General features: G+C 63.7%; 101 protein-coding genes, 1 tRNA gene and 2 pseudogenes (1 of these 104 only partly in view). 72 read left to right on the top strand and 32 right to left on the bottom strand.

Annotated elements, in window-relative coordinates; translation table 11 throughout:
* On the top strand, window positions 1-251 hold the 3' portion of the coding sequence (locus N4J17_RS02235; protein ID WP_277458145.1) for a group II intron maturase-specific domain-containing protein. It extends 97 nt beyond the left edge of the window; the window shows 251 of its 348 coding nt (coding positions 98-348); its start codon lies off the left edge, out of view; its stop codon occupies window positions 249-251.
* Window positions 252-445: 194 nt separating this feature from the next.
* Window positions 446-619 carry a hypothetical protein gene (locus N4J17_RS02230; RefSeq protein ID WP_198322277.1) on the top strand — a complete coding sequence of 58 codons (174 nt, stop codon included), beginning with the start codon at window positions 446-448 and terminating at the stop codon, window positions 617-619.
* Between the two features lie 104 nt (window positions 620-723).
* Here N4J17_RS02230 and N4J17_RS02225 read toward each other — a convergent pair whose 3' ends face one another.
* From N4J17_RS02225 to N4J17_RS02210, 4 genes and pseudogenes are all read right to left on the bottom strand, one after another.
* On the bottom strand, window positions 724-1,413 hold the full coding sequence (locus N4J17_RS02225) for an MT-A70 family methyltransferase (RefSeq protein WP_198322276.1): 690 nt from the start codon (window positions 1,411-1,413) through the stop codon (window positions 724-726).
* Window positions 1,414-1,791: 378 nt separating this feature from the next.
* A complete protein-coding gene (locus N4J17_RS02220) occupies window positions 1,792-2,190 on the bottom strand; it encodes a transposase (RefSeq protein WP_198322274.1) in 399 nt (132 codons plus the stop codon).
* Window positions 2,133-2,729: an ISAs1 family transposase gene (locus tag N4J17_RS02215; protein WP_198322273.1), complete on the bottom strand. Its 597-nt coding sequence runs from the start codon at window positions 2,727-2,729 to the stop codon at window positions 2,133-2,135. The genes N4J17_RS02220 and N4J17_RS02215 overlap by 58 nt, the downstream gene beginning before the upstream one ends.
* Window positions 2,730-2,956: 227 nt before the next feature.
* Window positions 2,957-3,175: pseudogene (locus N4J17_RS02210) on the bottom strand (IS481 family transposase); the annotation flags it as partial.
* A 398-nt stretch (window positions 3,176-3,573) separates the two neighbouring features.
* Here N4J17_RS02210 and N4J17_RS02205 point away from each other — a divergent pair.
* The gene (locus N4J17_RS02205; protein WP_198322271.1) at window positions 3,574-4,269 is read left to right on the top strand and encodes an IS110 family transposase; all 696 of its coding nucleotides are present in this window, start codon (window positions 3,574-3,576) and stop codon (window positions 4,267-4,269) included.
* A gap of 349 nt (window positions 4,270-4,618) precedes the next feature.
* Here N4J17_RS02205 and N4J17_RS02200 read toward each other — a convergent pair whose 3' ends face one another.
* On the bottom strand, window positions 4,619-6,022 hold the full coding sequence (locus tag N4J17_RS02200; RefSeq protein ID WP_198322270.1) for an esterase-like activity of phytase family protein: 1,404 nt from the start codon (window positions 6,020-6,022) through the stop codon (window positions 4,619-4,621).
* Window positions 6,023-6,134: 112 nt separating this feature from the next.
* Complete coding sequence (locus N4J17_RS02195) at window positions 6,135-7,334, bottom strand: hypothetical protein (RefSeq protein ID WP_232470327.1); 1,200 nt, start codon at window positions 7,332-7,334, stop codon at window positions 6,135-6,137.
* Between the two features lie 116 nt (window positions 7,335-7,450).
* Between N4J17_RS02195 and N4J17_RS02190 the strand changes: the two genes are divergently transcribed.
* From N4J17_RS02190 to N4J17_RS02040, 31 genes are all read left to right on the top strand, one after another.
* The gene (locus N4J17_RS02190; RefSeq protein ID WP_198322269.1) at window positions 7,451-8,542 is read left to right on the top strand and encodes a M14 family zinc carboxypeptidase; all 1,092 of its coding nucleotides are present in this window, start codon (window positions 7,451-7,453) and stop codon (window positions 8,540-8,542) included.
* Window positions 8,535-9,329, top strand: a complete 795-nt coding sequence (locus N4J17_RS02185; RefSeq protein WP_198322268.1) for an alpha/beta fold hydrolase — start codon at window positions 8,535-8,537, stop codon at window positions 9,327-9,329. The genes N4J17_RS02190 and N4J17_RS02185 overlap by 8 nt, the downstream gene beginning before the upstream one ends.
* 272 nt (window positions 9,330-9,601) lie before the next feature.
* On the top strand, window positions 9,602-10,051 hold the full coding sequence (locus N4J17_RS02180) for a CinA family protein (protein WP_255527214.1): 450 nt from the start codon (window positions 9,602-9,604) through the stop codon (window positions 10,049-10,051).
* Complete coding sequence (thpR, locus tag N4J17_RS02175) at window positions 10,029-10,601, top strand: RNA 2',3'-cyclic phosphodiesterase (protein WP_198322267.1); 573 nt, start codon at window positions 10,029-10,031, stop codon at window positions 10,599-10,601. The genes N4J17_RS02180 and thpR overlap by 23 nt, the downstream gene beginning before the upstream one ends.
* A 32-nt stretch (window positions 10,602-10,633) precedes the next feature.
* Window positions 10,634-11,677 (top strand): recombinase RecA, encoded by a 1,044-nt coding sequence (gene recA, locus N4J17_RS02170; protein ID WP_198322266.1) that lies wholly within the window; start codon window positions 10,634-10,636, stop codon window positions 11,675-11,677.
* A gap of 50 nt (window positions 11,678-11,727) precedes the next feature.
* Window positions 11,728-12,144: a regulatory protein RecX gene (locus N4J17_RS02165; protein WP_198322265.1), complete on the top strand. Its 417-nt coding sequence runs from the start codon at window positions 11,728-11,730 to the stop codon at window positions 12,142-12,144.
* A gap of 19 nt (window positions 12,145-12,163) precedes the next feature.
* Entirely contained in the window at window positions 12,164-14,767 is a 2,604-nt protein-coding gene (gene alaS, locus N4J17_RS02160; protein WP_198322264.1) for an alanine--tRNA ligase, read from the top strand.
* Between the two features lie 34 nt (window positions 14,768-14,801).
* The gene (locus tag N4J17_RS02155; protein ID WP_198322263.1) at window positions 14,802-16,031 is read left to right on the top strand and encodes an aspartate kinase; all 1,230 of its coding nucleotides are present in this window, start codon (window positions 14,802-14,804) and stop codon (window positions 16,029-16,031) included.
* Between the two features lie 150 nt (window positions 16,032-16,181).
* Entirely contained in the window at window positions 16,182-16,376 is a 195-nt protein-coding gene (gene csrA / locus N4J17_RS02150; RefSeq protein WP_198322262.1) for a carbon storage regulator CsrA, read from the top strand.
* Window positions 16,377-16,395: 19 nt separating this feature from the next.
* A tRNA-Ser gene (locus tag N4J17_RS02145) sits at window positions 16,396-16,488 on the top strand.
* A gap of 154 nt (window positions 16,489-16,642) precedes the next feature.
* A complete protein-coding gene (gene rpsP, locus N4J17_RS02140) occupies window positions 16,643-16,897 on the top strand; it encodes a 30S ribosomal protein S16 (protein WP_198322261.1) in 255 nt (84 codons plus the stop codon).
* Window positions 16,897-17,415, top strand: a complete 519-nt coding sequence (rimM, locus tag N4J17_RS02135; protein WP_198322260.1) for a ribosome maturation factor RimM — start codon at window positions 16,897-16,899, stop codon at window positions 17,413-17,415. Before rpsP ends, rimM begins: the two co-directional genes overlap by 1 nt.
* A gap of 16 nt (window positions 17,416-17,431) precedes the next feature.
* A complete protein-coding gene (trmD, locus tag N4J17_RS02130) occupies window positions 17,432-18,187 on the top strand; it encodes a tRNA (guanosine(37)-N1)-methyltransferase TrmD (protein WP_198322259.1) in 756 nt (251 codons plus the stop codon).
* Window positions 18,188-18,191: 4 nt separating this feature from the next.
* Window positions 18,192-18,536, top strand: a complete 345-nt coding sequence (gene rplS, locus N4J17_RS02125; protein ID WP_198322258.1) for a 50S ribosomal protein L19 — start codon at window positions 18,192-18,194, stop codon at window positions 18,534-18,536.
* An 84-nt stretch (window positions 18,537-18,620) separates the two neighbouring features.
* On the top strand, window positions 18,621-19,550 hold the full coding sequence (gene xerD / locus N4J17_RS02120; protein WP_198322257.1) for a site-specific tyrosine recombinase XerD: 930 nt from the start codon (window positions 18,621-18,623) through the stop codon (window positions 19,548-19,550).
* Window positions 19,551-19,566: 16 nt separating this feature from the next.
* Window positions 19,567-20,349, top strand: a complete 783-nt coding sequence (gene lpxA / locus N4J17_RS02115; protein ID WP_198322256.1) for an acyl-ACP--UDP-N-acetylglucosamine O-acyltransferase — start codon at window positions 19,567-19,569, stop codon at window positions 20,347-20,349.
* 25 nt (window positions 20,350-20,374) lie between these two features.
* The gene (locus N4J17_RS02110; protein ID WP_198322255.1) at window positions 20,375-21,310 is read left to right on the top strand and encodes a Gfo/Idh/MocA family protein; all 936 of its coding nucleotides are present in this window, start codon (window positions 20,375-20,377) and stop codon (window positions 21,308-21,310) included.
* Between the two features lie 21 nt (window positions 21,311-21,331).
* A complete protein-coding gene (locus N4J17_RS02105) occupies window positions 21,332-22,426 on the top strand; it encodes a DegT/DnrJ/EryC1/StrS family aminotransferase (protein ID WP_198322254.1) in 1,095 nt (364 codons plus the stop codon).
* Window positions 22,419-23,573, top strand: coding sequence for a lipid-A-disaccharide synthase (gene lpxB, locus N4J17_RS02100; protein WP_198322253.1), 1,155 nt, complete (start codon window positions 22,419-22,421; stop codon window positions 23,571-23,573). Before N4J17_RS02105 ends, lpxB begins: the two co-directional genes overlap by 8 nt.
* 73 nt (window positions 23,574-23,646) lie before the next feature.
* Window positions 23,647-24,147, top strand: coding sequence for a GreA/GreB family elongation factor (locus tag N4J17_RS02095; RefSeq protein ID WP_198322252.1), 501 nt, complete (start codon window positions 23,647-23,649; stop codon window positions 24,145-24,147).
* 12 nt (window positions 24,148-24,159) lie between these two features.
* Entirely contained in the window at window positions 24,160-24,897 is a 738-nt protein-coding gene (locus N4J17_RS02090; RefSeq protein ID WP_198322251.1) for a M48 family metallopeptidase, read from the top strand.
* Window positions 24,897-25,385, top strand: coding sequence for a protein disulfide oxidoreductase (locus tag N4J17_RS02085; protein WP_198322250.1), 489 nt, complete (start codon window positions 24,897-24,899; stop codon window positions 25,383-25,385). Before N4J17_RS02090 ends, N4J17_RS02085 begins: the two co-directional genes overlap by 1 nt.
* Before the next feature lie 219 nt (window positions 25,386-25,604).
* Complete coding sequence (locus tag N4J17_RS02080; RefSeq protein ID WP_232470325.1) at window positions 25,605-25,748, top strand: N-6 DNA methylase; 144 nt, start codon at window positions 25,605-25,607, stop codon at window positions 25,746-25,748.
* A gap of 23 nt (window positions 25,749-25,771) precedes the next feature.
* Window positions 25,772-26,125, top strand: coding sequence for a hypothetical protein (locus tag N4J17_RS02075; RefSeq protein ID WP_232470324.1), 354 nt, complete (start codon window positions 25,772-25,774; stop codon window positions 26,123-26,125).
* A gap of 135 nt (window positions 26,126-26,260) precedes the next feature.
* A complete protein-coding gene (locus N4J17_RS02070; RefSeq protein WP_277458144.1) occupies window positions 26,261-26,923 on the top strand; it encodes a tetratricopeptide repeat protein in 663 nt (220 codons plus the stop codon).
* Between the two features lie 24 nt (window positions 26,924-26,947).
* The gene (locus tag N4J17_RS02065; protein WP_198322248.1) at window positions 26,948-27,709 is read left to right on the top strand and encodes a potassium channel family protein; all 762 of its coding nucleotides are present in this window, start codon (window positions 26,948-26,950) and stop codon (window positions 27,707-27,709) included.
* A 46-nt stretch (window positions 27,710-27,755) separates the two neighbouring features.
* Window positions 27,756-28,268 (top strand): DUF4136 domain-containing protein, encoded by a 513-nt coding sequence (locus tag N4J17_RS02060; protein WP_232470340.1) that lies wholly within the window; start codon window positions 27,756-27,758, stop codon window positions 28,266-28,268.
* Window positions 28,269-28,404: 136 nt separating this feature from the next.
* Entirely contained in the window at window positions 28,405-29,136 is a 732-nt protein-coding gene (locus N4J17_RS02055) for a DUF3313 domain-containing protein (RefSeq protein ID WP_277458143.1), read from the top strand.
* Between the two features lie 165 nt (window positions 29,137-29,301).
* The gene (locus tag N4J17_RS02050; protein ID WP_277458142.1) at window positions 29,302-30,096 is read left to right on the top strand and encodes a DUF3313 domain-containing protein; all 795 of its coding nucleotides are present in this window, start codon (window positions 29,302-29,304) and stop codon (window positions 30,094-30,096) included.
* 19 nt (window positions 30,097-30,115) lie between these two features.
* Window positions 30,116-30,607 carry a glycine zipper domain-containing protein gene (locus N4J17_RS02045; RefSeq protein ID WP_277458141.1) on the top strand — a complete coding sequence of 164 codons (492 nt, stop codon included), beginning with the start codon at window positions 30,116-30,118 and terminating at the stop codon, window positions 30,605-30,607.
* Window positions 30,608-30,665: 58 nt separating this feature from the next.
* Window positions 30,666-32,063, top strand: a complete 1,398-nt coding sequence (locus N4J17_RS02040) for a L,D-transpeptidase family protein (protein WP_198322246.1) — start codon at window positions 30,666-30,668, stop codon at window positions 32,061-32,063.
* Window positions 32,064-32,070: 7 nt separating this feature from the next.
* On the opposite strand, the gene N4J17_RS02035 is transcribed toward N4J17_RS02040, so the two are convergent.
* The 8 genes from N4J17_RS02035 to ccmD all read right to left on the bottom strand — a co-directional run bounded on the left by N4J17_RS02035 (window position 32,071) and on the right by ccmD (window position 37,999).
* The gene (locus N4J17_RS02035; RefSeq protein ID WP_232470322.1) at window positions 32,071-32,697 is read right to left on the bottom strand and encodes a YqgE/AlgH family protein; all 627 of its coding nucleotides are present in this window, start codon (window positions 32,695-32,697) and stop codon (window positions 32,071-32,073) included.
* Window positions 32,698-32,728: 31 nt separating this feature from the next.
* The gene (locus N4J17_RS02030) at window positions 32,729-33,046 is read right to left on the bottom strand and encodes a YceK/YidQ family lipoprotein (RefSeq protein ID WP_198322245.1); all 318 of its coding nucleotides are present in this window, start codon (window positions 33,044-33,046) and stop codon (window positions 32,729-32,731) included.
* A 116-nt stretch (window positions 33,047-33,162) separates the two neighbouring features.
* Entirely contained in the window at window positions 33,163-34,377 is a 1,215-nt protein-coding gene (ccmI, locus tag N4J17_RS02025; protein ID WP_198322244.1) for a c-type cytochrome biogenesis protein CcmI, read from the bottom strand.
* Between the two features lie 4 nt (window positions 34,378-34,381).
* On the bottom strand, window positions 34,382-34,843 hold the full coding sequence (locus N4J17_RS02020; protein WP_198322243.1) for a cytochrome c-type biogenesis protein: 462 nt from the start codon (window positions 34,841-34,843) through the stop codon (window positions 34,382-34,384).
* Window positions 34,840-35,367: a DsbE family thiol:disulfide interchange protein gene (locus tag N4J17_RS02015; RefSeq protein WP_198322381.1), complete on the bottom strand. Its 528-nt coding sequence runs from the start codon at window positions 35,365-35,367 to the stop codon at window positions 34,840-34,842. The genes N4J17_RS02020 and N4J17_RS02015 overlap by 4 nt, the downstream gene beginning before the upstream one ends.
* Before the next feature lie 36 nt (window positions 35,368-35,403).
* Window positions 35,404-37,377: a heme lyase CcmF/NrfE family subunit gene (locus tag N4J17_RS02010; protein ID WP_198322242.1), complete on the bottom strand. Its 1,974-nt coding sequence runs from the start codon at window positions 37,375-37,377 to the stop codon at window positions 35,404-35,406.
* Window positions 37,374-37,835, bottom strand: coding sequence for a cytochrome c maturation protein CcmE (ccmE, locus tag N4J17_RS02005; RefSeq protein WP_198322241.1), 462 nt, complete (start codon window positions 37,833-37,835; stop codon window positions 37,374-37,376). Before ccmE ends, N4J17_RS02010 begins: the two co-directional genes overlap by 4 nt.
* Window positions 37,832-37,999 carry a heme exporter protein CcmD gene (gene ccmD / locus N4J17_RS02000; RefSeq protein ID WP_198322240.1) on the bottom strand — a complete coding sequence of 56 codons (168 nt, stop codon included), beginning with the start codon at window positions 37,997-37,999 and terminating at the stop codon, window positions 37,832-37,834. The genes ccmE and ccmD overlap by 4 nt, the downstream gene beginning before the upstream one ends.
* 507 nt (window positions 38,000-38,506) lie before the next feature.
* Here ccmD and N4J17_RS01995 point away from each other — a divergent pair.
* The gene (locus N4J17_RS01995) at window positions 38,507-41,680 is read left to right on the top strand and encodes a cytochrome c3 family protein (protein WP_198322239.1); all 3,174 of its coding nucleotides are present in this window, start codon (window positions 38,507-38,509) and stop codon (window positions 41,678-41,680) included.
* A gap of 603 nt (window positions 41,681-42,283) precedes the next feature.
* Here N4J17_RS01995 and N4J17_RS16550 read toward each other — a convergent pair.
* The 4 genes from N4J17_RS16550 to N4J17_RS01980 form a co-directional block, all read right to left on the bottom strand.
* Window positions 42,284-42,454: an addiction module protein gene (locus N4J17_RS16550; protein ID WP_425326316.1), complete on the bottom strand. Its 171-nt coding sequence runs from the start codon at window positions 42,452-42,454 to the stop codon at window positions 42,284-42,286.
* Window positions 42,455-42,847: 393 nt separating this feature from the next.
* Entirely contained in the window at window positions 42,848-45,397 is a 2,550-nt protein-coding gene (locus N4J17_RS01990; RefSeq protein ID WP_277458140.1) for a vanadium-dependent haloperoxidase, read from the bottom strand.
* A gap of 251 nt (window positions 45,398-45,648) precedes the next feature.
* Window positions 45,649-46,239, bottom strand: coding sequence for a Uma2 family endonuclease (locus N4J17_RS01985; protein ID WP_198322236.1), 591 nt, complete (start codon window positions 46,237-46,239; stop codon window positions 45,649-45,651).
* Complete coding sequence (locus N4J17_RS01980; protein WP_198322235.1) at window positions 46,236-46,559, bottom strand: hypothetical protein; 324 nt, start codon at window positions 46,557-46,559, stop codon at window positions 46,236-46,238. The genes N4J17_RS01985 and N4J17_RS01980 overlap by 4 nt, the downstream gene beginning before the upstream one ends.
* A 266-nt stretch (window positions 46,560-46,825) precedes the next feature.
* Between N4J17_RS01980 and N4J17_RS01975 the strand changes: the two genes are divergently transcribed.
* The 15 genes from N4J17_RS01975 to N4J17_RS01905 all read left to right on the top strand — a co-directional run bounded on the left by N4J17_RS01975 (window position 46,826) and on the right by N4J17_RS01905 (window position 77,068).
* Window positions 46,826-51,061 (top strand): putative Ig domain-containing protein, encoded by a 4,236-nt coding sequence (locus N4J17_RS01975; protein WP_198322234.1) that lies wholly within the window; start codon window positions 46,826-46,828, stop codon window positions 51,059-51,061.
* Between the two features lie 383 nt (window positions 51,062-51,444).
* Window positions 51,445-51,660: a hypothetical protein gene (locus N4J17_RS01970; protein ID WP_232470320.1), complete on the top strand. Its 216-nt coding sequence runs from the start codon at window positions 51,445-51,447 to the stop codon at window positions 51,658-51,660.
* Window positions 51,661-51,860: 200 nt separating this feature from the next.
* Window positions 51,861-55,100, top strand: coding sequence for a cytochrome C (locus N4J17_RS01965; RefSeq protein WP_198322233.1), 3,240 nt, complete (start codon window positions 51,861-51,863; stop codon window positions 55,098-55,100).
* Window positions 55,101-55,579: 479 nt separating this feature from the next.
* The gene (locus N4J17_RS01960; RefSeq protein WP_198322232.1) at window positions 55,580-59,062 is read left to right on the top strand and encodes a PKD domain-containing protein; all 3,483 of its coding nucleotides are present in this window, start codon (window positions 55,580-55,582) and stop codon (window positions 59,060-59,062) included.
* A gap of 354 nt (window positions 59,063-59,416) precedes the next feature.
* Entirely contained in the window at window positions 59,417-62,188 is a 2,772-nt protein-coding gene (locus N4J17_RS01955) for a cytochrome C (protein WP_232470319.1), read from the top strand.
* A gap of 51 nt (window positions 62,189-62,239) precedes the next feature.
* Window positions 62,240-62,545 carry a hypothetical protein gene (locus N4J17_RS01950; protein ID WP_198322231.1) on the top strand — a complete coding sequence of 102 codons (306 nt, stop codon included), beginning with the start codon at window positions 62,240-62,242 and terminating at the stop codon, window positions 62,543-62,545.
* A 49-nt stretch (window positions 62,546-62,594) separates the two neighbouring features.
* The gene (locus N4J17_RS01945) at window positions 62,595-65,348 is read left to right on the top strand and encodes a cytochrome C (RefSeq protein ID WP_198322230.1); all 2,754 of its coding nucleotides are present in this window, start codon (window positions 62,595-62,597) and stop codon (window positions 65,346-65,348) included.
* The gene (locus N4J17_RS01940; RefSeq protein ID WP_277458139.1) at window positions 65,348-66,844 is read left to right on the top strand and encodes a hypothetical protein; all 1,497 of its coding nucleotides are present in this window, start codon (window positions 65,348-65,350) and stop codon (window positions 66,842-66,844) included. The genes N4J17_RS01945 and N4J17_RS01940 overlap by 1 nt, the downstream gene beginning before the upstream one ends.
* Window positions 66,844-67,455: a hypothetical protein gene (locus N4J17_RS01935; RefSeq protein ID WP_232470766.1), complete on the top strand. Its 612-nt coding sequence runs from the start codon at window positions 66,844-66,846 to the stop codon at window positions 67,453-67,455. The genes N4J17_RS01940 and N4J17_RS01935 overlap by 1 nt, the downstream gene beginning before the upstream one ends.
* Window positions 67,452-68,450: a hypothetical protein gene (locus N4J17_RS01930; protein ID WP_198324294.1), complete on the top strand. Its 999-nt coding sequence runs from the start codon at window positions 67,452-67,454 to the stop codon at window positions 68,448-68,450. The genes N4J17_RS01935 and N4J17_RS01930 overlap by 4 nt, the downstream gene beginning before the upstream one ends.
* A gap of 47 nt (window positions 68,451-68,497) precedes the next feature.
* Window positions 68,498-69,379 (top strand): hypothetical protein, encoded by an 882-nt coding sequence (locus N4J17_RS01925; protein ID WP_198324293.1) that lies wholly within the window; start codon window positions 68,498-68,500, stop codon window positions 69,377-69,379.
* Window positions 69,380-69,407: 28 nt separating this feature from the next.
* The gene (locus tag N4J17_RS01920; protein ID WP_198324292.1) at window positions 69,408-70,457 is read left to right on the top strand and encodes a 4Fe-4S binding protein; all 1,050 of its coding nucleotides are present in this window, start codon (window positions 69,408-69,410) and stop codon (window positions 70,455-70,457) included.
* Window positions 70,458-70,509: 52 nt separating this feature from the next.
* Entirely contained in the window at window positions 70,510-73,428 is a 2,919-nt protein-coding gene (locus N4J17_RS01915; protein ID WP_232470765.1) for an assimilatory sulfite reductase (NADPH) flavoprotein subunit, read from the top strand.
* A 27-nt stretch (window positions 73,429-73,455) separates the two neighbouring features.
* Window positions 73,456-74,262, top strand: coding sequence for a hypothetical protein (locus N4J17_RS01910; RefSeq protein ID WP_198324291.1), 807 nt, complete (start codon window positions 73,456-73,458; stop codon window positions 74,260-74,262).
* A 7-nt stretch (window positions 74,263-74,269) separates the two neighbouring features.
* Window positions 74,270-77,068: a cytochrome c3 family protein gene (locus tag N4J17_RS01905; protein ID WP_198324290.1), complete on the top strand. Its 2,799-nt coding sequence runs from the start codon at window positions 74,270-74,272 to the stop codon at window positions 77,066-77,068.
* A gap of 31 nt (window positions 77,069-77,099) precedes the next feature.
* Here the strand turns inward: N4J17_RS01905 and N4J17_RS01900 are convergent, their stop codons facing one another.
* Window positions 77,100-77,507 carry a type II toxin-antitoxin system VapC family toxin gene (locus N4J17_RS01900; RefSeq protein ID WP_198324289.1) on the bottom strand — a complete coding sequence of 136 codons (408 nt, stop codon included), beginning with the start codon at window positions 77,505-77,507 and terminating at the stop codon, window positions 77,100-77,102.
* Window positions 77,504-77,764 (bottom strand): ribbon-helix-helix domain-containing protein, encoded by a 261-nt coding sequence (locus N4J17_RS01895; RefSeq protein ID WP_198324288.1) that lies wholly within the window; start codon window positions 77,762-77,764, stop codon window positions 77,504-77,506. Before N4J17_RS01895 ends, N4J17_RS01900 begins: the two co-directional genes overlap by 4 nt.
* A gap of 108 nt (window positions 77,765-77,872) precedes the next feature.
* Here N4J17_RS01895 and N4J17_RS01890 point away from each other — a divergent pair, with 108 nt between their 5' ends.
* The 8 genes from N4J17_RS01890 (at window position 77,873) to N4J17_RS01855 (ending at window position 85,014) form a co-directional block, all read left to right on the top strand.
* A complete protein-coding gene (locus N4J17_RS01890; protein ID WP_198324287.1) occupies window positions 77,873-78,448 on the top strand; it encodes a DsbE family thiol:disulfide interchange protein in 576 nt (191 codons plus the stop codon).
* A 21-nt stretch (window positions 78,449-78,469) separates the two neighbouring features.
* Window positions 78,470-79,159 carry a DUF3450 family protein gene (locus N4J17_RS01885; RefSeq protein WP_198324286.1) on the top strand — a complete coding sequence of 230 codons (690 nt, stop codon included), beginning with the start codon at window positions 78,470-78,472 and terminating at the stop codon, window positions 79,157-79,159.
* An 81-nt stretch (window positions 79,160-79,240) separates the two neighbouring features.
* A complete protein-coding gene (locus N4J17_RS01880) occupies window positions 79,241-79,552 on the top strand; it encodes an energy transducer TonB (RefSeq protein ID WP_232470764.1) in 312 nt (103 codons plus the stop codon).
* Window positions 79,553-80,267: 715 nt separating this feature from the next.
* Window positions 80,268-82,532 (top strand): TonB-dependent receptor, encoded by a 2,265-nt coding sequence (locus N4J17_RS01875; RefSeq protein ID WP_232470763.1) that lies wholly within the window; start codon window positions 80,268-80,270, stop codon window positions 82,530-82,532.
* 23 nt (window positions 82,533-82,555) lie between these two features.
* On the top strand, window positions 82,556-83,290 hold the full coding sequence (locus N4J17_RS01870; protein WP_198324285.1) for an energy transducer TonB: 735 nt from the start codon (window positions 82,556-82,558) through the stop codon (window positions 83,288-83,290).
* Window positions 83,291-83,307: 17 nt separating this feature from the next.
* Window positions 83,308-83,964 (top strand): MotA/TolQ/ExbB proton channel family protein, encoded by a 657-nt coding sequence (locus N4J17_RS01865; protein WP_338457627.1) that lies wholly within the window; start codon window positions 83,308-83,310, stop codon window positions 83,962-83,964.
* 14 nt (window positions 83,965-83,978) lie between these two features.
* Window positions 83,979-84,389 (top strand): ExbD/TolR family protein, encoded by a 411-nt coding sequence (locus N4J17_RS01860; protein ID WP_277458514.1) that lies wholly within the window; start codon window positions 83,979-83,981, stop codon window positions 84,387-84,389.
* Between the two features lie 106 nt (window positions 84,390-84,495).
* Window positions 84,496-85,014, top strand: a complete 519-nt coding sequence (locus N4J17_RS01855) for an REP-associated tyrosine transposase (RefSeq protein WP_198324007.1) — start codon at window positions 84,496-84,498, stop codon at window positions 85,012-85,014.
* Window positions 85,015-85,154: 140 nt separating this feature from the next.
* On the opposite strand, the gene N4J17_RS01850 is transcribed toward N4J17_RS01855, so the two are convergent.
* The 3 genes from N4J17_RS01850 to N4J17_RS01840 all read right to left on the bottom strand — a co-directional run bounded on the left by N4J17_RS01850 (window position 85,155) and on the right by N4J17_RS01840 (window position 89,108).
* Window positions 85,155-87,230 (bottom strand): hypothetical protein, encoded by a 2,076-nt coding sequence (locus N4J17_RS01850; protein WP_198324008.1) that lies wholly within the window; start codon window positions 87,228-87,230, stop codon window positions 85,155-85,157.
* A gap of 188 nt (window positions 87,231-87,418) precedes the next feature.
* Window positions 87,419-88,294: a hypothetical protein gene (locus tag N4J17_RS01845; protein WP_198324009.1), complete on the bottom strand. Its 876-nt coding sequence runs from the start codon at window positions 88,292-88,294 to the stop codon at window positions 87,419-87,421.
* Window positions 88,295-88,358: 64 nt separating this feature from the next.
* Window positions 88,359-89,108 (bottom strand): hypothetical protein, encoded by a 750-nt coding sequence (locus tag N4J17_RS01840; protein WP_198324010.1) that lies wholly within the window; start codon window positions 89,106-89,108, stop codon window positions 88,359-88,361.
* Between the two features lie 326 nt (window positions 89,109-89,434).
* On the opposite strand from N4J17_RS01840, the gene N4J17_RS01835 reads away from it, so the two are divergent.
* The gene (locus tag N4J17_RS01835) at window positions 89,435-90,376 is read left to right on the top strand and encodes a sigma-54 interaction domain-containing protein (RefSeq protein WP_198324011.1); all 942 of its coding nucleotides are present in this window, start codon (window positions 89,435-89,437) and stop codon (window positions 90,374-90,376) included.
* A 15-nt stretch (window positions 90,377-90,391) separates the two neighbouring features.
* On the opposite strand, the gene N4J17_RS01830 is transcribed toward N4J17_RS01835, so the two are convergent.
* Window positions 90,392-92,149, bottom strand: a complete 1,758-nt coding sequence (locus N4J17_RS01830; RefSeq protein WP_198324012.1) for a bifunctional metallophosphatase/5'-nucleotidase — start codon at window positions 92,147-92,149, stop codon at window positions 90,392-90,394.
* A gap of 260 nt (window positions 92,150-92,409) precedes the next feature.
* Between N4J17_RS01830 and N4J17_RS01825 the strand changes: the two genes are divergently transcribed.
* The 6 genes from N4J17_RS01825 (at window position 92,410) to N4J17_RS01800 (ending at window position 101,789) form a co-directional block, all read left to right on the top strand.
* Window positions 92,410-95,568 (top strand): cation-translocating P-type ATPase, encoded by a 3,159-nt coding sequence (locus tag N4J17_RS01825; RefSeq protein ID WP_232470705.1) that lies wholly within the window; start codon window positions 92,410-92,412, stop codon window positions 95,566-95,568.
* Window positions 95,565-96,758, top strand: a complete 1,194-nt coding sequence (gene metK, locus N4J17_RS01820; protein WP_198324013.1) for a methionine adenosyltransferase — start codon at window positions 95,565-95,567, stop codon at window positions 96,756-96,758. The genes N4J17_RS01825 and metK overlap by 4 nt, the downstream gene beginning before the upstream one ends.
* Before the next feature lie 352 nt (window positions 96,759-97,110).
* On the top strand, window positions 97,111-99,135 hold the full coding sequence (locus tag N4J17_RS01815) for a heavy metal translocating P-type ATPase (RefSeq protein ID WP_232470706.1): 2,025 nt from the start codon (window positions 97,111-97,113) through the stop codon (window positions 99,133-99,135).
* 27 nt (window positions 99,136-99,162) lie between these two features.
* Window positions 99,163-100,632, top strand: a complete 1,470-nt coding sequence (locus tag N4J17_RS01810) for a cache domain-containing protein (RefSeq protein WP_198324014.1) — start codon at window positions 99,163-99,165, stop codon at window positions 100,630-100,632.
* Window positions 100,633-100,683: 51 nt separating this feature from the next.
* On the top strand, window positions 100,684-101,451 hold the full coding sequence (locus tag N4J17_RS01805; protein ID WP_198324015.1) for a MinD/ParA family ATP-binding protein: 768 nt from the start codon (window positions 100,684-100,686) through the stop codon (window positions 101,449-101,451).
* Window positions 101,452-101,486: 35 nt separating this feature from the next.
* A complete protein-coding gene (locus N4J17_RS01800) occupies window positions 101,487-101,789 on the top strand; it encodes a hypothetical protein (RefSeq protein ID WP_198324016.1) in 303 nt (100 codons plus the stop codon).
* A gap of 30 nt (window positions 101,790-101,819) precedes the next feature.
* On the opposite strand, the gene N4J17_RS01795 is transcribed toward N4J17_RS01800, so the two are convergent.
* The 5 genes from N4J17_RS01795 to N4J17_RS01775 form a co-directional block, all read right to left on the bottom strand.
* A complete protein-coding gene (locus tag N4J17_RS01795) occupies window positions 101,820-102,335 on the bottom strand; it encodes a hypothetical protein (RefSeq protein WP_198324017.1) in 516 nt (171 codons plus the stop codon).
* 49 nt (window positions 102,336-102,384) lie between these two features.
* A complete protein-coding gene (locus tag N4J17_RS01790; RefSeq protein WP_198324018.1) occupies window positions 102,385-103,101 on the bottom strand; it encodes a hypothetical protein in 717 nt (238 codons plus the stop codon).
* Between the two features lie 14 nt (window positions 103,102-103,115).
* Window positions 103,116-104,483 (bottom strand): hypothetical protein, encoded by a 1,368-nt coding sequence (locus tag N4J17_RS01785; RefSeq protein WP_198324019.1) that lies wholly within the window; start codon window positions 104,481-104,483, stop codon window positions 103,116-103,118.
* A gap of 553 nt (window positions 104,484-105,036) precedes the next feature.
* Window positions 105,037-105,327 carry a hypothetical protein gene (locus N4J17_RS01780; RefSeq protein WP_198324020.1) on the bottom strand — a complete coding sequence of 97 codons (291 nt, stop codon included), beginning with the start codon at window positions 105,325-105,327 and terminating at the stop codon, window positions 105,037-105,039.
* Between the two features lie 83 nt (window positions 105,328-105,410).
* Window positions 105,411-105,836 carry a cysteine rich repeat-containing protein gene (locus N4J17_RS01775; RefSeq protein WP_198324021.1) on the bottom strand — a complete coding sequence of 142 codons (426 nt, stop codon included), beginning with the start codon at window positions 105,834-105,836 and terminating at the stop codon, window positions 105,411-105,413.
* A gap of 235 nt (window positions 105,837-106,071) precedes the next feature.
* Here N4J17_RS01775 and N4J17_RS01770 point away from each other — a divergent pair, with 235 nt between their 5' ends.
* The 7 genes and pseudogenes from N4J17_RS01770 to N4J17_RS01740 all read left to right on the top strand — a co-directional run.
* Window positions 106,072-106,359 (top strand): hypothetical protein, encoded by a 288-nt coding sequence (locus N4J17_RS01770; protein WP_198324022.1) that lies wholly within the window; start codon window positions 106,072-106,074, stop codon window positions 106,357-106,359.
* 31 nt (window positions 106,360-106,390) lie between these two features.
* Window positions 106,391-106,654, top strand: a complete 264-nt coding sequence (locus N4J17_RS01765) for a YfhL family 4Fe-4S dicluster ferredoxin (protein WP_198324023.1) — start codon at window positions 106,391-106,393, stop codon at window positions 106,652-106,654.
* 90 nt (window positions 106,655-106,744) lie between these two features.
* Entirely contained in the window at window positions 106,745-108,526 is a 1,782-nt protein-coding gene (locus tag N4J17_RS01760; protein WP_198324024.1) for a putative bifunctional diguanylate cyclase/phosphodiesterase, read from the top strand.
* An 81-nt stretch (window positions 108,527-108,607) separates the two neighbouring features.
* Window positions 108,608-109,123, top strand: a complete 516-nt coding sequence (gene cobU / locus N4J17_RS01755; protein WP_198324025.1) for a bifunctional adenosylcobinamide kinase/adenosylcobinamide-phosphate guanylyltransferase — start codon at window positions 108,608-108,610, stop codon at window positions 109,121-109,123.
* Window positions 109,120-110,160 carry a nicotinate-nucleotide--dimethylbenzimidazole phosphoribosyltransferase gene (gene cobT, locus N4J17_RS01750; RefSeq protein WP_198324026.1) on the top strand — a complete coding sequence of 347 codons (1,041 nt, stop codon included), beginning with the start codon at window positions 109,120-109,122 and terminating at the stop codon, window positions 110,158-110,160. The genes cobU and cobT overlap by 4 nt, the downstream gene beginning before the upstream one ends.
* Window positions 110,157-110,750, top strand: coding sequence for an alpha-ribazole phosphatase family protein (cobC, locus tag N4J17_RS01745; RefSeq protein ID WP_198324027.1), 594 nt, complete (start codon window positions 110,157-110,159; stop codon window positions 110,748-110,750). The genes cobT and cobC overlap by 4 nt, the downstream gene beginning before the upstream one ends.
* A gap of 23 nt (window positions 110,751-110,773) precedes the next feature.
* Window positions 110,774-111,400, top strand: a pseudogene (locus N4J17_RS01740) (adenosylcobinamide-GDP ribazoletransferase); the annotation flags it as partial.
* Here N4J17_RS01740 and N4J17_RS01735 read toward each other — a convergent pair.
* The 3 genes from N4J17_RS01735 to N4J17_RS01725 are packed head-to-tail and all read right to left on the bottom strand — an operon-like array spanning window position 111,329 to window position 115,328.
* Complete coding sequence (locus N4J17_RS01735; RefSeq protein ID WP_232470707.1) at window positions 111,329-113,443, bottom strand: transglutaminase TgpA family protein; 2,115 nt, start codon at window positions 113,441-113,443, stop codon at window positions 111,329-111,331. The pseudogene N4J17_RS01740 and the gene N4J17_RS01735 sit on opposite strands and share 72 nt — an antisense overlap.
* Window positions 113,440-114,405, bottom strand: a complete 966-nt coding sequence (locus N4J17_RS01730; RefSeq protein ID WP_198324048.1) for a DUF58 domain-containing protein — start codon at window positions 114,403-114,405, stop codon at window positions 113,440-113,442. The genes N4J17_RS01735 and N4J17_RS01730 overlap by 4 nt, the downstream gene beginning before the upstream one ends.
* A gap of 11 nt (window positions 114,406-114,416) precedes the next feature.
* On the bottom strand, window positions 114,417-115,328 hold the full coding sequence (locus tag N4J17_RS01725) for an AAA family ATPase (protein WP_198324028.1): 912 nt from the start codon (window positions 115,326-115,328) through the stop codon (window positions 114,417-114,419).
* Window positions 115,329-115,343 lie beyond the last annotated feature (15 nt).

Below are 115,343 nucleotides of genomic sequence, written 5' to 3'. Positions count from 1 at the left end.
AAAGTCGGGTGGTCAAGACCAACACAGCCGAATTCCTGGGGTTCAATTTCCAGGGAACCAAGCTGCGCTGGTCCGACCGGGCGTTCGAGGACTTCAAGCACCAGGTTCGGAAACTGACTGGGCGCAGTTGGGGCGTCTCGATGGCTTACCGGTTTCACAAGCTGGCCCAATACGTCCGCGGCTGGATGGGTTACTTTGGCATCTCGGTGACTCACGCCCGATCCCCGACTATTTCGCCGGGAGCGAAATAGGTCGCACGCGAGTGCGCCCGAAGGGGGCGCGCCAGGGATGGTGCGCCACAGCTCGACCACTGGCTTCGGCGCCGGGTGCGCATGTGCTACTGGAAACAGTGGCGCTACGTGCGCACCAAGGTCAAGAACCTGTTGGCTCTGGGAACGAGCAAACGCCAGGCGATCCTAACGGCGGTCAGCAGCACAAAACGATTTTGGACAGCCGCAGGCTGGCCCGGAGGGCGGACTCCAAGGATGGACTCCGCAACAGCGACTGGCGCCTGTCGCGGACGCTGGCGACCCAGACCGGGATGATCAACCAATGGCTGAAGACCCAGGGGCTGATCTCGATCCGCGATCTGTGGATGAAGGCCCATGGCTACGCCTGACATCGTCGTGTGCTCCCTTCTCGTGAATCGCGAAGGTAGCGGACCCGCATGCCGTGGTGGTGTGGGGACTGGGGGTTAGAGACCCCCGGTTACCCGATTCGGCGTCATTTCTCCACGCGATAGCCCCGTGGGGACTCCAACAGCCTAAGCTGATGGTCCGAATGCCCCTTTCGCTTCGCCACTCCGTAGTATGAGTTCTCCTCGACATTTTCATTGCCCCACTGCTTCCAACCCTCGCGCGGAAATCTCGCAAACAACTCTAGGTAGGGCCCCGGAGAGCACGACTCTATGAGATCGTAGATTTGATCAGGCTTTCTTGAATGCTCCCGCTTTCGAGACGAGAAGAGATTGACCTGAGTCCGTCCAGGGCCAAGGGTTCGCATGCTCCCACGTACCCCGAACAGAACGAGTTCCGTTACGTTGCGGAAATAGAACCCGACCCCACGCCCGTCTGGGCCACCGTCTTTCCTCGTCTTGTACCAAACGAGGTTGGTCTTGTAGGTAAAGCCCCATGCTTCCATGACCTTGAGCCCTTCTTGAAGAAGGGCATTCGGAACCCACAAGTACAGATGGGAACGCGCAGCCGCCAACTTGGACACTGGAAGTTCGATGATTTCCTTCAATTCCATGGTCGGATAGCGCAGCAGTCGTCTGTGTTCTGGTGCCACCTTTCCGGTCTTGTTCTGGAACTGCCAGGGCGGATCTGCCAGTATCGTGGAAAACTGCCCCGCCATCTTCGCGAGCAAGTCTTCCGAAGGATTAGGTTCCGCAATGTTATAGATTTTCCCAGCCATTATTTTCTCCCCCAGTTCATTCCACAATAGCCTTCGGAAGGCCAATAAGCAAAAGCGGGCATGGATTCCCTACACCGCGCCGAACACGATCTTCAAGTTTTCGCCAATGGGTAGTGGCTTCTCCGAACTTATCCGAGACGAAAACATGGGCCCAGCCATCTTCAAATGAACCTCTTGCTACGACTGCCCTCTCGATCAGAGCCCGCTGGCGGGTTGTTGGCGAGTAATACTCAGAAAGCGCATCTATCTGGCTTAAACCGCGCGTACGTGCGAAGTCGGCAACGATCTCACGAAGAGAGTTCTGCAGTGTCTCCCCGCGTGTGATGATGCCGCCAATTGAGATCACTCCGTCTGCGTGCAGCCCAGGGTTGTTCAACGCTATATCCCCTCATAGTCCAAGAGCCGCTGCAGGCAGAGGGCATTGTCGAAAAGGGCTTGTCGGATGTTGGCTTGTCCATTGTGTCGCAAGAGGTTCAAGGCGAAATGGCGCAGCAGGGCAAAGACGCCGGGATTTTTGCGGATGCGGCTGGAGTCCTCGTCGAGTGAGACATCGAGCCCATGGTGAAGGCGGTTTTCGATGGCCCAATGGCCGCGGATGACCTGAGCTACCGTGGCCGCCGAGGCCGTGCAGGTCGCCAAATAATAGGCGGGGGGTTCCTGGCGGGGCTCGAAACAGCGGCGGTAGGGGTTGAACACTTCGGTCTGGCGCTGCACCTCGATCACGGTCTGGAAGTGGTCGTGCCAGGGTTCGGCGCCGCTGCCCGCGGGAGCGGCCACAGGCGCAGGGTGCGCTGTTCGATGCGGTTGCGCCGGCCCTGGTCGACGGTGTAGTGCTGTTCGGCGTGGGCTCGGCTCTGGCATAGCGTCCGCACCGCGGCCAGCCGCTTGGGATGATTGCCTTTGAGCTGCACCAGGAGGTCGTTGCCGGTGGCAAGCACGGTTTCAACCGTTTTTTGAAGGTGGAGGGCATCGAGCGTATAGAGCCGCCCGCTCAATCCCAAGGTTTCGATGAGGCGCTGGGCCGCCTGGATTTCATGGTCCTTGCCCGCATCCTCGATCAGGATCTGGCCCAGCACGATCCGCTCTTCGGTGGCGAAGGCGCTGAGCACCCGGGCGGCCTTGCGGTCCTCGAAACGGTCCAGGCTGCCGCGCAAGGTCTTGCCGTCGAGCGCAATCACCGCCGCCCCTTCGGCCAAGCGCGCGGCATGGGCGCGAAACTGCGGCGCCAGGGCTTGCACATCCAAGCCCTGCAAGGCATAGCGGATCGAACGGTAAACCGGCGTGCGCCGCCACCGGCAACCGTAGGCCGGGTTCAAAGCCGCCGGATGGGTGTACAGGAACTGATTGCATACGCCGGTAGGACTTCGCGCCGCTCAGGATCGCCAAGATGCTGAAAAGGAGCCTATGTGGCCGGTCGAACAGCCGCCCTTGGGCACGGCGATGATCCGGAATGGCCAGCAGGCTTTGTTTCAGGGCGGACAACGGGAACCTCTTTGAAAATCCCGACTTCTTGCAGCAATTTTTCAGCATTGAACGGCCCTGGATACACCACAAGGGCTTCTTGCGCCGGGATCAGCGTGGTTTGCAGGCGCTGCGCCGTGGGCGACCGGTCGTTGAACGCCGTGCGCGATTTCCACTGGCGGACGGTGGCCTCCGTCACGGTGTACCGGCGCGCCAACACCCGGATGGGATCCTCGCTTTGCGCGATCTCCGCACGTACGGCGGGTGTCGTGCGGGCTGGTTTATGCAGAGCGATCTGCATGGGACGGACTCTCTTACGTCGATATCACATGATGGCGCGAAATGCGCCGTCAACAGCGCTCGCGCATAGAATAACGGATAACGCCTTTCGTCTATAGGATCGTCCTGGACGTAACACCTAACCAATCATGATCGGCTTCCCGCTCGCCCCTGAGCATGAAAGCCGGTGTGAATTCGTGCCATCCTTGAGGTTGGAAGATGGCGGACAAGAGATCGTTGTACGTTTGGTGGTCCGACCCCGACGCCTAACCCGATTCTGCCTGGCCCCATCGCACCCCCGATGGTTCTTTTGAGAACGCTTAGGTCAAAGTGAGCTGCGCCAGTGGTTTGGACGCAAGCCGTCGGGACTGGCATGCCCGCTGTCTTCCATGATCGCAGTCTAATCCTGGGAGGTCCGCTATGAAACCCCTCTATCGCTGTGTTGCCGGTCTGGATGTGCATCGCATGCTGTATGTCCTCACCGTGTGGATGGAACAGGCCGACGGTAGCCTGTCCAAACAACAACGCCAATTCACAGGCTTTAAGCGTGATGTGCGCGAGTGGGTGGCCTGGTTGCAATCTTTGGGCGTGGAACGAGTCATCATGGAAAGCACCGGGATCTATTGGAAAAGCATCTACGCCGCACTGGAGGCGGCCGGCATTCCCGCCCAAGGGGTCAATGCCCGTCATGTGAAGACTGTTCCCGGTCGCAAGACCGATATCGCCGACTCGCAATGGCTGGCGCAACTGGGCCGTTTCGGGCTGGTCCGTCCCAGCTTCATTCCGCCCAAGGACCTGCGCGAACTGCGGCCGGTCTCCCGCTACCGGCAGAAGCTCAGCCAGATGCAGGCCAGTGAAAAGAATCGCCTGCATAAGCTACTCGACGATGCTGGCATCAAGCTGGGCGCGGTGGTGGCCGATATCGACGGTGTTTCCGCTCGCGCCATGATCGAAGGCCTGATCGCCGGCCAGCCCGTCGAACAACTCGCCAAGCTGGCCCAAGTCGGACGCCGGCGCGCATCCCGCGTTGAACCCGGCTCGTTGAGCGAACCGATTATTCCAACAAACAGCCCGTTCAGCGGGAGGACTTTGCTCGCGCCTCTTATCGGGGGCTAGAAGTGAGGGGCTGCTCGCTTTTGCGCAGTCCCTCTCGACTGACAGGTTAGAGGTGCGTTTTAGTATGGCCACTGCCGTTGCCTCGCTTTGAATTCCGCCGCATGCCGAGGGCGATACCAAAGTGCCAAAGACGTAAACAGCACCGCATCGATGAACTTCGCACGGGTGGTTCTTTCGATTCCCTTTTCTTTCGCATCAGGCATTTGATCACGCAGATTGCCACATAAGGAGACAACAGCGGTAAGAGGTTTGAGCCGAGGCTGATCACGCAAGCCGGACCCGATCGGATCCGGAGCCAAGCCGAGGAGACGCGCCGCCTGGCAGCGGAGCGCCTCCCGCTACCGCGGGATTACCGGAAGGAAGCTTCGAGGATTTTCTGTTTCTGGAACACCGTCGGCTTTCCTCCCGCGTCGGTGCCCAGGTCGACATCGTCAAAGGCGAACACATAGAAATTGTTCGGATTGGCGACGCCGTTGGGGTGATAGGAGTCGGTGATGCTTGGCAGGAAGTCGTTGTCGTTGGCGACGAACAGCGTGTGTCGCTTCCGGCCGTCGATCATGACATCCGGGCCGAATGCGATGCCTTCGATCTTGGATGGGATGTCGTAGGCGCTGATGCCGGCGTCGACCAGGGCGGCCTTGAAATCCAGGAACAGGGTTTTGGGGACGGCGTAGGCGGACAGATCGCCGCTGATTCCACTCACGTCGGCGGCGCCGGCGAGGTCGATCTTGAACAGCTTTTTGACCTTGGCGGCGCTGTCGTCGCCCAGTCCCTTGCCGTCGCGTTCGTCCACCAGGAATTCGTGATTGTTGATCGCGAGGATTTCACTGACGCCGGAGCCTTCCGTCAGCCGGTAGGCGTACTCGTGGGTCATGCCGCTCGCGATGCTGAGTGTGATGATACGGACGCTGTTCTTTTTGTCCTGCGCCAGGTTGGTCTGCATGATGCCAACCAGGGTCTTGCCGTCCGGTGTGATGGCCAGGCCCTCCATGCCTTTGTTGGCGATGCGCCCTGCGGTGTTGCCGGCGATTTCGTCAGCGCCTCTGGGGCTCAGGGTCGTGACGGCGAAGTGGTCTGGCAGAGTGAACGATTTGATCCGTTTACCGCTGATACGGTCGAACTGGTAAACGTAGGGGCCGTATTCGTCGGAGACGAATACGCTGCGACCGTCATTGGAGATGCGGATGCCTTCCGGGTCCAGCCTGCCGTTGTCGGGATTGGTCGAGGGGGCGGCGGGCTCGAAATTGTCCGAGCGGCCGCTGAAATAGAAGCTGCGTCTGCCGTTCAATGTCGGCGCTCCACTTCCCAGGGTATGGCTGGTATCGGTGCCGAGGGCGCCGGTTCCATAGACGAGCGGCGTCGTGCTGGCGAGGAGCGTGGTGGAGAGCAGCTCGGGTTTCAGGATGAACGGGAGACCCGAGCCACTGCTGTTGCGCTTGAGCCGGAAATGGAGGGTATGGAAGCGGTTGATGTAGGAGGTGGTGTCGTCCACTAGCGGGTTGTAGGGCGTGGCGTTCGGGCCGCGATCGGGAGCGGCGATGAACAGGGGGCCGCCGGCCCAGGCCAGCCCGGAGCCCAGGCCGCCGAGGAGGTTGCCGCTGACGCCGTTTTCCAAAGGAGCGTGGGTTCGAGGCGCCCGGTCGGAGGAAGCCGGGTCGACGGTGCCGATGGCGATGAGGTCTGTACCGGCATGGCAGACTGTCGCGGCGAACAGCGCCGGGGCAAGGCTTTGAGACAGCAATGTCTTGGGCATGGTTCTTCTACCTTGGGTTGAAATGAACCAAGAATGCTAGCAATCGGCCGTTACAGGACGATTGCCGGAGGATGACGAATGCTTTTTTGCCTTCATGCCGATGCGATGTGTATTACCGTGTCAGTGCGAACTCGTCCGCGAGGTCGATGTAATGTGGTTTGCCGAGCATCTGTTTGGCGTACTCAATGGCCAGGATGGATTCCATGTCGTCCCGGTTCAGTGATTCCAGGTAGTGCCCGGCGCTAAAGAGGGCCTGTACCTCGCCATCGGCGAGCAGTCCTTCCTCTTCGCAGCGCTTCCGCAATGCGGTGAGGTAGTTCTGTGCGAGCCGCTTCAGGCGGGCCAGCGGCAGGCGTGACACGGCGTGGAAGTCCCGGGCCAGTGCCATGGTGTCGTCGGTGCGCGGATGCTCGGCGATCTGCCTGAACACCTCGCCGAAGCGTCGCAGGCCGCTGAAGATGTGTTGGCTGTTGACCACGTTGATGCCGGCCCAGCCGGCCCGGATCCATTTGAACACTCCGAAACGCGTTTTCGGCGGGGTGTCGCCGGTTTCGAGGTAGAATGCCACCGATTGCGAGCCGTACATATAGGTGTTGGCCCAGCCGAGTCCTGTGCGGTTCAGGCCGGTCTGGTCGGTGTAGAGATAGTCCCAGTTGTCGTCCGGTCCTACGATGATGCCCTTGCGCCCGACCCTGGACTCGCCGGTCTGGCTGGAGAGGCTGATCAAGAGCTTGCGCCCGCCCACCCGGGTCAGGATGAGGGTGCGGTACAGGTCGTATTCGTAATAGGCGCCGGAGTGGCTGTCCGGGGAATTGACCAAGTGTTCCATTCCGGTAACCACGACCGGCTTGTCCGGCGTGGCCGGCTGGATCCACAGTGCCGGCAGCTTTTGTCCCGGCGCGTCGACCGCGGTCCAATGCTCGGTGCGCACGGTGGAGGGGGCGGTGAACACCGAAGGGATGTCGTTGCTGTAGGTCAGGCGCAGAAGGTGGTCCAGGCTGCGGCGGATGTCCGACTCGTAGTAGGCGGAAGTTGCGCCCTCGCGCTCCCCGGCGCGGTATATCCAGTCGTCTTTCTTGGGGCTTTCGATGAAATCGAGGAGCCGGCCGATGCGGGCGGTATCGAAGCGGTGGGGATCGAGCCGGTTCTTGCCGACGAAATCCAGCAGATAGGTGAGTTCGTTGTCGATCGCTGCAGGCAGTTCGGTTTCGCGCATCGCATCTTTGGCGCGGACCGTGAGCGGCAGCAGCAGGAGGATGGCCAGAAGGAGGGGGCTTCGCCCCGGCTTAAATAGGGAAGGGTGCAAGATCATGGAGAGCAGGGGCGTCGTGGGATGCAGATTCTAACGTCAGCTGCTCCGGCATGCCATGAGGCCCGATCCCGCCATTCGGTTGACCCCCGCCTTCGGACGGCTACAATGCCCGCGCCATGATCGCATCCCACGAGCAGCTCTTCCGGACCGAAAACGACGCCGTGCCGCTCACGCGCAACCTGTTGCGCGGTCTGCCGGAGCTGCGCGAGATTCTGCTGCTGGTGGAACATCTGAAGGAGTTCCCGGAGCTCGGCCGGGTCGAAACCCTGGCGTGGTTGCGCCATGGCGAGGAAAGCTTCCCATTGCTTGCAATCAGCTTCGGGCCGACCGATCCTGCCACGCCGGCGCTGGCGCTGTTCGGCGGCGTGCACGGTCTCGAACGCATCGGTACCCGTGTGGTGATCGCCTATCTGCGCACCATCCTGGAACTCGCCCGCTGGGACGAGGTGACCCGGGAGATGCTGCGGAAGACCCGGCTGTTGATGGTGCCGCTGGTCAATCCCGTCGGAATGTATCTGAAGCGCCGTTCCAATGGCGAATTCGTCGACCTCATGCGCAACGCGCCGGTGCAGGCAGAGGGGCTTTCGCGCTGGCATCTGTTCGCGGGCCAGCGGCTGTCGCCGAGCCTGCCCTGGTACCAGGGTGCCGCCGATGCACCGATGCAAACCGAAGCGCAGGCATTGTGCGACTTCGTGCGGCGGGAAATCTTTCCGGCACGCATCGCCCTGAGCGTGGACGTCCACTCGGGCTATGGCCGGATCGACCGACTCTGGTTTCCTTATGCGAAGACGCGGGAGCCGTTTCCGAACCTGCCGGAAGCGGTGGCGCTCAAACACCTGCTCGACCGCACCCATCCCAACCACGTCTATTGCATGGAGCCGCAGTCCCGCCAGTACCTCGCCCACGGTGATTTGTGGGATTACCTTTACGACTGCTATCGGGAAGTACAGCCGGACGGCCAGTTCATCCCTTTCACGCTGGAGCTGGGCTCCTGGGCCTGGATCAGGAAGAACTGGAGCCAGTTGTTCTCCATTCTGGGCGTATTTAATCCGCGCATGCCGCACCGCGTGCGCCGCACCCTGCGTCGCCATCTGTTCCTGTTCGACCTGCTTTACCGGGCGGTGCGATCGCCTGGGCCGTGGACCGGCCTGGATCGCGGCGAGCGGCACCGGCTCATGCAGCAGGGTCTGGACTACTGGTATGTCTAAGACGACCGGGCCGGCGGAATGGGTGTTCATCCGCGGGCTGGTCCGGGAAAGCGCACATTGGGACGAGTTTCCGCACATGTTCGCCCGCGCCGTGCCGAATGCCTGCGTCCGTACGATCGACCTGCCCGGCAATGGCCGGCACTGGCGTCTGGACAGCCCGCTTTCCATACGGGAGGCGATGGAGTTCGCCCGCGCCGAACTCGGAACCAGTGCCGGCATGCCGCGCTATCTTCTGGCCCTGTCCCTCGGGGCGATGGTTGCCCTCGAATGGATCGCACGCCATCCCTGTGAAATCGCCGGCGCCGTGCTGATCAACACCAGCCTGAGCAGTCTGAGTCCGCTGTACCATCGCCTGAACTGGCGCGTCTGGCCGGAACTGGTGCGAGCGCTGCTGACGGCCGACGTTGCCGCGAGGGAGCGGGCCATCCTCCGCCTTACCAGCCGGTTCGCCGCTGACGATCCGTCCCGCGTCCAGTCGCGGGTCAACGCTTACCGGGAGCATCCGATCCGGCGGGCCAACGTATTCCGCCAGCTCTGGGCCGCGGCCCGCTATCGCCCCTCCGCCGATGCGCCCGCCGTTCCAGCCTTCCTGCTCGCCAGCCGGGACGACCGGCTGGTCAGTCCGGAATGTTCCGAAGCCATTGCACGGCACTGGGGATTGCCGTTGAAAATGCATCCGGACGCGGGACACGATCTGCCGCTGGATGACCCGGCTTGGACGATCGAAGCCGTTTTGGGCTGGCTGGAGACCGGGCCGCTAGGTCCAACGCGCGATGCCCCGGCGTGAATTGGACGGAACGGACAATCGATCGGGTTCTGGGGATGGCTCTGGACGCTGGAGTTCGGGCCCCATACGGAATGACAGAATAAGGGATTTAGGCTCAGCACTCACGGCTGGGCTGTGCGCTCGCTTCCGATCGGCGTAGGCTATGCCAGTGGCCGTTCCGGAGTCCTCGGCAAACGGCTGGATGTCGGTCACTGTCTGGCGAGATGGGAGGCGCAGTGGGCACGCGGGGCAATGAGGATTTGTACGCGCTGGCCGGGAAGGTCGGCCGACAGATGCAAGATAGGGGCTGCCGTCTGGTCACGGCCGAATCGTGCACCGGAGGCTGGATCGCCCAGTGTGTGACGTCCATCCCCGGCAGCTCGCGCTGGTTCGAGCGCGGCTTCGTGACTTATAGCAACGAATCCAAGCAGGAGCTGCTCGGCGTGCCGGCCGAGGTGATCGCCACGCGCGGGGCGGTGAGTGCGGAGACCGTGGCAGCCATGGTCGGCGGGGCGCTGGCGCACAGCCGGGCCGACTGCGCGGTGGCGGTCAGCGGCATCGCAGGGCCCGACGGGGGCAGTCCGGACAAGCCGGTGGGGACCGTCTGGCTGGCTTGGCAGTTGCGGGGAGCGGCGCCCGTCACGCGGTGTTTCCGGTTCGAGGGTGACCGGGAGTCGGTGCGGCGGCAAGCCGTGATGGCGGCCCTGGAAGGACTGATCGATGTCTGCACAGGCTCCTCTTGAGCCGCCGCTGCGGCTATTTTTTGCGATCTGGCCGGACGCCTGTGTTCGTGAGTCCTTGGGTAAGCTGGTTCGCCCCGTCCACCAGACAGTCAAAGGCCGCTGGGTGCACCCGGACAAGCTCCATCTTACTCTGGCGTTTCTGGGGGCGGTGCCGGCAGAACGTTTGCCGGCGCTGACCGTGATGATGGAGGAACTTGATCTGCCGCGGTTCGAGCTGGCGCTGGACCGGCTGGAATACTGGCAGCGTAACCGGGTGTTATGTCTGGGCGCAAGCGCCACCCCACCGCTTCTGCTCGAACTGGTCGGAATCCTGAATTCGAAGCTGAGTCAGGCGGGATTCCCCATCGAGCGGCGACCGTTCCGGCCACATCTGACGCTGGCGCGCAAGGCCGAGGCGGTCTGGTCCGCCATGTTATTGAAGCGACCCGTGACCTGGGTCGTGGACCGTCTCACCCTCGTCGAGTCACGCCTTTCCAGTGCCGGTCCGGTCTACATCGTGCACGCCGAAAAGCGGCTGCGGACTATGCCCGAAATGGCCGCTATGAAATAATGTCGATTTCCACTTTCGATGCAGTAACCCGGATGGACGAGAACAAACGTAAGGTCTTGGGTGCCGCTCTTTCCCAGATCGAGAAACAGTTCGGCAAGGGATCGGTGATGCGCATGGGCGATGTCGCGGCGGTCCGGGACATCGACGTGATTTCCACCGGTTCCCTGGCGCTGGACATCGCGCTGGGCTGCGGCGGTTTGCCGCGCGGCCGCATCGTAGAGATTTATGGGCCGGAATCCTCGGGCAAGACGACGCTGACTCTGGAGGTCATCGCCCAGGCGCAGAAGACCGGTGGCGTGGCGGCCTTCGTGGATGCCGAACATGCCTTGGATCCGGTTTATGCCGAAAAGATCGGAGTGAACCTTGACGAGCTGCTGGTCTCCCAGCCGGATACCGGCGAGCAGGCGCTGGAAATCGCGGACATGCTGGTGCGTTCCGGCGGCGTGGACGTCGTAGTGATCGACTCGGTGGCGGCACTGACGCCCAAGGCCGAACTCGAAGGTGAAATGGGCGATTCGCACATGGGCCTGCAGGCCCGGCTGATGTCACAGGCGTTGCGCAAGCTGACCGCCAACATCAAGCGCTCCAACACTCTGGTGATCTTCATCAACCAGATCCGCATGAAGATCGGCGTGATGTTCGGCAACCCGGAGACCACCACCGGCGGTAACGCGCTCAAGTTCTACGCCTCGGTGCGGCTGGACATCCGCCGTTCGGGTGCGATCAAGAACGGCGACGAGGTGATCGGGAATGAAACCCGCGTCAAGGTCGTAAAGAACAAGGTGGCTCCCCCGTTCCGCACTGCCGACTTCGAGATTCTCTACGGCGAGGGCGTCTCGCGTGAGGGCGAACTGATCGACCTCGGCGTGAACCACGACATCGTACAGAAGTCCGGCTCCTGGTACAGCTACGGCGGCGACCGCATCGGCCAGGGCAAGGACAACGTCCGGATCTATCTCAAGGAGCATCCGGAGGTTGCGGCCGCCATCGAGGCGGCCGTCCGCGAGAAGGCGCTGGCGGGGCTGAAGCATGCGGTGTCCCTGGAGCGCTCGGTGGTGGAAGAGAGCGGGTTCTGAACGAAACCGAAGACACGCTCGAAGCCGCCCGCGCGGTTTGCCTGCGGCTCTTGGCGCGGCGCGAGCACAGCCGGCTCGAACTCGAGCGCAAGCTCGCCGCCCGGGGTTTTGACTCCCCGACGATAGAAACCGTTCTGGCCGAATGCTCGGACCGGGGATGGCAGAGCGACGACCGTTTCGCCGAAAGCTTCGTCCGTGCCCGTCAGGCGAAAGGATACGGTGTCAACCGGATTCGGCACGAGCTGCGCCTGCGCGGCGTCGATGCCGACCTTGCGGCTCCGCAAGACTGGATGAGCGACATGGATCGTGTCTACACGAAAAAATATCGCGGAAAACTTGTGATGACGACGCCTCGAGAGCGGGCGTCACGGGCGAGATTTCTCGCGCAACGGGGTTTCACGTCCTCCCAGATCCGGGATTTTTTCGAGCGTCTGGGACTGGGCGGCGAATACCCGGACATTGATTGAAGACCTTGGTAAACCGAGCATGACCAGTGCGGAATTACGCGCCCGATTCCTGAAATTCTTCGCAGACCGCGGCCATACCATCGTGGCCTCCAGTTCGCTGGTGCCCGCCAGCGATCCCACCCTCCTGTTCACCAATGCCGGCATGGTGCAGTTCAAGGATGTATTCCTGGGGCGCGAGCACCGCCCCTATGCGCGCGCGGCCAGCGCGCAGCGCTGCGTACGCGCCGGCGGCAAACACAACGATCTGGAGAACGTCGGTTACACGGCGCGTCATCACACCTTCTTTGAGATGCTGGGCAATTTCAGCTTCGGCGACTATTTCAAGCGCGAAGCGATCGTCTACGCGTGGGAGTTCCTGACGGAGGCGCTCATGCTGCCTCCCGAGCGGCTATGGATCACGGTATATGCCGAGGACAAGGAAGCGGAGCGGATCTGGTTGGAAGAGATCGGTGTCGACCCCAGCCGCTTCACTCGTATCGCCTCGTCCGACAATTTCTGGTCCATGGGTGACACCGGTCCCTGCGGACCCTGCAGCGAGATTTTCTACGACCACGGCCCCTCCGTCGCCGGTGGCCCCCCGGGAACACCGGAACAAGACGGCGACCGCTACGTCGAAATCTGGAACCTGGTGTTCATGCAGTATGAGCGCGCCGCCGACGGGACGCTGACGCCCCTACCCAAGCCTTCGGTAGATACCGGCATGGGCTTGGAGCGGCTCGCGGCGGTAATGCAGCGGGTGCACAACAATTATGACATCGACCTGTTCCGCAATCTGGTCAAGGCGGCGGCCGAGCTGGCCGGTACGGCCGATCTCGACCAGAGTTCGCTGCGGGTGATCGCCGATCACATCCGCTCCTGCGCCTTCCTGGTCACCGATGGTGTACTTCCATCCAACGAAGGGAGGGGTTACGTCCTGCGCCGGATCATCCGCCGGGCGATCCGCCATGGCTACAAGCTCGGTATCCGCGAGCCGTTCTTCCACAAGCTGGTCGGGCCGCTCTGCGCGGAAATGGGCCAGGCCTACCCCGAGCTGGTCGCCGCTCGCCAGCGGGTCGAACAGGTTCTCAACAAAGAGGAGGAGCGTTTCGCCGAGACGCTGGAGCAGGGCATGAAGATACTCGAGGTCGCCATGCATGACCTGAGCGGTACGGTGATACCGGGCGACACAGCGTTCCAGCTCTACGACACCTACGGCTTCCCGGTCGATCTGACCGCGGATGTGGCGCGCGAACACGGCCTTAAGGTCGACATGGCCGGATTCGAGCGGGCCATGGAAGCCCAGCGCGAGCGGGCCCGGGCAGCCAGCCATTTCAGCGTGGACTATTCGCAGGAGATCCATCTCGACATGGCGTGCGAATTCACCGGTTACCGCAGTGCTGTCGAAGACACGCGGATCGTGGCGCTGCTGCGTGACGGTCAAGCCGTGGACCGGCTGGAGGCCGGCGATGACGGTGTGGTCGTGCTGGAAAAGACGCCGTTCTATGCCGAATCCGGCGGCCAGGTGGGTGACCGCGGCGTGATCCGCAGCGACGAGGCGGTGTTCGAGGTGGCGGACACCCGCAAGCAGGGCAACGACCTGATCCTGCATCGGGGAACGCTGCGCGAGGGGGTCCTGCTTCGGGGGGCGGCCTGCCGGGCCGAAGTGGAGCAATCCCTGCGCCAGGCCACCGCGTTGAACCACTCCGCCACGCACCTGCTGCATGCCGCGCTGCGGCGAGTGCTGGGCGAGCATGTCACGCAGAAAGGGTCCCTCGTCGACCCCGAACGGCTGCGGTTCGATTTTTCGCATTTCGAGCCTGTCACTCCTGCGCAGCTCGACGAAATCGAGCGTCTGGTCAACAGGGAAATCCGTCGCAATGCCGAAGTCACCGCAGAGGTCATGGCCAAGGATGCCGCGATGAAGCTCGGTGCCATGGCGCTGTTCGGCGAAAAATACGGTGACGAGGTGCGGGTGCTCAAGATCGGTGATTTTTCCACCGAGTTGTGCGGTGGCATCCACGCCCGCCGTGCCGGCGATATCGGCCTGTTCAAGATCGTGAGCGAAAGCGGCGTCGCCGCCGGCGTGCGCCGTATCGAAGCCGTCACCGGGGCGGCTGCAGTGGAGGCGGTCGAGGCGACGGAACGCTTGCTGCAACGATTGGCGGACCGCATGAAAGCCGGTCGCGATACACTGGAAGATCGGCTCGAGCAAATGTTCGAGAGGAACCGGGCGCTGGAGAAAGAGCTGGAACGGCTGAGGGCCAAGGCGGCCGGCGCGGCGGGTGCCGACCTGGTGTCCCGGGCGGTCGACATTGCAGGTGTCAAAGTGCTGGCTGCACGTGTCGACGATGCGGATGCCAAAACGCTGCGCGAACTGGTGGACCAGCTCAAGGACAAGCTGCGCAGCGCCGCCATCATTCTGGCGGCGGTGGAAGGCGAGAAGGTCTGCCTCGTCGCCGGTGTGACCAAGGACCAGATCGGGCGTATCCACGCCGGCGATTTGGTCAACAGCGTGGCGATTCGCGTCGGCGGCAAGGGTGGCGGGCGGCCGGACCTGGCCCAAGCGGGCGGCAATAGGCCGGAGGAATTGCAGAGCGCCCTTGACGGCGTTCCGGAGTGGGTGCGGCGTGTGCTCAATGCCTAGCCTCTTGGAGATTCGAACGTAACAGACATCGACCATGGCTTTATTTGTACACAAATACGGTGGCACCTCGGTCGGCTCGCCGGAGCGGATCAAGCATGTCGCGAACAACGTTATTCAGGCGCGCAGCCGGGGCGACGACATCATCGTCGTGGTGTCCGCCATGAGCGGCGAAACCAACCGGCTGGTGGCGCTGGCGCATGAAATGCACGAAAGGCCCAGTACCCGTGAAATGGATGTGCTGCTGGCCACCGGCGAGCAGGTCACGATCGCTCTGCTGAGCATGGCGCTGGAGGCGGCAGGGTGCCCGGCCTGTTCTTACACCGGTGGGCAGGTGAGGATCCTCACCGACGATGCACACACCAAGGCGCGCATCCTCGATATCGATACCGACCGCATCCGCAGTGATCTCGCGGCCGGACGCGTGGTCGTTGTGGCGGGTTTCCAGGGGATCACCGAGGCGGGTGACATCACCACCTTGGGGCGGGGCGGGTCCGATACCACCGCGGTCGCCCTCGCCGCTGCACTCAAGGCGGACGAATGCCTGATTTATACTGACGTGGATGGCGTCTATACCACTGACCCAAGGATCGAACCGAAAGCGCGCCGGCTGGACCGCATCACCTTCGAGGAAATGCTCGAAATGGCGAGCCTGGGGTCCAAGGTGCTGCAGATTCGTTCAGTCGAATTCGCCGGCAAATACAACGTCCCCTTGAGAGTATTGTCCAGTTTTTCAGCCGGTCCCGGCACATTGATTACTTACGAGGAAGCAAGTGTGGAAAAACCTTTGATCTCCGGTATCGCCTTCAATCGCGACGAAGCGAAACTGACCGTCAAGGGCGTACCGGACAAGCCGGGCGTGGCGTACCAGATCCTAGGGCCCGTCGCCCATGCCAACATCGAAGTGGACATGATCGTCCAGAACGTCTCAGAGGACGCGACGACCGATTTCACATTTACTGTCCATCGCAACGATTACCGCAAGGCGCTCGACATCTTGCAGGCGACTTGCACGGCCCTGGGTGCGCGCGAAGTGGCGGGAGACGACAAGATCGTGAAGGTATCGCTGGTGGGCGTGGGGATGCGCTCGCATGCCGGGATTGCCGCCCGGATGTTCGAAGCCCTGGCTTGGGAAGGTATCAACATACGGATGATATCGACTTCTGAAATCAAGATTTCCATCGTCGTGGACGAAAAATACCTCGAGCTGGCGGTGCGTACCCTGCACGAGGCATTCAATCTTGATCGCGAGCCGGAAGCGGTTTGAACCCGGAATCGGCCGAATCTTTATCCTTTGACCGAAAGCTGCTAAAATTGATCATCTGGTAGATTGATCGCGCCTGACGGGTGGGGGTTGGCAGCGCGGCAGCCGCGGCTCTTGTCAACTTGGTGTGGGCAATGGACAAAGGAAGGGTTTATGCTGATTTTGACTCGTAGAGTGGGTGAAACCCTGATGATTGGTGATGATGTGACCGTCACTGTTTTGGGTGTGAAGGGAAATCAAGTGCGCATCGGAGTCAATGCGCCGAAAGACGTGTCCGTTCATCGCGAAGAGATTTACGAAAGAATCAAGAAAGAGCAGCAGGCCGGTCCCGAGCAGGACAGCGATTGATTCCTTTCCCGTTTTCCCTGGAGAGATGGCCGAGAGGCTGAAGGCGCTCCCCTGCTAAGGGAGTATGCGGTCAAAAGCTGCATCGAGGGTTCGAATCCCTCTCTCTCCGCCAGTTCAGAATAAGCCCGGTGCCAGATGGTGACCGGGTTTTTCTTTCCCGCCCTTGTATTTTGCAGCGGACCGAGAGGGGCGGCAGGGCTTCACAATTCCTCAGGATCGCATACAATACAGGTTTTTCTCCGTACGGTTTGACTAGAGGCAAAGGCATGGTAAGCATTCGGTTGGCGCGTGGCGGCGCGAAGAAGCGTCCTTTTTATCACGTCGTGGTTGCGGAGAGCCGCAGCAAGCGTGATGGCCGTTACATTGAGCGCGTGGGGTTCTTCAATCCGATTGCACGGGGCCAGGAAGAGCGGTTGCGGCTGGATGAAGGCCGTATCGAGTACTGGATCGGTACCGGCGCCAAGGCTTCGGATCGGGTTATTTCGCTGATCAAGGAATTCAAAAAGCAGCAACAGGCTTGATGCCAGGAAGTTCCGGCAACGATCCGGCCGTCGTGGTGGGTCGGGTCGCCGGCGCCTTTGGCGTGAGAGGCTGGGTCAAGGCCGTTTCCTTCACCGATCCTCCCGTCAATTTGGTCGGTTACCGCCCTTGGACATTGCGGCGGGGTGATGTCGAGCGCACGGCCGATGTCCTGGAAGGTCGTGAACACGGCAACACCGTGATCGTGCGGCTGCAGGGCGTGGATACGCGTGAACAGGCCGAGGCGCTGAAGGGCTTCGAAGTGACGGTCCGCCGGAGCCAACTGCCGCCGCCGGCGCCGGGCGAATATTACCGCATCGACCTGATCGGCTTGAAGGTGGTCAACCTGGAAGGGGTGGCCTTGGGCGAGATCGTCGACGTGATGGAAACCGGTGCCAACGATGTGCTGGTGGTGCGGGGCGACCGCGAGCGGCTGTTGCCGTTTGTGCAGGGCGAATTCGTCAAATCCGTGAATCTGGAGGAGTCGCGGATGGTAGTGGACTGGGATCCCGGATTCTGAAGTAGCGGGTGGCTGCATGCGTTTCGACATCGTGACCCTGTTCCCGGAGATGGTCCGGGATGCGGCGCGGTACGGTGTCACCGGGCGGGCGCTCGCCGCCGGCAAGGTCTCCCTCGATGTGTGGAACCCCCGGGATTACACCCACGACCGTCATCGCACCGTGGACGACCGGCCTTACGGCGGTGGTCCCGGCATGGTGATGAAGGTGGAGCCCTTGCGGGATGCCATTCATGCGGCGAAGGGGCAGGCGGCCCCGGGGGCGCGGGTCGTGCTCATGAGTCCACAGGGCAGCCGGCTCGATCAAGCGGCGGTGCGCAGGTTCGCAGCGGCCCCGGGCCTGATCCTGGTGGCGGGACGCTACGAAGGCGTGGACGAGCGTCTCATCGAAACCGAGATCGACGAAGAGTGGTCGATCGGAGATTACGTGTTGAGCGGCGGCGAACTGCCGGCCCTGGTCGTCTTCGACGCGGTGGTGCGCCTCCTGCCGGGCGTGCTGGGCGACGCGGAATCGGCGGAGCAGGAGTCTCATGCCGAGGGTTTGCTGGATCATCCGCACTTCACCCGGCCGGAACGGGTGGCGGGGCGGGGCGTTCCCGCGGTGTTGCAAAGCGGCAACCATGCCGCGATCGGGCGCTGGCGCCTGAAGCAGGCACTGGGGAAAACATGGCTCAAGCGGCCGGATTTGCTGGCCTGCCGGGTGATGACTCCGGAGCAGAATGAGCTCCTGGATGAGTTCAAGCGGGAATTAGAAACTCAAAAGAATAGAGGTTAGTTTCATGAATATCATTCAACAGCTCGAATCCGAATGGATGAGCGGCAAGACCATTCCGGCGTTCGGCCCCGGCGATACCGTCGTGGTGCAAGTGAAGGTTAAGGAAGGCAACCGCGAGCGTCTGCAGGCTTTCGAAGGCATCGTCATCGCCAAGCGCAACCGCGGCTACAACTCCGCTTTCACTGTGCGCAAGGTCTCCCATGGCGAAGGCGTGGAGCGCGTGTTCCAGACCTACAGTCCGCAGGTCGAGGAAATCCAGGTCAAGCGGCGCGGCGACGTGCGGCGAGCGAAGCTGTACTATCTGCGTGACCGTGCCGGCAAGGCGGCCCGCATCAAGGAAAAGATCTGACGGATCGCGGGTCGTTTGCGCAGCCGGATCGGTCAATGAGAATGAAGGGCGGTTTTTCCGCCCTTTGTTTTTGATGGGGAGACTGTGAACGAGGCTCTACCCGATGCCGGGGAAATCCGCGAGGCCGACCGTTTGACGATCCGGCGCTTCATCGAGTCGCTCTGGGTGGAAGAGGGTTTGAGCCATAATACCCTCAAGGCCTACGGGAGCGATCTCAGTCTGTTCGCGGCCTGGCTGGCGAAGAACGGGCGTGCGGAGCTGACTGCGCTGACCGGGGAAGACGTCGAGGCTTATCTGGGCTGGAGGTACACTCAGAAAAGCAAGAGCCGGACTTCGGCGCGCGTACTTTCCTCCATCCGGCATTTCTGTGCGTACCGACTGCGACGGGGAGAGATCGCCGGTGATCCTTGTGCCTTGATAGCTCCGCCGAAGCTGGGCCGTTCCCTTCCCGACACACTGACAGAGTCGGAGGTCGAAGCTCTGTTGGCCGCGCCTGACGTCGAGACGCCGCTGGGCTTCCGCGACCGGGCCATGTTGGAAATGCTCTATGCCACCGGTTTGCGCGTCTCCGAGCTGGTCGGCTTGAGCTTCGGCCAAATCAGTCTGCGACAAGGGGTGGTCCGGGTCAGTGGCAAGGGGGACAAGGACCGGCTGGTGCCTGTCGGCGAGGAGGCGTTGGACTGGCTGGAGCGCTATCTCGACAAAGTGCGGCCGGTCACCCTGAAGGGCAGGCAGAGTGATTTCCTGTTCGTCACTGACCGGGGGGGGGCGATGACGCGCCAGGCCTTCTGGCATCTCATCAAGCGTTACGCCGGGCAGGCCGGGATTTCCAAGCCGCTGTCCCCCCATACCCTGCGTCATGCCTTCGCGACCCATCTGCTGAATCACGGCGCGGATCTCCGCGTCGTGCAAATGCTGCTCGGACACAGCGACCTGTCGACCACCCAGATCTATACCCATGTCGCCCAGGAGCGGCTCAAGGAACTGCATACCCGCTTCCATCCGCGGGGCTGAGTAGGAAAGCAAGAGAATGTCCAGCATCCATCCCACCGCATGTGTCGCGCCGACGGCCAAGCTCGGCGCCGACGTCTCCGTTGGACCTTTCGCTGTCGTCGAGGATTATGTCGAGCTCGGCGACGGTTGCCGGATCGGTGCCCACGCCGTGATTCACGCCTACGTCCGGATGGGGCGAGCGAACGTGGTCCATCCCCATGCCGTGCTCGGCGGTCTGCCGCAGGACCTGGGTTTCGATCCGGCTACGGAAACTTACGTCGAGCTCGGTGACGGCAATGTGTTACGCGAAGGCGTGACCATCAGCCGGGCCAGCCGGGGGGGTGGCTCGACCCGACTGGGATCGAACAACTACCTCATGAACAATGCCCACGTCGGTCACGATTGTGTGCTGGGTGACTACAACATCCTGGCCAGCGGCGCCACGCTGGGGGGGCACTGCCGGGTGGACGACCGGGTATTTTTCGGCGGCGGGGTGATGGTGCATCAGTTCTGCCGGATCGGTAGTCTCGCGATGCTGCAGGGACTGGCCGGGATCAACAAGGATGTGATCCCTTATACCCTGGTCGGCGGTCGTCCCGGCAAGCACTATCGCCTCAATCTGATCGGTATGCGCCGGGCCGGCATCGACGGCGATCGGCTCAAGGCTGTCTCCGCGGCCTTCCGCCGCCTGCGCGCCCGGGCGATGCTCGACGGTCTGCCCGACACTCCGGAACTGGCCTATCTCCGTGCTTGGTGTGGCGCGGGTTCCAAGCGCGGCACCCTCGCATTCTTCGAGCTGGAATCGCGCGATCCGGACTGATCCAGAAACACCTAAGGTTGCTTCCATGAATCCTTTGAAATGTGCCGTGATCGGCGTGGGCTATCTCGGCAAGTTCCATGCGGAAAAATATGCTGCCCTGCCGGGCTGCGAACTGGTCGCCGTGGTCGACGCCGATCCCATCACCGCGGCGGAGATCGGCGACCGTCTGGGCGTCGAAGGACTGACCGACTACCGCGCCCTGCTGGGTAAGGTGGATGCAGTGAGCGTCGTGGTGCCCACCAGTCTGCACCACCGCGTCGCCCGGGACTTTCTCGAAGCCGGAGCGCATGTGCTGGTGGAGAAACCCATTACCGTGACGGTGGAGGAGGCCGACGAGCTGATCCGGCTCGCCAGGGAAAAGCAGCGTGTTCTCATGGTCGGCCACCTGGAGCGCTTCAATGCCGCCGTTTTGGGGCTGGACCTCGATCACCACAAGCCGCTGTTCATCGAGTCGCACCGACTGGCGCCATTCAAACCCCGTGCCAATGACGTCAGCGTGGTGCTGGACCTGATGATCCACGACATCGACATCATCCTCGACCTGGTTGACTCCGAGGTCGAGCGGATCGATGCCAAAGGCGTGGCCGTCCTCACCGGGGACATCGACATCGCCAATGCCCGGCTCCAGTTCAAGAGCGGCTGCATCGCCAATGTTACCGCCAGCCGGGTGAGTCTGAAGGTCGAGCGCAAGATGCGGATGTTCATGCCCAATGCCTATGTCTCGGTTGATTTCCAGAATCGCGTGCTGGCCCGCCACCGCAAAGGCGACGGCGAGATGTTCCCCGGCGTGCCGGAAATACTCAGCGAAGAATCGGTGTTCGAGAACGGGGATGCCCTGATGGAGGAGATTCGCCACTTCCTCGATTGCATCCGGGAAAACCACGAGCCGCTGGTGTCCGGCCAGGCCGGCCGGCGCGCCCTGGCGACCGCCACCGAAATCACGAATCTGCTCAAAGCTTGAGAACGTTAGGAGTTGTGCCTCATGATCCCCATGGTTGACCTCAAGACCCAGTATGCCCGCCTGAAGCCGGAAATCGACCAGGGCCTCGTGGATGCGCTGGAGTCCTGTGCCTTCGTACTCGGTCCGAACGTCCAGTCCTTCGAGAAGGAGGCCGCCGGCTACCTGGGCGTGAAGCATGCCATCGGGGTGGCCTCCGGAACCGATGCCCTGCATCTGGCGCTCTTGGCTGCCGGCATCGGCGAGGGCGACGAGGTTATCACCTCGCCCTTCACCTTCATCGCGACGGCGGAAGCGATCCGCTACGTCGGCGCCAGGCCGGTGTTCGTCGACATCGACCCCCGAACCTTCAATCTTTGTCCTGCGGAGGTCGAAGCGGCGGTGACCTCCAAGACTCGTGCCATCATGCCGGTGCACTTGTTCGGCCAGCCGGCCGACATGCCGCGGCTGCAGTTTATCGCCGACCGTCACGGGCTGAAGATCGTCGAAGACTGCGCGCAGTCCTTCGGCGCCACCATCGGCGGCCGCCAGACCGGCAGTTTTGGGGTGAGTTCCGGTTTCAGCTTCTTCCCCAGCAAGAATCTCGGCTGCTACGGCGACGGCGGCCTGGTGACGACCGACTCGGATGAGGTGGCAGAGCAGGTCAAGATGCTGCGCAACCACGGCTCGAAGGTGCGCTACTACCACGACGTGATCGGCTACAACAGCCGGCTGGACGAGCTGCAGGCGGTGGTGCTGCGGGTCAAGCTCAAATACATCGACGAATTCAACGCCAACCGCCGGCGGGTGGCCCATCTGTATTCGGAACTCCTGGGCGACCTCGTCGAAGTGCCGTACGAGGATGGCATCGGCCAGCACGTCTACCACCAATACACGCTGCTGAGCGACCGCCGTGACGCCATCCTGGAGGCGCTGCAGCAAGCCGGCATCGGCTGCGCGATCTACTATCCCGTGCCGCTGCACCGGCAGAATGTGTTCGCGCAGGACTACGCTGACCTCAGTCTGCCGGTGTGCGAGGCGGTGGCGGCGCGCTGCGTTTCGCTGCCGATCTTCCCCGAGCTGGCGGAAGCAGACATCCGCAAGATCGCGGCTGTCGTGCGTCAGGCAGTGAATGGCTGAGCGTGCTCCGCTGGTGATGCTGGTCGCGGGGGAGTCCTCCGGTGATCAGCATGCCGCTGCCATGTTCCGCGAACTCCGGACCTTGATTCCGCAAGTCCGCGGCATCGGGATGGGTGGCCCGGCCATGCGCGAGGCCGGCATCGACATCCGGGTCGATTCCACCGGGCTGGGCGTCATCGGTCTGGCCGAGATCGCCCGTCATTACGGTGAGATCCGCCGGGCGCTCGAGGCCATGAAGATGCTGGCCCGCACCGAGCGACCAGATCTTTTGGTCTGTGTCGACTATAAGGAGTTCAATTTCCGGCTGGCCCGGGCCGCCAAGGCCGCCGGCATCAAGGTGCTGTTCTACGTCAGCCCGCAGGTGTGGGCGTGGCGGCCGGGACGGGTCAAGAGTTATGGCCGGGCGATCGACCACATGGCCGTGATCTTTCCGTTCGAATTGCCCTTCTATGAACGGCATGGCATTCCAGTGACCTATGTCGGTCATCCTCTTGCTGGGAAGATCGCGCCGGTGGCTGACAAAGGGAAGGTGCGGCGGGAGCTGGGAATGGACGGGCCTGGTCCCCTGATCGGCCTGCTGCCGGGCAGCCGGGGTAATGAAATCCGCCGGCTGCTGCCGATGCTGCTGCAGACCGCAGTGCGGATCGCCGGGGAGCGGTCGGATGCCCGGTTCGTGCTGATCCAGGCGCCATCGGTCGCCGACGGGCTGTTGGCCGCCGATCTGGAGACGGCGCCGGTGCCGGTCCGGGTCGTCAAGGACCGCCGGCACGATGCCTTGGGCTGCTGCGACGCTGTCATTACCACCTCAGGCACGGCGACCCTGGAAGTCGCCCTTCTCGGCGTGCCTATGGCCATCGTCTACAAGCTGGCACCGTTGAGCTATTGGCTCGGAAGGCTGCTGGTGACCATCCCGTTCATCGGTCTGCCCAACATCTTGGCGGGGCGCAGGATCGTTGAGGAGTTCATCCAGCACGCAGCCAATGCGGAAGTGGTCGGCGGCGAGATACTGCGGATCCTGAATGATCCGGCCTATGCCCAGCGGATCCGGGACGATCTGGCGGAGGTGAGGGCCCTGCTGGGCGAAGGCGGAGGTTCCCGGCGTCTGGCCGAACTGGCCGCGGATTTGCTTGAACGGTCGGTCCGGTAGCGGTGCATTTGTTTACCGCTGTCTGAAGGAGTATTCTCGCAAGCCGTTTTTTTACTCAACCCGAAATGAACTCATGAGCCGTGCATTCGTCAAGGAAACCGACGGTGAAGAGCGGGCTGATGGGGCGCCGGAGCGCCCCATCAGCCCGCATCCGAACTACGTGACACCGGCTGGGCTGGCTCAGCTCCAGGCCAGGGTCGCGGAGCTTTCGGCCGAACGGCAGCGCCTGCTGGGCGACGAATCGGTCGCCGCGAAACAGCAGCTTCACCGTATCGAGCGCGAACTGCGCTATTACGACGAGCGGGTCATCAGCGCCATCCCGGTCGATCCCGCTGGCCAAGCCTGCGACCGGGTCCATTTCGGAGCGACAGTCGAGGTGGAGGACGAGGCCGGCCATGTGCAGCGCTATTCCATCGTCGGTGAAGATGAGGCGGACGCGGCCCACGGTAAGATCAGCTGGGTGTCGCCTCTGGCCAGGGCGCTGCTGAATGCGGAGGTCGGCGATATGGTCACTTGGAAGCGGCCAGCCGGCGACAAGGAACTTCATATCCTCGCCATCCATCCTTACCGCTAGCTCTCTTTTGCCATGGAGCATGCCCTGCCGCCCTACCGCCTTCGCCGTAGCCCGCGTGCCAAGTATCTACGGCTGCTGATACGCCCCGACGGCATCGAAGTGGTGGCCCCCGCGGGGCTGTCCGACGCGACGGTGCTGGCCTTCGTCCGCCAACACAGCGGTTGGGCCCAGGCGAGGCTGGAAGAATTGCGGGCACGGCTGGCCGGCCTGCGCCAGAGCCGGGGCGAGCACTTCCCGGCGGAAGGCGGCAGCGTGCCACTGGAGGGGCGGGAAACGCCGCTGTTCATCGAGGAAACGGCCGGCAGCCGGATCCGGATTTCCCTGGAAGGGGGGGGGCTGCGCCTGATCCTGCCCCAAACCTGCGGAGCCGAACGGGACCGTTACGTCCGCCAGGCTTTGTTCGGGTGGATGAAGCGCCGGCTGCCTGGTCGCGTGACCGAACTGATTGAGCGGCATGCCCCGCTGCACGGGCTTTATCCGCGTCAGTTGCGCATCAAGAGCATGCGCACCCGCTGGGGGAGCTGCGGCCCGGCGAACGACGTGAATCTCAACTGGCTGCTGGGACTGGCGCCGCTTTCGGTCCTGGAGTACGTGGTTGTGCATGAACTCTGCCACATCCGCCATCGCAATCACTCGCGCGATTTCTGGGAGCTGGTGGCGGCCCATCTGCCGAACTGGCGGCAGGAACGCCAGTGGCTCAAGACCCACGGCGGCGGCCTGATCCAACGCTTCGATCCGGCGTTCCGGTGATGGCCGTCCGCTGGCGCAGGATGCTGGGGTGGGGTGCGGTCGTCGCCCTGTTCTTCGCGGCGCAGGGGTTCCTCAACCGCGACATGGCTTCGGGGCCCGCTCCCGCCATCGAGAGCCGCTTCCTGGATGGTTCCCCGGCCTCCCTGGACAGCTTGCGCGGCCGGCCTGCCATCGTCTACTTCTGGGCAAGCTGGTGCCCGATCTGCGGGGCGATGGAGGACAAGATCGAAAGCCTTGCCGGCGACCATGCGGTCATCACCGTCGCCTATCAGTCCGGCGATGCGGCGGAGGTGGCGCGTCATGTCACTGAGCGGCGCTTGGACTGGCTGGTCGTACCCGATCCGGACGGCACCATAGGTGCGACTTACGGCATCCGCGGTGTGCCGGCGTTTTTCGTCCTCGGACCGGACGGCACGATCCGTTCCCGCAGCGTGGGTTTCACGCCGGAGTGGCTGCTGCGCCTGCGGCTGTGGCTTGCGGCGGGTTAAGCGCCGCAGGTCGGCGACATCGCACTTTCAGTCGGCAAAGGGGCCTTCAAATCAGAAGGCTGACAAGGACTATCAAACCCCGAAGGCCTAGCCCGAAAGACCATCGACAAGTTGCTGACCGCGGCTGGCTGGCATGTCGTCAATGCCGACCGCGCCAACATCCACGCTGCAGGCGCCCAATTTCGCTCCCGGCGAAATTGTCAGGCCATTGCGGAGGTCATGGCCCCGAAGCCCGGCGAGACCGTGAGCGATCCAGTCTGCGGCGCCGGCGGCTTCCTGGTCGCGGCGCACGACTATGTGGTTAGGCACAACCCGAACTTGAGCCGTGACCTGCGCAAGCAACTCAAGGAGGAAACCTTCTGAAGCGGGAAGACCTGGACGATTTCGTGGCGTGTTATTTCGGCCTCTCGACCGACCAGGCCCTAGCGCTGCGGGACCCCCATAATTCCAGCTTGCCGCCTTCGCTCACGCGGCTGATGCGCGCTCCCACCTGGTCTGCCGAAAAGCCCGACGGCCGTTGGCGCGGCTACGCCTACGAGGAACTCGTCAACCGGGATAAGTCCAATCTGGACATTTTCTGGCTGAAGGACGCGTCGCTGTCGGATTTCGACAACCTCTCCGCGCCGGAGGTGATCGCTCAGGAGATCGTGGCGGAGCTGGAAGCGGCTTTGGAGCAGTTCCGGCTGATCGGAGCGGATCTCGGGGAGGAAGATGACCGGCTGGAATCGGCATTCGGCTGAGCGTGAACCCTGCGAATGGCGTGCGGTATGCTGTGCATATTCGATTTGACTTGATGGAATCCGAATCCGAAGATGTTTTTCCCCCGCAGGCTCCAGCGCCAAATTTCCTGTCTCCACTCGCCCATGAGGCATCTCGTGGCATGGCTGCTCACGGCTTTTCTTTGCGGCGCGGCGTACGCCGACGGCGATGCCGGAATGAAGGCGGTCGAGCGGGGCGACTATCCGGCTGCCTTGAGGGAGTTCAAGCAGGCGGCTGAGCGGGGTGATTCCCAGGCCCAGGTGAATCTCGGCAATCTGTACATGAAAGGGTTGGGCGTCGAGCAGGACTATGCGGCCGCCGGCCGCTGGTACCGCCAGGCCGCCGAGCATGGCGACCCCCTCGGGCAGAGCAAGCTGGGCATCCTTTATTACTATGGCCTCGGCGTGGACAAGAACACTGATGAAGCCGCCCGCTGGTTTCTCAAGGCCGCGGAACAGGGCGAATCCGGCGCGGCGGCGGTGCTGGGTTCGATGTACGCCGAAGGCGAGGGCGTGATCCGCGACAACGTGAAGGCTTACTATTGGTACACGCTGGCTGCCGACGGCGGGCAGACGGATGCGCTGGAAGCGCGTGCTACCCTCGTCGACGAAATGACGCCGGGGGAGATCGGCGAAGCCTTGCAGCGGGTCGGCGAGTGGCGGGAAGCGCAGCTCGAGGCGGCGAAGTCCTCGGCAGAGCATAAAGCGGCCAAGCCTTCCGGCGGGAAGGGGAAAATGCACTACGCAAGCGGCGGCGCCCGGAAAAAATCCTCGAAATAGCCGTAAACTTTCCGATCAGACGCCATGTCCGGATCGTCATGGCGGATCGACCCTGTCCAGGCTGCTTTCATGAAGGAATCCGTGCGCGACAAACCTCCTCCGCTGCGGGTGCTGCCCGGCAGTTTCCTCGGCTTCGGCCGCGGCCCGCACTACTACGTTCACCTTCTGGTGACCCTGGTCGTTCTCGGAATCGTCAGTGCCGTCACCGAGAGGCTCGCGGTCCGGGTCGTCGAGCAGCTGGTCATGGCTGGCGTGCTCATTTCCGGAACCTTGGCCACCGGCAGGACGCCCGTCCAGATCGCGCTTACGGTTACTTCAGCCCTCGTCATGTTCGTGGCCGGCTGGGCCCGCCTGTTCGTGCCCGAAACCTACTGGCTCACGGTCGTCTGGCTGACATTCAGCTTCCTGTTCTTCGCCCGAGTCACGCTTGCGCTGGCCTGGGACATTTTCTCCAGCCGGGCGCATGTTTCCGCCAGCCTGCTGTACGGCGCCGTCAGCGTCTATCTGCTCATGGGATTCACCTTCGCCAACGCCCATTTCCTGCTGGAGACCGTGGCGCCGGGCTCCTACCAGTGCGGCGCGCCGCTGTGTCACCAGGAACCCCTGTCGCCCGCCTATCTGTATTTCAGCTTCGTCACGCTTGCGACCGTGGGCTACGGCGACATCATCCCCTTGAGCCGGCTGGCGGGCATGCTGGCCTACATGGAGGCGATCGCCGGCCAGATGTACGTGGCGATCCTGGTAGCCCGGCTGGTCGGTATGCAGTTGTCCCAACCCAGGGATTAAACACATCGGAGGAGAAACCGTGCATTCGAATACGCACTGGAGGTGGATGTCGGCAGTGGCTGGCTCGCTCGTTCTTGCGCTGCTTTGGGCTTGCGCCGCGATCCAGGTGGATACCGGGTTCGACAAGAACGCCGATTTTTCGCAGTACAAGACCTACTTTTGGCTCAGCCGGCCGGCGTCCGGCAATGCGTCGGTTGACCGGCGCATCGTCGAGCTGATCGACGCCGCGCTGCGTTCCAAGGGCTGGCGCGAGGTTGGCGAAGGCAAGGGGGATGCCGCCTTGGACGCGGAGGTCCTGACCGAGGAGGAGGAGCGCAACGACACCTATTACGACGGCTGGGTGCTCAATCAGAACCTCGGGCCCGCCGACACGGTGGTGACAACCTTCCAGGAAGGAACACTGATCGTAAATGTCCTCGATGGCCGCTCCATGCGTCCCGTGTGGCGGGGCGTGGCGCATGAAACGCTCAGATGGAATCCGGCCGAGAATGAAAAACTGGCCGCCGATGCGATTAGCCGGATGTTCTCGGCTTTCCCGCCGCGGCCGGCGCGTCGTTAGACCAGCCAGCCGCCTTCGGTAGGGTTTCCGGCACCGTGTCGATGCTGTAAGCTTTTTATTTATAATGTGCCGCTTGGTGGCGGCGCGGGTTTCGTTCCATGACGTTCTCGACCGTTCTGCTCAAAGGAGATCATGAGTGAAAACCAAGTCTGCACTTGCCGCTGCGAGAGGCTTCCAAGGGATCCTGTCCGTCATCGCAGGCATCGGCCTGCTGTTGGTGGCAGGTTGCGCGACGACCCAAAAGGCCGAACTCAAACCGGGCAACCTGAAATGCGCCTTCCTGGGTAGCGATTGCTCCAAGCTTTCGCCGGGCCCCGAGGAAGGTGCCGCGCTGCGTTACAATTATCCAAAAGCCGAGTGGACCAGGTACAACAAGGTCCTGGTCAGTCCCGTCACCTTTTGGGGAGGGGATACGACGCCGGTTCCCACCCTTGATCAGCAGGAATTGGTCAATTATTTCAACGAGAAACTCAGGGAAAAGATTGGCGAGAAGATGCAGCTCGCCGATCGGCCTGGTCCCGGCGTCCTGAAATTGGAGGTGGCCATGACGGATGCCGAAACCGCGACGCCCATGCTGCGTTCGATATCGATGATCGTCCCCCAGGCGCATATGCTATCCAATCTGAAATACTTGGCCACCGGCACCTTCCCTTTCGTCGGCGGTGCCCAGGCGGAGGCCAAGGTCACCGATTCCGTCACCGGTCAGACGCTGGCGCTGGCGGTGGACCGCCGGATCGGCGGCGGCAGTTTCACCAGCGGCTTCCAGTGGCAATGGGGCGATGCCCAGAACGCGATCGACGCCTGGTGCGAACGGGCGGCGAACAAGCTTTCCGCCTGGACCTCGGGTACCGAAAAGCCCCAGCCCTGATTCGCTTCGGTGAGATCGGCTCCTCACATCCCCGCCGGGGGATGTGAGGGGGGGGAGTTACCGCAGCGTTTTTCCCCGACCGAAAAGCGTACGTGGTGAACAGGAGCTATGCCGGGTCGCCAACTGTCCGAATGCCTGAAGCCCATTATTTTTAGGAGAACCGTCGTGAGGATTTCCAACCTGGAAAACGGGAGCGGCCGGATGCCGTCATTTTGCGATGTTCCCAGCCGCTCCAGCGCTCTGCTGGCCGTTGTGACCGTGGCGTTTCTCTGCGGCTGCAGCGCGACCAAGCAGGCCCGCGATGTCGAGCCATCGGGATTCCTGGGGAGTTATTCCAGCCTGCGCAAGGGCAATGGCAACGAGCCCTTGCTGGTATACGCCAATCCGGCCGCCGACTGCCGGAAATACACCAAGGTGATGATCGATCCTGTGACGCTGTGGGCGAAATCGGGCGACTCCTGGCTGCAGAAACTCAAACCCGAGGACCGCGATATGCTGCGCAAGCTCGGTACCGATACTCTGCTGGACGTGATGAACAAGGCCCGGTTCGAGGTGGTGAGCCAGCCGGGCCCGGACGTGATGCGGGTGCGCATGGCGCTGACCGAGGCCGACAAGGCCAATGTGTTGCTGAAGGAAGGTACAGTCCTGGCGCCTTATGTCACCGCCCCGGCCGCGCTCTACTCGGAGGCCGCCGGCCAGGCCTTGTTCACTGGAGATGCGGCGTTCGAGCTGGAACTCTTGGATTCTCAGACGGGGCAGCGCTTGTATGCCGCCGCAGACAAGCGGGTCGGCAAGCTCGATATCCGCGATTTCCATGAATGGGACGATGTGAAAGAGGCGTTCAAGTCCTGGGGCGAGCGGGGAGCGCGGCGGCTGGTCAATTGCCGGACGACCGGTTCTTTCGTTTCCCGCCCCGCGGAGCAGAGCTTTGAGGAAAAGATCGACAACAATGTGCCTTGAGTTTTTCGGGAGCCTTGCCGTGAAGCAAAGATGGGATCACGTGATTGCCAAGCCGGGAGCATTGGTCGCATTGATGGCGATTGCGCCTGTGCTTTCCGCGCAGGAGCCCTACGTCTACCCGGCCAAGGGGCAGAGCGCCGAGCAGATGGCGGCCGATAAAGCGCAATGCCAGGCGTGGGCGACCCAGCAGACCGGATTCGACCCGCTGAAAGCGGCGACCGCTCCCCAGCCAACGCCCGGTACGCAGTCCGGCAGGGGCGGCTTGCTGCGGGGAGGGGCGAAAGGCGCCGCGGCGGGCGCCGCCATCGGCGCGATCGCCGGCGATGCCGGCAAAGGCGCTGCGATCGGCGCGGTGGGCGGCGGCGTGCTCAGTGCCGCGAAGCACCGCCGCCAGCAGCAGGCCGAGCAGAAAGCCCAGGCTCAGCAGGCCGAGGCGCAAGGGGCTAAATCCAGTGATTTTCTGCGGGCCTATGGCGCCTGCCTGAAGGGGAGGGGCTATAGCGTCGAATGATTCGCCAGCCGGCCGGTGAGTGCTGCGCGTGGCATGTCTGTTGCTTGCCACATTGGGCATGAACGCCTCACTTTTCCCTGTCTTTGATTCGGTTCGCCGCCTGTGCGGTGACTTCTCCATCCATCTGGCGCAGCGGCTGATTCTGGTAGCCGTGACCAGTGCCCTGCTGGGGGGCTGTGCTTCCACGCCTCCGCAGCGCGAGGCTCCGCCGAGTCCGCCGCCGCTTCCGCTGGCGGTCGAGAAGCACCAGTTCAGCGTCGCCGGAGACGAAAGCGTGGTCGGCCAGCTTGCCTCGGTCGAAACCCGCGACGGCGACACGCTGTCCGACATCGCCCGCCACTACGGCCTGGGCTTCCAAGAGCTCACCGAAGCCAATCCCGGTCTCGATCCGTGGGTGCCGGAAGCCGGCCGCCGGCTGGTCCTGCCCTTGCAGTTCACGCTGCCGGACGCGCCGCGTAAAGGCATGGTCATCAATCTGGCAACGATGCGCCTGTACCATTTCCCGACCAAGGGTGCTGACGGCACGGTGTCCACTTACCCGGTCGGTATCGGCAAGGAAGGGCGTTCGACGCCGACCGGCTACATGACCGTGGTCCGCAAGACCGAGTTTCCGACCTGGTATCCCACCGAGAACATCCGTAAGGATCACGCGTTGAAGGGCGATCCGCTGCCGGCTGCGGTGTCGCCCGGTCCCGACAACCCGCTCGGCGACTACGCGATGTATCTCAGCCGTCCGCAGTACCTGATCCACGGCACCAACAAGCCTTACAGTATCGGGTTCCGCGCGAGCAACGGCTGCATCCGGCTGTACCCCGAAGACATCGCCGCTGTGTTCCCCGTAGTCAAGCCCGGAGCCGCCGTGCGTGTCGTCAACCAGCCCTATCTGATAGGCCGCAAGAGCGGACAAATTTACCTGGAAGCGCATGAGCCCTATGAGGAACTGAATCGGGGCCGGCTGAAAGCCGAGCTGACCGCCCGGCTGAAGCGTTTGGAAAAGAAGGAAGGCGTCGTGCTGGATTGGTCCAGAGTGGAGCAGGTGCTTGCCGAGGCGCGCGGCATTCCCGTACCGATTCAGGCGAATTCGCCGCCGATGGCGGCCGTCGTGGCTCAGGCGATCGAGCTTAGGCGGCCCGCCGCCTGGTTGGGCCGGCCGGAGCCTCCCGCCGAGGATGCGGGCGGATGGATGGTAAAGGCGGCGGCGACGCGCGAAGAACTGAGTGCCCGCCGTGTCGCCGCAGTGCTCAATCACCAGGGACCGCCGATTCCCGCGCGGGCGGTCAAGGCCGGCGATGGCTTCGAAGTGCTGGCGGGGCCGTTCAAGGACGGCAAGGCCGCCAAAAACGCGGCAAGGCGCTTGAAGATCGATCTGGAGCTTGATGCCGAGGTGCGTCCGCCCGCCGATTCGGTGCGCGTGGCGGGGGGAGCGAAGCCTTTGGCGCGGGTCGGCCGCCCCTGAAGCAGGGTTACAGGGCCATGCCGGCGTGCTTGAGCGCCTCTTCCCAGACTTTGTCTGTCTCCTCGGAGAAAATCAGGGAAATGTCGGCGGGTGCGAGCAGCCAGTCGCCCCGGGCGATTTCGCTATCCAACTGGCCTGGCGACCAGCCGGCATAGCCGAACAGCATGCGCACCTGCCGCGGGCCGCGGCCGCGCGCGATGGCTTCCAAGACATCCAGTCCGGTCGACAGGAACAGCCCCTTTTTCAGCAGGCGTGTGCTGGCGCCCGCGTAATCGTCCGAATGGAGCACGAAGCCTTGCCCGATTCCCACAGGGCCGCCGAGATACAGTTTGATTTGGCGCTGTTCATTCGATTTGAGCCCAAAGGCTTCCAGCAATTTTCCCAAAGGACCCGCTCCGGCGAGGCGGTTGACGATGAGGCCCATGGCGCCGCCCTCGTTGTGGCTCACGACGTAGATGACGCTGTGCGCGAAGATGTTCGCCGGCATTTTCGGATGCGCGACCAGAAACTGCCCGGAGGTATCGGCGTGCCCCTCGGGGATTTCCGGTGGGCGCACGTAGGCTGAGACGGCGGAGCCGAGCGCCAGCGCGGCCGAAAGGACGAGGAACACAGTTAAGGAATGGCGGGTCGGCATGGCCGGAGTGTATCCCATGCCGCCACGGGAATCACTTGCGCTTTCTCCCGGGAAAGTCTTCCGGGTGCTGGATGCGGTAAAAGTCGTACGGCAGGGCGAGGGTATCGAACACGACACCTACCGGCAAGTCCAGCACGAAAGCAGGGAACAGCAGCGCATGCATCCAGGCGGGATAGGGTAGTTTGCCGTTGACGGCCGCGTCGATGTCCTTCATTCCTTGCTGTGCGCCGGGGTAGACGGTCCAGCCCTTCCTGGGCAACACGTCGGTGCGGGCGCGGATGCTGGCGCACCCGCTTGCCAGGGTGGCGATCAGGACCAGGGTGACGGCTAGGCCGCGCTTCGTGTTCATGTTGTTATTCTCTCCCGGCGACGATGTCGGAAAATGCAATGACGGCATGCAAGACGGCGGGCGGGTGAACCGACCTCCGCCGTAGCCGTCAATATAGCTTATCGGCGGCGCTGCCGTCAGTTCACGACCTGGCCGATTTCCACCGAATAGCTGCCGCCATCCTGTGCCTCCAGCGGGGAGGTCAGTCCCTGCAGATCGCCGGGGGAAGGCATGGCGTTACCGGTCTTGGAGATGCGGGCGCCGATGACGATACGCGGGAAGGACGACAGCTTCATGCCGGGCGCCATCGCCATGCCGTCGTTCAGTGTGATTTCGGCCGGCAGGTCGCTGACCTTCTTGCGGCTGATGGCTAGCGGCATGGGCGGCCCTTCCGCCGCGCGGGCGAAGACGAAGACGACGTCGTTGGGTCCCGCCCGCCCTTTCAGCTTGTCGTCGAGGGTGACTTTCACCCGGATGCTCTTGCCCGCTCCGGCGGCTGCGGGAGCCATGTCCGCCTTGACCTGGGGCGGTGCCGTGCCCTCCAGTTCGGCGATGTAGCCATCCAGTTGCCGGGTCTGCTCGCCGTCCGCCGGCAGGAGCGATCGGAGTTTCTTCCAATATTCCAGAGCCTTGGGCTTGTCCTCCCGCTCCACGGCGGCGAGGCCGGCCAGCCAGAGGCTGTGCATGTGATCCGGATTGTGCTGCAGGACGCCCTCGATGATTTCGGTGGGCTTGCCTGCGAGGCTGCCCTGGTTCGCCTCCCCGAGCGCTTGGGCGTAGAGCGCCTGCACATCGGGATTATCGGGTGCCAGCTTCATCGCGAATTCGTAGGCCTGCACGGCCTTGTCCATCTGCTGGACCGCCAGCAGCGAGCGGCCGAGCAAGAGCCAGCCGTCCAGATCGTTGGGCTGCTGCTGGAGGCGTTTGGAGAGCTGCTCGATCCTGGCCTGTAAATCTCCGGCGGCCATGGCCGGCTCTGCGGCGACGACGGCCGGGCGGGCGGCCAGGTCCATCCGGCCCAGCCCTCCATACAGCGCCAGGATCGCCAACGGCAACGCTGTGAGCACGACGATGACGGCGGTTTTCCCGGTCTCCGGCGCCTGCCGAGGGGGGGCAGTTTCGCTGACGGCGAGGTCGGCCAGGAGGTCGCGGTCGAATTCCTCGCTGAGTCGTTCCGCTGCCCGGTCGTCGCCCGTCTCGGCCGCGAGTTCTTCCCGCTTCTGCCGGTTGATCAGCCAGTTGAGCCGCGCGCGGTCCACGCCGGCGGCGGATTTCTGTCCGAGCAGGGCGGGAAGGAAAAAGGCATAGCCGGCCAGCAGCAAGGTCGTCGCCAGCACCCAAAACGATGTCATGTGTTTACCCCTGGAATCGGTCTTTCAACTGCTGGAGGCGGCGGCGTTCTTCCGCGGAGAGCGCTTCTTCCTGACGCACGGCCGCGGCGCGCCGCCTGGCCTGCTTCCACAGGAAGGCGGTGCCGCCGGCCAACAGCAGGAACGGCCCGAGCCAGAGCAACAGCGTGACGCGCTTGAACGGTGGGCGGTAGAGCACGAAGTCACCGTAGCGGTCGGTCAGGAACTGCACAGCTTCCTCGCTCGACTTGCCGCTCTGGATGATGTTGTAAACCTCGGTGCGCAGGTCTTTGGCCAGTTCGGCGTCGGATTCGGCCAGCGACTGGTTCTGGCAGACCAGGCAGCGCAAGTCCTTGATGAGCGTTTCGTAGCGTTCTTCTTTGGCCGGATCGTCGAACTGGCGGATTTCCATGGCATCCGCGGCGGGAATGGCCAGGAGGCCGCAGAGGCAAAGAATCAGTCGTTTCATGCGGCGCCCTGCAGGTCGCGGATCAGCGGCAGTATCTTGTTTTCGAGATCTTCGGGAGTCACCGGGCCGGTCTGCTTATAGCGGATCACACCATGCTTGTCGACCAGGAAGGTTTCCGGCACGCCATATACCCCCCAGTCGATACCCGTCTTACCGTCCTCGTCGAAAATGCTGGCCCGGTAGGGATCGCCAAAGCGTTTCAGCCAGGCCAGGGCGTCGTCGCGGCTGTCTTTATAGTTGAGGCCGTAGATCGGGACGATGCCGCGCTTGGCGAAGTCCACCAGCACGGGATGTTCCTGGCGGCAGGAGACGCACCAGGACGCCCACACGTTGAGCAGGAACACCTGGCCCTTGAGCTGCTCCAGGCTCAGAGTGCGGTCGGCCGCGGCCACTTCCGGCAGTGAGAACGCCGGAGCCGGCTTGCCGATGAGAGGGGAAGGCACTTCGCGCGGGTCCAGGGTCAGGCCCACGCCCAGCAGCACGACCAGCAGGAGGAAAATGACGAGAGGAATGGCGAAACGCATGCGTGATGTCACCGTCGGGTAGCGTTCGATAAAGAATCAGGTTGCACGGGCCGCTGCGGGGCCGGGAGCGACGCGGGCCTCGCGCAGCGGCAGGCGGTAGCGCCGGTCGCTGACGGAGAGGATGCCCCCGGCGATCATGAATAGGCCGCCCGCCCAAATCCAGCGGATGAACGGTTTGACGTAGAGCCGCACGCTCCAGGCATTCGTGTCCAGGGGCTCGCCGAGGGCGACATAGAGATCGCGGGATAGACCGGGGTCTATCGCAGCTTCGGTCATCATGTTGCGCTGCACCTTGTAATTCCGCTTCTGGGGCCGGAGTTCCAGGCTTTCGCCGTTCCGCTCCACCCGGAAAGTGGCCTGCCGGGCCGAGAAGTTCGGCCCCTGCACGGTCTCCGTGCCGAGGAAGTGGAAGGTGTAGCCGGCCAGCATCACGCTGTCGCCAGGCGCCATGCGCACCAGCTTTTCCTGGCTCAGGCGGTCGGACAGTACGGCGCCCACCAGGAACACCGCGATGCCGAGATGCGCGGCGGTCATTCCGTAGACGCTGGGCGACTGGGCGCGCAGTCCTTCGAGCCAGCCGTCGCGCAGCCGGATCCGGGTCCAGAGGCTGAGGCAGGCGCTCGCCGCCAGCCAGAACGCGCAGCCCAGCCCGGCCATCATCTTGAAATCGGCCTCGTCCCAGACCAGGGCGGCGAGCGCGATGCCGGCCGCGAAGCTCGCCGGGAACAGGTGGCGGACCCGGTGCAGCACGCGCCCGATCGAGCTCTCCCGCCAGGCGAACATCGGACCGATACCGGCGAGCAGGAAGATCGGCGCCATCAGCGGGGCGAACACCGTGCCGAAATACGGCGGGCCGACCGAAATCTTGCCCAGCTTCAGCGCGTCCAGGATCAGCGGATAAAGGGTGCCGAGCAGGATGCTGCCGGAAGCGGTCACCAGCAGGATGTTGTTGAGCAGCAGCAGATTTTCCTTGGACACCAGGCTATAGCGCGCCACATCGCGGACGGCCGGCGCCTTCAGGGTGTACAGCAGCAACGAACCGCCCACCACAATGGCCAGCAGGATCAGGATGAACAGGCCGCGGGTGGGGTCGGAAGCGAAGGCGTGCACGGAAGTCAGCACGCCGGAGCGGACCAGGAAGGTACCCAGCAGGCTCAGCGAAAAGGCGAAGATCGCCAGCAGCACGGTCCAGGCCTTGAAGGCGCCGCGCTTCTCGGTGACGGCCAGTGAGTGGATCAGCGCGGTGGCGACCAGCCAAGGCATGAAGGAGGCGTTTTCCACCGGGTCCCAGAACCACCAGCCGCCCCAACCCAGTTCGTAATAGGCCCACCAGGAACCGAGGATGATGCCGCCGGTCAGGAACAGCCAGGCCACCAGGGTCCAGGGCCGTGACCAGCGCGCCCAGGCCGAGTCCAGCGAGCCGCCCAGCAGGGCGGCGATGGCGAAGGCGAAGGCTACGCTCAGTCCCACGTAGCCCATGTACAGCATGGGCGGATGCACCGTCATGCCGAAATCCTGCAGCAGCGGATTCAGGTCGTTGCCGTCGGGTGGCACCGGCACCAGCCGCTCGAACGGGTTCGAGGTGAACAGGATGAACAGCAGGATGCCGACGCTCACCAGCCCCATGACGCCCAGCACCCGGGCCAGAAAGTCGTCCGACAGGCTACGGCTGAACACCGTCACCGCAGCCGTCCAGAGTCCGAGGATCGTGGCCCACAGCAGCATCGACCCCTCATGCGAGCCCCATACCGCGGTAATGCGGTAGTAGAGCGGCAGGGCCGAGTTCGAGTTGCGGGCGACGTATTCCACCGAAAAATCGTTGTTGACGAAGCAGGCGGTCAGGGCGCCGAAGGATGCCAGCAGAAACAGGAACTGCGCGCGTCCGGCGGGTTTCGCGACGCTCATCCAGATGTCCACGCCCCGCGAAGCGCCCAGCAGCGGGAAGGTGCCCTGCAGCAGGGCCATCAGCAGGGCCATGATCAGGGCGATGTGGCCGAGTTCGGCGATCATTTTTTCTGGTACTCCGAGTAGTCGGCGGGGAGCTGGCCGTTCTTCTTCAGGGATTCGGCGACTTCGGGCGGCATGTAATTCTCATCGTGCTTGGCCAGCACCTCGGTCGCCTGGAAAGTGCCGCCATCGTCGATCTGGCCCACGGCGATGATGCCCTGGCCCTCCCGGAACAGGTCGGGAAGAATGCCGGTATAGAGCACCGGTACCGCGTTTGGGCCGTCGGACACCTCGAAGCGCACGGTCAGGCTGTCCGGTTCACGCTTCACGCTGTCCTTGACCACCAGCCCGCCGAGGCGGAACGGATAACCCTTCGGGGCTTCGCCGGAGGCGATCTGGGAGGGCGTGTAGAAATAAAGGAGATTCTTCTGGAACGCCGTGAGGGCGAAGAAAGCGGCGAGGGAGACGCCCGCCACCATCAGAGCCACCCACATCATACGTCTTTGCCGCGGCGTCATCATCGGCGGGACTCCGGCTTCAACTGGCGGCGAAGGCTTTTCAGCAGTTCGTTTTTCCGGCGCAGCGGAGCGATCAGGTTGAAGGCGAGTACGGCGAAACACAGGCCATAGGAAGTCCACACGTAGACGGCGTAGCCACCCATATGGAAGAACTCTTGAAAATTCATGTGCTTGAGGAAGGCCTCGGATGAAGGGCTGATTGGGATCGACACGATATGTTACGGCAAGGGCGAGTTCAGCGGCTACCGGAGAAATGGAACGGTGCCGGATGGCGCCGTTCCTTTCCCGTGGGGCCGGGAGTTGAGCGTTTGCTGGAACGCCCAAGAATGAAGCACAAATCGGGCCGCCGCTTCCTCTTGCCGGCCCACGACGGCGTGGCAAGGGCCTTGCCGAGATCGAGCGGACGGGCGCGACCGTTTCCAGTGTGTGTGATCTGCCCTGAGTTCTGCGTCAGATACCGCAGTCCGAAAGCTCCAGTCTCGCTCAGACTTGCCGGCGATCTCGTGCGCGTAATGACTCACATGGTCAGTGAAATCGCGCGATCGGCGGAATCGTGATCACCCTTGTCCATGTTTTGATGGAGTATTTTGGCTGGCTCGATTGTTGCACGTTCCGTTACGGCTGCGCGTCTTTGCCACGGCGCCGCACACGACAACAAGAATCCCGGAGGAACCATGAATACCCCTCATCCTGCTACGGAGACGCATCCTGCCCGGCGCCTCTTCGGAGTTCCGCTGCTCGCACTGGCCGTGGCGCTGGCGCCGCAAGCGGTCTCGGCCGCGGCCAAGATCAAGGTCGCCAAAGCGGCCTGGTCGGACAAGGCCGGCACCCTGACGATCGCCGGCAAGGCCAAGGGCGGCAGTGGCGCCATCGAGATCTACGACATCAATGGCCGGCGCCTGGGCAGCGGCCAGGGCGGCAGTTTCGCGTTGACGCTCAGCCGCCAGGACTTGGCGGGCGTCCCTTGCGCGGTGAGGGTTCAGTCCGGCGACACCGAGGCGATCAAGCCGGTGAAGGGGGCGCCCAAATCCTGCGCCGGCGTGCCTGTCTGCAGCATCGTCAGTCCGGGGCAGGGTACTGTGGTCCAGGTCGGCGTGGAGACCCATTTCGAAGCCACCGCCACAGCCAAGGACCCGGCTGCCTTACCGTTCAAGTACGAGTGGGATTTCGGCGGCGGTGCCATGGGTTTCCCTGCCGGCACACTGGCCCAATCCGGCTCGGTCGGCGAACACGCGACTTTCGTCCGCGATCATGGCATTTATCGGGTCCGCTTCGTGGCGACCGACGCATTGGGGCGCCGATGCGAAGATTCGATAGCCGTCAGCGTCGGCCAGGCGCCGGCCGCTCCGCCGGCAGCGGCGTCCCTCGCGGCGGCCTCGGTGCAGGCGGCCCCCAAATTTGGCAGCGAGCTGGAGGGCAAGGCCGGCGACGTCGTGGTCCTCCCTTTCGCGCACAGCGCGGCGATGGGGCAGGGCGTCATGAACCTGGATGCGGGCAACCCCTGGCCCGGTTTCTTCCATCTCAATGCCATCGCGTACACCAAGGCGCGCCAGCCCTTGAACGTCGAGGCGGACGCCTATGAACTCTTCTATTCGGCTGCGGTGAATCCCGCCGATCCCGTCGGGGCCGATTCCATCAACAGCACCAGCCGGAACTATCCGGTCGATTCTTCCTTCGGCCAGGCCCAGATCAGGAAGACCGACATGTGGGAGGCCCAGGAAGGCTGGGAGACCACGGCAGGCTACGAGCCGTTCTGGACGGTTGACGAGAAAACGCCGACGGTTTCGCCCTTGTGGAAGGAGCCGCCCACCATCACCAAGATATTGAACGCTGCCTTTCCCGACATGTGGGGGCAAGGTGCCGACTGGACCTGGTACCTGGCCCGCAATTCGGTGCCGGACGAAGGCTATCTCACCGGCAAGTTCGAGACCCGGATGACCGGCAACCCTGCCGACAAGGATAATTTCAAGGGCGGTCTCATGCCGGGTAAGGACAATCCTTACCAGGCCAACACGCCGCAGGCGTTCCCGACCCGCGAGGCGGATACCCAGGCCTTCCTGGCACTGGGAATACCTTTGACCGACATGGATGACCAGGGCCGGGTCAATCCCTTCCCGGTGATGCGGGTGGAGGCCAGGAGCAAATCCACCGGACAGACCGCCGCGGCCACGGACGTCGCGTTCAATACCGCCAAGGATGTGCGCTGCAGCGAATGCCACGTCTATGGCGGCATCGGTGCCGACCCCACTGTCAAACGCTATCTGCGGCCGCAGAAAAAGGACGCGTCGGGCAATCCCGTTTTCGATGGCTACGGCAACAAGGTATTGCTGGCCGGAGAACAGAATCCGCGAGTGGAATATTTCCCCGACTACATGAATTCCAACCCCAAGAGCCTGGAAGAAAAGGAGAGTGAAGCCTTTTGGAACCAGTACGCGATTCATGCCTTCATGGAGCTGGAGGACCGCACCGGCGCATTGCTGGACGACTGGGACCCCGATGGTGATGGCATCGCCGGCGAAGGGAACGATCACCCCTGGGAGAACGGCCTGCGCTACATCAAGCAGTTCAAGGCGCCCGAACCCTGCCAATGGTGCCACCAATCCGCCTATCTGAACGAATGCGGCTACGGCACCACCAACTGGGACGGACTGGAATACGGGCCTTCCGAACACCGTTTCCACGGCCGCATCCAGGTGGACGGCCAGGGCAAGGTGATCCGCGATGCCCTGGGCCGGCCGCTGATGTGGGACGACCAGGGGACGGGCAAGACCAACCCCAACTCGCTGTTCCCGGTCGTGGACAAGCAGGGCAACAAGGTGGCCATGGAGCAGAACTGCCTGAAATGCCACGTGGGCGCCAGCCAGAAGGGCTATCACGACCCTATGTACAGCGCCGGGGTCCAGTGCGCGGACTGCCACGGCGACATGCTGGCGGTGGGGAACGTCTTCCCCAAGAAGGCTCAGGGTGACCAGCCGAGGAACGCCAAGGGCGAACTGGTCGATCCCACCAAGCTCGATGAACAGGGCAATCCGACTCCGGTGCATCGGGTCGACTACCTCGATCAGCCGAACTGCGGCTCCTGCCATACCGGCAACGGAAACGAAGCGGTGCGCAAGCTGGCCTACGATCCCGCCGACCCCGCGGCCACGCCGCTGTTGCCGGAGAATCCGCGGTTCGCCGTCAACAGTGCAAAGATCGCGTTCAACTATCTCGACTGGGACATGAACCGGGTGGACAAGAGCTACGATCTGCCCTTGTTCCGAAAGAGCCTGGACACCCACGGCAAGGTGCCCTGCGCGGCCTGCCACGGCTCGACCCATGCCATCTGGCCGATCAAGGAGCCCGGCGCCAACGAGAACGTGACCGCGCTGCAGCTTCAGGGCCACACCGGTCCCATCCTGGAGTGTAACGTCTGCCACACGGCGGATTCGTTCGCCAAGCTGGAAGACCTGGACGGCGGGCAGTACAGCGGCCACGCCAAGCCAGGCATCCTGGGCGGACCGCACGACATGCATCCGGTCAACGATCCGAACTGGTGGAAGCAGGCCGAAGGCGACGTCGCCAACAGCGACGGCACGACCTACGGCGGCTGGCACAACGACTACGCCAAGATGGCGGGCGCGAATGGCGAAGATCAGTGCGCCGCCTGCCACGGCAATGATCACAAAGGGACGCGTCTGTCCAAGACGCCGGTGGACCGGGTATTCGACTTCCGCGGCTTCGACGCCAAGAAGCTGAAGAAGGCTGGGTTCAAGGCCAAGGTCGTCAAAGTGGCCGCCGGCACGCCGATCGGCTGCGACACCTGCCACAGCCTGGAGACCAGCTTCAAGGGGGCGCCGGGGCGTTAAAATCCACAGGCGATTCGGTTCCAGGTCAATAGCGGGGCAGTGATGCCCCGCTTGTCTTGCCGGCTTCTCCCATCCTTCGTTGCGATTCGCGAGACGGAACAGCCGGCAATCCTAGAACAAGCAGCTGGATGAGTGTGAGCAACTTCAAACCCAAGTCCCCCGTGGTTGCACCCTCACCCCTACCCCTTTCCCAGTGGGAGAGGGGTTCTGCTCCCTTCTCCCCGCGGGAGAGGGCCAGGGATGAGGGTTGGCGGCCTTTCATACTCCCCGCAACTGGTGGATTTAGGACTACAGGTTTTTGTAGCACGACCCGGCCTCAGTTCGGCGCGAGCCGCTTTCTTGTCCAATTGGGATCGCGGCGACAATCCAATACCGCCATGACCAGGACGGTTTCCTCGATAAGCCGATAATAGACGGCAAACGGAAATCGCTTGGCAATGAGTCTGTGATAGCCGAACACGATGCGATGCATGCCCCCGTAAAAAACCAGGGAGTCGATATCCGCATAGAGCGAGTCGAGAAAGTACGGTCCCAGACCCGGCGAACGCCGCTCCTAGAAGCGATACCCTTCTTCGAGATCGCTTGCGGCAGCGGCGAGAATTTTTACTTGCACGCGACGTTTCGGCGGATTCTTTCCTTGGCCTCTTCCCAATCGGACACGCCCATTGTCCCCCCGGCCAAAGCCGCTTCACGATCCCGCAGGATGGGCTCATGCCCATGGGGGGAATCGAAGGACGGGTCTGCTTGAGTCAGATCCGCCCAGAGGCGTTCCATGAGTTCGAGTTTTTGCGCGTGGGTAAGTCGCGATAAAGAGAATTCCGGGGCTTCCATCGCTCTAGCGGTCGCCAATAAAAGAAGGGGATAGGAATACAGTTTTGCATGGGGGAGTCGGATTCTCAACCGCTTCCCCGCTTTCCGGCCGGACCTGCGGAAAGCGGAGATTAGGCATATTGCGGAGGTGGCCGGCGAGATGCCATACGGACCGCCGGGCGTTGCCCGCCGCTCAGCGCTAAGGTTTTGTATTTTCAACCCCCTTGAGCGGGAAGCGAATCTTGCTCAGCCAGGGAGGATAGTCTCTCCGGGCTATCGGTCCCTCCCCACGGCGGGTTTGCGGGGTACCCCGGTTTCGTTTAGGGGAACGGCCTGTGTCATCCGTTTGGGGCGGGCCTACCGGTCTGCTGCTCCGCCGAAATATTCCATCGCCTTGGCGAAGGCTTTGCGGCCGACCTGTTGACCTATCCTGCGTCCGGCGAAGTCATCCGCCTCGACGTGAATCCCGCCCCACAGTCTGGATTGCCCGGCCTGGTCAGCGGCATCGAAGTAGCTCGCCCATTGCAGCCGCAGGTCGACGGAAGGTCCGCGTTCGTGGATGAGATAGTTGTCTTTTCGTGCGGCGAACTCCATCAGCCCCCCCGGAAAGTAGGGGCTGCCGGTAAGCGCCGCCAGCACTTCGGCAGCTGCCCGGCTGAAGGTGCTGTGACCCGAAATGTAGCCGGGAAAGGCGGGTGTGACGAAAGTCCTGCGCTGATAAGGCAGCCAAGCGGTGCCCAGGACCCAGTGCACCCCGCTGACCTGGGTTTGGGGATCGGGCGGGCTGCCCGGCCATGACAGCACGGCGACGTCGCCGATCCTGCCGCCGGTTTCGGCGGAGACCAGTTCCGCATGACGTCCGCCCGGAGCCGCGGTTTCCGGGGTGATGAGTTCGACCAGGCCGGGCTTGAGCGGCAGTCCCTGCGGGCTGTAGGAGGGCAGGGACGGGTCGGACGACTGACCCTTCTTGGCCATATAGCGGATCATGGTGATCGGGCGCACGCCGTCGTACTTCCGCTTGCTGCCCCAGCAGGCGATGGCGGCGTCATGAAGCGCGCCGTTGAGGGCGAAATAGGTCTTCACGTCCCATTCCAGCGGGTCGAGTTCCGGGCCGGCGCCGCCGATACGGCGTGGGAACCCGGGCGAGTCCGCAACGGCATTGGCGATGGCGTTCCAGTGGCCGGGCGGGGTCTCCGAATGCGGTCCGTCCGCCCAGAATTCAGCAACCAATCGTCCGAAATCGCCGCGCGGGACGACCTGCGGCGTGTAGGGCTGGCCGGTCGCCGGATTGACGGGATGGCCCGTCCCCTCGTTCGAGCCAAGCGGGTTGTTGCCGAGGGACGCGGGCGAGATGTCCATCGTCGCCCCGTCGTCCGCCGCCAGTTGGCTGGCCAGCTCGATCACGCGGAGCGCCTGCGCCTTGTATTCCGCATCTCCCTCGCCGCCGAGCCGGGGCGGCGGGCCGGGATCGTAAAGCGCTTCCGCCGTGGCGGCATCCGGGAGGGCGAAGGGAATCACTCCGCCCCATTGTGATCCGATGAACGTCTGGACCTTGCCGGGCAACGGAATTCCGTTCTGGGAAACGGTCTTGTCCAGGGCAAGCGGCTGCCAGCGATTGGGATCGAGGTGGTAGCCGGGGTCCGAGGGATCGGTGAGGTCTATCCCCGGCAGCTTCACGATCAAGGGCTTGTTCACCGGCGTATAGGTGAGGTCCTGGTAGTTGGCGGCTTCGCCGGCGCCGTCCCGGTCGCCGAAGGCGAGCACCGCCGCGGCGATCCGGTTTCCCAGCGCGGCGGGCGTGTTTCCGGCGGTGTCGGTAAAGCCGGGGTCCAGGCCCAGCCTGGCCATGCGGGAATCGAAGCGGGCCTGCGAAGTCACAGAGCCCAGGGCGAGTTTTTCCGAGTAGCGCCGGGACAGGAGCCGGTAGGCCGCATAGCTGATGGCGATTCTGCGGTCATGCTCGATATCCGTGGATGCGGGATGTTCAGCCGTGAGATAAGGCTTTGACTCGCCGCCATAGGCCGTCCACGCGTCGTACATCGCGAGCGAGAGATGGAAAAGGTTGCGTGCGTGGACGCCGGGACGGGGATTGTCCAGCCGGATGGCATCCAGGATTTCCTCGTTCCATTGCCGCGCGACTGACCAATGACGCTGCGGACGGCTGTCGCAATAGGGGGCCGCAAAATAGTTGCCGCGTTTGCGGCAGTCGGCGGACAGGCGGTCGGCTTGCTTGACTGCGGTGCAGGCGCTGCAATGGGCCTCAGCGATCAGGCAGGCGCCGGGCTCTCCGTCGGGCAGGCTGGCGCAGAGGCTGGGGAAGGCGATGCGCCCGGCGACCCCTTCACAGCGGCGGGCAACGCGGTCCATGGCATTTCGTTCCAGTTTCCGCAGGCGCGGGGAATCGGCACCCAGGCAGGCTTCCAGATCGGCCGCCGTACTCGCCTGGTTCCGCTTCAGGCGTTTTCGGACGCAGCGGTGGTACTCGGCCAGCTCGGTCCTGACGAAGGCGGCGAAAGACTGCGCGAGTGTCAGTTGGCAGCGCGCCGTGGCGTGGTCGCCGCCCGATTCCAGCACGTCGGCAAGCTCGGCGCCGAACAGGGCGGTCATGTCAGATGCCTCGGAAAATGCGGCGTTGACGTCCTCCGGATTCGCCGGACCGAATGCCGGCACCTCGCTGCATTCCCGTGCCGCGGCGGCGAGGGTTTTGCCCCTGGCGTGCTCGATCTCGGGGGTCCGGGCGGCAAGGCATGCGCCGATTCCGTCTGCCGCGAGCTTTCCCTCTACCGAGGCTTTAACGCACTGGAGTGCAGCGCGGGCCGCCGCGCCGGCCACACCTGCCCCGGCTTTCTGGAGTGCGGCGACACAGCGCTGCTGGGAGGCCGCCGGAGGTGCGACCGCGGCAGTCACAACTTTTTCGGCCAAGAACAAAAGGGCTAAGATGAGTGCTGCGCGGGAAGTTAAAGGACGCATGGGGACGGTCGGATGCGGGCGGGGATATGATCGTTCAACGTACTCCCCCCAAGCAGGGACTGTGCCGAGCCTTCGGGCGATGCGCGGCCGTATGCCCTGATCGAAGTCCGGGCGGAGGATTCGAAGCGATGCGGCGTGTCACGCATACCGTGCGTGATATGCCGGCCCCGGCATGTTCCGGTGTTCGATCAGCCCGCTCCCTCTTCGCCGCCAGCCGGCGTGGACGCCCAAAGATCGGCCAGGGAGAACGCCAGCTCGGCAAAAGGCGGAGCGCGCACCTCGTCGGCTTCCTGCCAGGCGCCTTCCAGCAGCCAATGGCCGTCGAGGAGGCGGAAGACCTCCAGCGTATGCAGATCCGGCTCCACCAGCCACAGCCATTGCACGCCTTGTCCGGCGTAGATCGGCATCTTGACCACGCGGTCGATGCGTGCCGTGCCGGCGGAGAGCACTTCGCACACCCAATCCGGCGCCAGGGTGAAGTAGGCCTCGTCCGGCAGGGCCGGCATCCGCTCGCGCCGCCAGCCGGCCAGGTCGGGCACCAGGATGTGCGGTCCCAGATGCAATTCGGGTTCGTCGAGAATCCACCAGCCGCCGGGACCGCCTCGCCCTCGCTGAAACGGGCCGACCAGTTCATCGCCAAGGATGGAGGTTACGAGCACGTGCTTCGGCGCGGGGCGAGGCTGGCTAATGAGCTGGCCGTTCAGGATTTCGCCGATGACGTGCTCGGGTAGATCGAACAGGTCGCGGTATTCGGCCAGGCGTTCAGCGGGGCGGCTCATGGAAAGACTTCCGGGTTGGGCGATGCCGTTACATGATGGCGATTTTCCGCTGCCGGGTCCACATCCGGCGCGGTTGGACGAGCGATTCCGAAAGAGGCAGGGATGCCCGCGGGTCCTGCTGCCCGGCGTGTCAAATGACGTAACACCCAGTGAAAACCCGGAGCGACCATTTTTTCCAGCTTGATCAGGGCTATATCTATCAGAAGGTTAGGTATTGGCCCGATCTCTGCTTCATCAGGGGACTCGTCCTGCGCGGCAGCGCGGGACAGTTCGCCATCGGTAGATTGTGCAAACCATTGCGGATCCAGCGCGCCGACCATGGATATGCATGTAGGCAATATGGGGCAAGCCGCTTAGGGGCGCTTCGGCGCCCCGTTTTTTTTTTCGGGAAAGTGCGCGATCTCACGCATAAGTGTGGAAGATCACTCAACTTCTGCCCTTCCTGTTGGTCGGTAGTTTCTCATCCAATTGTTTTGTATTTGTTTTTTTTGGCGCGATTGCTGCTGCCACTCTCCGGTAACGCGGGCAGCTTAGCACTGTCGCGGGTCGCGTGGAAAGACAACTCAAGAACAATGATGGGGGAGCTATGTCCACGAGCAATCCTGCCCTGCGGAGTCATCCGCTGCGGCCGATATTTTTTGGCGCCTTACTGATTGCGCTGGCTTCGGCGCTGATACCGCAACATGCGCTGGCGGCCGCCAAGCTCAAGATCACCAGGGCGGCGTGGTCGGACAAGACCGGCACCCTCGTCATCAAGGGCAAAGCCAAGGACATCAGCGGCCCCATCGAAATCTACGACATCAACGGCCGTTTACTGGGCGATGCGCAAGGGCCGGCTTTCACCCTCAATCTGAGCCGGGACGACCTCCCCGCCGTTCCCTGCGCCGTGCGGGTCAAAGCCGGCGGGCTGGCAGCCACCAAGCCGGTCAAGGGCGCCGCCAAGGGCTGCAGTAGCGCTCCCACCTGTCAGATCACATCCCCCGCCGACAGTGTCACGGTCAACCTCGGCGATCCGGTCACCTTCACCGCCACGGCCAACTTCTCCAACCCCCAGGCCAAGCCCCAGTACGAATGGGACTTCTCCGGCGGCGCCATGGGCGAGGACGATGCCGTCAATGACAAGGTCGAGAGCTACAAGCGGGCCACCGGCACCACCGCCACGGTCAAGTTCGTCCGCGGCAACAGCCGCTACCGGGTGCATTTCAGTGCGGTGGACGGCAGCATTGCGGCGATGGAGAGCAAGCAATACCGCTGCGAAGACACCGTGGAAATTGTGGTCGGCAACCCGCCCACCGACGTGCCGGACATGACGGCCATGGTCAATGCCGCCCAGCAATCCGCGCCCAAGGTCGCGAAGGACAAGAACGGCAATCCCACCGGCAAGAAGGGCGATCTGGTGGTGCTGCCGTATGAAGACCTGACGATGCAGTGCAGCGAGGATATGCGTCAGGCGCCGGGAGCCATGCTGGGCAGCGAATTCCATTACGGCAGCCTCAACGCTGTGGTGTATCAAAAGGACCTGAAATCACCGCAGCGTACCGACCTGAAATTGCGCTACGCGGCAGCTTCCAGCGCGGCCGATCCGGCAGCCAGCGCCTCGATCAATTCCACCAGCCAGAACTGGCCCTTGGGCAGCGATATCCGTACCGCCGGTGTTCCCATGGGCAGTGCCACCATCAAGAAGACGGACCGCTGGGACAGTACGCTGCTGGGCCCTGATGTCACCGAGAATCTGGATTACTCCATTTCCCGGCATGCCTACGATGCACCCATCACGCCGGATCAGGGTATCGCCCTATTGAGCGCTCAGGTCGACGCATTCGGTATGCCGACATCCATTCCGCGGCCCACCTGGGATGACGGCGATGGCCGTGATGGCCATGGCAGGCGTATGCCCGGTTTCGACGCCCCTTACCAGGCCAACGCATATCAGGATTTCACGGCATATTTTCCGGAACTGGCGGCGTTTCAGGCGCGCTTCCTACCGTTGACCGACGTCGACGATAGTGGCCGAGTGAATCCTTACCCGCTATTGCGCGTGCAAGCCGTGGATCCCGCGACAGGCCAGACTGTGATGAACGCCTCCGGCGATCCTGTCCAAACCGACGGGGTACAAACGGCGGGGACGGATTTCCATTGCCGGGAATGTCACGCTAAGGGCAAGATCGGCGCAGACCCGAACACAGTCTGGCAGCCGTCCGCCTATCTCTACACCCTGTGGAGCGCGGATGCCAATGCTTGGGGGGGCAGCAACCCGGAGGGTTTCGCCCCGCCGCAATTTTTCGATGCCGTGGGCCTGGATGGGAATCCCAGCACCGACATGGCGGATCAGGAGCGGGCGGCCATGGCCAACATCCTCAATCTGCACGCGTTCTACGACGCCCCGGATTTAGGGGCGAATGGCGTCAACGAGGGCTGGAAGATGACTTACATCGTCTGTGGGCGCACCTGCCACTCCAACAACAGCACTCAGACATTCGGATATCCCCATTGGACCTACGCTCCCGACCTCGAGGCCGTGACACCGCCGCCGACCACCACGAATTTTAACTATGATTGGAACTACTCTTTGAACATGCACCGTTGGCATGGAGAGCTTCAATACAACGCCAACAAGGACGGCATCCTGCGGGATGAGCGGGGCGTACCCAAACGGTGGGATTTGTCCAAAGGTTACAACCTCAACACCCTGTTCCCGGTCAAGAACCCGGCGACCGGTGAAATTCTGCCGATGGAGCAGAATTGCCTCAAGTGCCATTCCGGGCAGCGCGAACAGTGTTATCGCGACCGAATGTATACCGCCGGCGTGACTTGCTATCAGTGCCACGGCGATATGCTGGCGGTGGGTCAGGCCTATCCCAAACCCAAGCCGGGACCTGATGGACACCATGTCCGGACGGACAGCTTCGACCAGCCCGACTGCGGCTCTTGCCATGTCGGGAGTGCCAACGTCGGCAAGGCCGGCGCCGACTTCTTCAGCGCCGGTGTGAGAAAACTTGCCTTTGACGCCAATGACCTGTCTGCGACCACCCTGCCTGTCGACTGGAGCAACCCGGATGCTTCACGTTTCGCGGTGCCGCCCACTCCCGTTGAAATTGTGGTTTCAGACGGTCCTGTCGACGCCAGACTCGGCTCGTGGGCCGGTTCCGTGAAAAATGTGCGCCGCGTCGATGGTCCCCTGTTCCGTCTCGGCAAGGATACCCATGGCAATGTGCCGTGCGCCGCCTGCCATGGTGGCGCTCACGCCGTCTGGCCGAACCGTGACCCGAATGCCAACGACAACGTCACGGCCCTGCAACTCCAAGGTCACGTGGGGCAGATTCTGGAATGCAACGTCTGTCACGATGAGCAGGCCTTCAAGAACGAAAAGGACCTGGATGGGGGCATCTACATGACCCAGTTGCAGCCGGATTCCGGCGTGCTGGGCGGTCCCCACAACATTCACCCCATCAACGATCCGTACTGGTGGAAATCCTCCGGCGATCCCACCGACACCACGTCGATCGACGGCAGCACCTACGGAGGCTGGCACAACAACTACGCCAAGAAGCCGGGTGCGGCGGGCGAAGACCAATGTGCCGCCTGCCACGGCAACGACCATAAAGGCACCCGTCTGTCCAGGACGCCGGTGGACCGAGTGTTCGACTTCAGTGGCTTCAACATGGCCAAGCTGAAGAAGGCCGGATTTAAGAAAAAAGTAATCAAGGTAGCGGCCGGTACTTTCATCGGCTGTGATACCTGTCACAGCATTGCCACCAGTTGCAAGGGTTCACCCGCCGGGGATCGATGCGGCCAGGCTTCGGACGCGACGACGCCTTCCACGAATCGGCCGCCGGTGTTCACTGCCGAGCCAGGGGCGGACGCGACCACCTTTGTCTACGGCCAGACCGCGCCATACAGCTACACACCCGCGGTCACCGATCCGGATGGCGATACGCTCACCTTTGGTCTCAGTACCCGCCTGGATGCCATGAGCATCGATGCCAATACCGGGACGGTCACTGTCGCGGACTGGACGGCGATCACGGGAGGCTACAACAGCCTCCCCTACACCTATCGGTATATGGTCACGGTCAAGGACGGGAAGGGAGGGTACGCCAGCCAGCAGGTAGCGGTGACGATTACCTGTCCTGATGGGAATGCCTGGGGTTACAACGCAACTGGAAGCGTCCCGGCCTGTCTGGCCAACACGCCGCCGACGTTGGTGTCGTCTCCCATACCGTCAGTATCCGTAGGGCAGCCCGTCAGCCTCATGTATGACAGCACCGATCCCGAGCGAAATGACAGCGCAGGCGTACAGAGACCCAATTACTTCCTCGAAGGTGCGCCCGACGGCGCGATACTCGGCCAGTACAGCGGCGTGTTGCATTGGACGCCGACGGCGGCGGGCACCTACACTTTCACCGTCAAGGTGAGCGACCAAGCTGGCGGTACCGACAGCAAGACCATCACGCTGCACGTCTGCGAAGCGGGTCAGACGTGGTCCGAGGGGGCGGCGGCTTGTATCGGCAATCACCCGCCGACCATTACTTCCACGCCATCCTTAACCGTTTACGCCAATCAGCTGTACGCCTATGCGGTAGAAGCTAGCGATGCGGATGGGGATACGCTGCAGTTCAGCCTGTCCGGTGCGCCGGCTGGGATGAGTCTTGCCGGTTCGATTTTGAACTGGACGCCCACGGATGCCGATGCCGAGGTTGGGAGTTTCAATGTCACGGTGATTGTGATCGACGGCAAGGGTGGAGTCGCTACCCAGGCGCTGGCTTTGCACTTCTGCTCCCTCGGCCAGACCTGGGATAGCCGTATGGCGATGTGCATGTAGACCATGGGTGGGCGCAAGGAACGCGCCCAGGCCGTTTTCCTGCCCAGCAGGGGCCAGAAGCCGAATATTTCTTATGCGGCACCGAACTCTGCGCAGTGGCGGAAGAGCGCTATTTGTCTGCGAGCCACCGAGGTCTGAAGGCTGCTCACTCATTCCAATGGGATTTCCACCGCCACTTCGATGCTTGCTTGGCCACTTAACAACCTTTCTACCCATCCACAACATTTCGACATCACTTGGAGCGCGCCATGAAAGTCCTGATTTTTCTGATAGCCGTAGCCACACCTTCCTTCACCTTCGCCGCGGCAAAAGCGCCCGCAGGTCATCCGCCGGAGGCTGCGAACGGCTCCAAGGCGCCGGTTTAAACGGCGCAAGAGTTCACGGTGATCGACGTGATCGACGTGCCTCAGTACACCTACCTCGAAGTGAAGCAGGACAGCCGATCCCGGTGGATCGCCGGGCCTTCCGTTGAAGTCAGGAAAGGCGACATCGTCCGCTTCGACGGTGGCGTGGAGATGAAGGATTTCCACAGCAAGACCCTGGACCGCACATTTCCGAGCATCGTTTTCGTCAACAGGGTTTTGGTCGGTGAGAAGTGACCGCGCCGGCCGGCCTTGAGATCAGACTATGCGCAATATCCCGCATTGGTGTGGACAATCACACAGATTGTATCGGCGGTAAATTCTTATCAGATTTGTTTTAACCGGGATTTTGGGCTGGCTCGATTGTTGCGCGTTCCGTTACGGCTGCGCGTCTTTGCCACGGCGCCGCACACGACAACAAGAATCCCGGAGGAACCATGAATACCCCTCATCCTGCTACGGAGACGCATCCTGCCCGGTGCCTCTTCGGAGTTCCGCTGCTCGCACTGGCCGTGGCGCTGGCGCCGCAAGCGGTCTCGGCCGCGGCCAAGATCAAGGTCGCCAAAGCGGCCTGGTCGGACAAGGCCGGCACCCTGACGATCGCCGGCAAGGCCAAGGGCGGCAGTGGCGCCATCGAGATCTACGACATCAATGGCCGGCGCCTGGGCAGCGGCCAGGGCGGCAGTTTCGCGTTGACGCTCAGCCGCCAGGATCTGGCGGGCATCCCTTGCGCGGTGCGGGTCCAGTCCGGCGACACCGAGGCGATCAAGCCGGTGAAGGGTGCACCCAAGTCCTGCAGCGGCGCTCCCGTCTGCAGCATCGTCACCCCAGGCCAAGGCGCTGCGGTACAGGTTGGGGTCGACACCCATTTCGAAGCCACCGCCACGGCCAAAGACCCGGCGGCGCAGCCGCTCAAGTACGAATGGGATTTCGCCGGCGGCGCCATGGGCGAACTCATCGCCGGCAGCAATCCACCCGCCTACAAGCGGCCGGATACGCTGGCCACTATGATCGCATTCGTGCGCAACGACAGCCATTACCGGGTGAGGTTCATCGCCACCGACGCCAAGGGGCGGCGTTGCGAGGACAGCGTGGAGGTGACGGTGGGTAATCCGCCGTCCGGGTTGCCGGGCAAAGTAGCCGAGCAGTCGGCGCCGAAGCTGGGCGGCGAACTGGACGGGATCAGGGGTGACGTGGTGGTTCTGCCGTTCGAGGAGTGGACCTACCAGAACCTGAGCGACATGCGCTATGGGTGGAACGGCTGGGGTTCGGCTACGCCCGTGGTGAACAATGTCCGGGCCTATGCCTTCAGGAAGGACCGGCTGCCGGTGTTCCTCAATGGCAGCGATGTGGAGCTCCGCTATTCGGCGGCCTCCAACCCGTCCGATCCGGTGGGGGGCGATTCCATTAACTCCACTAGCCGGAACTGGCCGTTGGGCGCATCCCTGGTCGATGCCACGCTGCAGAAAACTGATATCTGGGAACTGCCCGATCGCCCGGATTCCGAGAAATCCGCAAACTACTATGCCTGTTCCTGGGCGATGCAGGGTGCCTGGGGAGCGATGTGGGATTGTGCCAGTGCGCTTGGCAAGCCGGAGGCCGACGAAGGCTATTTCATCGCCAAGAAAGACAATGCGGGGAATATTGTTTCCGACGACAGGAACACTGACCTGCAGCATGGCGCCTATATGCCGGGTAAGGATCAACCCTTCGAAAGCAATACGCCGCAGCCCTTCTCCCAATACGTCACGGCCACCCAGTCCGACGGCAAGGACAAGCCGGCATCCTGGTTCGCCGCTAACATGCTGCCCTTCACCGACATCGACGACCGGGGCCGGGTCAACCCCTATCCGCTGTTACGTGTGGAGGCGGTGGCCCAGGGGGGCGGAAGCGTGCTGGCAAGGACCGATGGTGTGGTCAGCGCCAGTCGCGACTTCCACTGCCGCGAATGCCACGCCAAGGGCGGGATCGCCGCGAACCCCAACGCGCCGCGTACCAAGGCGGCATACGGTTCCAGTGCCTGGGGGAGGACCGCGCTGCAGATCGGCAGGGAAAAAGGACCGTCCCACCGCTACTACCTCCCGGACGACAAGATTCCCAGCCAGCCGGAGTTGTTTTCGGTGAGCGATATCGGGGGGGATCCGTATAATCTCTTCGATGCGGAATACGCGGCCGCGCTCAACTATTCGAGCATGCACCAGTTTTACGACGCCTATCCGTTCCTCTACAAGATGCTGTATGGCATCGAGAAATTGAACCTCAGCGACAGCGATAAGGCCAACCCGACCAACATCGCGCATGACAATCCGATGCCATGCTATGGCTGTCACCTGTCCCCACTGGCCTACGTGCCGTACAAAATGGATATGGCCTGGTATGACGAGGAGGGTTTCGACGTCAACGACCCGGCGTACGCTCCCAACTATTCCATCTCCATGCACCGTTTCCATGGCGAGCTGCAGTGGAACGACGCCAAGACCGACATCGTCCGGGACGACAAGGGAGCCTTCGTTCGTTTCGATTGGAAGACCAAGGGCCAGCACAATTCCACCAAAACCGGCAGCCTGTTCCCGATCTTCGACGATCAGGGCCATCAGTTGCCGATGGAGGAGAACTGTCTCAAGTGCCACAGCGGCCACCGCGAACAGCAGTTCCGCGACCGCATGTACACGGCGGGCGTCACCTGCTACGACTGCCACGGCGACATGCTGGCGGTGGGTGAGGCTTTCCCCAAGAACTATCCCGCCAACAAGGACAAGCTCGGCTCGATCAACCGGGACGACTACCGCGTGCCTTGGTTTGACCAGCCCGATTGCGGTTCCTGCCATATCGGCGACGGCAACAAGGGGGCCGACAAGAGCGGTGGCTTCTTCAGTGCCGGAGTCTTGAAGCGGGCCTTCGACGACGCTGACTGGTCGGCCACGCCCCGCGCCGTCGACCGGAGCGACCCCAACTCCCGGCGGTTCTCGGCGGCGCCTTTGGAGACTTACAAAGCAGTGTTTCCCACGACCTATGCGTATGACTATGACCCGGTAGGCAAGATGTTCCTGGAGCAGTCCACCGAAACCCGGATCGACGTGCCTCTGTTCCGGGAAGGCAAAGACCGCCACGGCAACGTCGCCTGCGCGGCGTGCCATGGAGCGGCGCACTCGATCTGGCCCAACCGCGACCCGAGCGCCAACGACAACGTCACCGCACTGCAGCTCCAGGGTCATACCGGCACCATTCTGGAGTGCAACGTCTGTCACACGGCCGACGCCTTCGCCAAAAAGGAAGATCTGGACGGCGGCCAGTACAGCGGCGACGCCCAGCCCGGCATCCTGGGCGGTCCGCACGACATGCATCCGGTCAACGATCCGAACTGGTGGAAGCAGGCCGACGGCGACACGGCCAACCGGGACGGCACGACCTACGGCGGCTGGCACAACGACTACGCCAAGCTGCCGGGGATGAAAGGCGAGGACCAGTGCGCGGCCTGCCACGGCAACGACCACAAGGGCACCCGTCTGTCCAAGACGCCGGTGGACCGGGTGTTCGACTTCCGCGGCTTCGACGCCAAGAAGCTGAAGAAGGCCGGGTTCAAGACCAAGGTCGTGAAAGTGGCCGCCGGCACGCCGATCGGCTGCGACACCTGCCACAGCCTGGAGACCAGCTTCATCGGGTCGGCCGGACACTGATGGCATCTCAAGGAATCGGCGCCAGGGAGGGCGGCGATGGGCGGGGCACAGGGTGCCCCGCTTTTTGTCCGTCAATTTTTCGTGTGGACGCGTGCCTTGGCTCTGTTCGCTTCCGGACGGTCTGCGCTATTTGCCGTAGGAACCATGGGATTTCACTCGGCATTAGGAGGTGGATGTCGTGCCCACTTCCGCCGATTTCCCCGATTTTCGGCGCACTCTCGGCTAACCACGACATCATCCTCCTTTCATTGTTCATGAAAAAGTGAATCGAAATCAATTGAGTGCTTCTGCTGTGCAGTTCCCGACGGAAGGATGGACGAAGGAGAACCCGTCCCATGGAATTGCGGAAATGCAGCCGGGTACGGGTCTTGCCTCGTTCTTTTGGACCATCGCAATGGCGCCCCGCGCTGTTGGCGATGTGCTGTTTGCGGGATAGGAAGCATCGAAAACAAGAAATGGTGTGTCATTAGAGGGTAGGTATGAACTCGAAACTTCTTCAGCAACTCGGAGGGCCGCTGGGCGTTGCGATAGGCATCGCGGCGCTAATGCTCGCCCTCGCCGGTGGAGGGGCGCAAGCCGCTTCCGTCTCCGGTTCGGCCAAGCTCGATGCCGGGCTGGGCAAAGTGAGCGTCAAAGGTAAAACGGCGGGCCTTACACCGGGCTCATGGGTATCGATCTACGATGCCGACAACAACATACTCCTTTACACGGCCAAGACCGACGGCAAGCAGAAATTCAAGGTCACGCTGCAAAACGGCGGGGTGCCTTGCCGGCTGCGCCTGGAAACCGGCGACGGCAGTAAGATGCTGGTACCGGTGGGCGGCGCCGATGCCTCGTGTAAGAAAGCGGTGGCCTGTTCCATCCAGAATCCGGCAAGCGATGTGGAAATCGCCGAAGGCCAGTCGGTCGAATTCGCCGCCTGGGCCAAGGCGAAGAAGAAGGTGACGCTGGATTACCTTTGGACCGTAAGTGACGGTTCGGACCCGTACCAGAGCCCGAATTTCTCGCATCAGTTCAATCATGCCGGTCAGTACCGCGTGATGCTGCAAGTGGCCGATTCCACTGGCAACCGGTGTGCGGACGACGTGGTCGTCCGGGTGGCGCCGCTGAACGCCAATCCTTATCCCAAGGTTTCCGAGCGGCCTGCGCCGACCGTAGCCGAGGCCTTGAACGCAGCGGATGGTTCCTATGTGGTCATGCCGTTCGAGGAAACCGGTATGCAGGGCGGCAGCCAGATCACACTGCCGTTCAATCCGCTCATCCCTTACAACACCCTCAACGCTCAGGTGTTCAGGAAGGTGAAACAGAAGCCGGCGCTCATCGATCCCAGCGAGCTCGATGTCTTCTACTCGGCGGCTTCCAATCCGAAGGACCCGGTGGGGAGCGATTCCATCAATTCGACCAGCCAGAACCGATTCTCGACCGGGGAGGTCGGGGCCAACTGGGATCCCGCCCAGACCACCGCCAGTCAGACCGTCCTGATACCCGGACGCAATTTTGCCGAGGCCACGCTGCGCAAGACCGAGATGTGGGACAAGATCGACCAACCCAACTCGAACCTTTCCGGCAAGCCCAAGAACGGCAAGTCCATGGCGGAGCAGCAGAACACTTATAAGCCCGCCAAACCCATGATGCAGCTCGACGAGGGCATCCGCGGCAACGCCGACGAAGGCGCGGGCGCCCGCAAAATGCCTGGCGCGGCCAATCCATACCTGGCCAACGATCCGCAACCCTTCACGGCTTACGACCACGCTTCCAAGACCTTCCTCGCCCAGTTCATCCCGGCAAGCGATGTCGACGACAAAGGGCGGGTCAATCCGTATCCGTTGTTCCGGATCGAGGCCCGGGACAAGGGTGGCAACCTGGCGGCCAAGACCGATGCGGTGTTCTCCACGGCATCGGAAACCCGCTGCCGCGAATGTCACGCCAGGGGCAAGGTAGCCGCGGATGATACGGTATGGCGTACGCCGGTGCAGGAAACCGAGTTGGTCAACGCCGATGGGAGTCCGGGGCCGGCCACCGGCGCGGGGAGTTACTCGGCCGGCAACACCGGCTACAACGGCATCTGGCCGCCGGCGATCCACAACGTGTTCAACGTCAATGCCTATCAGCCGTTACCCGCCAACTCACCCTTGCCGCAGCCGTACCTCCTGCCGGGCGCGGTGCCGGCGGATGCTTCAGGATTGCGCACCGACCGGGTGGCGGAGTCGCGCCTTGGTCCCGACGGAAAGCTGCAGATACGCCTGAAGTTCAAGGATGCATCGGAATACGGCAATCCGGACGACTGGGTGGCTCAGGAAAAAGCGGCGCTGTTCAACGCCTTGGTGCTGCACGACTATATGGTGAAGTACAGCCCCACCGGCACCATCTCCTCGCAGATCGCCGATTATGTCGAAGACAAGCTCAATGGCTCACGTGGCCAAGCCATGTATTTCTGCGCCAGTCACCATACCAGCCAGCTGAAGTTCGACACCGGCGTCGCGGGCCGCTCCTATCCTTCCAACCGTTCCGATTATTCGCGGGCTTTCCATGCCTTCCACGGCAAGATGCAGGTCTATGCGCAGGATGTCTCGGCTTCCGAAAGCGCCGATGGCCAGGAACACAAGAAGGGCGAGCTGATTCGCGACCGGCGTGGTCATCCGCTGATGTTTGGCGGCCGCGGCTGGGATTCGCAGCACAACGACAACAACGGGGTTCCGGTCAAGTCCGATGGCTCCAGGACCAGCTACGCCTGGGACACCGGCAAGAACGACTGGGCGCCGGACCAGTTTCCCATGCACGCCAAGGGCGAGTTGCTGTATCAGTTCGGCGCGGGCGTGGCGCAAGAGGAGAACTGCGCTAAGTGTCACACCGGCCACACCGAAAAAGCCTACCGCGACATCCACTACGCATCGGGCCTCAAATGCGAAAACTGCCACGGCGACATGCTGGCGGTCGGCAACGCCTACGCCAGCCCCCGCTACGATGCCAACCTGAGCGGTGCCGGTGCTTATGTCGGCGACTCCGTCCACTTCAGAAGGCCCTGGCTGGACGAGCCGGATTGCGGCTCCTGTCACGTGGGTGATGGCAACCGGAAGGATCCGAACCAGGGCTTCTTCAGTGCCGGGGTGAAGAAAACCGCGTGGCAGGCGAATGATCCGGCCAAGGCCAGCGTGTTCCCGGATGATGCCCGCTTCGCGGTCATGCCTGTGGTCGAGACGCGTAAGGAAAAATCCGCCGACAAGGATGGCAATACCATCCATGTGGACAAGCAGGTATCGGTTGCACTGTTCCGCAAGAGCAAGGACGTGCACGGCAGCGGATCGGGTGGCGCCATCGCTTGTTCCACCTGCCATGGCGGCTCCCATGCCATCTGGCCGAACGCCGATCCTGACGCCAATGACAATGTGACGGCAAAGCAGTTGCAGGGCTACGACGGCAACATCGTCGAATGCTCGGTCTGTCACGTGAAGGATGACTTCAAGGAAGGTCTGGTCGCCACCGATGGAGGCGCCAGCAATAAAGGCGTGGCGCAGGGCGTGCGTGACGGCAAGGTGGTGGACGCCACCAGTCCCCGGGCCTACCTGGCCGGTCCCCACGGCATGCATCCGGTCAACGATCCGTACTGGTGGAAGGAAGCCGCGGCATCCGCACCCAACGGCAGCGGCACCCGCAAGGGTGGCTGGCACAATGACTTCGCCAAGAAGCCCGGGCCGTTCGGCGAAGACCAGTGCGCTGCCTGCCACGGCAGCGACCACAAGGGTACGCGCTTGTCGAAGACTTTGACGGCCCGCGAGTTCGTGAACGAGAAGGGCAAGGTGGTGAAAGTGGCCGCCGGCACCCCGATTGGCTGCAACCTCTGCCACAGCCTGCAGAAGAGCTTCACGGGCGTTCCCACTGGACAGCCGAAGGCGTATCCGCCGCCGTCCCCCTCGCCGATCCACAGCGGCGGGGACGGCGGAGGTGGCGGCCACGGCCACTGAGCCCCTGGGCGATCCGGAAGCCGGCGTCGGAGACGACGCCGGCTTTTTCCTTGATTAAGGTGGCGGCATTCATTGGCAAATGAGAATGCATATCATTAGTTTCTATCGCGCAGATGGCTGGGGTTCCTGGGCCATGGCCGCCGCCGATCAGGCTTCCGGTCCATTGCCGGCGCTTGCGTGATTTCGCTCAATGGCGTGTGAAATCACTTAGCCGTGCGGGATAGGGTTTCGCCGGCTCGTCTGTTTTTGAAATACGGTTTGGAATGGTTCGCATTTTGCTTTCGCTTTTTCACACTTCGGGGCGATGGGATGAAAAGCGGCTGCGCCGGGAAAGGCGCCCACGGCATCGGATGAATGAGTGAGGCACGACACATGCGGATTCACCGGCTACAGACCCGCCTATGGCTGTGGGCCGTCTGTCTCATCGCCGGGATTTTGCCGTCGTATGGCGGGGAGGCGCCTGCCGACAACGGTTTCGACCGGGCCGTACTCCATCCCGCCATCCCGCTGCTGGACGAGAGCGGACGCCATGTGCTCGACAGTGGTCTGCCCTACAGCCCCAAGACCAGTTGTGGCAACGGTTCGGGCAGCGGTTGCCACGACTACGCCAGGATCACCCGTGGCTACCATTTCGAGCAGGGGCGCGACGAAACCCGCGATGGCTTCGGTAACAAACTAGGGTTGCCGCAACTGACCGGCCCCGGCTATTTCGGCGGTTACAACTGTATGTCCGGCAATGCGCCGGGCTGGCTGGCCAGGAAGGGCAATGACGGCGAGGCGGAATTCGGCGATTTCGGCGCGCCCGATCTGGTCCGCTACTGCGGCGCTTGCCATGCCGGCGGTGGCTGGGGGGAATTCGACCGTAGCGGCGTGCGCTACGACGAGCAGTCGACCGAGGCGGTCAAGGCTTTCGACGGCGACTATTTCAGCCGCCGGTTCCAGGATGCCTACAGGCAAGGACGGTACGGCGGTTCCGGACCTTCCGAAGTGGTGGCCTGGGACTGGAAGAAAAGCGGGGTCAGGGAGGCCGACTGCATGCTTTGCCACGCCGATTTCTCCCGCCTGAAGACATTTCCCCTCAGTGGGTTGGGGGCGGACGGTTCCGAGTCCGCGACGCTGCGGTTCGCCCGTCTGCGCGACGAAAAATTCATCGCGGGCGGTTTTTTCCGTTATGCCGCCTCGGCCATCTGGGAGTTCCTCGACGTGCGGCCTGATACGGAAGGAGGCGCCGCGCTCTTGACGGTGGAGCGCAGTCCGACTGCCGGTACCGCAGTGCCGGATTACCGGCTCGTCCTGGACGATCAGGGCAACCCCAAGCTGCGCTGGAACCGGGACGCTTTCGACGAGGCCGGCAAGATCCAGGTTCCCATGCTGCGGTTTCCGGCCAGCGACAATTGCATGTATTGCCACAAGACCGGCAATTCACGGCGCGGCTTCTACGGCTTCGGGCCGGAAGTCCGTATGAGGACAGCGGCCGACGGCACCACGATCACCGACTTCCGCACCGACGTGCACAAAGGCGCGGTCTGGACCGAGGACAACGGCCAGGTGCGGGCCATCGAGAACTGCAACGCCTGCCATGCCAAGCAGTACTACAAGTCGCCTGCGGCCAATGTCGACCTGGATGCCGACCACAATTTTCCCAAGGGCAATGGCGACAACGACGTCCGTAACGATCTCGACAATGCGCCGCCGCCGGCCTCCTGTGAGCATTGCCATGACCAGGCGGCGAAGCCGGCCTTGCCGTCCGGCCACAAAAACGTACTGGAGGCTCACCGCGAAATCTGGAAGGCCAACGGTGACATGCGGGGTTATCCGGGAAACACGCTGGATCGGATCACCCAGACGCACCTCAACGTCGTCGCCTGTCAGACCTGCCATATTTCCAAGTTGGCCGACAACGGCAAGGACTTCCCCATGCGTTACCGCTACCGGGTCGGCTACGGCGGACGGCTGAAGATCTTCCCCTATAAGCCGGCCTACCGCTATTTCGTCCAGGATCGGAACAGCGGGCGGGTATTGAACCGCTATGAGCGCTTCTCCGTGATCGAGGCGCGGACGGGTTCGGACGGCGGCAAGTACGGAGCGATTCTCGATCCCGCCAGCGGCAAGGAACTGGGGCAGGTCGCGATGAACGGAGATGAATTCGGAGAGCCGCCGACGTTCAACGACTACAAGGCGCTGAAACAGGCCTACGACGCCTTGCTGGGGATGAAGGGCTACGCCGTGCCGAACGTCCGCTTCGTCTACGTCGAATCCAATGAATACGCGCTCAGTCATGCAACGCGGCCATCGCCACAGGCGGTGCAGTGCGAGGACTGCCATGCGCGCAAGCAGAGTGGGGCGTTCAGCGCGTTGATTTCCGCGGAAGGTCTACTGGGCGAGGCCAATGTGGCCGAAGTCGCGAAGCTGCCGGATCGCCGACTGGTGGACGCCGGTATAGTCGAACTCGGCATGCCGTACTACAAGGTCCAGAACGATGGGCGCATCGTCGAGAACGTGGCCGACGCGCTTTACGCCAGCCGTCTCGATCCGTCCATGTCGATTCTCAGGTCGGAAACGGCCCGGACGGTCGAGAGCGAGTTCAAGACCCTGAGCCGTGCCGAGGCGCTGGTTTTCGCCGATCTGGACGAGGCGGCGTGGCAGAAGCTGGAGGCGGATCTCCCTTCCGGAGAGGCGCTGCTGTTCGGCTCGAAGGTCGGGCACAGTTCGCTGCGCGGATTCGCCCTGATCCAGGCGCGGGGAACCCGGACCCAGGCCTATGGCGGCATCCTCAAGGGCCGGGTGGAGAGCCGGCCGACGAAGGCCAAGGACCGGACCCGGATTCTCGGCCAGGGATTCGGCAACCCGGCGGCGGACATTTACTCATTGGCCGTCATGGACGCCAGCGGCAAGACACTGCCGGGACTCATCGAGGGTACCGCGCTGGTCAGGCTGCCTTACCGGGGTAAGGCGAAAGCGCGCGACGGGGTGAGCGTGCTGGTTTCCAATGACGGCAAAGTCTGGCACAGGGTCGGAGGGAAAAACCTGCTGGTATTCCGGCCACGGGGCGATGTGGACGGTTACGCCGTGGTCCGTATCAGGCGTTCCGCCCTATATCTGACCCTCGCGGACAAGGTGGGCTGAAGCCGTAAGGCTGGGCCCGGGCATTTCAAAGATCGCAGGAGGAGTCGTGACATGCACACCAAATCTCACCGGAGTCAGCTCTGCTGCTCTTCGAGTCCGCTGATCGCCGAAGACGCGGCTGCATTGCCGCGGGCATCGGGCATGCTGGGTCATCCGCTGGTGCGGAAGGTCCTGCCCTGGCTGGCCGGGGCGGGCATGGGGCTGGGACATGCGGCGGTGGCTTCCAACTGCACCGTCCCCCAGCAGGGACGCTGTAGCAGTTGCGGCAGTTGCATCGTGGTGGTCGGTTCTCTGGCCGTCTGGGCGTTGTCCAGAAAAAAGGGACAGGGCGCGTTCTACCAGGAGAGCAGCCGGTGAGGAGCGCTGCGGCTGTCTTCGGAATTCGCCGATACCGGAGAGATCGGGCATGAGGGAGCCGAGCGGGCGGGGACGGCGGATCGCTGAGTGGTGCTTGTCGCTGCTGATCGGATTCGCGTCCAGCGCGGCGGCGGGGGAGCCGGTCAATGCCTTCGACCGTACCCTCATGCACCCCGCCATCTCGCTGGTGGACGAGGATGGCCGGCATGTGTTGGAGAGTGGCAGGCCCTACAGCGTCCGCATGAGCTGCGGCAACGGCAGCGGCGGCGGCTGCCACGACTACGACGGAATGAACCACGCCTACCATTTCGAGCAGGGGCGTGACGAAACCCGCGACGACTACGGCGCCAAGCGCGGTCTGCCCCATCTGGTCGGCCCCGGTTATTTCGGCGGCTTCAACTGCATGCAGGGCAATGCGGCCGCCGCGCTCGCCAAAAAAGCGAATCCCGGCGAGGCCGAATTCGGCGATTACGGCGCGGCGGGCTACGTCAAGGCCTGCAGCACCTGCCACCTGGGCGGCGGCTGGGAGGAGTCGGACCGCGGCGGTGTGCGCTACGACCAGATGCCGGCCGGTTCGGTCCAGGCCTGGGACGGCGATTATTACGATCGCAACGGAGACGGCCAGGTGGTCCCGTGGGACTGGAAGAAGAGCGGCGTGCGCGAGGCCGATTGCATGACCTGCCACGCCGATTTCTCGCTGTTGAAAAAATTTCCTTCCAGCGGACTCGCTGGCAACGGCGACGGTACGGCCAGCGCCCAGGATCAGTGGGGCCTGTTGCAGGATGGCAAGTTCGTGGCCCAAGGCTTCTTCCGCTATGCGAATTCGGCGATGTTCGAGTTTCTCGACGTCCGTCCCGATCTGGCCGGCGGGGCTCAGTTGCTGACGGTGGAGCGGACCGTCAAGCCAGGAACCGCCAAGCCGGATTACGACCTGGTGCTGGGGGACTCGGGCGAGCCCGTCCTGCACTGGAACCGGGACGCCTTCGACGACAGCGGCAAGGTACGGATCCCCATGCGCCGCTTCCCCGGCAGCGACAACTGCATGCTCTGTCATTTGGCGGGGGCCGGCATCAATCGCATCGATGCCGAGGTGAAGAGCAGCCGGCGCGGGTTTTACGGCTTCGGTGACGAAGCGACCGAGACCCCGGGTGAGGACGGAAAAGCCGTCGAGGACTACAAGCACGATGTCCACAAGGGAAAGCGCTGGACCGACGACACCGGCGAGACCAGGATCATCGACAACTGTAACGCCTGCCATGCCAAGCAGTACTACAAGCCGGCCTACGCCAACATCGATCTCGACGCCGACCACGACTTCCCCAAGGGTAACGGCGACGCGGACATCCGCAACGATTTGGATTACCAGCCCGGGCCGGCCGACTGCGAATATTGCCACAGCACCGCCCAGGCGCCGGCCCTGCCGTCGGGTCAGCCCACCTTGCTGGATGCCCACCGCGAGCGCTGGAAGTCTTCGGGCTTCATGCGCGGTTATGCCACGAACTCGTACAACCGGGTGGTTCAGGTGCATTTCGACGATCTCGCCTGCCAGGCGTGTCACAACCACACCGCGGTGTACAACGGCAAGACCCTCCCCCTGCATTACCGCTACCGGGCGCGCGCGGATGGGGCGCTGCGGGTCATTCCCTACGTGCCCAACGCCCGGTTCTTCGTCCAGGACCGCAGCAGCGGCCGGGTGCTGTACCGCTATGAAAGGCAGTCGGTGTTCCGCCCGAAGAACGGCGGCCAGGCGGCCATCGTCGATCCGGCCAGCGGCCAGGAAACCGGATCGGTCACCGTCACCGCCGGCCAGTTCGATCTGCCCGCGACGTACAGCGACTTCAAGGCGCTCAAGCAGGCTTATGACAGCCTGCTCAGGAGCAAAGGCTACGCCAGCGCCGACGTGCGCTTCGTCTATGCCGAGAGCAACGAATACATCTTCACCCACCAGACCCGCCCGGCGGAGCGGGCGGTCGCCTGCGAGGAATGCCATACCCGTCGGGCGGACGGCTCGATCAATGGCGCGGTGGCGGCCAACGGTCTGCTCGGCGCCAACCGGGTCATCGAGGTGGCGAGGATTCCGGACGCGCGCCTCGTCGAGGAAGGCGTGGTGGAGCTGGCTTCAGGCTATCACAAGGTGCAGTCCGACGGCAGGATCACCGAAACCGTCGCGGAGGTGCTCGAGGCGACGAACAAGGCGCCGGACATGTCGATCCTCAAGGCCCAGACCGGTCGCGTCGTCGGCGGCCCGCTGCGAAAACTGCCGGCTTCCCAAGCTGCGGCGCTGGCTTCGCTAGACGAAGACGCCGCCGGCAAGCTCACCGCACAGTGGGACAGCGGTCTGTCGCTGACCTTTTCCGCCAAGGTCGGCCACGCCTCCCTCCAGGGGGCTGCGCTTTTCATCCCCGGCACATCGTTGAACCAGTTGCTGCTGGACGGCGTCCGGGCGGAGCTGACCAGCAAAGAGCCCACCGCGGCCGAGCGCCGCAAGGTTGGCAAGCTGGGCGCGGGTGCTCTGGCCTCGGATGTCTACAGCCTGAGCCTGACCCGGAGCGGCGGCAAGCCGATGAAAAACTTCGGCAGCGGCGACGGCTGGATCAAACTGCCATATTGGGGTACCGCGACCCGGATCAAGGGCGTCAAGGTCGCATATTCCGAGAATGGACGGAGCTGGCGCCTGCTGCCGCGCGAACGGATCGTCGTCTTCAAGGCCGGCTCCGGCGGCGCGGCGGGCTATGTCCTGTTGCGCATGAAGCGCCCGGTTGCATTTGTGGCGTTCACGGGCAAGGCGGGGAGCAAATCCTGATGGTCCGGAGGCGTTGCTGGTTTGGGAATGCCGGAGGGCTATGGGCTGCCTCGGCCTTGCGTCGGGGAGGCATCGCCCTGCCGCTGATTTGCGTGCTGTTTTGCGGCCTGGGTTCCTCCCCCGGCCGCTGCGACAACTGGCATGGTTCGGTGCGCAGCAAGCTCCAGGTCGACAACCGTTATACCTTGCAAAATGCGCACGTGTTCGGCGAGCTGTGGGGCCAGGGGTTTTATGACAACAGCCGGGAGGATCTGCACGGCGCCGTGGAATTCGTGACGCGCAGCGGTTATCAGCCCGACGGCGGCGGCGTGGCAGGGCTGTACCAGGCTTTCGTCGAGAAGGGTTTCGATTCCCTGAACACCCGGGTCAAGCTGGGGCGTTTCCAGCGCACCGACAACCTGGGTTTGTACCTGGTCGATGGCGGCGCCGTTGCCTATGCCGCCGCCGACAAGGGCTGGGGATTCGATGCCTATGCCGGCCATCCCAGCCGATACGACCACGTGATCAGCGTCGAGGGGAAGTTCGTCGGGGGGCTGGAGGGGCGGGCGCAATGGACGCCGGACTGGGGCTGGGGGAGCGACGGGCCTTCCCTGAGCCGGATCGACGTGCGCGGCGGCTACCAGTATTTCTGGCGCGATCTGTCCCAGAGCGCGTTCGGCTATTCCCCGTATACGGGATATGGGGGATCCGCCAGCGGAAACGTGAATTCGGGGGTGCTGATCGGCGCTACCGGCCTGCAAGGCGCGGTCGCCAGCAGTGATTTGGCTTATGGCGGTTCCAAGCCCTGGGGAAGCTCTCTGCAGCGCCTGTATTTCGCCACCACCGGGGCGGGGCGGCTGGGGCTTTGGCGGGACAGCGATTACGAACTGGGGGTACTGGGAACCTACCGGGCCGACCGGGATGCGTTCGAGAACATCCGCCTCAACGGCCAGCTCGACCTGACCAATGCCGTGCGAGTCCGTAGTTCCTACGAGTACTTCCAGCCGCGCGATCCCATCCTGACCTTCCGCGAAAAGTTCTACAGCGCTTACGCGCTGGGCGAGCAGACCCTGGCGCGGACCCGCATCCAGCACGAGCCGGTGAAGGGTTTCAACTATTACGTCGGGGGACTTGCTTCGAGCCGGAAAGGTTACGACGGCTACGGCGGCGAACTCGGGGCGAACTATGTTTTCAATCCGAATTTCGGCCTGATCGGCGAGTTCGACTACATGTCCCTGGGGCCCGAAACTGCGAGCAGTTTCTACCTCAGCAGCACGCACACGGTGAATTCCCGGCTCCAGATGCGGGTGAACACCGCGCTGCGGTTCGAGGACAAGATCCTGTATGGGTTCAACCGGGCGGTGGGCGCGGAAATCGAGGCTTTCTACATGCTGCGCAACAATCTCGTGCTCAACGTCGCGGGGAGCTACGTCTGGTATACCCGTATTCTCGACGAGTACCTGGGGGCGGTCCAGGTGATCTATTACTTCGACAACTTCAAACCGAAAGGGATGTGATGGCGCGGCTGATACTGGTTCTGCTCTGGACCGTGCTCCTTGCTCCCCTCGTCGGCGCCGGCGACCTGCCCGATGCGGTCAAGGACCCCAAGTGGTGGGAGAAGAGGGAGCAACGCACGGACATCCGCTATCCGCACAACGCCCACATGGAGGTGATGGAGGAAGAGGGCGACAGCTGCATGCTGTGCCATTCCTTCGCCCCCAACGCGATCACCGACGCGAGCAAACTCAAGCCGCTCACCACCATTGCCAACGAGCCGCTCAAGGCGGTCTGCCATGATTGCCACGTGACCGAGCAGCGTGGCCCTTGGCGCTGCAACCTGTGCCACGACGACAAGACCAAGATCTGGCCGGAAGACCACCGTTTCGGCTATGTCGACCACCACGGCGAGGCCGCGCGCCGGGATGAAGCTGCTTGCAAGGAGTGCCATCTCGATCTGGCTTTCTGCACCAACTGCCATTTCCGCAGGGACACCATGGGCACCGGCTACCACCCGCTGGGATACCGCACCCTCCATGGCCTCGGGGTGCGGGTCGACACGTTGGACTGTGGACGCTGCCACAACCAGATCTATTGCGAAACCTGCCATGCGAGGACCCGATTCCGATGAAAACGATTGCGATGCGTCGGGTGGTCTGGCTGTGTCTGATCGGGTTCGTGGTGCTCGGTCCCGCGATCGCGGGTGCCTACACGGTGTCGACCGTGACCGGCAACCTGCTGCTCACGCCGAGACACGGCGGCGACGGCACCGCCTGGGGCCGGACCAATTGCGCCAGTTGTCATTTTCTGCAGAACATCCACAAGAAGGCCCCCAACATCCGCAACTGGGTGCTCTACAAAGGCACGGCCACCTGCACCGGCTGCCACGGCACCAACGGGACCAACGCGCCCAGGCGCTGCATCATCTGCCACAACACCACCGATCTGGCCACCTCGCCCCGGCAAGGCGGCGCCCACAAGCACGACTTCTCGGTCAAGAAGATTCGCGCGCTCGGTGACGGCGACTGCCTGACCTGCCACGTCAAGCCGGACATGGATGGCCAGTTCGAACGCGACGTGGATCTGACCGCGATCCGCGACGCCTCCGGCGGCTTCTCGCCGTACACCAGCGATACCGATTTCTGCCTGCGTTGTCACAACCGCGACCATCAGCCGGTCGGCGTTCGCATCAAGCCCAGGCCGGGCTACGGGCTCAACGATCCGCTGGTGGCCATCGAGGACGACTACACCCAGATCGATCGCCACGGCTGGGTCAACGGCGGTACGGGGCCGTACCGCGGATTGCGCGGCAAGAAGTTCCACTATGCGGACGAGGTCGCCTGCACCGACTGCCACGTCATGCACGGAACCCGCAACCCCAAGCTCATCCTGGACGACACCCGCAAGGGCTCGAACCGGCTGCTGAAGACGCTGCCCAAGGCTTACAAGGCCCGCGTCCACGACGGCAACTACGCCGAATTCTGCGTGCTGTGCCACCGGATGGAGGACCCGTCGGTCGAGGAAGGCGCGTATGACGCGGGCAACGGTCTGTCCGGCGTGCACGACGTCACCTCGGACTGTAGCCAGTGCCACACCCACGGGGAACCGGTGAAGGGGGGATTGTGAGGGGATGGCGGAGCGCGTGGCCGGAATCGAGCAGGTGGCTGGCGGGAATGCTGCTGTGGCTGCTCGGCACCGCGATCACGGCTGCGGGCGCCGAGGACAGCTACGCGACGACGAAGAAGCTGCCCCCCCTGCATCACGTCATCGGCGTCGTGTTGCCCGAGGAGATGAAGACGCCGAAACGCCTGCCGCTGCGGGAGGACCGCGAGCTGCGCTGTCCGACCTGCCACGGCGTCGAGGACATCGACAAGGTGCCGTACCGGCGGATCGACCGCAGCCTCCCGGATTTCCTGCGGGGCGGGCCTTACGACAAGCTGGAGACCTTCTGTTACGAATGCCACGAGGAAGACAAGTTCAAGCGTCCCAACATCCACATCATGCTGGACAAGAACGGCAAGCTCCAGGAGGAGCACTGCACCTATTGTCACGAGGAGGTGCACCGGGAGCGGGATCGGCCGCTGCGTGCGGCGGATTACCGGCTGCGGCTGCCGCCGGAAAATCTTTGCTACGGGTGCCACCTGAAGACGCCGCACTTCAATGCGCTGGAACACCAGGAATCGAAACCCGACGCCCGGATGAAGCTCCATATGCAGGACTCGAAGACGCGTTACGGCATCATCCTGCCCCTGAGCCGGGAGGGCAAGGTCATGTGCCCGACCTGCCACGCTCCCCATCAGCCGGGCGTCATCGATGCGCTCAATCCCGCCGCCGGTCGGGTGGCCGACGCCGATCTGGAAACCGGCGTCAGTTACCGCGAGCACCCCTGGGATGCGGTGGTGCGGGAAGACAAGAAGGCGCGGCTGGAGAATTTAAGCGAACAAAGCGGACAACGATTCGAGCTGGGATACCGGCGGATCGACAAGGAAGTATTGCTGAGGCTGCCGGCGAAGAACGGTGAGCTGTGCCTGGCCTGCCATCAGTTCGACGAATGACACTAACCCAACCGCGAGGCGCAAGACCATGAATGCCCTGACCGCGAAACTGAGCGAAAAAATCCGATCCGTCCCGAAGATCCAGCGTTACCGCTATTTCTGGATCGCCGTATCCTGCGCAATGTTTCTAGGGCCGCTGGCGGTGCTGCCGGGCCTGGCCGGCAACACCGATCTGTGCGGAAAGCTGTGCATGCGCCGCTTCTATCTGTATTTCCCCGGCATGAGCTGGGACGATTTGTTCATGCACGTCTCCGTCGCTCTGATCGGCGTGGTGGCCTTCTTCGTCATCATCACGTTCACCTTTTTCTTCGGGCGCATCTGGTGTTCCTTCATCTGTCCGGTCGGCGGGTTCTCGGAGCTGGTCAGCCGGATGCTGAACGACCGCTGGAAGATCGAGTATCGCGGGCTGCCGCAGGTACAGATCCGTTACGGTTACCTTGCGGTCTACATGGGGCTGCTGCCGCTGCTGGGCGTCAGCGCCTGCACGCTGTGCAACTTCATCACCGTGCCGCGTTTCGTCGAGGCACTGAGCGGTGGCTTCGTCGGCCTAGCGTTCATCTTTTCCACCGTCGGCCTGGTCAATCTGTCCCTCTTGTTCCTGCTCGGCTTCTTCGCCAGCAAGGGGCGCGCCTACTGCCAGTTCCTCTGCCCGATCGGCGCCATCGATGGACTGGTCAACCGCCTGGGCGCGCAATTCCGTTTCACCCACCACATCCGGGTCGATAAGCAGCGCTGCACTGGCTGTACCGAATGCGCGAAGAAATGCATGTGCGGCGCCATCAAGATGGTGGACAAGGTCGCCGTGGTCGATCAGTTCTCCTGCATGTCCTGTCACGACTGCGTCGATGCCTGCGACTGGAATGCCATCGAATGGACCACCGCGCCCAGGAACAAGACGCCCAAGCGGATCAAGCGCGGCATCCAGATCCATCCAGAGCCGCAATGGCAGGCGATGGTGGAGATGCAGCCGAAGCCGGCGCCGACCGCCCGGGTCATCCACTGGGGGCGGGTGGTCAATGGCGTGATCGTGGCTGCCTTTTCCCTGTTCCTGTTCGCGACCGTGGTGTGGCTGCACTGAGCCCGAGGAACTTGAATCCCCGCCGATGCGGCAGCGATTTTCGAATTCGAAGATGATGCGGTACGCCTGTTCTCTGTGTCTGGCATGGCTGATGCTGGTTGCGTGCAGTTCCGTCCTGGCCGCCGAGCGGCACAGCGATCCCGACGGCTGTTTCTCCTGCCATGGCCTGCCGGGGCTCGAATATCTGGACGACCACGGCGTGCTGCGGGTCGCCACCATCCTCAAGAGCGACTATTACGGATCGCTGCATGGCAGCGTGCCTTGCAAGGACTGCCACCGCAGGATCGAGCGCTATCCGCACAAGCCGGAGGAAGGCTACGTGGACTGCTCCGAGTCCTGCCATCTGAAAGAGCCGTCCAAGGACAAGTCCTTCACCCACAAGCCGGTGGTCGACGAGTTCAAGCAATCGGTCCACGGCTCCGGCCATGCGCCTGGCGCGAGCAAGGATTTCCATGGCGGCAACCGCCTCGAGGAGGAGACCGGCCAGCAGAATCCCTCCTGCCGGCGCTGCCATTCCAACACGCCGTATATCAAGGACGCCAACCTGGAGCGGTTCAAGCAGGAGCTGCACCACACCGAGACCGAGTGCGGCACCTGCCACCAGGGCGAAACCTGGCGCAATCAGTTCAGCGGCCACATCCTGCGCCGCCTGGTCGGGAAGAACTACAACAAGATGGAAGCCAACGCCATGTGCGTGGATTGCCACGGCAATCCTGAGGCCATGGCCAAGGTCGAAATCCAAGACCCGGAAACCAAAGAAAGGAAAAAGGCCAGCTACCGCTTCGCCCACGCCGCCGAGAGTTACTCGAAGACCTTGCATGGCAGGCTCCTCGCGGTCGACGACGAAGCCGGCGCGGGCTGTATCGACTGTCACGCGCCCGACGGCTTCCGCCACGGCGTCCTGCGGGACGAATCGAAGGATTCATCGACCCACCCCGACCGGCTCGGCGAGACCTGCTCGCAGGCCGGCTGCCATGGCTATGCGAAAAGCCCGCTCAATCTCGGATTCCTCAACACCGACCTGCATGACCTGGATTTCGTGCGCATGGAGGATTTGTCCTTCGCCCTGGACTTCTCCCGCCTCGATTCGGCCTGGTACGCCGCCGCCTGGGTGCTGGGGCCACTCGGCCTGATTTTCCTGATATCGAGCTTCCTCTCGCCGCTGTCGCGTTCGCGGCAAGCGCCGGTCACCGAGGTCGTGGGTTACGACCACTTCCAGCGCATGATGATCGGCAGCGGCTCCGCCAAGGATGGCCTGTGGCGGCGCATCCGGGAGCGGCTGGCCGGACCGACGCCTTCCGCCGCTCCGGTCCCCGCGCCGGTGGTCGAGCCCGACGCGCCCATTACCTCGCTGACCATCCTGTTCGGCTCCCAGACCGGCAACGGCGAGGGCATCGCCGCCGACCTCGAAGTCCGGCTAAAGTCCTGGGGCTACAGCGTCGAGCGGGCCGACATGGCGGATTACGATCCCCGTGAAATCGTCAACGAAAGGTTGCTGTTCGTCATCGTCAGCACCCACGGCGAGGGCCAGCCGCCGATCCCGGCGGAGAAGCTGCATGGCTATCTCTATGCCGAAACCGCGCCGCGGCTGGAGCATCTCAAATTCGCGGTATTCGCCTTGGGCGACAGCAGCTACAAGCATTTCTGCAAGGCCGGGAAAGATTTCGATGCCTTCCTGCAGCGGCTGGGGGCGAGCCGGGTGCTCGATCGCGTCGATGCCGATGCCGATTTCGAGGAGGCGGCGGCGGCCTGGATCGAGGCCGTGCTCGGCTGTTGCCGGGCCATCATCGGCGATACCGGCATCGAGCCCTCGCTGGCGGCTGAGCCGGCCAATCAGGCGATCACGGCCGGCTACGGCAAGACCCATCCCTATCCGGCGGCGATCCTGCGCAACGTCAATCTCAACGGGGAGGGCTCCGCCAAGGAAACCCGCCACATCGAAATCGACCTCGGCGATTCCGGTTTGAGCTACGAGCCAGGGGATGCCCTGGGGGTCTATCCGAAAAACAACCCCGTTTACGTCGAAGCCTTGCTGGCCGCCTTGGGGGCCGACGGCTACAGCGAGGTGACCCTAGGCAAGGAGACCCTCACGCTGCGGGAAGCGTTCTACAAGCATCTCGACATCACCGGCCTGAGCCGGGTGCTGGTCGGGAAATACGCGGAACTGTGCGACAGCCGGGTCCTGGCCGGCCTACTGGCGGATCCCGACCCCGCACCCCTCGATGGTTACATGTGGGGCCGGCAGCTCATCGATCTGGTCGAGGATTTCCCGCTCCGGGGCGTTCCGCCGCAGGCTTTCGTCAACCTCCTGCGGCGCATGCCGCCCCGGCTGTATTCGATCGCCTCGAGCATGAAAGCCCACCCCGGCCAGGTGCATCTCACCGTCGGCGCGGTGCGCTACCACGCCCATGGCCGGAACCGGGAAGGGGTCTGTTCCACCTATCTGGCCGGTCGTATCGGTCCCGAAGAGCGGCTTTCCATCTTCGTGCAGCCGAACAAACATTTCCGCCTGCCCGAAGACCCGGCGACGCCGCTCATCATGGTGGGGCCGGGCACCGGCATCGCGCCGTTCCGGGGTTTCGTCGAGGAGCGTGAGGTCACCGGCGCCAGCGGCCGGAACTGGCTGTATTTTGGCGACCAGCACCGTGCCAGCGATTACCTTTATGGGGAGGAATGGGAGGAAAAACTCCGGCGGGGTGTGCTGACCCGCCTGGATCTGGCCTTCTCGCGCGATCAGGAGCGGAAGGTTTACGTGCAGACCCGGATGCTGGAAAACGCGAGGGAGATGTACGCCTGGCTCGAGGAGGGGGCCTGTTTCTACGTCTGCGGCGACGCCTCGCGCATGGCCCAGGACGTCCATCGGACGCTCCTGACGATCGTGATGCAGGAAGGTGGGAAGACGCAGGAGGAGGCTGAGGAATACCTCGAGGCCATGGCCGCCTCCCGGCGCTATCTGCGCGACGTGTATTGAGCCGGTTTCGCTGAACGGTGCTTGGAGATGAAGTTGAAGGATAAGGTGAACTTGGGACCCGCGGGTCTGGTGCTGTTCCTCTCGTGCTGGGCCAATAGCGGTGCGAGTTTCGCCGCCGAGCCGTTGTTCGTCCAGCGGGTCGAGTCGGCCACGCCGAGTCGGGAAGCCATCGGCAAGGCGGAGGAGCAGGTACGCGAGCACAAGGACGTGAAGTTCCGGGAAAAGATGGCCGTGCCGCCGTTCCACAAACGGATGGAGCCGCCGCTCAAGGAGGGCGAAACCTACTGCCAGGGCTGTCACCGTCCCCAGCCGCACAGCAAGAAGCTGCGGACCCGCAGTTTCCTCAACATGCACAGCCGTTACATCGCCTGCGAGACCTGCCACTTCCGTCCGGAGGACGTGCGGCTGGAGTACCGCTGGTTCGACTATGCCGCTCGTCAGCCGGCCGCTGCCGATGGCGGCCGGTTCCGGACCGGGCGGAACCTCGATAATTCGGTGCTGATCGACGGTAAATTCAAGATTGCGCCGTTCCACCGGGGCGAGCCCGCGTTCGCCTTGCCTGGAACGGCGTTCGCCGAACGGGTCGGCCGCGAGTGGCAGGAGGGCGATCTTGCCGTCAGGGCGCGGCTCAAGGCCCGGCTGCATGCGCCATTGAGCAAGGAAGGTCCGGCCTGCGCGAAATGCCATACCGAAGATTCCCCCCTGTTGGATCTCGCGGCTCTCGGCGCGGATTCCCGCCAGGCCGCGGCCATCCGCAGGCACGTCATCCCGCAGTTCTTCGGCCGTTACCAGTCCGACGACGACCGGCTGAAGATCATCGACATCCTGCGCTGAAGCGAACATGGCGAGAAATCTTGCGGGAGCAGTCGTGCTGCGCTGTGCCGCCGCGATCGCCGCCGGCCTGACCGGGCTGTGGCCGGCGGCGGCCGGTGCGATCCAGGCGGTGGTGGCGTCCGATCCGGCCAGGTACGAGGCCGGCTTCGAGCAACCTTCGGCCGTGGCCACGGATAGCGCGGGCCGGGTCTACGTGCTCGACGGCGCCCACCACCGGATCGTGGCGCTCACGCCGGACGGGGGAATCCTTCGAACCCTCGGCGGCGCCGAGCTGCTGAAACTGCCGATGGACTTCGCTCTGTCCGAGGAGGGGTTGGTGGTCGCCGATACCGGCCATCATCGGCTGGTATTGCTGCATCCCGACGGCACCTTACGGAAGACTCTGGATCTGGCCATCGAACCCATGCCGGAGCCGTCCCCGCAGCCGGATAGATCATCCTCAGCCAGTCCACTGCCAAAGCTGCCGCCGGAGCCTGTGGCCGTCAGCGTGCAGGACGGCATCGCCTTCTGGGCCGACCGGCGCAGCCACCGCCTATGCCGGATCCGGCTGACGGACGGCCGGGACTTGGGCTGTTTCGGCGGGCGTGGGGAAGAGCCGGGGCAGTTCCAGTACCCGTTCCAGATCGCCCAGGATCGCGATGGTTATTTCAATGTGGTCGACATCGTCAATGCCCGCATCCAGGTGTTCGACAAGAGCGGGCGCGCGTTTTCCCAGATCGGCCGGTTCGGCTTCGACGATGGCGAGCTGTTCCGCCCCAACGGCCTCGCCATCGACCGGGAGCAGGATGCGCTTTTCGTCAGCGACGGCTATTTCGGCACTATCTCGGTGTTCCGCAAGGGCGAGTTCCTGGGACTGCTGCGGCAGGCGGACGGCCAGCCGGTCAAGCTGGACTCGCCCACCGGCCTGCATTTCCGCGACGGCCGGCTGTATGTCGCCGAAACCGGCGCCAGCCGGGTCTGGAGCTACCGGGTGAGCTATCCTGGGCGCACAGTCTCCAGCAGGGGAGGCGGCCTGCATACCGAGCTGTCGCAGAAGAATTGCCTGCTGTGCCATCTGTCCTGGGCCGGCGATGCGCCGCCCGAGGTCCGCGCCGCCGATATGGAAGGGGCGCTGCCGGAGGCCTCCTACCGCATGTGCTACAGTTGCCACAACGGCGCGGTCATGGATTCGCGCCTGGCCATCCATCGGGGCGCGCAGCATCCCACGGTTTACGAAAGCCCCAAGGAGAAAAAACGCCACGCGGGACTCAAACCGCGCAAGGACAAACTTCCCGACAAATTTCCGGTCACCCGGGACAAGCAACTGCTCTGCACCTCCTGCCACACCCCGCATACCGACGCGGAAAAGGCGCAGACCCTGTATCCCGCCCACGGCAACGCCTGGCTGCGAATTCCGAACCGGGGCGGCGATCTGTGCGAACGCTGCCACGAATCCAAGGTCAAGGGCGCTCGCCTCGACGCCCCGTTGTCCACCGGGTCCGCCGAAGGGAAGAAAGGTCCCAAGGGTCTCAACCATCCCTTGGGGGTACGCTTCGTGCCGCCGCCGCATCCGGAGGCGAAGGGTTACCCTTCCGAGACCGAATTGCGCAAAGGGCTGCCGGAGCGCCTGGCCGCCGGCGGCGCGGCGCTCGGCGATCACGAGGAACTGATCTGCCAGACCTGCCATCAGGTCCACGGCGGCCACGGCGACGGCAAGACCACGGTCGTGGAAACGGCCAAGGGCGAACTGTGCGCTGCCTGCCATCGGCGCCAGTTCACCAAAAGCAAGGAGGAGGCCCATGAGAAGGGCGTCCACCCGGTCAACGTCAAGCGCGAACCGGACGAATCCGGCGCAAGGCCCGTGTTGTGGAAAGGCAAGCCGGAAATCACCGAGGTCGGTTGTCAGACCTGCCACCGCGTCCACGACGGCAGTGCGCGGACCCCGCTTCTGCCCGAAGGGGTCGCGAACGCCGAAAGCCTGTGCAAGAACTGCCACGAACGCCAGCATGCGGAGAACGAGAATGATGCCAGGAAGAAGGGCGTGCATCCGGTCAACGCCGAGCTGGAAGAGCCGGTGCGGATCGGCGGCAGGGAAGTCAGGACAGTGGGCTGCCTCAGTTGCCATTCCGTGCATGGCGGCAAACCCCATACCGCCGCTCTGGTGGAAACGGACCGCGACGGCGAGTTGTGCAGCCATTGCCACAAACAGAAGCAGACCGTCGTGGGCACCGATCACGACCTGCGCATCACCGCCAAGGACGAGAAGAACGCCTTGGGGGAGCTGCCGTCCGAAACCGGCGTCTGCGGAAGCTGCCATACCCTGCACCGCGGCAAGGGCGACCGCCGCTTCCTGTTCGCGGCGAGGAAGGTGAAGCCGCAGCCAGGTCCGGCTATGGACGAGACACCTTTCAAGCGCGACGGTCTGTGCCTGAACTGCCACCAGAAGGGCGGGGTCGGCGGGAAGAAGGTGGTCCATCATTTCAGCCACCCTCAAAAGGATCTGGTGCTGCGCTCCGATCAGAAGATCCTGCCGCTGCTGGGTGCCAAGGAAGAGCCCGAGGATTTCGGCGGCATCGCCTGCATCACCTGCCATGAACCGCACGTCTGGGATGCGGACAAGATCCCGCCGCCGGGCAAGGATGGGACGATCGCACTGTCCGCCAACCGGGAAAACCTGGAAGGCAGCAACCGCGACGCGTTCCTCCGGGCGAAGGATGCCGACAAGGTGTTCTGCGTCGACTGCCACGGGCTCGGAACCCTGGTGAAGTACAAGTATTACCACGATGCCAGGCGCGCCCGTAACGGGGGGGTGGATTATCTGCGGTGAAGTGCGGCTTCCAGTCCGCGATTGCCGCCCGCTAAGCGCTCTCCCGCCAGTCTTCCAGCTGCAAGCCGTTGATCCGTTCGAATTCGGCGGTGTTGGCCGTCACGAAGATCAGGCCGCGGCGCAAGGCGGCGCCGGCGAGAAGCACGTCGTAAGCGCCGATCGCCGTGCCGCGTTTTTGCAAGGCCGCGCGCAAGGCCGCAGCCGTTTTGGCGTCGCCGGGAGAGAAATCGAAGACTTCGATGGAATTCAGCAAGGATTCCAGGACGGGGGCGAGTTTGCGGGCGCGCTCGGGATTGAGTTGCAGGCCGAACTCGATTTCCATCAGCGTGATGGAAGAGATGCCGACCAGTCTCGGAGGTGTCTGCTTGAGTTTCGGCAGGACCGCGGGATGCCCCTTCGCGAAGTCGCTGATGACGTTGGTATCGAGCAAGTATTTCACGCCAGGGGGTCTCCGGCGGGGTGGATGAGGTTCCGCCGGTGGCTTTCGAAAGGCTCCATGTCGGGCATTCCTTGGAATGCGGCGACTTCCTGAGGCCAGCCGGATTTTTCAGCTCCGCTGCTCTTCGAGTCGGAATGGAATTCGATCCACTCCTTCAAGGCGCGGCGGATCAGCGCATTGCGGGATTCCCCTTCGGCCTCGGCGAGGCTTTTCAAGCGGAAACCGGTTTCATCGTCCAGGTAAATGTTGAAATGCATGGCATCCTCCAGGTATCACATACCGGTATGTTATGGTTTTGCCCAGGGCGAGTTCAACCCGCGGTCTTCCCAATTTCCTTTTGCGCCTAGCTTCTCAGGAGCCCGCACATGCCCCGCCTCTTTCTCCTTCTTCCGCTGCTGATCTTTTCCATCCTGGGGTTCCTGTTTTTCCAGGGCATGAAGCTCGATCCCAATACGCTCCCCTCGCCGCTGCTGGGCAAGCCTTTGCCGGCGTTCGAACTGCCTGCTCTGCGCGAACCGTTTGGGATGATCCGGAACAAGGACATCAAGGGGCCCGCGCTGGTCAACTTCTGGGCGAGCTGGTGCGCCGCATGCCGCGATGAGCACGCGCTGCTGCTGGACCTCGCCCGCAATGCCGGCATCACGATCTACGGCGTCGACTATTTGGACCAGCGGGAAACGGCGCTGGGCTGGTTGGATCGACTCGGCGACCCCTATGCCGCGGTGCTGTTCGACGAGCGCGGCAGTCTCGGTTCGGAATTTCGAGTCATAGGTGCGCCCGAGACCTATGCAGTGGACGGCAACAACATCGTCCGCTACCGTCATGTCGGCAGGCTGACCTGGGAGGCCTGGACCGCGATGCAAGCCGCACTGGCCGGTCCGGCCCCTCACCGCGGCCGGAGGGAGGGTGAGCAAGGTTGCTGCGACTTTCACATCGAGTGATACAAACAGGGCGAGGTGGCCATGAACTTGCTGGAGTCAATCCGCGTGGCCGTCGCACGGCGGTTTCCGGTCCGGTCTGCGGCCGTCGGTCGTGTCCGACCCTTTCTCGCCAGTGTCCTCCTCGTCATCGGATCTTCCTTGAGCCTGCCGGCCGTTTCGCCGGCTGCCGACCGGGCTGCGTCCGGGGACTGTGCCGGCAAGGAGCGGCAGCCGGAAGCGCTCGACCGTCCCGCTTCAGCTCCGGTGGTCTTCGAGTCAGCGGTTCCTGCGCTCCTCCATGCCGCGGTGGCCGCGTTGAAACAGGGGATCGAGAATGGCCCGCCGTTTTCGCTGACCGAGCGGAAGCGCCGCATCGCCCAGCTGGAAAAGCTGCTGGGCGAGCCCAATGTCGACGTCGCCGAGAAATACCGCCGCGTTCTGGAGGTGTACCGGATGGAGCTCGAGTATGGGAAAACCGTGGAAGCCTACCGTGATCTGCTGCGGACGGATGAGGGTGAACGCCTGGTGGATTTCCTGAGCATCGGTCGCCTGGCGCTATATTACCAGACCCTGGATGGTCGCGAGTCGGGCATCTGGCGCGGCGGCGAGAAGCCATGGCGCAGTCTCCCTCCCGAATACAACCGTGCCATTGCGCTTGGGCTGCGTGCCGCCTGCAAGCTGGAACCCCCGCGGCTCCTGTCCTTGCCTCTGCCGGGGCCGCGGTTGCCATGATGGGACTTTCTCTCCTCCGGAGCCTGGCCGGCGCCGCCGGCGCAATGGCATATCGAGAAGAAGCCGGCAGCCTCGGGAGGTATGGAGCGTGGCGCGGAAGGCGCGGGCGGGGCGGGCAGCGATCCTCTGATCGTCCTGTTCCGGGGCGTGCCCGAATATCCGGCCGCGGCCCGCCGCCGGGGCATAGAAGGCTGGGTCCGGCTCGAACTGACAGTGACCGCGACAGGTCTCCTCGGCGACGCCCGGGTCGTGGCTGCCAGCCCCCGAGATACATTCGACGAGTCCGCGCTGGAAGTGATCCGGCGCTGGCATTTCAAGCCGGCGTTCAGGGAGGGCCGGGCCGTGGAGCAGCGGGCCACGCTGACGATGGAGTTCAGGCTCAAGCGGCGTTAGGGGCGCCTGCCCGAAGTGCCGCTACGGTTTGGGTGGGAAAGGATCGGGCGCCGCGGCGCCGCCAGGTGAGGTGACGCAGAGGCTGTGTGAAAGCACTCTCTGAAGCGGACGGGGAGGACAGGTTTGTCTGTTTTTCCGGAGTTTTTCTGTTGGCGCGATTGTTGCGCCGATTGGTTTCGCTCGCCCTGTTTCACGCGTGGGCCGTCTGTGACGAGAATCCGGAGGAACCATGAATTCCCCTCATCCAATCCAGGACAGGCATCCGTTCTGGCGGACGTTCCTCGGCGGACTGCTGTTCGCTCTGATTTCGGAGGTGGCATCGGCGGTGGCCAGGATCAAGTTTTCGATGCGGTCCGCGGCGCCCCCGACGAAACCATAGCGAATTCAGCTCCGCTGTTCTTCGGGTCAGTGAGATCTGTTTTTCGAAACCACGGGCGCGTGAAATGACACAGTCTTGTGTGTGATATCGCTCACTTTGTCCGGGCGGGGTCGGGGCAGGTCGTTTCGCCCGGGCCTGACGGCGGCTGAGGGAGGAGCCGGTGGCGGGGATGCAAGCCGCTGATTTGGTGCAGTCTTCGCCGGACCGGGGGGCGGAACGTTCGGCGTGGTGGCGGAGGTATTCGGGCGGGCACGGGGGGATGGGAAGCCTTGGAGTGTGAATGGCGCAGAACTTGTAAAGCATTGAAGCCGATTCGCCATCAGGTCCAGGAAATTCATGAATACGCATTCAGATTCAGGTTTGCCGGCCGCCGGTACGCGCCGTTCCCGGCTTCGTCGCGATGCGTGGATGCTGGCGCCGCTCCTCTTCGTTTTCGGCTCCGTTGCACTTCGAGTCGGGTCCGCCGAGGCGGCGGAAGACGTCGTGGAGCTCGACACGATCACCGTCTACGGCGAAGAGGACGAGGTTTCTCCGGAAACGACGGATCTTCCGGAGGAGGATCTGGAGGAAAAGAAGGCGCAGACCATGGACACGGCCAGCATGTTCAAGGACGTGCCGGGGGTGAGCCTGTACACCGGCGGCGGCGTTTCCAGTCTCCCAGCGATCCACGGGATGGCGGACGACCGGGTCAAGATCCTGGTCAACGGCATGAACATCACCTCCGCCTGCAGCAACCACATGAACCCGGCGCTGTCCTACGTCGCGCCGGCTTCGGTCGGCAAGGCCTCGATCATGGCCGGCGTCACGCCGGTCAGCCAGGGCGGCGACTCCATCGGCGGGACCATTTCAGTCGATCCGGCGGCGCCGGGTTTCGCCAAGGCCGGGCAGATGGCCTATAGCGGCAAGGTGGGCGGTATGTTCCGCAGCAACAGCGACACCTTCGGCAACAACTTCAGCGGCTCCATTGCCAGCGACGACTTCGCTTTCGACTATGGCGGCTCCTGGGCGAAGGGTAACAACTACATGGCGGGCAACGGCGGTCCGACGGTGCTGCCGACCCGGTACCTGAGCACCAACATGAACCTGCGGGCTTCGACCAAGCTCGACAACGGCTTCTTCTCGGCGGATGTGACCGGCCAGTACATTCCCTACCAGGGTTTCCCGAACCAGCGCATGGACGTCGCCGAGAACGATGGTCTGCTCGGCGGGTTCAGCTACGAGAACAGCTTCGACTGGGGCAAGCTGGATGCGCGGGTCTACTACCACTCGACCTGGCATCTGATGGACATGCTGCCGGAACGCGGCGGTTTCATGCCGATGAAGGCCGACGGGTCTGACCTCGGCTACCGGGTACGGGCGCATCTGCCGGTGGACGACGTCCATACCGTGCGGGTCGGCAGCGAATACTTCCAGCAGGGACTGCAGGACTGGTGGCCCGGCAAGCCGGTCTTTCAGCCGCAGGATTTCTTGAGCATCAACAACGGCCAACGCGATCGCCTGGGCACTTTCGCTGAATGGGAGGCGGCCTGGAACAAGGAATGGCTGACCCAGCTCGGCGTGCGCAACGACATGGTGTGGATGAACACCGGCCGGGTCCAGGGTTATGACAACGGGGACTTCTACAGCTTCTGGGCCACCCCCTTCAACGCCGCCAACCGCTCGCGGGTCGATCACAATTTCGACGCCACCGCCACGGCCGCCTTCACGCCGGATGCCAACAGCCGTTACGAACTGGGCCTCTCGCGCAAGCAGCGCTCCCCCAACCTGTACGAGCGCTACGCCTGGGCCGGTCCCAACTCGATGATCACCTGGTTCGGCGACGGCAACTCCTATCTGGGCAACCTGGACCTCAAACCGGAGGCGGCCTACACGGCGACTTTCACCGCCAACTGGCACGACGAGCGGCAGCAGGTCTGGAACGTGAGTCTGACGCCTTATTACACGCGGGTGAACGACTACATCTACGGCCAACAGATCACGCGGCAGGCCAACGGCTTCCACGGCATGCAGTTCGTCAATCTCGACCATGCCGACATGTACGGCGGCGACTTCTCGGCCCGCTACGCCTTCCTGCCGGAATCGCCCGCCGGCAGCTTCGCGGCCAAGGTGGTCGCATCCTACGTGCGCGGCGTGGGCAACGACGGCCAGCGTTCCATGGGCTGCCCCTACGTGGGGACCTCTCTGGCGAGCTTGTGCAATAACAATCAGCAATTCTGGCCGGTCAACGGCTTTCTGGCGCCGACCTCGGTCAACCTCTACCACATGATGCCGCTGAACGCGACCGTGTCGCTGGAGCACAGCATCCCCGCCGGCTCGGCCGTGGTGGATAGCGCGATTTCGGTGAACCTGGTGGACAGCAAGACCGCGGTGGCCCAGAGCTATGCGGAGCCGACCACGCCGGGCTACGTCCTGCTCAATCTGCGCACCAGCTACCAGCGCGAGCACCTCAGGGTGGATGTGGGCGCCGACAACCTACTCAACAAGCTCTACTACCATCCGCTGGGCGGCGTGGACATCGTCGAAAGCGATAAGGCTAAGGCCGTGGTCAGGCTCCCGGCCATCGGCCGGTCGGTGTATGTGTCGCTGAACCTGGAGTTCTGAGCGGGCGCCTCGCCGCAGTAGCCATGGCCGCGGTTCCCCTCCCCCAAACCGACTCGACGAGCAGCGGAGCTGACTCCCTGTATCGCCCCGGCGGCGCGATTCTGCTGATCGTGTGTCTGGCGCATCTGGGGGTCTGGTGGAGTTGCCGGCAGTTGAAGCTGCTGGAACCGGAAGCGCGGCCGTCGCAGCCCATCGAGGTGTCGCTGGCGATGATCGCCCCGGCGCCGAAGGCGGCGGAGCCTGCCGCCCAGCCGGCGCCGGCGCCGCCCAAGCCGGTCACCCCGCGCAAACCCCGGTCCGTCGCCAAACCCAAACCGTTGGCGAAGACCCTGCCCAAGCCTTTCCCGGTCCAGCCCGAGCGGACGGTAGGCGAGAGCGCCGCCAAGACCGAGCCCGCCGCGCCGCCACCCGAAACCCCATCCGCCGCGCCTGCCGAGGGCACGGGAGGCGGCAGCGGTCCGGCCGTACCCGCATCGACCCCGGCGAACTTCAACGCCAATTATCTGCACAATCCGGTGCCGGAATACCCGATGTTTGCCCGGAAGCAGCGCTGGCAAGGCAAGGTCATGCTCAAGGTCCACGTGCTGCCGACGGGGTTGCCGGCGGAGGTCGAGCTGCAAAGCAGCAGCGGCCACGACATCCTCGACGAGGCCGCGATGGAAACGGTCCGCCGCTGGCGCTTCGTCCCGGCCACCAAGGGCGGCAAGGCCGTGGCCAGTTGGGTCGTGGTGCCGCTGGAATTCTCTCTGACTCGTTGACAGCACTGGCAGGAATCATGGTCACCGATACTTCCACCCTCATCATCAACATCACCCTCTGGGTCCTCACGGCCTTTTCGGTACTCACCTGGACGCTCATCGTGCTCAAAGTCTGGCAGTACTGGCGGCAGAGCCTTGCTAATCGGAGTTTCGAAGAGCGGTTCTGGGGTGCCTCCAGTCTCGACGAAGCGCGAGGGGAAATCGCCGCGGGCAAGAGCGCCCCCGTCGTCCGGCTCGCCGGCGCCGGTTTCGACGTGCTCGACAACGCCCGTCAGAACCGCCCGCCGGCCCTCAAATACCGGGGCGACCTGCTCGCCACCCTGGAACGCAAGCTCAAGCGGCAGTTGGAGCGCGAATCCCGGCTGTCGGACGTCGGGCTCACGGTGCTGGCGAGCATCGGCTCCACGGCCCCCTTCGTCGGCCTGTTCGGGACCGTCTGGGGCATCATGCACGCCCTGCAGGACATCAGCAAAAGCGGCAAGGCCAGCCTGGAGGTGGTGGCCGGGCCGATCGGCGAAGCGCTGATCGCCACGGCCATCGGCATCGCCGTCGCGGTGCCGGCCGTGCTGGCCTACAACTTTCTGATGCGGCAATCGCGGCGCAAGCAGCAGGCGCTGGAAATCTTCGCCGAAGACTTCCTGCACCTGATCGCCGCCGAAACCGCCCACCGCTGAAGGGGAGAGACGCCATGGCCATGAAGACCGGAGGCGACAACGACGAAGTGATGAGCGAGATCAACGTCACCCCCCTGGTGGACGTCATGCTGGTGTTGGTGATCGTGTTCCTGGTGACGGCGCCGCTGCTGACCCAGAGCATGAACGTCAACCTGCCCAAGACCGGAGCGGTGGCCGCCGCCGACGACAACCAATCGACCCCGATCGGCATCGACGCCCAGGGGCGCATCGTGCTGGACAAGACCGGGATCGCCGACCTGGCGGAGCTGGAGGCCAAGCTCCGGTATCGGGTGCAGCAGCACCCGGAAGGCCTGTACATCGTCCACGCCGACCAGGCGGTGTCCTATGCCGTCGTGGCCAAGGTGCTGGCCACCGCCCACAAGGCCGGCATCAATCGGCTGTCTCTGGCGACGGTGCAGGAATGACTGCTCTCCCTCCGGGAGATACCCGAGCGCAATATCCACGCAGGATCGTTCCCCGAATCCCGCAGGCAGGGTGGATAAGCGAAGCGCATCCACCAAACAAACACCGATGAGCAACCACCGAAGAGCCCAAATCGCCGGAGGAATCTTCTTCTTCACCGTGGTCACGTACGAGAGAACGCCGTATCTCGCCGATGAGTCAGCCATCCAAATCCTGCGGGCCGCATTTGCGAAGGTGAAAACCGCCCGTCCCTTCGAGATCGAGGCCATTGTCGTCGTGCCGGATCACCTCCATTGCATCTGGCGCTTGCCGACAGGATATGACGACTATTCAGGACGCTGGCGGGAGATCAAGAAAGCCGCATCGCGGCAGTTAGACCCGGTCACCAATCTCCGAAACGAACGCCCGGTATGGCAGCGCCGATTCTGGAAACATGTCATCCGTGACGAAGAAGATTGGCGCCGGCACATGGATTACATCCATTACAACCCGGTCAAACATGGTTTGGTTCGAGGGCCGATCGATTGGCCCTGGTCCAGTTTCAAGAAGGCGGTGGCAAAAGGCTGGTATGACCCGGCGTGGGGCAGTGACGAGCCGGGACATATTGCGGATCTGGAATTGGAATAACGGGGACGAGGGGGCATCGCCGGATTTCATGCGTTGATGGGGTTGGGTGGATGCGCTTCGCTTATCCACCCTACGATCCCCTTGAAATGCAAGGGTATGCCGGCGTGCCCCAACCGCACTTTCATCCTCAGGGCTACTCCTCAAGGCTGCTCCGTCACCATCAAGGCCTTGGCCTGCAGCTTGAGCGCGATCGCCTTGTTGAGGCGCAGGTTCCGGAGGGGGCCGATTTCCGTGTGCAGCGCTTTCTTTTCCAGGGCCAGCGCTTCTTCCAGCCGGGCCAGGGCCTCGGGGTAGGGGAGCAGCGTCCCGCCCTGCAGGACTTCGATGGCATCCTCGGTGTCGGCCATGGCCAGTTTCAGCGTTTCCCTGGCGTTCTTGCCGCGCAGGCCCATGGATTTCCGGGACAGGCTGTTGGAGCTGCGGATGTTTTCCAGGGCATTCAAGGTCCGCAGGAACAAGGCGATGGCGGTCACTTGCGATGATTCGAGCTTGACCCGCCGGTCCTTGCCGGACGAGGTCTTCGCGCCTGGCGACTGGTTGAAGGCGTCGCCGTTATAGGACGCGATCGCCTCTTCCAGCGTATTCACGCTGTTGTTATGAAAGTACGGTGCGGTGTCGGCGGCCTCGATCAGCGGGGGGGTATTGAAGCGGCCATTGCCGTAGCAGGGGCGGTCCTGGCTGAAGCCGCAACTGACCCGTTCGTTCTTGCCGAAGCCGCCGTCCACAGCGAGGCCGGGGTCGAGCAGGAAGGCGGGGGGATCGCGCATGTTCTCCACGCCGGTATCGCGGGTGGGGTTGGCGTGGGTGGTGGAACTGTTGGCGCCGGCGTTCTGATGGCAGCCGTTGCAGTTGGCCGTTTCGCCCAGGATCACTTCGCCGTTCCGCACCGGGTTTTCCTTGACGTCGAACAGCAGCTTGCCTTGCTGGACCAGGGGAGAGTTGAAGCTGAGCTTGGCCAGATCGATGTCCTTGCTGCGCCCCAAAGACAGCATATAGGCTTCCAGTGCCGTCAGCTCCTCGTCCGTGGGAAGCCGGAAATCGACTTGCGGAACGCGGTTCAGGGTCTTCGGCATGTGCTGGATGATGGCGCCCAGGGCGAATTCCCGCAGCGAACCGGAGCCCGGTGAGCCATCGCCAGACCAGCCCAGAGCGTTGGCGAAGGCTTCGTCTTCACAAAAGTCGCCTTTGCCGCCGTGTTCGGCGCAGACCTCGACATCGATGGAGGTGGGCAAGGCGAGGAGGTAGGGAACGCTGCGCATCACGCCCGGTTTGTCGAAGCCGTCGACGTTGGCCAGGATCAGGCCCATCTGCCGCAGCAGGGCGGGCTTTTCCAGCTCCTTGAGGTCAGGATTGTATTCGGCGACGAACAGCGGGTCGGAGGGCGGCAGCTTGGCGATGTAGCGCGGATCGATGGTGTGGTTGTTGTCCGGGCGGTGGCAGGTCGCACAGGTGCGGCCGTTGCCGTCGAAGGTTTCCTCGACGAAGATCTGCCGGCCACGGGCGATGAGCTGTTCCAGGCTGGCGGCGTCCGTCGCCGAAGTTTGCGCGACCGCGGCCTTCGGCAGCAGGAAGGCGAAGGGCAGGGCGGGGACTGTGGCCGGAGCCGGTGTGTCTCCCCTCGCCGTCAAGCTCCAGGGCTGGGAGGAAAAATAGGCGCGCTGCATGAGATTCGGGGCGCCGAACAGGAGGCCGCCGCGGTCCGGGGCTTCCCCACAGCGGGCGATGATGGCCTGATCGAGTTCGAAGCCGGCAAGCGCGGCCCGGTCGAGGGTGGTGCGCAGCATCGTCCCGCCGTCCGCCTTCCGCGTCAGCATGCCGAGCCCGATCAGGCGATCGCCGGCCTCGGGCTTTACCGCCTGGCTGGCGCCGCCGCGGTTGTCCGCCAGCCAGACCTCGTAATTTCCCTCCGCCGGCAAGCCGCGCGCCTTCACCTCCACGGCGCCGGTCAGGAGGTTGATGCGCAGTTCGCCGCGGCCTTGCGTCCTGGCTGCCGAGAGGGCGGGGGAAGGGACCAGGGAAACGTTCAGTGTCTCCGCCTCGCCCCGCTGCTCGTGCCGGGTTTTCCATCGCTCCAGGACGGAACGCAGGGCGGCCGCATCGCCGTGACCGAGCATCGGGGCATCCGGTTGGGATTCGTCGAAACAGGCGGTGTTCAGCGCAGCGACCAGCGCGAGGACGGCGGCGACCGGGATGAGGTGTCGAGGGCATGAAAGCATGGCGTTGTACCATCGATAGCGGACAGACCCGCCGGCGGGCTCGATGCGCGGAGGCGGCCGGGAATGGCCCGGATCGGGCCGGTTAAGTCCGGGAGGTGGCGGTTTCAGGCTTATTCCTGCCTGTCTGGAGGAGGCGGCAGGCCGCATCTCAAGAGGGATACGTCCGTGTATCCCGAAAACTCACGGTCTCAGTAGCACTGGCACTGGCCCTGGTACTGCGGCAGGTTGCACAGGTCCACCGACATGCAATGGTTCATCGGCGGGTGCCAGCAGGTCTTGCCGACCACGCAGCCGTTGGGATCGATCACTTGGCCACCGCCACCGCCACCGCCACTGCTGGCCTGCTTGACGTCGACCTCGAGCTGGAAATAGACGTCGTGCTTCTGGCTGGGGTCATCGTGCTTGGCGTCTCCGCCGATGGCCACGGTGAGGAAGTCTTCCTTCCTGCCCTTGAGTTTGAAAACTCCGTTGACGCTGGCCGCGGTCTGTGGACCGACACCATTGGCCGACATGTAACCCGGGTTCGTTTTGTCGGTCCATGGGCTCAGCAGCCAACCCCAGAACGGCGGGGTGGCCTGGAACTGGCTCGGATACCAGTGCAGGTGCGGGCCCTGGGTCTGGTTGCCGCGCCAGACGGTGAGCGCGGGGATCAGGTCGCTCTTGGCCGGGTCGCTGCCGACGTAGCGCTTGGCGTTGATGGTGACGTTGAGCTTGCTCAGGCCCTGCGCCTTCAGGCCGCTCAGGTCGATGAGGAACCATTTCGAATGCATGGCCCAGCCATAGCAGGTTCCGGGTACGGCGCCGGCCGGCGGATTGGTCGCCGGGTCGCACCAGGCCATGGATTTGGTGGTCGGGATGGTGGCGGGCGAGCCACCATCGCCGGGGGTGTCGATGGTCTGGCCGGAATAGACCGAGAGCGCCGGCGCACCGGACATGGTGTCCTTTTTCTGGAACACGAATTTCGCGGCGTAGGTGATGCCGTCGCCGGGGACGATTTCGACGGCGCCTGCCGGGATCGCGGCATAGACGAGGCCCAGGGCAAGGGCGGTAAAAATTCTTTTCATCGTGAATCCTAAACGGGTCGGACTGGAAGGTTAGCGGACGGTCGAATTCGCGGCGCGGGTGGTCTCACTGCGCCGGCTGCTTCTGCTTCACGTCGACGGTCAATTGGTAATTGACGCTGTGTTTGGTGTTGGGATCCTTGGCATCGCCGCCCACCGCGACCGTCAGATAATCCTGAGTGCCGCCCTTGAGCTTGAACTTCCCCGTGACCGAGGCGAAGTTCTGTGAAGGGGTGGCGTAGGCGCTGTTATAGCTGAACTGATCGCCCTTGACGAAAGGATTGGGTTGCAGCAGCCAGCCCCAGAATTCAGGCTTGCTCTGGAGTTCGCTCGGAAACCAGTGCATGTGTGGTCCCAGCGTCTGGTTGCCGCGGTAGACGGTAAGAGCGGGAATGAGGTCATTGTTCTTGGGATCGCTGCCGGCGTAGCGTTCGACGCTGACGGTGACCCAGACGGCATTCAGGCCCTGGCCCTTGAGCTTGCTCAAGTCGATCAGATACCAGTTGGCGTGCATGCCCCAGCCGTAACAGCCGCTGTTCTCATAGCCGGCGGGGGTGACGGCGGGATCGCACCAGGCCATCGACTTGGTCTGAGGGATCATCGTCGCATTGCCGTCGTCATTGGGGGTGTTGAATGTCTGTCCTGAATGCAGGGAGGCGGCGGCTGCGCCTTTCTTGGTGTCCTTCTTGTCGAAGATCAGCTTGGCGGCGTACTGGATGCCATAGCCCGGATAGATGTCGCCGGCCAGGGCATTGCCGGCGATAGCGGCGACGCCGGCGGCAGCCGTCATCGAAGTCAGCAGCTTGCGGTGGGTCATCGGTTCCTCGTGCAGAGAATGGTCGGAAAGTATTATCCGGTTCTGATATACGCAATATGCAGGCCAAAAGGGGGGGCGCTGTAACTCCGGCATGTTTAGAGGTGGAACCGTTCCTGGTGTGCGTGAAATGACTCAATGTGTGAGTCTAATCACTCGGTGGGTCAGGGCCGTGGGAGGGCGTCATCGCCTGAGCGCGCGAAACGATGAGACGTCGAAGACAAAAAACACGGATGCCCATGTATGGCACGCCTGATGCTTCGAAGTGCGCGGCGAGCGCGGTCGAGACGAGCTCGATCGTCGCCGGGAGAAAAAAGGGAAAAGCGTCCATGTTCGAAGTGCTCATCGGCCGGTCCCCCGGTTTCGAGGCGCTCATCCGCAGCGCGCGGCTGGTGGCCGCGACCGACGTGACCGTCCTCATCGTGGGTGAAACCGGCACCGGCAAGGAGCTCCTGGCCCGGGCCCTGCAGGGCCATAGTCTGCGCGCCGACAGGCCGTTCGTCACGCTCAATTGCGCCGCACTTCCGGCCTCGGTCGCGGAGTCCGAGCTGTTCGGCCATCGCCGCGGGGCTTTCACGGGTGCGGTTTCGGATTTCCCCGGCCGGCTGGAGAGCGCGGACGGCGGCACCCTGTTTCTGGATGAGATCAATTCGCTGCCTTTGCCGGTGCAGGCCAAACTGCTGAGATTCCTGGATTCCGGGGAAATCCAGCCGGTAGGCGCACGTGCCACGCAGCGGGTGGACGTGCGCATCATCGCGGCGACCAATGCCAACCTGGCCGAGAAGATCGACGCCGGGGAATTCCGCCGCGACCTCTATTACCGGCTGAGCGTGGTCCCGCTCGAAATTCCCCCTCTGCGCGAACGCGGCGGCGACGTGGAGCTGCTGCTGCATCACTTCATGCGTCATTTCGCGCAAACCTATGACATTCCCCCGGCGGTGTTCGGCCGGGGGGCGGTGCGTCGTCTGAGTGCTTATCCCTGGCCCGGAAACATCCGGGAATTACGGAACTTCTGCGAACGCCTGGCCATCCTGATGCCCGGCCGGGTGATCGAAGAGCAGGACCTCCCGGAAGAAGCTCTCCGCGCCGCGCCGCAGGCCAGGCCGGCGTTCACGCTCCCGGACGAAGGGTTCGAGCTGGAGCGGATGGAAATCGACTTCATCCGCCAGGCGTTGCAGCGGACCCAGGGCAACCGGACCCGGGCCGCCCGGCTGCTCGGTCTTAGCCGCGATCAGCTCAACTACCGTATCCAGAAGTACGGCATCGGCTGAGTCCTCGACGGCCGGTCAGGGCAGGCGGATGATCCGGCGGGCTGTCCCCGGTGTCAGCGGCGAGTGCCGGCCGAGATAGCGCTCCAGCGCCGACAGCTCCGGCATCGCGGCCATGCGGTTCGTGCCCTCGGTGAACACGGTGAAGCCGTCGCCGCCGTCAGCAAGGAAATCGTTGGTGACGATCCGGTAAGTCTTGTCGGCAGCGATCGGTTTGCGGTCGAGCCGGATGGAAGCCGGATCGACCTTGTCGCAGGCTCCCCCGCCGGTGTTCCAGGTGTATTCGAAACCGGCGGAGACCTGCAGAATCCGGCGGGCCGGTTGGCGGTTCGGACAGCCCGGGAACTGCTGTTCCAGGAGCTGCTCGATCTGTGCTCCCGTCAAGTTCATCGTGACCAGCGTGCCGCCAAACGGTTGTACGTCGAACGCCTCCCGGTAGCTCACCCCTCCTTTCTTCTCGGGGGCGTAGGAGAAATCCGCCCGTATGCCGCCGCTGTTCATGAAGGCGATGGCTGCGCCGCCGTATCTGCGGCCGCGCGTCGCTGCCAACTGGGCGTCGGCGATGAGGTTCCCCAGGGCGGATTCGCCGGCATCGTTGGGCGTCCGGCTGAAGGTCGCGGTGATGCGGCCGATGACCCGCTCCTCGATCGGCCGGGACAGCCGGCCGTAATCTTCGATCAGCCGGGCGAGCAGCGGATCCGGGCGGCTGTCGCGGCTTACCACCAGGTGGCGCGCCGCCGTCGAAATCGCCTCGCCGGTCTTCGCGTCCAGCAGCAGGTCGATGTCGCTGACCAGGCGGCCGTAGTCGTGGGCGCTGGTGACGAGCACCGGTTCGCCGGCGGCGTTGGGCAGGCGGCAGGCATACGTCTCATGGGTATGGCCGCTGACGACCAGGTCGACTTCCGGATCGAGCCGGCGCACGATACCGGCGATCGGTCCGGAGATGCCGGCGCAGCCGTCGGGGCCGCCGCCGGGATGCCCCCCTTCGTGGATCAGCACGACGATGGCTTCGATTCCCTGGGAGCGCAGGACGGGAACCAGGGCGTTGATCGTTTCCGCTTCGTCGCGAAATTCGAGGCCTTTGACGCCGCTCGGCTTGACCAGCTTCGGCGTGTCTTTCAGGGTCAGGCCGATGAAGCCGATTTTCCGGCCGTGGAACTGCTTGACGCCATAGGCCGGGAACAGCGTCCCGCCGCTGTTCCGGTCGAAGACGTTGGCGGCCAGGAAGCGGAAATCGGCGCCTTTGAATTTCCTGCCGAGTTTCGAGCGGAGCAACGGACTGAGTTCCTTTTCCCGGCACGACCGGCCTACTTTTTCCAGCCGGGGATGGCAGCCGCCCCGCTGCATGCGCAGAAGTTCTTCGCGGCCTTCGTCGAATTCGTGGTTGCCCACCGCATTGAAGTCCAGGCCGAGCAGATTCATGGCCTCGATGGCCGGCTCGTCCTGGAAATGGGCGGAAACGAGCGGGCTGGCGCCGATCAGGTCGCCGGCGGATACCAGGACATTGTCGGGGTTGGTGGCCTGCAGTTCGCGGATACGGGCCGCCAGATGAGCCACGCCGCCAGCGGCGACGGGCGCGCCGTTCGAGAGGAAGTCCGCCGGCGGACGCAGGTTGCCATGGAAATCGTTGATTGCGATGATCTTGACGGCAATGGCCGGCTTACCGTCCGGGGACTCGGCGGCACGGGGCACCGCGCAGACACGGCCGGTATGGAGGAAAGATGCGCCGGCCAGAGTGGCTGCCGCCAACAGCCGTACTATGATGGAGAGATTCAAGGCAGGCTCCGGTCGGGCTAAGTTCACGGACGGCGCATTGTGCCGGGGCCGAATGCGCCGCGCCAACCCCTCATCGGCGCGGTCTGCCGCGGTTTCCGGCGAGTCACGAAAGTGTAAAGAACCGTCTTTAATCTTCCAGGCAATGGACTTATCCGTCTACCCTGCCCATTGCTGATCGAATCCCCGCTTCCGCCCGCTTGCGCCGCGGCAGGCCGGCCAGCATTTGTGATGATCACCAGGATCCCGGTGTGGAAATGAACATGATGGAAAAGAATCTCTATGCGGCCGGTACGATGGTGGGCAGCCGGCCCTCGGGGGGGCGGGTCAGCGTGCTGCGGATACCCGCTCCCGGTCGGCTGCGCGTCAAGGTACTGGGACTGTACCGCTGCGATGACATGCAGCGGGCACTCGAGTCCTTGCCGGCGCAAGCCAAGGCGCTGCGCATGGTCAGCGCCAATCCGGTCACTGGCAATGCCTTGGTGGTCTTCGATCCGAAAAGTCCTCTGGACGCGGTGCTTTTCGAGCTGGAACGATGCGCATGCCTGCATGGTGCGCCCTTTCCCGTCCCCGCTTCCAGGCCGGGGTCGGACAAAGCCCCGGCTGAGTCTAAACGCGGAAAGGGTAAGCGTTTCCTGGCCGCCTCTCGTCCAAAACTGGCCGCCGTCGTCGGTGACACGGTAAGAAGCAAAGAGACCTGGCATACCCTCGACGCCGAGGAAGTGCTGTCTCGTCTGGCGGCGAACCGGGACGGCCTCAGTTCCGCCGTGGCGGCGGAAAGGCTGGCCCGGTACGGCCACAACGTGCTGAGCGAGATCAAGCCGCGTTCGGCGGTGGCGATGTTCCTGGAGCAGTTCGCCAGCCCTCCGGTCGCCCTGCTGGGGATTTCCGCCGCGGTCTCCATTGCCACCGGCGGCGTGGCCGATGCCGTGGTGATCGTCGGTGTGGTGCTGATCAATGCGGTCATCGGCTACGTCACTGAAGCCCAGGCGCAGAAGACGATCGACGCCCTGGGCAAGATCGGCCCGACCCAGGCCCTCGTCATGCGCGATGGCGTCAAAATGTCGGTTCCTCTGGAAGAGGTGGTGCCCGGCGATATCCTGGTGCTCTCGCCCGGCTCCTACATCGCGGCCGATGCTCGCCTGCTCGCGAGCAACCAGCTCACCGTCGACGAATCGGCGCTGACGGGGGAGAGCCTGCCAGTGGGCAAGCGTCACACTTTCGTCGGCACCAAGGACACGCCCTTGGGCGATCGCAAGAACATGCTGCACATGGGTACCATCGTAACCGGAGGGAGCGGCCTGGCGATCGTGGTGGCGACCGGTCGCCACACCGAGATCGGCCTGATCCAATCGCTCGTGGGCGAAGTGAAAACGCCGGAGACGCCCTTGCAGCGCCAGCTCGACGAGATGGGTAAGCAACTGGCGCTGGCCTCCAGCGGCATTTGCGTATTCGTGTTCGGACTGGGCGTCCTCCGCGGCGCGCCGGCGCTGCAGATGCTGAAGACTGCGATTTCGCTGGCGGTGGCTGCCGTTCCCGAGGGGCTGCCCACAGTGGCGACCTCCACGCTGGCGCTCGGCATCCGGGAAATGAAGAAGCGCCACGTCCTGATTCGTCAACTGCCTTCCGTGGAGAGTCTGGGCTCGGTGCAGACGCTGTGCCTGGACAAGACCGGCACGCTGACCGAGAACTGCATGCGGGTCGTCAGTCTCAAGACGCCGGAACTGGACATCGGTTTGTCCTCCACCGGGGAATTCCGCTCGAACGGCCGGACGATCCGGCCCATCGAGGCCGAAGACCTGCGACGTCTGATGCAGGTGGTGTGCCTGTGCAGCGAAGTGCAGCTCAATGGCGACTCAAGCCGGGCTGTCCCGTCCGACACCCCGCGGGTGAATGCGAATCCGCGTCCGGCGGATTCGTCCGACCGCTCGGGCCTGGCGGGCTCGCCGACGGAAATGGCGCTGGTGGAGATGGCGATGCATGCGGGCGAAGACGTCGCGGCCTTGCGCCGGAGTCTGCCACTGATCAAGACCGTGCACCGGGCCGAAGGGCGGCCTTACATGCTGACCGTCCACGACACCGGCGGCGAAGAATACCTGATAGCGGTCAAGGGCAGTCCCACTCACGTGCTGGCGCTGTGCGACCGGCGCATGGAAGGCGGGGTGCCGGTGCCGCTGGACGACGACACACGGGCAGCCATCGTGGAGCAGAACGAACTCATGGCTGGCCAGGCGCTGCGGGTGCTGGGCGTGGCCTATGGCCATTCCCGGGACACCTCGACCGCGGCTATTTCCGAAAAGCTCGTCTGGCTGGGCATGGTGGGCATGGAGGACACCATGCGGCCGGGCATGGCGGAGCTGATGGCCCAGTTCCACGACGCCGGCATCGACACCGTGATGATCACAGGCGATCAGAGCGCCACCGCCTTCGCCTTCGGTTCGCGGCTCAATCTCAACAACAATAAGCCGCTGGAAATCGTCGATTCGACCAACCTCGACGAGCTCGACCCGGACGTGTTGAAGGGCATCGTGCGCGATACCACGGTGTTCGCGCGAGTGGCGCCGGCGCAAAAACTGCGCATCGTCCAGGCTTTGCAGGCCAACGGCCGGGTGGTCGCCATGACCGGCGACGGCATCAACGACGGTCCCGCACTGAAGGCGGCGGACGTCGGTGTCGCCCTGGGCAACGGCAGCGACGTGGCGCGCTCGGTGGCCGACGTGGTGCTGGAGGATGACAATCTGCACACCATGATCATCGCTGTGCAGCAGGGCCGAACGATCTACCGCAACATCCGCAAGAGTCTGGCTTACCTGCTCAGCGGCAACCTCGCCGAGATCGAGATCATGCTGGTCGCGACCGCGATCGGCGCCGGTGAAGCCCTGAATCCGATGCAGCTCTTGTGGATCAACCTCGTCACGGACATCTTGCCGGCCGTCGGCCTGTCCCTGGAGCCGCCGGAAAGCGATGTGCTCAAGGAGAAGCCGCGCGATCCGAAGGAAAAGATATTCCGGCGCGAGGACTTGTTGCGGCTGCTGCGTCAGTCCCTGGTGATTTCGGCCGGCACGCTCGGCGTGTACGGCTACAGCCTGGCCCGCTACGGTCTGGGGCCTGCGGCTTCCACCCATGCCTTCATGGCGCTGACCGTGGGGCAGATGTTCCATGCGATCAGTTGCCGTTCCGAGCGGACGACGGTGCTGGACCAAAGGGCGGGCAACCCAGTGCTGGTGTCCGGAGTCGCCGCGACCGTGGCGCTGCAGGCCTTCGCGGCCGTGTTCCCGCCACTGCGTGGCCTGTTGCGGCTGACGCCGATCAGCCCGGCGGACTGGGCGGCGATCGCCGCCGGCTCGGTGCTGCCGTTCGTGGCCAACGAAGCCATCAAACTGCTTCCCTCCAAGGAACCCGAAAGCGAGAACCGTGCATGAAAAAGACATTCCTCTTCACGTCCGAGGCCGTCACCGAGGGCCACCCGGACTGCGTCTGCGACATCATCAGCGACGCGGTGGTCGACCGGTTCCTGCAGCAAGACCCTTACGCCCGGGTCGTGACCGAGTGCGCCCTGTCGAAGAGCGTCATCTTTCTGGCGGCGCGTTTCGCATCGACCGCAGTGGTGGACATCCCGGATCTGGCGCGGCGTACCATCGAGGATATCGGCTACCATCCGGCGGAGTTCTCCGCGCCGGAATCGACCGTGGTGACCAGTTTCATCGTGCAGTCGCTGGAAGGCCGCAGCGAGCGCGACGAAGCGGAAATGACCGACAAAGAACTCGACCAGCTCACCGTGAAGAACCAGGTCACCCAGTTCGGCTTCGCCTGCAGCCAGACACCGGAGCTGCTGCCGTTGCCCATCGTGCTGGCCCGCCGCCTGGCCCGCCAGTTGACCGCCGCCAGGCGGCGCGGTGAGGTACCTTATCTTTCGCCGGACTGCACGACTCAGGTCGGGGTCGAATTCGACCAGGGCAGGCCGGCGCGCATCCATAGCATCACGCTGATCGCCGGTACCCACGGCGTGCCGGATCTGGGGCTGGAGGAACTGCGCCGCGATCTCGGCCAATGGGTGATAGCGCCCGCTTTCGAAGACGAATCGGTGCGACCCGACGAGCACACCGAAATCTTCGTCAACCCGCGCGGTATGCTGCACCACAGCGGACCGGCGGCGCATTCCGGCATGACCGGGCGCAAGAGTGCGAGCGACACTTACGGCGGCTATGCCCGCCATGCCGGTTCGGCCCTCAGCGGCAAGGGGCCGCTGCGAATCGACCGGGTGGCTGCCTATGCCGCCCGCCATGCGGCCAAGAACGTGGTCGCGGCGGGGCTGGCCGAAGAGTGCGAGGTCCAGCTCAGCTACACCATCGGTCAGGCCCGCCCAGTCAGCGTGCAGGTCTCCACTTTCGGCACCGGCCGTGTGGGCGAGGACGTGATCAAACAGCGTCTGGAACGGTGCTTCGACTTCCGGCTGGGTGCCATCGTCCGTGATTTCAACCTGCGGCGGCTCCCGGCCGAATACCGGGGCAGCTTCTACCGCAGGCTGCCGGCCTGCGGCCATTTCGGGGCTTCTTTCACCGCCCTGCCCTGGGAACGGACGGACAAGGCGGATCTGCTGGCAGGTGCCTGAGCGTGCTTCCGCGGAGCCAGGGCGGAGCGGTCGCCGCCGCAGGGATGAGGCCGGTGCAAGAGCCGCCGAAGGAGTCGCTTACCGCGGGAAAACCTCCGGCTTGGCCGGGGGAGCCTCAAAGTTTGACAGATCCAGGCGTGGGGCTTTGTCCCACGGGTTGGTCCGTCATTCCGGCAGGGCGTGCCGGAATCCAGCTCAGCCGAATGGGTGAGGTCGCAGCCATCCGTAGCCGCTGGACCCCGGCGATTCCTGCCGGGGCGAGGACCTGGCTTTTGCCCGCCGGCGGTGAGTCCTCTTTGAGGAGCCGGCCGTCGAAAACCACCGGCTTTGCTGGTGGATCGTTACTACCCCGATGAACGCTCGTGCTCCGGCCCAGGGGACGTCCGCCACTTGGGGCGAGACGGCAGCGGCACAGCATCGGATCGACTATGGCGAACGGTTCAAATATCCCGCTCTGGCGCTCGGTGCTTCGGTGGTCGCCGCGCCTCTGGAATTGCCGTTTGCACCCGCCGTCGTCGGTATCATCCTCGCGCGCGCCGCTTTTCCGTTGTGGAAGCGCACACTCGCCAATCTGAAAAAGACCGGACGTCCCAACGCCGACCTCCTCGATTCACTATGGGTCCTGGTCCACGGCGCGACGGGCGAAACGTTCGCGCCCGCCCTGGCCATCTGCCTCACCGAGACCGCCCGCGTGCTCAGGGATCTGACCGCCATCACTGGCGAGCGGCGCAAGCCCGATATGGTTCCCAACCGGCAGTATTGGATCGAGCGCAAGGGCAGAAGACGGCTGGTCCTGGCGAAGGACTTGCGGAAGGACGATCACGTTTTCCTCGGGCCCGGCGACCGGGTGCCCGGCGATGGCATCGTGGTGGGCGGTGACGGGCTGATCGACGAGCACGATCTGCTGGGCGGCGCCAGGCTGGTGCCGCGCACGGTTTCCGACGAAGTCTACGCGGCTTCCCTCCTGACCCAGGGACGCCTGGTCGTGGCGATGCGCCGGCTGGGGGCACAAACGCGGATGGCGCAGATGGCCGAAACGGTCAAGGAACGGCCCTGGAAGGAAACCCGCATCAGCAACTACATGGAAGAGATCGGCAACCGGGCGGTGCTGCCGGCGATCGGGGCCAGTGCGCTGGTGTTCGCGGCAACCGCCAGTCTGCCTCGCGCCATGGCGCCGCTGCAATTGGATTTCGCCCAGGGCATAGGGATCAGTGCGCCGGTCCCGGTGCTGGCTTCGCTCCATCATGCGGCGCAGAACCGGATTCTCGTCCGCAGCGGTCACGCGCTGGAGCAGCTGGCCAAGGTCGATGCCGTGGTGTTCGACAAAACCGGAACCCTGACCGAGCGCGGCGTGGAGGTCGGCTCGGTGGAGACCTCCCTGTCTTCGGTCTCCGAAGACGAACTGCTGTACTGGGCGGCATCGGCGAGCCGCTATGTGCTGCTGCCGTTCAGCGCCGCGCTGGTTGCGTATGCCGAAGGACGAGGTGTGGCGCTGACGGCCAGCGATCCACTCGACTATTCCGACTCCGGCGTAGTGTCCCAGGTGGACGGCTATGAAATCATCGTCGGGACCCACCAGTTCCTGGCGTCACATGGTATTCCGGTGGATGCCGAATATCACCGCAGGCACGATGGCGTCATCCTCAACCGTTCGATCCGCTACGTCGCCCGCAACCGCGAAGTCCTTGGCGCGATTTTTGTCACCAATGCCCTGCGGCGGGAAAGTGCGGTCACTATCGAGACGTTGAGGCGCATGGGCATATCGTGTTACCTGCTGACCGGGGACACCAGCAAGTCCGCGAATGCGGTGGCGTACCAGCTCGGTATCAGGCCGGGGTGCACGTTCGCAGAGGCCTCCCCCTGGCACAAGGTGGAAGTGCTCGGCAGATTGCGCCGGAAACACAAGGCGGTCGCCTACGTCGGCGACGGCATCAACGATGCGCCCGCCATGAGCCATGCCGACGTGGCGGTCTCATTCCAACAGGCAACCGACCTCGCCCGGGAGACTGCGGACGTGGTGCTGCTCGACGATGGCCTCCAGGGGCTGTGCTACGGTATCGAGACTGCCCGCGAGGCGATGCGGCTGGTCCATCAGAACATCGTAGCGGTCACCGCCGCGAACATCGCCGTGGTGGCCGGCGGGGTTTTCTTCAATCTGGGCACGGTGAGCGCGGTTGTCGTCAACAACGGGGCTGCGCTTCTGGCCTGCCTCAACGGCATGCGGCCGCTTTATTCGGGGGAGCGCCGGGACCCGGAAATCCGGCGGACCACGCTGCGGGACGATGAGGGTCTGCTGGGTATTCCCTGGCGTAAACGCGGCCGGCCCGGCGTTGCCGGCGCCTTTGGCGGCCATGCCGGACATCCCGGGCCGGCTTAGTCGTCGGCGGCGGTGGGAAGAGCCTGAATGATCTCGATCAGGGTCGTATTCCCCTTCATTTTTGCCCTGCAGATATTTGTCGCCGTCGGGTTGACTGGGGCCATCGCCTATGTCAGTCACATGAGGGAGGCGCAGGACACTGCCAAGGAAATCCTCGAACTGATCGGGAATACGATCGACGACCAACTCTACCGTTTTCTGTCCCTGCCCATCGATCTGACCCAGGTTTATGCGGATGGCCTCAGAAGCCAGCCGGATCTGTCCCTCGACGATCTGCTGGAACCCCGGCTGGTGAAAAAGCTCTCGAACGGTGTCTGGACCCAGGCCCAGATGACGCGCTGGGCGAATCTCAGCATCGCCAATCCCGCCGGACAGAACCTCAGGTTCGACCGTAGGGAGTACGGCAAGAAGGTCGTCAAGGTGTCCGACATCCGGCGGGGTGGCGCCGTCGAATGGCGTTTGCTGGAGAATTATGGGAAAGGCGGTGCGCCGCTGGAGGTGCAGGAGGTCGTCTACGATCCCCGTACCGAGGCTTACTACCAGGATGCGCTGGCCAAGGGCGGCCTGGTCATCTCGCCGATCCATTTCAGCCCGCTCCTGCAAGGGTCGGCGCCGGTCGTGACGGTGGCCGAGCCGGTTTATGGGGTGGACGGCCGGCCGAGGGCGGTGGTTTCGTCCGACATCTATCTGGCCGGCATCAGCCGTTATCTTCAGAACCTCCATTTGCCGAATTCCTCCATCGCCTTTCTTTTCGACGCCGAAGGCCGATTGCTGGCGGGCTCGCGCGGCCCGTTTCCGGGCTCGACGCCGGGGCGGCTGCCGCTCGCGACCGAAAGCACCGATCCCGTCATTCACGCCACAGCCAGCTACATCGGCGAGCGCTATGGCTTCCTCGAAGTCCCGGACGCCGAATCATTCAAATACGTGCGCGGCGACCAGCACAATTACGTGTATACCGATCATCTCCTCACCGACCGGCAGTTCGCCGGCCTCGGCTTGGACTGGAGACTGGCAGTGGTGATCGAGGAAAGTGACTTGATAGAAAATCTCATCACCGGCATCCACTCGGCCGCCTGGCTGTCACTGGGCCTCTTGGTGTTGGCGGTTGGCGTCGGTTTGTGGACGGCGACCGGGATGATCCGTCCCATCCTCACCCTGGGCAAGGTGGCGGCGGCTCTGGAAAAAGACGAACTCGACGCGCGGCATCTCGACATCCGCCAGCTCGAGCGCGATGCCCGCCGGCGCAACGAATTCGGCGAGCTGGCCCGCATTTTTCTGCGCATGGTTCAGGAAGTGCGGGCCCGTCACGAGCTGCTCGAGGCCCAGCTCGAGCAGCTTCGGGTCAACATCGACGAGACCGGCACGCAGGCCAAGATCAGACAGATCACCGACAGCGAGTTTTTCACCAAACTGAAAAGCAAAGCCAGGCGCATCCGGGAGACACGCAAACGCGCCGTGGAACCTCCGGCAAGGACTTTCGCCGAGCATGAACCTTGACATTTGGCGGCGGGCCGCCGCAAACAGTTTGTACCTTCGAGGATTTCAGTCATGGGAAAAATTCTGTCCGTACATTCCTTTCGCGGTGGCACCGGGAAGTCCAACGTGACGGCGAATCTTGCCGCCCTGCTCGCCCGCCGCGGCAAGCGGGTCGGCATCGTCGATACCGACATCCAGTCACCGGGCGTCCATGTGCTGTTCAACCTCTCTCCCGAGCGGTTCCGCTACGCCTTGAACGATTACCTGTGGGGGAAATGTCGGATCGAGGAGGCCGCCTATGACGTCAGCGGCGTGCTGGAAGGACATCGACTGAACGACGGCGGCTCCCTGCACCTGATACCGGGCAGCATGCGCACCGGTGAGATCACCCGGATCCTGCGCGACGGTTACGATGTCGGCCTGCTCAACAGCGGATTCCAGGAGCTGATGGAGCGACTGGAACTCACCCATCTGCTGATCGACACACATCCCGGCGTCAACGAGGAAACCCTCCTGTCGATTGCCATTTCCGACATCCTGCTGCTGATCTTGCGCCCCGACCAGCAGGACTACCAGGGTACGGCGATCACCGTCGAACTGGCGCGCCAGCTCGAGGTGGAGCAGATGTTCATGCTGATCAACAAGGCGATCAATCCCCAGGATTTCGGCGTGCTGAAGCAGCGGGTCGAGTCGACCTACCAAGTGCCGGTGCTCGGCGTCCTGCCCCTCTCGGGCGACGTCGCCATCCTCGGCAGCGGCGGTATCTTCGCCTTGGCGAATCCAGGGCACCCCGTGACCTCCGTACTGGAAGCGGCGGCAGAGCGGATCGACGCCGCTTGACGAGCCGCTGCCGGTTTCGCAGAGAGGTATCCGAGATGGCGCCGGAGAGTCCTTCATCCGCCGGTTTCAGGGCCAGCGACCTGCTCATGCTGTCGCCCGCCGAGCGTCGCGTTCTCCAGTGGCTGATGCGGCGCGGCTCGGGTTCCGTCCGCGAAGTCGCCGAGTGGTTCGAAATGCCGGAGGAGGCGGCGGGAAGTCGGATGGATGCGCTGGAGAAGCAAGGTTTCGTCGTCGCGGAGACCGCCAGCGGGGCGAAGTCGTACCGGCCGAAATTCGGCCGCTCGCACCCGGCGCGGAAGCCGCCATCCGGCATCTGGGAAAAGCTGGACGACTCGTGATGTCCCAGGAACCGGCGGCTTTTCCCAAGCTTATTTTGCGTCCAGATATCTGATTACCAGAACCCTCGAGTCCTTGTACTCGAGGGGGATAGACGTGGATTCGATATTCTCGCTGTAAACGGTGGCTTCCTCGCCGGGAGCCGCGCCGCTGAGCGATGCGCCTTCGGCATGTTCACATTTTTCGGTGGCTTCCACCGACGCATCGCAACCCATCCCCATTTTGTAGATCATCCTGCTGTCGGCGATGATGACGATCGCGGCATCCCCGCCCGCTTTTTTCGTGAGGTGTGCGATATCCCCGAGATAGCTTTGGGTTCGCCAGGGGATGTTCCGCCGGACGTCGTGGATCATACCCAGTACCTTGTATTTCCTGTCGGGCGCGCCCGTGGTCCATATGTCGACGCCGTCGACGTTTTGAGCATGGTGTGCGGGTTTTTCTTCACCGACTTTTTCCAGATCTTCAGGCGGTATCGCTGTCCTGAAGGTATCCCGCGGCGCGCAAGCGGATAAACCGAGCAAGAAAAAGAGTATATGGAGCGGTTTCATGGTGGGTCCACCTGCGTTCATGTTCTGACCTGGATCGATGGGGCTGGCATCAGCGTGGACTGATCACGGTGATGTCGTCGACTTCCTTGAAGCGGGCGACGACGGCTTCTCCAGGTTCATATTCGTCAAGCCTTCCGGCTTCCGGAGCCATACGTACGCTGAATACCCGGCCTTCACGGCTTTTGAGGGTGATTAGGCGCGATTGGGGATCGGAGGAGACCACCCAAGCGGGAATCTCGATGATTCCGCTCCAGTAAAGTTCGTGACGCTTGGCGGCGGATAGGCCATCCCGGTGGTAGTAGGGATTGAAATACTCGCGTTCTTGCATGCTGCCAGGAACGGGGTGCATGACGATTTCTCCGGTTTCCGGATGATGATTGTCGTTTGTCACGATTTCCACCGTCTCGGCCAATTCAAATGTGGCTAGATCGCCGACACGCAGGTCCGCGAGGCTGCCCGCCGGGGGGCCGACCTTTACGGTGACCCGCTTTCCATCGGCGAGCAGGAATACCACTTGGCGGTCGGCAGGGTGAATGGCTTTGACCGTTCCCTCGAAGGCCCGCGCTCGGATGAGGGCCGGTTTCGGCGCGGACTTTCCAGTGGGAGCGGGAAGGGTTCTGGCGGTATCATCCCTGGCCGCTGCGGTGGGTAGGGCCGCCGGGTATGCGCTGGTGGCGGGTTTTGGGGGGGGCTCCGCGCATCCGGTGAGTCCCAAGCCGGCGCTCAGGAGACAGGCAATCAGAGCGTGATTCTTTTTAGGCGACATTGCGGCCATCTCTGTTAGAACTGGTATTGGATCTGGAGGCGGTTATAAAAGAAATCCTGCCTTTGGATGTTACCATTCTGCCAGCCAAACCGATTTCGGATGGACAATCCGTCCAGGCCGGATGATTTTGAAAAGCTATAGGTTACGTCGACATTGGTTTCATAGGGATTGGAGGTGAAGGTGCTGGTGGGCGTGATGTAATAGCCGCCATAAGACACCATGGCCTTGATCTGCTTATCCATGAAATATGAGGTCGCAGCCACCTTGAACGCGCTCCCTGGGGATTGCATTTCGATCATGCCGCCTATCATCTGCGTGGTGTACAGATAGTCGGTCGCATAGCCGGTAGTGTACGGCGAAAGCAGTGCACCATTACCGAAGGCCCCGTTTTGCCTGGTAATGCCATTGTAAGCCGCGGTCAGGCGCACATAGGGGGTATCGATGCCTGCCAGGACACCGTAGATCTGACTATTTCCGGCTGCGCCTTGTCCCACCTGCGCCAGCAGGTTGTCCCCATCGTTCCACTGGCTCCCGAACTGAAAACCGAAGAGTGGATCGAAGCCGGTGCCGGTTTTTTGGACAAAACTGCCATCAAACCATAAGAGCCGGGAAAAATAAATGAATTTATTATACCAGAGATGGGCCGTCAGCGGCTTCCCTGGGCTACCGTATTTCAGCCCGAATGCCAAAGTGCCCGGCGTGCTCTTGCCGTACAATGCCGAGACCGGTGAGCCTCCGGCGTGTCCTGGAAAATAAAGATTGGTCGGAGTGAACGATCCTTCCGCACGGCCGTTGAATTCGAACACACGCAGGCCGACAAAACTCAAATCCTTCAGCGGGGCGTAATCGGCGAACGGAGTGAGTTCACCATAGACAGCGCGGTATGCTGACGGTTTTATGCGCGAATCGGACGGGTTTACCCAAGGGGTGTCCAGAATCTGGTCCGGGCCGCGCAAGGTAAAGTATTTGTGTTTGTATTGCAGGAAGGTTTCGGTCAGTATCCAGACGGTGCCGCCCGGCAGGGTTGTATCGACCTGGGCCGGATTGACCGGGTTGAGGCCGAGGCTGTTGGCGGCTCCCAGGGTCAGGCCGGCCTGAAAATGATAAAGCGGCGCGGTAAGCAGACCGGCATAGCCACCCAAGGAGTACGCGTATTGGTTCGTCGCTTCGCCCGTATATGTGCGGGAAAAATAGTAGCTGCGGAGGTTGCCGTGGAACTTGGTTTGTTGCAGGAAATCTCCGAAACTCTCATAGTAGGCGCCGCTCGTATCCGCATGGCCTGGGGCGCCAAGCATGATGGTTCCCAGCCCGAAGCCGGCGGCCAGCCAGCGCGATAGCATCGGACGGATGGTTTTCTGAGATTCATTCCAGCCTGATGTCACGCGCCGGCCGTGAATTCCGGATCTTGCCATAGCGAAGGGTATTGAGGAACGAAGTATCTCTCGAGTGATTGTCGTCCGGAAAAATGACCGGTGGATTTCAGCCCTGTAAAAGGTAGTGGATGTTAGATAATTACCGTGGGGCGGATATCAGAAAATTTCAAACCGGGCCATGCCGTATTGCTGAATACCGGCGTCCGCGGTGGATGATTTCCGGCTCTATGTGAACCTGTACCTGGAGCGGCCGGCATGGTTGATCGCTGCCGGCCGTCACGCCGTTTTCGGGTCAGGTGGAGACGCCGATCGACGCGCTGATGTTGATGGACTGACTTTATAGCCGATATAGCCGATCGGTCGGCAGATGATGCCGATGAGCGGTTGTACGAAGGTCATCGCCCCATGGAGTTGCCGGGCGACGGGACGAATCAGCATGGGCCCGCCGCCGACCCCGGATCGCCCTGGATTGCCCTGGGTTATCCTGGCAGCGGAAGCCGCTCACCTACTTCGTTCGAGCCGGCGGCGGCCGAAGCGGGCTGCGCGGCGGTGCCGGAAGGGGTTACGGCTTGACGAACTGCCGTCCGGACATGTCCACGCAGATGTCTTCGTAGTAGTCGTAATCGTGAGCGCAGGCGATGCAGCGTCCCCTGCAGGCGTATTCCACGTTGTTGCAGATGAGCGCGGCCTGCTGGTTGCTGTGCACAGTGACGCTCCCGACCTGCTCGAGGTTGTAGCCGTCATCCCAACGCTCCACCCGGTAGCACTGCACCTGGATGGGGTTGTCCGCTTCGTCTTCCCATTCTTCCCAGGCATGGGCGGTGGTGGCGCCCAGCGTAAGCAGGAATGCCATGCCCAGGCACTGCAAAAAGCCCGCGGCGCCGGAACGGCGTGTTGCTGTCGAAAACTCCGTCTTCATGTGTGGATGCCTTGGGTTCAGGGAGTGGGTTTCACCCGGCCTCCGGCCTTGCGGGCGGCAGCCAGCGTGTCTTTGCAGAGGGAGGATACCTCCCGGTGATGTGCTTTCAGGCAGGCTGCGAGGCGACCCTTACCCGGCCGGACGTCCTTGCACAGGCGCTCGACGTCGGTCCCGCAGGCGGCCTGTATCTCCCGGTGCCGGGCGAGAGCGGATTCCAGGCCGGCGCGGCATGCCGGCGAGAGCTGGGCATCGTGCTCCTTCAGGCAGTTCTGGATGCGGCCGCCGCCGAGGCCGAGGTTCTTGCAGTAGCGGGCGATTTCATCCGAACAGGGCAGAGGGGGGGGCGCCGCTTGGCCTGGCCCGGGCCAGGCAACAGCGAGAAAAGTGAACGAAGCGATGCGTTTCAGTCTGCCGATGGCGGTGTTGCTTGCGATCATGCGCATGGTACTCCTGCTCCTTGGGAAGAGGTCTGATGGCGGTAACGGGCTGCCTGCCAGCCGTGGCTTCGCAGCGACGTTACCATCCGGAAATGACTGTGTCATGGCGTGCGTGACGAACACCACGCCCGAAAACCGCAATATGCACCCGGTTGCCCGCAGCGGCAAGCGTGGTGTCCGTTGACAGCCGCCGTGCGTCTGGCCATACAATCACACCACCCGAAGCGTGGAGGGTATGTTGATGGAACCGGATTATGAAGCGCTTGGTCGCTATTACGCGAGTCTGGAGACGTTCAATGAACTCTCGTCCAAGCGCCATCGCCTGTCGGGCGAGTTGTGCCGGATGCTCAGTCACAGCATGGAACGGAACCATGACGTGCTGACGCTGTTCGATCACAACGCCGCGCGCATGCTGCTGGAAGACATCATCGCCCTGAACGCCCACCTGATACAGGTCACGGAACACATCAACCGGTACGCCGCGGAATGCGGCAAACCCGAAATCCGCACGCTCTACCGCAAGGACTGAGCACGGCGGTCACCGACACTTTGGAAGCGAAATGGCGCTGATCATCACCGACGAATGCATCAACTGTGACGTGTGCGAGCCGGAGTGCCCCAATGGGGCCATCTCGCAGGGGGAAGACATCTATATGATCGACCCTGCCCGCTGCACCGAGTGTGTGGGCCACTTCGATCGGCCACAGTGCGTGGAAGTGTGCCCGGTGGAGTGTATCCACCCCGATCCCGATCACCGGGAAAGCCACGATACGCTTCACCGGAAATTCATCGAACTGAACGCCGGCCATAGCGAGCGTGCCTGAGCGGTCCGCTGGACCGGCCTTTCACAATTTGGTAATGGTCCGTCGTTATGTTGGGTCTCCCGAGTGAATCGAAGCAGGGAGCGCCCCGCCATGTCGGACGCCGTTACCAGCGAATCAGGAGAAAGCCAGCTCCATCCCGATCTCGATATCCCTTTCCCCCCCGATGCGCGGGTGCGGGTGCTGGCCCGGCGCTTCCCGCCTTATCATCGTGATTCCCCCTGCATCGCCATCCTCGACCGGTTTCTGCACGAACCCACCCTGACCGCCGCCGCGGTGGTCGACGACGCGATGCGGCCGGTGGGTCTGATCGACCGTTATTCCCTGGTGGAACAGTTCCTCCACCCGTACAGCCGGGACCTCTACCACAAGCACTCCATAGCCGCGTTCATGGACCCCAGGCCGATCATCGTCGATGCCGATTCCAGCATCGACGATCTCTCCCGGATCATCATCGACGCCGGTATGCGGCACATGGTCAGCGGTTTCATCGTGACCGAGGGCGGTCTGTATCTGGGCATCGGCAGCGGGCACGACCTGTTCGAGGAGGTTGCCAACCGTAAGCAGAACCATCTGTATTATCTGGCGCATTACGACCCGCTCACCGGCCTGCCCAACCGCCTGCTGCTGAACGACCGGCTCAAGCGCGCCTGTTTGCGTGGGCAGCGCGGCGGTTACCGGATCGCCCTGCTGTTCATCGACCTCGACCGTTTCAAGCTGATCAACGACACCCTCGGGCATGCGGCGGGAGACCAGTTGCTGCAAGGGGTAGCCGGCCGTTTCGCCGCCTGCGTGCGCAAAGTGGATACCGTGGCGCGCCTCGGCGGCGATGAATTCACGGTGCTGCTGGAACCGGTGCAGGGGCCGGACGAAGCGCTGGCAGTGGCAGCCAAGCTGGTGCAGAGCCTGGAACGGCCGTTCTTGATCCAGGATCATGAGATCACGGCGTCGGCCAGCATTGGCGTCGTCCTGTTCCCTGAACACGATACGACGGTCGAAGGACTGATGCGCAAGGCCGACGCGGCCATGTACCATGCCAAGCGCGAAGGGCGTAACCAGCTCGCACTGTTCACGGAGGAAATGAACTCGACGGTGGTCGAGCGCGTCACGCTCGAATCCTATCTGAATGCGGCGCTGGAAAAGGGTGAGTTCCACTGTTATTTCCAGCCCCAGATGGCGACGGCGGACGACCGTCTCGTCGGGGCCGAGACGTTGCTGCGCTGGATCAACCCGACGCTGGGTGTCGTACCGCCGTTGAAATTCATCCCGGTGGCGGAGGAAACCGGCCTGATTCTGCCCCTTGGCCTGTGGTCACTCGAGACGGCCTGTGCCCAGCAGGTCCGCTGGCTTTCCCAGGGGTTACCGCCTTTGCGCATGGCCGTCAACATCTCGCCCTTGCAGTTCAGGAACCGGAGTTTTTGCGACCAGGTCCGGGCCATCGTGCAAAAGACCGGCATCCGCCCAGACCACTTGGAACTGGAGCTGACCGAGAGCACGGTGATGGCGGATGCGGAAAACTCGGTCGGTATCCTGCGGGAGCTGCGCGATTCCGGCATCCGCCTCGCCATCGACGATTTCGGCACCGGCTATTCGAGCCTGAGCTATCTCAGGACCTTTCCGCTCGACCGTCTCAAGATCGACCGTTCCTTCGTCAGCGGAATTGACCGGATCCCTGCCAATGAACTCATCGTCAAGGCGATCGTCGCGCTGGGCACGAGCCTGGGGCTGGAAGTGATCGCCGAAGGCGTGGAAACCCCGGAGGAATTGGAGTGCATCAAACGCTGCGGTTGCGGTGAATACCAGGGCTACCAGCTGTCGGAGCCGCTTGCTGCGGACGATTTCGCGCGCTGGTTCGAAAATTCCCGGTCCATCTGAGCATCGTCCGCCAGTGTGCGGAGCGCTTACAATGGGTCATGCGGCGGGTGTGGGCCGCCGTGATCGGGAAAGAACGAACGCATGAAGGAATTGATCCTAGGAGGCGCGCGCTCGGGGAAGAGCCGCCACGCCGAGCAGCGCGCCGGGCTGTCGGGGCTGGAGGTCGTGTATGTCGCGACCGCCGCGGCGGGCGATGCCGAAATGGCGGCGCGCATCGGCGGCCACCGGGCGAGGCGCCCTAAGTCCTGGCTGACCGTGGAAGAGCCGCTGGCGTTGGCCGCCAGCTTGGAGGAGAACGCCGGCCCCGGCCGGTTCGTGCTGGTGGACTGCCTGACCCTCTGGCTGAGCAATCTGCTGGCCGAAGGCGAGGAGGTGTTCCGGCGGGAAAGGCAGGCGCTGCTGCGGGTGCTGCCGGCTCTGTCGGGTCCGGTCTGCCTCGTGAGCAATGAAGTCGGCCAGGGCATCGTGCCCGTCAATCCGCTGGCGCGCCGTTTCGTCGACGAGGCCGGCTGGCTGCATCAGGATCTCGCCTCGCTCTGTGACCGGGTGGTATGGGTCGCGGCCGGTCTGCCCCAGGTGTTGAAGGGGGCGCCATGAGCTGGAAACTCCCGGACATCGTTTCGCCCAGCGGCGACATTTTTCGCCAGGCATTGCGGCGCCAGACCGAACTCACCAAACCGCCGGGATCGCTGGGCCGGCTGGAAAATCTGGCCGCGCGCCTGGCCGCCATGCAGGGGAGCGGGCGGCCGTCGCTGGAGCGGATCTGGATCAGCGTGTTCGCCGGCGACCATGGGGTCGCCGAGGAAGGCGTTTCCGCGTTTCCTCAATCGGTCACGCGGGAGATGTGCCGTGTGTTCACGGCAGGAGGCGCCGCCATCAGCGTCCTGGCGCGGCAGATCGGCGCGGTGCTGGAGGTCGTCGACGCCGGCGTGGCCGGGCCGCTCGCAAGCCCCGGCCTCGTCGACGCCCGCGCCGGCAATGGCACAGCCAATTTCACCCGCCAGCCCGCGATGTCGGAAGCTCAGCGCGACCGGGCGCTGGCGGCCGGCGCGGAAGCGGTTTCGCGCGCAAAGCGCTACGGCGCGCTGCTTTTCATTGGCGGCGAAATGGGAATCGCCAACACCACCTCCGCCGCGGCTTTGGCCTGCGCTCTGCTCGGCGTCGGCCCGGAACGGCTGGCCGGCCCCGGCACCGGGCTCGACGGCGCCGGCATCCGCCACAAATGCGAGGTGATCGAAACGGCCCTGCGGGTGCACGGGGAAGCACTGCGCGATCCTGCGGAAATCCTCCGCCACCTGGGGGGATTCGAGATCGCCGCGCTGACCGGTGCCTATCTCGCCGCTGCCGCAGCCTCCCTTCCGGTGCTGGTGGACGGTTTCATCACCACGGTCGCAGCCTTGCTGGCGGTCCGCATGCACCCGGTCTGCGCGGAGTGGTTCCTCTATGCCCACCGCTCGGCCGAGCCGGGCCATCGCTTGGTGCTGGAGGCGCTGGGCGCGGAACCGTTGATCGATCTGGGCATGCGGCTGGGCGAAGGTAGTGGGGCGGCGGTGGTCGTGCCCCTGTTGCGGGCGGCCTGTGCCTTGCATAACGAGATGGCGACTTTCGCCGAGGCGGGGGTGTCGGGCGGATGAGCCGTGTCACCGTCGATCTGCTGCGGCACGGGGAGGTCGATGGCGGCCTGTGCTTGGGCCGGGGATGCGACGTCCCCCTCAATGCCCGGGGCTGGTCGCAGTTGCGGGTGATGCTGCCGGAGCGGCTGCCCTGGACCGGCATCGCCACATCGCCACTCCGGCGCTGCGCCGAATTCGCCGGCGAACTGGCCGGACTCCTCGGCCTGGAGCCCTGGGTCGACGAACGCTTCAGCGAACTGGGCTTCGGTGAATGGGAAGGGCGGCCGTGGTCGGAATTGTACGACCGTCACGGCCAGCAGTTGCTGGATTTTCAGCGCCGGCCTGACCGCAATCCCGCGCCGGGCGGCGAGCATTATCCGGACTTCGAACGTCGCGTGGCCGCAGCCTGGGAGGAATTGCTGGGCCTGCCCGGCGAGCGGCACTGGCTGGTGGTGACCCACGCCGGCACTCTCCGCGCCATCCTGCGCCGCGTGCTGGAGTTCCCGGCGAGTCGGCTGTTCGGGATCGACGTTCCCCATGCCTGTCTGAGCCGCATCGTCCGCGACGGCGAGGCTCCGCCGCGGCTGGTGTTCCACGGAGGCCGGTTTTGAAGCTCTCGCCTTTCTGGCTGGCGGTGCAGTTCCTGACCCGTCTGCCGGTGCCGCGCGCCGTGGAATTCTCCCCGCGCGCCCTGGGCCTTTCGGTCGTGTGCTATCCCGCCGTAGGCCTTTTGATCGGCGCGGTCCTGCTGGCCGCCCGGCTACTGTTGCAGGATGCCGGTCCTGCCCTGGCCTCGGCCTTGGTGTTGCTGGTCTGGGTACTCGTCACCGGCGGGCTGCACATCGACGGCCTCGCCGACAGCGCCGACGCCTGGGTGGGCGGCCACGGCGATGCGGAGCGTAGCCTGACGATCATGAAGGATCCCCGCTCCGGACCGATCGCCGTCGCCACCGTCGTACTGCTGCTTTTAGTGAAATTCGGTGCCGTCGCCGAGCTTTCCGGCGGGCTGCCGTTGCTCATCGCCCCGCTGGCTGCGCGCGGGCTGGTTCCGGCGCTGCTCATCACCACCCCCTATGTGCGCAAAGGCGGGCTGGGCAGCCCTCTGGCGGAGCATCTGCCGCGGTGGCTGGCCGTCGTCGCCGTGCTGTTCGCGGCGGCGACGACGCTGGTGGCACTCGGGCCCTGGCCGCTAGTCGGGGCCGCGACGGCCGCCTGGCTGCTGCGGGCCATGATGCTGCGGCGCCTCGGTGGCTGCACCGGCGACACCCTCGGGGCCGCCATCGAGATTGCCGAGGCCGCGGTGCTGGTGGCCGCCGCGCTGACGTGACGGGATTTCCCGCGCCAGCGCCTTCAGGCGTTCGAGCGCGGCTGGTTGAATTGTGCCGCCGTAGCGGATGGCCAGAAACAGCGCCGTGAACCGGCCGAAGGATTCGGCCAGATCGGGCCGGGTGCGGGCGACACGGGTCGCGAAATCGCGCATGCCTTCGGCGGGCGCGCGGACGAGTCCCTGGCGTTCGAGTTTTCGGGTGGCCCGCCGATAGAGTCGCAGGGCTGGATCGGCGATGGGCCGGCTGCGCGGCCACAACAGGGCGAAGGAGGTCAGGGCGAGGAGCCCGAGCAGGCCGGTCAGCCCAAAGATCAGCCGGCCCCAGTCGATGACCCCTAAGCGCTCCAAAAGCCGGCCCTGGTTCTCCGGCCCGTAGGCCAGCACCCACCGCACCCAGGCGTGGTCGACCGCATCCCACAGCAGTCCGGCCTCGCGCACCAGGCCGTGCAGACTGGACAGCCGGTCTCCCCAGGCCTGCGCCACCGGGCCGGCGAACACCACCGCGCCGTCGGCGCCGGCCGCGAATTCCAACTCGCGCTCGATACGCTCCGGTGCGACCGCGGCGGTGGGATCGATTCGTGTCCAGCCGTTGTCGTCGATCCAGATTTCCGCCCAGGCGTGGGCGTCGGCCTGAGTGACTTCCAGGAAACGTCCCACTGGGTTCCAGTGTCCGCCCTGGTAGCCAGTGACCACTCGCGCAGGGACACCGGCGACGCGCATCAGGTAGACGAAGGCCCCGGCATAGTGTTCGCAGAAGCCGCGCCGGGTGTCGAACAGGAAGCCGGCGACCGGGTCGCCCTCGATGGCCGGCGGCCGCAGGGAATAGATGAACGGTTCGTCCCGGAAATGGCGCAAGGCCCGCTGCGCGACGGCGTCGGCGGATGGATTCTCCAGCAGCCAGCTTTCCACCAGTTCCCGCACCCGCGGGTCGGGCATGCCGGGAATCTGCAGGGCGCGCCGCCGTTCACCCTCGCTCAATGGGTCGAAGGCCGCCGCCGGGCGCGACGACAGCACGTAACGTCGGCGTTCGCGGACCGGTTCCGCGGCGAGGAGGAAGCCGTCCTCGGCGCGCGTCAGTCCGGCCGGCAGGGTTTCCGCCGTCTCCAGCGGAAACACCCAGCGCCGCCGTTGCGGCTCCAGGGTGAGGGCGTAGCGGTAGCGGTCGCCGGACAGCCGCGGCGGCTGCCGGGCCGGACGCGGTTCGTCGTAACCGGCGGTCCAGCGGCGGCCGTCGTATTGCCAGAACACCGGGCCACGCCAGTAGCGCTCCTGCGGTGGCGGCAGGGCGCCTTCGAAGTCGACACGGAAGACGGTTTCCCGCGACAGGCCGAGCCGGCTGATCGCGCCGGGCTCCATGGAATCGCTCAGTCCGGTCGCACCGCCGGGTTCGTCTTCCGGCAGCTTCCACAACGGGCCGGCGATGCGGGGCAAGAACAGGAACAGCACCACCATCACGGGGATGGCCTGCATCACCAGCTTAGCGCCCAATCGCAGCCGGCCGGCGAGGCCGAGGTTCTCGCCGCCGTTCAAGCCGATCAGGCAGCTCATCAGCAGCGAGACCACGGCCAAGGTGTGAACGGCGATGGCGATGCTCTGGGAGAACAGGTATTCGGTGACGGCGACGAACAGTGCCAGGTAGACCACCAGGTACAGGTCGCGCAGGCTGCGCATTTCGAGCAGCTTGAGGCCCAGCCCGACCAGGAACAGGGCGGTGCCGCCCTCCCGCCCGTAGAACTTGTGGAAGTGCAGATACACCAGCCCCGCCCCGGCCACGGTCAGCAGGAACAGGCTGATCCGGGAAGGCATTGGCGCTTTCCGGTACAGCGCCGCTAGCCGCCAGCCGCAGGCCAGCCAGACGAAACCGGGGATAGCGGGCGGCAGGTCGGCCGCATGCGGCGTCACCCCCAGCGCCAGGGCGGCGCACAGCAACGGCAGGTTGCGCCGGAGGAGGTCGGCTGACAGTGGCGGGCGGCTCATTTGCCGAACAGCGCCAGCGCTTCCAGACAACGGGCCCGATGGGCTTCCCCCCGACCTTTCCCGATCACCACGCCGGGCAGACGCAGGCTGTAGCGCGTACCTGCCGCATCGGCGTCCAACACCCAGCGGCACAGACGGGACAACCGGGCCTCAATGTCGGCCCCGGGCGTGTACTGCCAGTCCAGGACTAGCTCCGCCGCTTCGCCGCCGGCATACTGTTTGACGTGTACACCCTGGCCCTTGGCCACGCCCTTCCAGTGGATGCGCTTCAGCGGATCGCCCGGCCGGTAGCCCGTAAAGCCATAAAAATCCTCCTCCTCGCCGGGGTTGGGGCGCGCACCGTGGCCCAGCGGGGGACTCGCAGGCGGCTCGATGCCGGGGGGAGCCGGACGGGGATAGACCAGCGCCCGCTGGCGCAGGTTGACCGGCGACCAGGCGCGGAACAGCCCAAGTGGAAATGACGTATCGAAAGTCACCGTGGGCAGTGGCAGCCAGCCGCGCTTTTCGGCTTCGGCATGGAGAATCAGGGTGGCCGTCGATTGCGGTGCGACGTCGAAGCGGATCGTCGTCGCTGTGCCGGCCAGTCGCGCGCCGAGGCCGAGCCGGTGAATGCGCGAAGGGTTGTCCAGATGCAGTTCGAAGCGCGCCGGCTCCCCGGCGAACACCGGTGGTGCCTTGCCGCGGCGCACGCTCAGCCCCGCCAGATTGCGGAACGCATACAGCGTGGACTGCATGGCGATGCCGGCCAGCAGGAAGGTCAGGATGAAAGCGAGGTTGTTGCTGTAATGGATCGCGGCCAGGAACTGGATGGCCAGCAGCAACGCCAGTCCGAATCCGCGCCGGTTGGGCAGGATGAACACGCGGCGGTGGGTGAGGGGGATCGGCCCGTCCACGGCCTTCTCGCCCCGGAAGAATCGGCGGAGGTCGAGGCGCTCCTTCCACTCGGTCGGCACTGAAATCACTGCGATCCTCTTCAAGGGATGGCGACATCCCGCAGCAGCGGCGCGACGGTTTCGGCCACACCGCCTCCGCCCGATGCGAGCTTCAGCCGGTGGCCGGCTATGGGCGTCAGGACGGTTTGGACGTCCTCGGGTAGCACCGCCGTTCGTCCCTCCATCAGCGCCCAGGCCTTGGCGGCGTGGAGCAGCGCCAGCCCCGCCCGAGGCGACAGCCCGCTGTGGTAGAGCGGGGACTCCCGGCTGAAATGGAGCAGTGCCTGCACGTAGTCCAACAAGGCCGAAGAGACGTGGATACCACGCACCCGCTTCTGCAGCGCCAGCAGTTCCTCCGCCGGCAGGCAGACCGGCAGTTGCGGCAGCAGGGCATGGCGTTCTTCCCCCATCAGCAGCTCGCGTTCGGCCCGCGGGTCGGGATAGCCCAGCTCGATCCGCATCAGGAAGCGGTCGAGCTGGGATTCCGGCAAAGGGAAGGTCCCGATCTGGGTATTCGGGTTCTGGGTGGCGATTACGAAGAACGGCTCGGGCAGCGGGCGGGTCTCGCCTTCCACGGTGACCTGCCGCTCCTCCATGGCCTCCAGCAGCGCGCTTTGCGCCCTGGGCGTGGAGCGGTTGATCTCGTCCGCCAGCACCATGGAGTTGAACACCGGGCCGGGATGGAAACGGAAGCTGTGGGTGGCGGCGTCGTAGATCGAAGAGCCCAGCACGTCGGCCGGCAGCAGGTCGCTGGTGAACTGGATGCGCTGGTATTTCAGGCCGAGCAGCGCCGCCAGAGTGCGGGCCAGCGTGGTCTTGCCGACGCCGGGCACGTCCTCGATCAGCAGGTGGCCGCGCGCCAGCAGACAGCAGATGCACAGGCGGATGGGCTGTTCCTTGCCAAGGATGATGGAATTGGCGGTTTCGAGCAGGCGGGAGAAAACGGGCTCCATGTCTCATGCGGAAAG

The sequence above is a fragment of the Methylococcus capsulatus genome, from assembly GCF_036864975.1.
In the GTDB taxonomy this organism is placed as follows: domain Bacteria; phylum Pseudomonadota; class Gammaproteobacteria; order Methylococcales; family Methylococcaceae; genus Methylococcus.
Note: the sequence above shows the minus strand (reverse complement) of the source record. Positions and strands in the feature narration are given on the sequence as shown.

Excerpts from the sequence above, each read along its gene's own strand:
- N4J17_RS02225 (WP_198322276.1), bottom strand. The coding sequence starts at position 1,413 with ATGGCTGGGAAAATCTATAACATTGCGGAACCTAATCCTTCGGAAGAC.
- N4J17_RS02205 (WP_198322271.1), top strand. The coding sequence starts at position 3,574 with ATGAAACCCCTCTATCGCTGTGTTGCCGGTCTGGATGTGCATCGCATG.
- N4J17_RS02200 (WP_198322270.1), bottom strand. The coding sequence starts at position 6,022 with ATGCCCAAGACATTGCTGTCTCAAAGCCTTGCCCCGGCGCTGTTCGCC.
- N4J17_RS02195 (WP_232470327.1), bottom strand. The coding sequence starts at position 7,334 with ATGATCTTGCACCCTTCCCTATTTAAGCCGGGGCGAAGCCCCCTCCTT.
- N4J17_RS02190 (WP_198322269.1), top strand. The coding sequence starts at position 7,451 with ATGATCGCATCCCACGAGCAGCTCTTCCGGACCGAAAACGACGCCGTG.
- N4J17_RS02185 (WP_198322268.1), top strand. The coding sequence starts at position 8,535 with ATGTCTAAGACGACCGGGCCGGCGGAATGGGTGTTCATCCGCGGGCTG.
- N4J17_RS02180 (WP_255527214.1), top strand. The coding sequence starts at position 9,602 with ATGCAAGATAGGGGCTGCCGTCTGGTCACGGCCGAATCGTGCACCGGA.
- thpR (WP_198322267.1), top strand. The coding sequence starts at position 10,029 with ATGTCTGCACAGGCTCCTCTTGAGCCGCCGCTGCGGCTATTTTTTGCG.
- recA (WP_198322266.1), top strand. The coding sequence starts at position 10,634 with ATGGACGAGAACAAACGTAAGGTCTTGGGTGCCGCTCTTTCCCAGATC.
- alaS (WP_198322264.1), top strand. The coding sequence starts at position 12,164 with ATGACCAGTGCGGAATTACGCGCCCGATTCCTGAAATTCTTCGCAGAC.
- N4J17_RS02155 (WP_198322263.1), top strand. The coding sequence starts at position 14,802 with ATGGCTTTATTTGTACACAAATACGGTGGCACCTCGGTCGGCTCGCCG.
- csrA (WP_198322262.1), top strand. The coding sequence starts at position 16,182 with ATGCTGATTTTGACTCGTAGAGTGGGTGAAACCCTGATGATTGGTGAT.
- rpsP (WP_198322261.1), top strand. The coding sequence starts at position 16,643 with ATGGTAAGCATTCGGTTGGCGCGTGGCGGCGCGAAGAAGCGTCCTTTT.
- rimM (WP_198322260.1), top strand. The coding sequence starts at position 16,897 with ATGCCAGGAAGTTCCGGCAACGATCCGGCCGTCGTGGTGGGTCGGGTC.
- trmD (WP_198322259.1), top strand. The coding sequence starts at position 17,432 with ATGCGTTTCGACATCGTGACCCTGTTCCCGGAGATGGTCCGGGATGCG.
- rplS (WP_198322258.1), top strand. The coding sequence starts at position 18,192 with ATGAATATCATTCAACAGCTCGAATCCGAATGGATGAGCGGCAAGACC.
- lpxA (WP_198322256.1), top strand. The coding sequence starts at position 19,567 with ATGTCCAGCATCCATCCCACCGCATGTGTCGCGCCGACGGCCAAGCTC.
- N4J17_RS02110 (WP_198322255.1), top strand. The coding sequence starts at position 20,375 with ATGAATCCTTTGAAATGTGCCGTGATCGGCGTGGGCTATCTCGGCAAG.
- N4J17_RS02105 (WP_198322254.1), top strand. The coding sequence starts at position 21,332 with ATGATCCCCATGGTTGACCTCAAGACCCAGTATGCCCGCCTGAAGCCG.
- lpxB (WP_198322253.1), top strand. The coding sequence starts at position 22,419 with ATGGCTGAGCGTGCTCCGCTGGTGATGCTGGTCGCGGGGGAGTCCTCC.
- N4J17_RS02095 (WP_198322252.1), top strand. The coding sequence starts at position 23,647 with ATGAGCCGTGCATTCGTCAAGGAAACCGACGGTGAAGAGCGGGCTGAT.
- N4J17_RS02090 (WP_198322251.1), top strand. The coding sequence starts at position 24,160 with ATGGAGCATGCCCTGCCGCCCTACCGCCTTCGCCGTAGCCCGCGTGCC.
- N4J17_RS02085 (WP_198322250.1), top strand. The coding sequence starts at position 24,897 with ATGGCCGTCCGCTGGCGCAGGATGCTGGGGTGGGGTGCGGTCGTCGCC.
- N4J17_RS02080 (WP_232470325.1), top strand. The coding sequence starts at position 25,605 with ATGGCCCCGAAGCCCGGCGAGACCGTGAGCGATCCAGTCTGCGGCGCC.
- N4J17_RS02065 (WP_198322248.1), top strand. The coding sequence starts at position 26,948 with ATGTCCGGATCGTCATGGCGGATCGACCCTGTCCAGGCTGCTTTCATG.
- N4J17_RS02060 (WP_232470340.1), top strand. The coding sequence starts at position 27,756 with ATGTCGGCAGTGGCTGGCTCGCTCGTTCTTGCGCTGCTTTGGGCTTGC.
- N4J17_RS02040 (WP_198322246.1), top strand. The coding sequence starts at position 30,666 with ATGAACGCCTCACTTTTCCCTGTCTTTGATTCGGTTCGCCGCCTGTGC.
- N4J17_RS02035 (WP_232470322.1), bottom strand. The coding sequence starts at position 32,697 with ATGCCGACCCGCCATTCCTTAACTGTGTTCCTCGTCCTTTCGGCCGCG.
- N4J17_RS02030 (WP_198322245.1), bottom strand. The coding sequence starts at position 33,046 with ATGAACACGAAGCGCGGCCTAGCCGTCACCCTGGTCCTGATCGCCACC.
- ccmI (WP_198322244.1), bottom strand. The coding sequence starts at position 34,377 with ATGACATCGTTTTGGGTGCTGGCGACGACCTTGCTGCTGGCCGGCTAT.
- N4J17_RS02020 (WP_198322243.1), bottom strand. The coding sequence starts at position 34,843 with ATGAAACGACTGATTCTTTGCCTCTGCGGCCTCCTGGCCATTCCCGCC.
- N4J17_RS02015 (WP_198322381.1), bottom strand. The coding sequence starts at position 35,367 with ATGCGTTTCGCCATTCCTCTCGTCATTTTCCTCCTGCTGGTCGTGCTG.
- N4J17_RS02010 (WP_198322242.1), bottom strand. The coding sequence starts at position 37,377 with ATGATCGCCGAACTCGGCCACATCGCCCTGATCATGGCCCTGCTGATG.
- ccmE (WP_198322241.1), bottom strand. The coding sequence starts at position 37,835 with ATGATGACGCCGCGGCAAAGACGTATGATGTGGGTGGCTCTGATGGTG.
- ccmD (WP_198322240.1), bottom strand. The coding sequence starts at position 37,999 with ATGAATTTTCAAGAGTTCTTCCATATGGGTGGCTACGCCGTCTACGTG.
- N4J17_RS01995 (WP_198322239.1), top strand. The coding sequence starts at position 38,507 with ATGAATACCCCTCATCCTGCTACGGAGACGCATCCTGCCCGGCGCCTC.
- N4J17_RS16550 (WP_425326316.1), bottom strand. The coding sequence starts at position 42,454 with ATGGAACGCCTCTGGGCGGATCTGACTCAAGCAGACCCGTCCTTCGAT.
- N4J17_RS01985 (WP_198322236.1), bottom strand. The coding sequence starts at position 46,239 with ATGAGCCGCCCCGCTGAACGCCTGGCCGAATACCGCGACCTGTTCGAT.
- N4J17_RS01980 (WP_198322235.1), bottom strand. The coding sequence starts at position 46,559 with ATGGTCGGCGCGCTGGATCCGCAATGGTTTGCACAATCTACCGATGGC.
- N4J17_RS01975 (WP_198322234.1), top strand. The coding sequence starts at position 46,826 with ATGTCCACGAGCAATCCTGCCCTGCGGAGTCATCCGCTGCGGCCGATA.
- N4J17_RS01965 (WP_198322233.1), top strand. The coding sequence starts at position 51,861 with ATGAATACCCCTCATCCTGCTACGGAGACGCATCCTGCCCGGTGCCTC.
- N4J17_RS01960 (WP_198322232.1), top strand. The coding sequence starts at position 55,580 with ATGAACTCGAAACTTCTTCAGCAACTCGGAGGGCCGCTGGGCGTTGCG.
- N4J17_RS01955 (WP_232470319.1), top strand. The coding sequence starts at position 59,417 with ATGAGTGAGGCACGACACATGCGGATTCACCGGCTACAGACCCGCCTA.
- N4J17_RS01950 (WP_198322231.1), top strand. The coding sequence starts at position 62,240 with ATGCACACCAAATCTCACCGGAGTCAGCTCTGCTGCTCTTCGAGTCCG.
- N4J17_RS01945 (WP_198322230.1), top strand. The coding sequence starts at position 62,595 with ATGAGGGAGCCGAGCGGGCGGGGACGGCGGATCGCTGAGTGGTGCTTG.
- N4J17_RS01940 (WP_277458139.1), top strand. The coding sequence starts at position 65,348 with ATGGTCCGGAGGCGTTGCTGGTTTGGGAATGCCGGAGGGCTATGGGCT.
- N4J17_RS01935 (WP_232470766.1), top strand. The coding sequence starts at position 66,844 with ATGGCGCGGCTGATACTGGTTCTGCTCTGGACCGTGCTCCTTGCTCCC.
- N4J17_RS01930 (WP_198324294.1), top strand. The coding sequence starts at position 67,452 with ATGAAAACGATTGCGATGCGTCGGGTGGTCTGGCTGTGTCTGATCGGG.
- N4J17_RS01925 (WP_198324293.1), top strand. The coding sequence starts at position 68,498 with ATGCTGCTGTGGCTGCTCGGCACCGCGATCACGGCTGCGGGCGCCGAG.
- N4J17_RS01920 (WP_198324292.1), top strand. The coding sequence starts at position 69,408 with ATGAATGCCCTGACCGCGAAACTGAGCGAAAAAATCCGATCCGTCCCG.
- N4J17_RS01915 (WP_232470765.1), top strand. The coding sequence starts at position 70,510 with ATGATGCGGTACGCCTGTTCTCTGTGTCTGGCATGGCTGATGCTGGTT.
- N4J17_RS01910 (WP_198324291.1), top strand. The coding sequence starts at position 73,456 with ATGAAGTTGAAGGATAAGGTGAACTTGGGACCCGCGGGTCTGGTGCTG.
- N4J17_RS01905 (WP_198324290.1), top strand. The coding sequence starts at position 74,270 with ATGGCGAGAAATCTTGCGGGAGCAGTCGTGCTGCGCTGTGCCGCCGCG.
- N4J17_RS01895 (WP_198324288.1), bottom strand. The coding sequence starts at position 77,764 with ATGCATTTCAACATTTACCTGGACGATGAAACCGGTTTCCGCTTGAAA.
- N4J17_RS01890 (WP_198324287.1), top strand. The coding sequence starts at position 77,873 with ATGCCCCGCCTCTTTCTCCTTCTTCCGCTGCTGATCTTTTCCATCCTG.
- N4J17_RS01885 (WP_198324286.1), top strand. The coding sequence starts at position 78,470 with ATGAACTTGCTGGAGTCAATCCGCGTGGCCGTCGCACGGCGGTTTCCG.
- N4J17_RS01880 (WP_232470764.1), top strand. The coding sequence starts at position 79,241 with ATGGAGCGTGGCGCGGAAGGCGCGGGCGGGGCGGGCAGCGATCCTCTG.
- N4J17_RS01875 (WP_232470763.1), top strand. The coding sequence starts at position 80,268 with ATGAATACGCATTCAGATTCAGGTTTGCCGGCCGCCGGTACGCGCCGT.
- N4J17_RS01870 (WP_198324285.1), top strand. The coding sequence starts at position 82,556 with ATGGCCGCGGTTCCCCTCCCCCAAACCGACTCGACGAGCAGCGGAGCT.
- N4J17_RS01865 (WP_338457627.1), top strand. The coding sequence starts at position 83,308 with ATGGTCACCGATACTTCCACCCTCATCATCAACATCACCCTCTGGGTC.
- N4J17_RS01860 (WP_277458514.1), top strand. The coding sequence starts at position 83,979 with ATGGCCATGAAGACCGGAGGCGACAACGACGAAGTGATGAGCGAGATC.
- N4J17_RS01855 (WP_198324007.1), top strand. The coding sequence starts at position 84,496 with ATGAGCAACCACCGAAGAGCCCAAATCGCCGGAGGAATCTTCTTCTTC.
- N4J17_RS01850 (WP_198324008.1), bottom strand. The coding sequence starts at position 87,230 with ATGCTTTCATGCCCTCGACACCTCATCCCGGTCGCCGCCGTCCTCGCG.
- N4J17_RS01845 (WP_198324009.1), bottom strand. The coding sequence starts at position 88,294 with ATGAAAAGAATTTTTACCGCCCTTGCCCTGGGCCTCGTCTATGCCGCG.
- N4J17_RS01840 (WP_198324010.1), bottom strand. The coding sequence starts at position 89,108 with ATGACCCACCGCAAGCTGCTGACTTCGATGACGGCTGCCGCCGGCGTC.
- N4J17_RS01835 (WP_198324011.1), top strand. The coding sequence starts at position 89,435 with ATGTTCGAAGTGCTCATCGGCCGGTCCCCCGGTTTCGAGGCGCTCATC.
- N4J17_RS01825 (WP_232470705.1), top strand. The coding sequence starts at position 92,410 with ATGATGGAAAAGAATCTCTATGCGGCCGGTACGATGGTGGGCAGCCGG.
- metK (WP_198324013.1), top strand. The coding sequence starts at position 95,565 with ATGAAAAAGACATTCCTCTTCACGTCCGAGGCCGTCACCGAGGGCCAC.
- N4J17_RS01815 (WP_232470706.1), top strand. The coding sequence starts at position 97,111 with ATGAACGCTCGTGCTCCGGCCCAGGGGACGTCCGCCACTTGGGGCGAG.
- N4J17_RS01810 (WP_198324014.1), top strand. The coding sequence starts at position 99,163 with ATGATCTCGATCAGGGTCGTATTCCCCTTCATTTTTGCCCTGCAGATA.
- N4J17_RS01805 (WP_198324015.1), top strand. The coding sequence starts at position 100,684 with ATGGGAAAAATTCTGTCCGTACATTCCTTTCGCGGTGGCACCGGGAAG.
- N4J17_RS01800 (WP_198324016.1), top strand. The coding sequence starts at position 101,487 with ATGGCGCCGGAGAGTCCTTCATCCGCCGGTTTCAGGGCCAGCGACCTG.
- N4J17_RS01795 (WP_198324017.1), bottom strand. The coding sequence starts at position 102,335 with ATGAAACCGCTCCATATACTCTTTTTCTTGCTCGGTTTATCCGCTTGC.
- N4J17_RS01790 (WP_198324018.1), bottom strand. The coding sequence starts at position 103,101 with ATGTCGCCTAAAAAGAATCACGCTCTGATTGCCTGTCTCCTGAGCGCC.
- N4J17_RS01780 (WP_198324020.1), bottom strand. The coding sequence starts at position 105,327 with ATGGCATTCCTGCTTACGCTGGGCGCCACCACCGCCCATGCCTGGGAA.
- N4J17_RS01775 (WP_198324021.1), bottom strand. The coding sequence starts at position 105,836 with ATGCGCATGATCGCAAGCAACACCGCCATCGGCAGACTGAAACGCATC.
- N4J17_RS01770 (WP_198324022.1), top strand. The coding sequence starts at position 106,072 with ATGGAACCGGATTATGAAGCGCTTGGTCGCTATTACGCGAGTCTGGAG.
- N4J17_RS01765 (WP_198324023.1), top strand. The coding sequence starts at position 106,391 with ATGGCGCTGATCATCACCGACGAATGCATCAACTGTGACGTGTGCGAG.
- N4J17_RS01760 (WP_198324024.1), top strand. The coding sequence starts at position 106,745 with ATGTCGGACGCCGTTACCAGCGAATCAGGAGAAAGCCAGCTCCATCCC.
- cobU (WP_198324025.1), top strand. The coding sequence starts at position 108,608 with ATGAAGGAATTGATCCTAGGAGGCGCGCGCTCGGGGAAGAGCCGCCAC.
- cobT (WP_198324026.1), top strand. The coding sequence starts at position 109,120 with ATGAGCTGGAAACTCCCGGACATCGTTTCGCCCAGCGGCGACATTTTT.
- cobC (WP_198324027.1), top strand. The coding sequence starts at position 110,157 with ATGAGCCGTGTCACCGTCGATCTGCTGCGGCACGGGGAGGTCGATGGC.
- N4J17_RS01735 (WP_232470707.1), bottom strand. The coding sequence starts at position 113,443 with ATGAGCCGCCCGCCACTGTCAGCCGACCTCCTCCGGCGCAACCTGCCG.
- N4J17_RS01725 (WP_198324028.1), bottom strand. The coding sequence starts at position 115,328 with ATGGAGCCCGTTTTCTCCCGCCTGCTCGAAACCGCCAATTCCATCATC.